General features: G+C 62.2%; 105 protein-coding genes (1 of these 105 running past the window's edge). 65 read left to right on the top strand and 40 right to left on the bottom strand.

Going from position 1 to position 113,763, the window contains the following annotated elements:
• Nucleotides 1-1,232 (bottom strand): acetyl-CoA C-acetyltransferase (locus tag CAG02_RS17670; RefSeq protein ID WP_085741428.1); only part of this gene is annotated, 1,232 nt, incomplete at its 3' end.
• Between the two features lie 177 nt (nucleotides 1,233-1,409).
• Here CAG02_RS17670 and CAG02_RS17665 point away from each other — a divergent pair.
• The 4 genes from CAG02_RS17665 (at nucleotide 1,410) to CAG02_RS17650 (ending at nucleotide 7,316) form a co-directional block, all read left to right on the top strand.
• Nucleotides 1,410-2,762, top strand: a complete 1,353-nt coding sequence (locus CAG02_RS17665; protein ID WP_085711263.1) for a 3-oxoacyl-ACP reductase — start codon at nucleotides 1,410-1,412, stop codon at nucleotides 2,760-2,762.
• Between the two features lie 2 nt (nucleotides 2,763-2,764).
• Nucleotides 2,765-3,619, top strand: a complete 855-nt coding sequence (locus CAG02_RS17660; protein WP_085711262.1) for a MaoC/PaaZ C-terminal domain-containing protein — start codon at nucleotides 2,765-2,767, stop codon at nucleotides 3,617-3,619.
• Nucleotides 3,620-3,969: 350 nt separating this feature from the next.
• On the top strand, nucleotides 3,970-5,511 hold the full coding sequence (locus tag CAG02_RS17655) for a collagen-like triple helix repeat-containing protein (RefSeq protein WP_085711261.1): 1,542 nt from the start codon (nucleotides 3,970-3,972) through the stop codon (nucleotides 5,509-5,511).
• Between the two features lie 134 nt (nucleotides 5,512-5,645).
• On the top strand, nucleotides 5,646-7,316 hold the full coding sequence (locus CAG02_RS17650; RefSeq protein ID WP_085711260.1) for a ShlB/FhaC/HecB family hemolysin secretion/activation protein: 1,671 nt from the start codon (nucleotides 5,646-5,648) through the stop codon (nucleotides 7,314-7,316).
• An 81-nt stretch (nucleotides 7,317-7,397) separates the two neighbouring features.
• On the opposite strand, the gene CAG02_RS17645 is transcribed toward CAG02_RS17650, so the two are convergent.
• The 3 genes from CAG02_RS17645 to CAG02_RS17635 form a co-directional block, all read right to left on the bottom strand.
• Entirely contained in the window at nucleotides 7,398-7,805 is a 408-nt protein-coding gene (locus CAG02_RS17645) for a response regulator (protein WP_085711259.1), read from the bottom strand.
• Nucleotides 7,806-7,868: 63 nt separating this feature from the next.
• A complete protein-coding gene (locus CAG02_RS17640; protein WP_085711258.1) occupies nucleotides 7,869-8,081 on the bottom strand; it encodes a Flp family type IVb pilin in 213 nt (70 codons plus the stop codon).
• Between the two features lie 117 nt (nucleotides 8,082-8,198).
• The gene (locus CAG02_RS17635; RefSeq protein ID WP_085711257.1) at nucleotides 8,199-8,408 is read right to left on the bottom strand and encodes a Flp family type IVb pilin; all 210 of its coding nucleotides are present in this window, start codon (nucleotides 8,406-8,408) and stop codon (nucleotides 8,199-8,201) included.
• A gap of 332 nt (nucleotides 8,409-8,740) precedes the next feature.
• Between CAG02_RS17635 and cpaB the strand changes: the two genes are divergently transcribed.
• The 8 genes from cpaB to CAG02_RS17595 are packed head-to-tail and all read left to right on the top strand — an operon-like array spanning nucleotide 8,741 to nucleotide 16,194.
• Nucleotides 8,741-9,682 (top strand): Flp pilus assembly protein CpaB, encoded by a 942-nt coding sequence (gene cpaB, locus CAG02_RS17630; RefSeq protein ID WP_085711256.1) that lies wholly within the window; start codon nucleotides 8,741-8,743, stop codon nucleotides 9,680-9,682.
• A gap of 20 nt (nucleotides 9,683-9,702) precedes the next feature.
• Complete coding sequence (locus CAG02_RS17625) at nucleotides 9,703-10,926, top strand: type II and III secretion system protein family protein (protein WP_085711255.1); 1,224 nt, start codon at nucleotides 9,703-9,705, stop codon at nucleotides 10,924-10,926.
• Nucleotides 10,923-12,113 (top strand): pilus assembly protein, encoded by a 1,191-nt coding sequence (locus tag CAG02_RS17620; RefSeq protein ID WP_085711254.1) that lies wholly within the window; start codon nucleotides 10,923-10,925, stop codon nucleotides 12,111-12,113. Before CAG02_RS17625 ends, CAG02_RS17620 begins: the two co-directional genes overlap by 4 nt.
• Complete coding sequence (locus CAG02_RS17615) at nucleotides 12,110-13,378, top strand: CpaF family protein (RefSeq protein WP_085711253.1); 1,269 nt, start codon at nucleotides 12,110-12,112, stop codon at nucleotides 13,376-13,378. Before CAG02_RS17620 ends, CAG02_RS17615 begins: the two co-directional genes overlap by 4 nt.
• An 18-nt stretch (nucleotides 13,379-13,396) precedes the next feature.
• Nucleotides 13,397-14,281, top strand: coding sequence for a type II secretion system F family protein (locus tag CAG02_RS17610; RefSeq protein ID WP_085711252.1), 885 nt, complete (start codon nucleotides 13,397-13,399; stop codon nucleotides 14,279-14,281).
• 1 nt (nucleotide 14,282) lies between these two features.
• Nucleotides 14,283-15,167, top strand: a complete 885-nt coding sequence (locus CAG02_RS17605; RefSeq protein WP_085711251.1) for a type II secretion system F family protein — start codon at nucleotides 14,283-14,285, stop codon at nucleotides 15,165-15,167.
• Between the two features lie 15 nt (nucleotides 15,168-15,182).
• Nucleotides 15,183-15,905 carry a tetratricopeptide repeat protein gene (locus tag CAG02_RS17600; RefSeq protein WP_085711250.1) on the top strand — a complete coding sequence of 241 codons (723 nt, stop codon included), beginning with the start codon at nucleotides 15,183-15,185 and terminating at the stop codon, nucleotides 15,903-15,905.
• Nucleotides 15,906-15,921: 16 nt separating this feature from the next.
• Nucleotides 15,922-16,194 (top strand): DUF3613 domain-containing protein, encoded by a 273-nt coding sequence (locus CAG02_RS17595; protein WP_085711249.1) that lies wholly within the window; start codon nucleotides 15,922-15,924, stop codon nucleotides 16,192-16,194.
• A 37-nt stretch (nucleotides 16,195-16,231) separates the two neighbouring features.
• Here the strand turns inward: CAG02_RS17595 and CAG02_RS17590 are convergent, their stop codons facing one another.
• Together CAG02_RS17590 and CAG02_RS17585 are read right to left on the bottom strand one after the other, a co-directional pair.
• Nucleotides 16,232-17,041, bottom strand: coding sequence for a response regulator transcription factor (locus CAG02_RS17590; protein WP_170931613.1), 810 nt, complete (start codon nucleotides 17,039-17,041; stop codon nucleotides 16,232-16,234).
• Nucleotides 17,042-17,133: 92 nt separating this feature from the next.
• Nucleotides 17,134-17,604 carry a prepilin peptidase gene (locus CAG02_RS17585; RefSeq protein ID WP_085711248.1) on the bottom strand — a complete coding sequence of 157 codons (471 nt, stop codon included), beginning with the start codon at nucleotides 17,602-17,604 and terminating at the stop codon, nucleotides 17,134-17,136.
• A 75-nt stretch (nucleotides 17,605-17,679) separates the two neighbouring features.
• Between CAG02_RS17585 and CAG02_RS17580 the strand changes: the two genes are divergently transcribed.
• Entirely contained in the window at nucleotides 17,680-18,126 is a 447-nt protein-coding gene (locus tag CAG02_RS17580; protein ID WP_085711247.1) for a TadE/TadG family type IV pilus assembly protein, read from the top strand.
• Nucleotides 18,123-20,873, top strand: a complete 2,751-nt coding sequence (locus CAG02_RS17575) for an ATP-binding protein (protein ID WP_085711246.1) — start codon at nucleotides 18,123-18,125, stop codon at nucleotides 20,871-20,873. Before CAG02_RS17580 ends, CAG02_RS17575 begins: the two co-directional genes overlap by 4 nt.
• Here CAG02_RS17575 and CAG02_RS17570 read toward each other — a convergent pair.
• From CAG02_RS17570 to CAG02_RS17550, 5 genes are all read right to left on the bottom strand, one after another.
• Nucleotides 20,870-22,867, bottom strand: coding sequence for a pilus assembly protein TadG-related protein (locus CAG02_RS17570; RefSeq protein WP_085711245.1), 1,998 nt, complete (start codon nucleotides 22,865-22,867; stop codon nucleotides 20,870-20,872). The genes CAG02_RS17575 and CAG02_RS17570 overlap by 4 nt on opposite strands.
• A gap of 147 nt (nucleotides 22,868-23,014) precedes the next feature.
• The gene (locus CAG02_RS17565) at nucleotides 23,015-23,572 is read right to left on the bottom strand and encodes a DUF4136 domain-containing protein (protein ID WP_085711244.1); all 558 of its coding nucleotides are present in this window, start codon (nucleotides 23,570-23,572) and stop codon (nucleotides 23,015-23,017) included.
• Nucleotides 23,573-23,626: 54 nt separating this feature from the next.
• Nucleotides 23,627-24,238, bottom strand: coding sequence for a DUF4136 domain-containing protein (locus CAG02_RS17560; protein ID WP_085711243.1), 612 nt, complete (start codon nucleotides 24,236-24,238; stop codon nucleotides 23,627-23,629).
• Between the two features lie 12 nt (nucleotides 24,239-24,250).
• The gene (locus tag CAG02_RS17555; protein ID WP_085711242.1) at nucleotides 24,251-25,000 is read right to left on the bottom strand and encodes a methyltransferase; all 750 of its coding nucleotides are present in this window, start codon (nucleotides 24,998-25,000) and stop codon (nucleotides 24,251-24,253) included.
• Nucleotides 25,000-25,302 (bottom strand): MazG-like family protein, encoded by a 303-nt coding sequence (locus CAG02_RS17550; RefSeq protein ID WP_011332275.1) that lies wholly within the window; start codon nucleotides 25,300-25,302, stop codon nucleotides 25,000-25,002. Before CAG02_RS17550 ends, CAG02_RS17555 begins: the two co-directional genes overlap by 1 nt.
• 145 nt (nucleotides 25,303-25,447) lie before the next feature.
• On the opposite strand from CAG02_RS17550, the gene CAG02_RS17545 reads away from it, so the two are divergent.
• Nucleotides 25,448-25,741 (top strand): hypothetical protein, encoded by a 294-nt coding sequence (locus CAG02_RS17545; RefSeq protein ID WP_085711241.1) that lies wholly within the window; start codon nucleotides 25,448-25,450, stop codon nucleotides 25,739-25,741.
• 37 nt (nucleotides 25,742-25,778) lie between these two features.
• A complete protein-coding gene (locus CAG02_RS17540; RefSeq protein ID WP_085711240.1) occupies nucleotides 25,779-27,128 on the top strand; it encodes an MATE family efflux transporter in 1,350 nt (449 codons plus the stop codon).
• Here the strand turns inward: CAG02_RS17540 and CAG02_RS17535 are convergent.
• From CAG02_RS17535 to CAG02_RS17505, 7 genes are all read right to left on the bottom strand, one after another.
• Complete coding sequence (locus CAG02_RS17535; RefSeq protein WP_085711239.1) at nucleotides 27,122-27,997, bottom strand: alpha/beta hydrolase; 876 nt, start codon at nucleotides 27,995-27,997, stop codon at nucleotides 27,122-27,124. The genes CAG02_RS17540 and CAG02_RS17535 overlap by 7 nt on opposite strands.
• Before the next feature lie 17 nt (nucleotides 27,998-28,014).
• Nucleotides 28,015-28,809 carry a DUF4123 domain-containing protein gene (locus CAG02_RS17530; protein WP_085711238.1) on the bottom strand — a complete coding sequence of 265 codons (795 nt, stop codon included), beginning with the start codon at nucleotides 28,807-28,809 and terminating at the stop codon, nucleotides 28,015-28,017.
• The gene (locus tag CAG02_RS17525) at nucleotides 28,806-30,149 is read right to left on the bottom strand and encodes a type VI secretion system Vgr family protein (protein WP_085711237.1); all 1,344 of its coding nucleotides are present in this window, start codon (nucleotides 30,147-30,149) and stop codon (nucleotides 28,806-28,808) included. Before CAG02_RS17525 ends, CAG02_RS17530 begins: the two co-directional genes overlap by 4 nt.
• A 232-nt stretch (nucleotides 30,150-30,381) precedes the next feature.
• A complete protein-coding gene (gene speA, locus CAG02_RS17520; protein ID WP_085711236.1) occupies nucleotides 30,382-32,295 on the bottom strand; it encodes an arginine decarboxylase in 1,914 nt (637 codons plus the stop codon).
• A 219-nt stretch (nucleotides 32,296-32,514) separates the two neighbouring features.
• Complete coding sequence (locus tag CAG02_RS17515) at nucleotides 32,515-32,886, bottom strand: translation initiation factor Sui1 (RefSeq protein ID WP_065260252.1); 372 nt, start codon at nucleotides 32,884-32,886, stop codon at nucleotides 32,515-32,517.
• 187 nt (nucleotides 32,887-33,073) lie between these two features.
• A complete protein-coding gene (locus CAG02_RS17510) occupies nucleotides 33,074-33,631 on the bottom strand; it encodes an NUDIX hydrolase (RefSeq protein WP_085711235.1) in 558 nt (185 codons plus the stop codon).
• A 3-nt stretch (nucleotides 33,632-33,634) separates the two neighbouring features.
• On the bottom strand, nucleotides 33,635-34,702 hold the full coding sequence (locus CAG02_RS17505; RefSeq protein WP_085711234.1) for a DUF2333 family protein: 1,068 nt from the start codon (nucleotides 34,700-34,702) through the stop codon (nucleotides 33,635-33,637).
• A 416-nt stretch (nucleotides 34,703-35,118) separates the two neighbouring features.
• On the opposite strand from CAG02_RS17505, the gene gcbA reads away from it, so the two are divergent.
• From gcbA to CAG02_RS17445, 12 genes are all read left to right on the top strand, one after another.
• A complete protein-coding gene (gcbA, locus tag CAG02_RS17500; RefSeq protein WP_085711233.1) occupies nucleotides 35,119-36,789 on the top strand; it encodes a diguanylate cyclase GcbA in 1,671 nt (556 codons plus the stop codon).
• Nucleotides 36,790-38,238: 1,449 nt separating this feature from the next.
• Nucleotides 38,239-38,787 carry a methyl-accepting chemotaxis protein gene (locus CAG02_RS30270; protein WP_371320910.1) on the top strand — a complete coding sequence of 183 codons (549 nt, stop codon included), beginning with the start codon at nucleotides 38,239-38,241 and terminating at the stop codon, nucleotides 38,785-38,787.
• 174 nt (nucleotides 38,788-38,961) lie between these two features.
• Nucleotides 38,962-39,417, top strand: a complete 456-nt coding sequence (gene aroQ, locus CAG02_RS17490; RefSeq protein ID WP_065260261.1) for a type II 3-dehydroquinate dehydratase — start codon at nucleotides 38,962-38,964, stop codon at nucleotides 39,415-39,417.
• Nucleotides 39,418-39,441: 24 nt separating this feature from the next.
• On the top strand, nucleotides 39,442-39,909 hold the full coding sequence (gene accB, locus CAG02_RS17485; protein ID WP_007951023.1) for an acetyl-CoA carboxylase biotin carboxyl carrier protein: 468 nt from the start codon (nucleotides 39,442-39,444) through the stop codon (nucleotides 39,907-39,909).
• A 17-nt stretch (nucleotides 39,910-39,926) separates the two neighbouring features.
• The gene (accC, locus tag CAG02_RS17480; RefSeq protein ID WP_085711231.1) at nucleotides 39,927-41,285 is read left to right on the top strand and encodes an acetyl-CoA carboxylase biotin carboxylase subunit; all 1,359 of its coding nucleotides are present in this window, start codon (nucleotides 39,927-39,929) and stop codon (nucleotides 41,283-41,285) included.
• A gap of 236 nt (nucleotides 41,286-41,521) precedes the next feature.
• On the top strand, nucleotides 41,522-42,400 hold the full coding sequence (gene prmA, locus CAG02_RS17475) for a 50S ribosomal protein L11 methyltransferase (protein ID WP_085711230.1): 879 nt from the start codon (nucleotides 41,522-41,524) through the stop codon (nucleotides 42,398-42,400).
• A 30-nt stretch (nucleotides 42,401-42,430) separates the two neighbouring features.
• Complete coding sequence (locus CAG02_RS17470) at nucleotides 42,431-43,702, top strand: DUF3426 domain-containing protein (RefSeq protein WP_085711229.1); 1,272 nt, start codon at nucleotides 42,431-42,433, stop codon at nucleotides 43,700-43,702.
• Nucleotides 43,703-43,887: 185 nt separating this feature from the next.
• Entirely contained in the window at nucleotides 43,888-44,898 is a 1,011-nt protein-coding gene (dusB, locus tag CAG02_RS17465) for a tRNA dihydrouridine synthase DusB (RefSeq protein WP_085711228.1), read from the top strand.
• Nucleotides 44,895-45,215: a DNA-binding transcriptional regulator Fis gene (gene fis / locus CAG02_RS17460; protein ID WP_003186237.1), complete on the top strand. Its 321-nt coding sequence runs from the start codon at nucleotides 44,895-44,897 to the stop codon at nucleotides 45,213-45,215. The genes dusB and fis overlap by 4 nt, the downstream gene beginning before the upstream one ends.
• An 82-nt stretch (nucleotides 45,216-45,297) precedes the next feature.
• Nucleotides 45,298-46,905 (top strand): bifunctional phosphoribosylaminoimidazolecarboxamide formyltransferase/IMP cyclohydrolase, encoded by a 1,608-nt coding sequence (gene purH, locus CAG02_RS17455; protein WP_085711227.1) that lies wholly within the window; start codon nucleotides 45,298-45,300, stop codon nucleotides 46,903-46,905.
• 156 nt (nucleotides 46,906-47,061) lie between these two features.
• Nucleotides 47,062-48,354 (top strand): phosphoribosylamine--glycine ligase, encoded by a 1,293-nt coding sequence (gene purD, locus CAG02_RS17450; protein ID WP_085711226.1) that lies wholly within the window; start codon nucleotides 47,062-47,064, stop codon nucleotides 48,352-48,354.
• A gap of 102 nt (nucleotides 48,355-48,456) precedes the next feature.
• A complete protein-coding gene (locus tag CAG02_RS17445) occupies nucleotides 48,457-51,231 on the top strand; it encodes a hybrid sensor histidine kinase/response regulator (protein ID WP_085711225.1) in 2,775 nt (924 codons plus the stop codon).
• A gap of 22 nt (nucleotides 51,232-51,253) precedes the next feature.
• Here the strand turns inward: CAG02_RS17445 and CAG02_RS17440 are convergent, their stop codons facing one another.
• Genes CAG02_RS17440 through CAG02_RS17430 form a run of 3 tightly spaced genes read right to left on the bottom strand, consistent with a single transcriptional unit; the run spans nucleotide 51,254 to nucleotide 53,471 of the window.
• Nucleotides 51,254-51,895, bottom strand: a complete 642-nt coding sequence (locus CAG02_RS17440; protein WP_085711224.1) for a hypothetical protein — start codon at nucleotides 51,893-51,895, stop codon at nucleotides 51,254-51,256.
• Nucleotides 51,892-52,683: a hypothetical protein gene (locus CAG02_RS17435; RefSeq protein ID WP_139831890.1), complete on the bottom strand. Its 792-nt coding sequence runs from the start codon at nucleotides 52,681-52,683 to the stop codon at nucleotides 51,892-51,894. Before CAG02_RS17435 ends, CAG02_RS17440 begins: the two co-directional genes overlap by 4 nt.
• The gene (locus CAG02_RS17430; protein ID WP_085711222.1) at nucleotides 52,683-53,471 is read right to left on the bottom strand and encodes a hypothetical protein; all 789 of its coding nucleotides are present in this window, start codon (nucleotides 53,469-53,471) and stop codon (nucleotides 52,683-52,685) included. Before CAG02_RS17430 ends, CAG02_RS17435 begins: the two co-directional genes overlap by 1 nt.
• A 258-nt stretch (nucleotides 53,472-53,729) precedes the next feature.
• Between CAG02_RS17430 and CAG02_RS17425 the strand changes: the two genes are divergently transcribed.
• The gene (locus CAG02_RS17425) at nucleotides 53,730-54,323 is read left to right on the top strand and encodes a MarC family protein (protein ID WP_085711221.1); all 594 of its coding nucleotides are present in this window, start codon (nucleotides 53,730-53,732) and stop codon (nucleotides 54,321-54,323) included.
• A 52-nt stretch (nucleotides 54,324-54,375) separates the two neighbouring features.
• On the opposite strand, the gene cobJ is transcribed toward CAG02_RS17425, so the two are convergent.
• The 4 genes from cobJ to cobG are packed head-to-tail and all read right to left on the bottom strand — an operon-like array spanning nucleotide 54,376 to nucleotide 58,727.
• The gene (cobJ, locus tag CAG02_RS17420) at nucleotides 54,376-56,079 is read right to left on the bottom strand and encodes a precorrin-3B C(17)-methyltransferase (protein ID WP_085711220.1); all 1,704 of its coding nucleotides are present in this window, start codon (nucleotides 56,077-56,079) and stop codon (nucleotides 54,376-54,378) included.
• The gene (locus tag CAG02_RS17415) at nucleotides 56,079-56,813 is read right to left on the bottom strand and encodes a precorrin-2 C(20)-methyltransferase (RefSeq protein WP_371856500.1); all 735 of its coding nucleotides are present in this window, start codon (nucleotides 56,811-56,813) and stop codon (nucleotides 56,079-56,081) included. Before CAG02_RS17415 ends, cobJ begins: the two co-directional genes overlap by 1 nt.
• A complete protein-coding gene (locus CAG02_RS17410) occupies nucleotides 56,810-57,436 on the bottom strand; it encodes a precorrin-8X methylmutase (RefSeq protein ID WP_085609238.1) in 627 nt (208 codons plus the stop codon). The genes CAG02_RS17415 and CAG02_RS17410 overlap by 4 nt, the downstream gene beginning before the upstream one ends.
• A complete protein-coding gene (gene cobG / locus CAG02_RS17405) occupies nucleotides 57,429-58,727 on the bottom strand; it encodes a precorrin-3B synthase (RefSeq protein WP_085711219.1) in 1,299 nt (432 codons plus the stop codon). The genes CAG02_RS17410 and cobG overlap by 8 nt, the downstream gene beginning before the upstream one ends.
• 144 nt (nucleotides 58,728-58,871) lie before the next feature.
• Between cobG and cbiE the strand changes: the two genes are divergently transcribed.
• The 24 genes from cbiE (at nucleotide 58,872) to ureC (ending at nucleotide 83,038) form a co-directional block, all read left to right on the top strand.
• A complete protein-coding gene (gene cbiE / locus CAG02_RS17400; RefSeq protein WP_085711218.1) occupies nucleotides 58,872-60,083 on the top strand; it encodes a precorrin-6y C5,15-methyltransferase (decarboxylating) subunit CbiE in 1,212 nt (403 codons plus the stop codon).
• Entirely contained in the window at nucleotides 60,076-61,173 is a 1,098-nt protein-coding gene (locus CAG02_RS17395; RefSeq protein ID WP_085711217.1) for a cobalt-precorrin-5B (C(1))-methyltransferase, read from the top strand. The genes cbiE and CAG02_RS17395 overlap by 8 nt, the downstream gene beginning before the upstream one ends.
• Nucleotides 61,170-61,898, top strand: coding sequence for a cobalt-precorrin-6A reductase (locus tag CAG02_RS17390; protein WP_085711216.1), 729 nt, complete (start codon nucleotides 61,170-61,172; stop codon nucleotides 61,896-61,898). The genes CAG02_RS17395 and CAG02_RS17390 overlap by 4 nt, the downstream gene beginning before the upstream one ends.
• Nucleotides 61,899-62,026: 128 nt before the next feature.
• Complete coding sequence (locus CAG02_RS17385) at nucleotides 62,027-62,338, top strand: hypothetical protein (protein WP_085711215.1); 312 nt, start codon at nucleotides 62,027-62,029, stop codon at nucleotides 62,336-62,338.
• A gap of 47 nt (nucleotides 62,339-62,385) precedes the next feature.
• Nucleotides 62,386-62,787 carry a DUF2946 domain-containing protein gene (locus CAG02_RS17380; RefSeq protein WP_085711214.1) on the top strand — a complete coding sequence of 134 codons (402 nt, stop codon included), beginning with the start codon at nucleotides 62,386-62,388 and terminating at the stop codon, nucleotides 62,785-62,787.
• A 48-nt stretch (nucleotides 62,788-62,835) separates the two neighbouring features.
• Nucleotides 62,836-63,315 carry a copper chaperone PCu(A)C gene (locus CAG02_RS17375; protein ID WP_085711213.1) on the top strand — a complete coding sequence of 160 codons (480 nt, stop codon included), beginning with the start codon at nucleotides 62,836-62,838 and terminating at the stop codon, nucleotides 63,313-63,315.
• A 21-nt stretch (nucleotides 63,316-63,336) separates the two neighbouring features.
• Nucleotides 63,337-63,783 (top strand): DUF2946 domain-containing protein, encoded by a 447-nt coding sequence (locus tag CAG02_RS17370; protein WP_085711212.1) that lies wholly within the window; start codon nucleotides 63,337-63,339, stop codon nucleotides 63,781-63,783.
• A gap of 84 nt (nucleotides 63,784-63,867) precedes the next feature.
• Nucleotides 63,868-65,988, top strand: a complete 2,121-nt coding sequence (locus CAG02_RS17365) for a TonB-dependent copper receptor (protein ID WP_085711211.1) — start codon at nucleotides 63,868-63,870, stop codon at nucleotides 65,986-65,988.
• A gap of 80 nt (nucleotides 65,989-66,068) precedes the next feature.
• Entirely contained in the window at nucleotides 66,069-67,448 is a 1,380-nt protein-coding gene (locus tag CAG02_RS17360) for a PepSY domain-containing protein (protein ID WP_085711210.1), read from the top strand.
• A gap of 160 nt (nucleotides 67,449-67,608) precedes the next feature.
• On the top strand, nucleotides 67,609-69,735 hold the full coding sequence (locus CAG02_RS17355) for a TonB-dependent siderophore receptor (protein ID WP_085711209.1): 2,127 nt from the start codon (nucleotides 67,609-67,611) through the stop codon (nucleotides 69,733-69,735).
• A 114-nt stretch (nucleotides 69,736-69,849) separates the two neighbouring features.
• Nucleotides 69,850-70,638 (top strand): ABC transporter ATP-binding protein, encoded by a 789-nt coding sequence (locus CAG02_RS17350; protein ID WP_085711208.1) that lies wholly within the window; start codon nucleotides 69,850-69,852, stop codon nucleotides 70,636-70,638.
• Nucleotides 70,635-71,582 carry an ABC transporter substrate-binding protein gene (locus CAG02_RS17345; RefSeq protein ID WP_085711207.1) on the top strand — a complete coding sequence of 316 codons (948 nt, stop codon included), beginning with the start codon at nucleotides 70,635-70,637 and terminating at the stop codon, nucleotides 71,580-71,582. Before CAG02_RS17350 ends, CAG02_RS17345 begins: the two co-directional genes overlap by 4 nt.
• Nucleotides 71,579-72,589, top strand: a complete 1,011-nt coding sequence (locus tag CAG02_RS17340) for an iron ABC transporter permease (RefSeq protein ID WP_085711206.1) — start codon at nucleotides 71,579-71,581, stop codon at nucleotides 72,587-72,589. The genes CAG02_RS17345 and CAG02_RS17340 overlap by 4 nt, the downstream gene beginning before the upstream one ends.
• A 205-nt stretch (nucleotides 72,590-72,794) precedes the next feature.
• On the top strand, nucleotides 72,795-74,060 hold the full coding sequence (urtA, locus tag CAG02_RS17335) for an urea ABC transporter substrate-binding protein (RefSeq protein WP_085711205.1): 1,266 nt from the start codon (nucleotides 72,795-72,797) through the stop codon (nucleotides 74,058-74,060).
• A 158-nt stretch (nucleotides 74,061-74,218) separates the two neighbouring features.
• The gene (urtB, locus tag CAG02_RS17330; RefSeq protein WP_085711204.1) at nucleotides 74,219-75,721 is read left to right on the top strand and encodes an urea ABC transporter permease subunit UrtB; all 1,503 of its coding nucleotides are present in this window, start codon (nucleotides 74,219-74,221) and stop codon (nucleotides 75,719-75,721) included.
• The gene (urtC, locus tag CAG02_RS17325) at nucleotides 75,721-76,800 is read left to right on the top strand and encodes an urea ABC transporter permease subunit UrtC (protein ID WP_085711203.1); all 1,080 of its coding nucleotides are present in this window, start codon (nucleotides 75,721-75,723) and stop codon (nucleotides 76,798-76,800) included. The genes urtB and urtC overlap by 1 nt, the downstream gene beginning before the upstream one ends.
• Nucleotides 76,797-77,666: an urea ABC transporter ATP-binding protein UrtD gene (gene urtD / locus CAG02_RS17320; protein WP_085711202.1), complete on the top strand. Its 870-nt coding sequence runs from the start codon at nucleotides 76,797-76,799 to the stop codon at nucleotides 77,664-77,666. Before urtC ends, urtD begins: the two co-directional genes overlap by 4 nt.
• A gap of 14 nt (nucleotides 77,667-77,680) precedes the next feature.
• Nucleotides 77,681-78,379 carry an urea ABC transporter ATP-binding subunit UrtE gene (urtE, locus tag CAG02_RS17315; protein ID WP_085711201.1) on the top strand — a complete coding sequence of 233 codons (699 nt, stop codon included), beginning with the start codon at nucleotides 77,681-77,683 and terminating at the stop codon, nucleotides 78,377-78,379.
• Between the two features lie 30 nt (nucleotides 78,380-78,409).
• Nucleotides 78,410-79,249 (top strand): urease accessory protein UreD, encoded by an 840-nt coding sequence (locus CAG02_RS17310; RefSeq protein WP_085711200.1) that lies wholly within the window; start codon nucleotides 78,410-78,412, stop codon nucleotides 79,247-79,249.
• 225 nt (nucleotides 79,250-79,474) lie between these two features.
• Nucleotides 79,475-79,777, top strand: coding sequence for an urease subunit gamma (gene ureA, locus CAG02_RS17305; protein ID WP_039766748.1), 303 nt, complete (start codon nucleotides 79,475-79,477; stop codon nucleotides 79,775-79,777).
• Between the two features lie 9 nt (nucleotides 79,778-79,786).
• A complete protein-coding gene (locus CAG02_RS17300; RefSeq protein WP_085711199.1) occupies nucleotides 79,787-80,320 on the top strand; it encodes a GNAT family N-acetyltransferase in 534 nt (177 codons plus the stop codon).
• A 5-nt stretch (nucleotides 80,321-80,325) separates the two neighbouring features.
• Nucleotides 80,326-80,859, top strand: a complete 534-nt coding sequence (locus CAG02_RS17295) for a GNAT family N-acetyltransferase (protein WP_085711198.1) — start codon at nucleotides 80,326-80,328, stop codon at nucleotides 80,857-80,859.
• Nucleotides 80,859-81,164, top strand: coding sequence for an urease subunit beta (locus CAG02_RS17290; RefSeq protein ID WP_085711197.1), 306 nt, complete (start codon nucleotides 80,859-80,861; stop codon nucleotides 81,162-81,164). Before CAG02_RS17295 ends, CAG02_RS17290 begins: the two co-directional genes overlap by 1 nt.
• Before the next feature lie 173 nt (nucleotides 81,165-81,337).
• Nucleotides 81,338-83,038: an urease subunit alpha gene (ureC, locus tag CAG02_RS17285; RefSeq protein ID WP_085711297.1), complete on the top strand. Its 1,701-nt coding sequence runs from the start codon at nucleotides 81,338-81,340 to the stop codon at nucleotides 83,036-83,038.
• 47 nt (nucleotides 83,039-83,085) lie between these two features.
• Here ureC and CAG02_RS17280 read toward each other — a convergent pair whose 3' ends face one another.
• Nucleotides 83,086-90,120 (bottom strand): NEL-type E3 ubiquitin ligase domain-containing protein, encoded by a 7,035-nt coding sequence (locus CAG02_RS17280; protein ID WP_170931612.1) that lies wholly within the window; start codon nucleotides 90,118-90,120, stop codon nucleotides 83,086-83,088.
• A 178-nt stretch (nucleotides 90,121-90,298) separates the two neighbouring features.
• On the opposite strand from CAG02_RS17280, the gene CAG02_RS17275 reads away from it, so the two are divergent.
• Nucleotides 90,299-91,426 carry a sensor histidine kinase KdpD gene (locus CAG02_RS17275; protein WP_085711195.1) on the top strand — a complete coding sequence of 376 codons (1,128 nt, stop codon included), beginning with the start codon at nucleotides 90,299-90,301 and terminating at the stop codon, nucleotides 91,424-91,426.
• A 5-nt stretch (nucleotides 91,427-91,431) separates the two neighbouring features.
• Here the strand turns inward: CAG02_RS17275 and CAG02_RS17270 are convergent, their stop codons facing one another.
• Both CAG02_RS17270 and CAG02_RS17265 read right to left on the bottom strand, forming a co-directional pair.
• The gene (locus CAG02_RS17270; protein WP_085711194.1) at nucleotides 91,432-91,737 is read right to left on the bottom strand and encodes a chaperone modulator CbpM; all 306 of its coding nucleotides are present in this window, start codon (nucleotides 91,735-91,737) and stop codon (nucleotides 91,432-91,434) included.
• A gap of 23 nt (nucleotides 91,738-91,760) precedes the next feature.
• Nucleotides 91,761-92,711: a DnaJ C-terminal domain-containing protein gene (locus CAG02_RS17265; protein WP_085711296.1), complete on the bottom strand. Its 951-nt coding sequence runs from the start codon at nucleotides 92,709-92,711 to the stop codon at nucleotides 91,761-91,763.
• 292 nt (nucleotides 92,712-93,003) lie between these two features.
• On the opposite strand from CAG02_RS17265, the gene CAG02_RS17260 reads away from it, so the two are divergent.
• A complete protein-coding gene (locus CAG02_RS17260) occupies nucleotides 93,004-94,278 on the top strand; it encodes an Hsp70 family protein (protein WP_085711193.1) in 1,275 nt (424 codons plus the stop codon).
• 115 nt (nucleotides 94,279-94,393) lie between these two features.
• Here the strand turns inward: CAG02_RS17260 and CAG02_RS17255 are convergent, their stop codons facing one another.
• The 3 genes from CAG02_RS17255 to CAG02_RS17245 all read right to left on the bottom strand — a co-directional run bounded on the left by CAG02_RS17255 (nucleotide 94,394) and on the right by CAG02_RS17245 (nucleotide 96,908).
• Entirely contained in the window at nucleotides 94,394-95,407 is a 1,014-nt protein-coding gene (locus tag CAG02_RS17255) for an AI-2E family transporter (RefSeq protein ID WP_085711192.1), read from the bottom strand.
• Between the two features lie 337 nt (nucleotides 95,408-95,744).
• Nucleotides 95,745-96,050 carry a PsiF family protein gene (locus CAG02_RS17250; RefSeq protein ID WP_085711191.1) on the bottom strand — a complete coding sequence of 102 codons (306 nt, stop codon included), beginning with the start codon at nucleotides 96,048-96,050 and terminating at the stop codon, nucleotides 95,745-95,747.
• A gap of 63 nt (nucleotides 96,051-96,113) precedes the next feature.
• A complete protein-coding gene (locus CAG02_RS17245; protein ID WP_085711295.1) occupies nucleotides 96,114-96,908 on the bottom strand; it encodes a helix-turn-helix transcriptional regulator in 795 nt (264 codons plus the stop codon).
• A gap of 98 nt (nucleotides 96,909-97,006) precedes the next feature.
• On the opposite strand from CAG02_RS17245, the gene CAG02_RS17240 reads away from it, so the two are divergent.
• Nucleotides 97,007-97,900: a DMT family transporter gene (locus tag CAG02_RS17240; protein WP_085711190.1), complete on the top strand. Its 894-nt coding sequence runs from the start codon at nucleotides 97,007-97,009 to the stop codon at nucleotides 97,898-97,900.
• Here CAG02_RS17240 and CAG02_RS17235 read toward each other — a convergent pair.
• From CAG02_RS17235 to CAG02_RS17225, 3 genes are all read right to left on the bottom strand, one after another.
• Complete coding sequence (locus tag CAG02_RS17235; protein ID WP_085711189.1) at nucleotides 97,897-98,787, bottom strand: triacylglycerol lipase; 891 nt, start codon at nucleotides 98,785-98,787, stop codon at nucleotides 97,897-97,899. The genes CAG02_RS17240 and CAG02_RS17235 overlap by 4 nt on opposite strands.
• A 91-nt stretch (nucleotides 98,788-98,878) precedes the next feature.
• Nucleotides 98,879-99,184 (bottom strand): multidrug efflux SMR transporter, encoded by a 306-nt coding sequence (locus CAG02_RS17230; RefSeq protein WP_085711188.1) that lies wholly within the window; start codon nucleotides 99,182-99,184, stop codon nucleotides 98,879-98,881.
• Nucleotides 99,185-99,823 carry an FMN-dependent NADH-azoreductase gene (locus CAG02_RS17225; RefSeq protein WP_085711187.1) on the bottom strand — a complete coding sequence of 213 codons (639 nt, stop codon included), beginning with the start codon at nucleotides 99,821-99,823 and terminating at the stop codon, nucleotides 99,185-99,187.
• Between the two features lie 108 nt (nucleotides 99,824-99,931).
• On the opposite strand from CAG02_RS17225, the gene CAG02_RS17220 reads away from it, so the two are divergent.
• Together CAG02_RS17220 and CAG02_RS17215 are read left to right on the top strand one after the other, a co-directional pair.
• On the top strand, nucleotides 99,932-100,861 hold the full coding sequence (locus CAG02_RS17220; RefSeq protein WP_170931611.1) for a LysR substrate-binding domain-containing protein: 930 nt from the start codon (nucleotides 99,932-99,934) through the stop codon (nucleotides 100,859-100,861).
• A gap of 90 nt (nucleotides 100,862-100,951) precedes the next feature.
• Complete coding sequence (locus tag CAG02_RS17215) at nucleotides 100,952-101,482, top strand: bacterioferritin (RefSeq protein ID WP_085711185.1); 531 nt, start codon at nucleotides 100,952-100,954, stop codon at nucleotides 101,480-101,482.
• Between the two features lie 101 nt (nucleotides 101,483-101,583).
• Here the strand turns inward: CAG02_RS17215 and CAG02_RS17210 are convergent, their stop codons facing one another.
• Nucleotides 101,584-103,659: an AsmA family protein gene (locus tag CAG02_RS17210; protein ID WP_085711184.1), complete on the bottom strand. Its 2,076-nt coding sequence runs from the start codon at nucleotides 103,657-103,659 to the stop codon at nucleotides 101,584-101,586.
• Nucleotides 103,660-104,034: 375 nt separating this feature from the next.
• On the opposite strand from CAG02_RS17210, the gene CAG02_RS17205 reads away from it, so the two are divergent.
• From CAG02_RS17205 to CAG02_RS17175, 7 genes are all read left to right on the top strand, one after another.
• The gene (locus CAG02_RS17205; RefSeq protein ID WP_085711183.1) at nucleotides 104,035-104,541 is read left to right on the top strand and encodes a hypothetical protein; all 507 of its coding nucleotides are present in this window, start codon (nucleotides 104,035-104,037) and stop codon (nucleotides 104,539-104,541) included.
• Nucleotides 104,542-104,715: 174 nt separating this feature from the next.
• Entirely contained in the window at nucleotides 104,716-105,348 is a 633-nt protein-coding gene (locus CAG02_RS17200) for a TetR family transcriptional regulator (protein WP_007950628.1), read from the top strand.
• Between the two features lie 202 nt (nucleotides 105,349-105,550).
• A complete protein-coding gene (gene ureE / locus CAG02_RS17195; protein WP_085711182.1) occupies nucleotides 105,551-106,051 on the top strand; it encodes an urease accessory protein UreE in 501 nt (166 codons plus the stop codon).
• Nucleotides 106,048-106,722, top strand: coding sequence for an urease accessory protein UreF (locus CAG02_RS17190; RefSeq protein ID WP_085711181.1), 675 nt, complete (start codon nucleotides 106,048-106,050; stop codon nucleotides 106,720-106,722). Before ureE ends, CAG02_RS17190 begins: the two co-directional genes overlap by 4 nt.
• A gap of 23 nt (nucleotides 106,723-106,745) precedes the next feature.
• Complete coding sequence (ureG, locus tag CAG02_RS17185) at nucleotides 106,746-107,360, top strand: urease accessory protein UreG (RefSeq protein ID WP_007950645.1); 615 nt, start codon at nucleotides 106,746-106,748, stop codon at nucleotides 107,358-107,360.
• Between the two features lie 27 nt (nucleotides 107,361-107,387).
• Complete coding sequence (locus CAG02_RS17180) at nucleotides 107,388-107,960, top strand: HupE/UreJ family protein (protein WP_064379124.1); 573 nt, start codon at nucleotides 107,388-107,390, stop codon at nucleotides 107,958-107,960.
• A gap of 213 nt (nucleotides 107,961-108,173) precedes the next feature.
• Nucleotides 108,174-109,307: an AGE family epimerase/isomerase gene (locus tag CAG02_RS17175; protein ID WP_085711180.1), complete on the top strand. Its 1,134-nt coding sequence runs from the start codon at nucleotides 108,174-108,176 to the stop codon at nucleotides 109,305-109,307.
• Nucleotides 109,308-109,346: 39 nt separating this feature from the next.
• Here CAG02_RS17175 and CAG02_RS17170 read toward each other — a convergent pair whose 3' ends face one another.
• The 5 genes from CAG02_RS17170 to livM form a co-directional block, all read right to left on the bottom strand.
• On the bottom strand, nucleotides 109,347-110,252 hold the full coding sequence (locus CAG02_RS17170; RefSeq protein ID WP_085711179.1) for a cation diffusion facilitator family transporter: 906 nt from the start codon (nucleotides 110,250-110,252) through the stop codon (nucleotides 109,347-109,349).
• A gap of 189 nt (nucleotides 110,253-110,441) precedes the next feature.
• A complete protein-coding gene (locus tag CAG02_RS17165) occupies nucleotides 110,442-111,206 on the bottom strand; it encodes an SDR family oxidoreductase (RefSeq protein WP_007950653.1) in 765 nt (254 codons plus the stop codon).
• 757 nt (nucleotides 111,207-111,963) lie between these two features.
• Nucleotides 111,964-112,680, bottom strand: coding sequence for an ABC transporter ATP-binding protein (locus CAG02_RS17155; RefSeq protein ID WP_007950655.1), 717 nt, complete (start codon nucleotides 112,678-112,680; stop codon nucleotides 111,964-111,966).
• Nucleotides 112,677-113,549, bottom strand: a complete 873-nt coding sequence (locus CAG02_RS17150) for an ATP-binding cassette domain-containing protein (protein WP_085711178.1) — start codon at nucleotides 113,547-113,549, stop codon at nucleotides 112,677-112,679. The genes CAG02_RS17155 and CAG02_RS17150 overlap by 4 nt, the downstream gene beginning before the upstream one ends.
• Nucleotides 113,546-113,763 carry the end of a high-affinity branched-chain amino acid ABC transporter permease LivM gene (livM, locus tag CAG02_RS17145; RefSeq protein WP_085711177.1) on the bottom strand. Its footprint extends 1,084 nt past the window's final position, so 218 of the gene's 1,302 nt are visible here — the last part of the coding sequence; its start codon lies off the right edge, out of view — the gene reads right to left on this strand; its stop codon occupies nucleotides 113,546-113,548. The genes CAG02_RS17150 and livM overlap by 4 nt, the downstream gene beginning before the upstream one ends.

Below are 113,763 nucleotides of genomic sequence, written 5' to 3'. Positions count from 1 at the left end.
ATCGAAATCAACCCCCGCCCCCGACCCGCCGCATCCAGCAACTTCGCCAGATTCGCCACAATCCGCCCGCCCGTCGCGGCAAACGGGTGCCCCGCCGCCAGTGAGCTGCCCTTGACGTTCAGGCGGCTGCGATCAATCGAGCCCAGCGGCGCGTCCAATCCAAGCCGGGTCTTGCAGTACTCCGGATCCTCCCAGGCCTTGAGCGTGCACAACACCTGCGCGGCAAATGCCTCGTGAATTTCGTAGTAATCGAAGTCCTGCAAGGTCAGCCCATTGCGCGCCAGCAAGCGCGGCACCGCATACACCGGGGCCATCAGCAGCCCTTCGGCGCCGTTGACGAAATCCACCGCCGCCGCTTCGCCGTCCCGCAGATACGCGAGGATCGGCAAGCCGCGTTCTTTCGCCCACTCTTCACTGCCCAGCAACACCACCGAGGCGCCATCGGTCAGTGGCGTGGAGTTGCCGGCGGTCAGCGTGCCCTTGGCGCTTTTCTCGAAGGCCGGTTTCAGGGTTGCGAGTTTTTCCAGGGTCAGGTCCGGGCGCAGGTTGTTGTCGCGGGTCAGGCCGAGAAACGGGGTCATCAGGTCGTTGTGCCAGCCTTCGCTGTAGGACGCCGCCAGTTTGTGATGGCTTTCGAGGGCCAATTGATCCTGCTCTTCGCGAGGAATGTTCCAGGTCTGCGCCATCAGTTCGCAGTGCTGGCCCATCGACAGGCCGGTACGCGGTTCGCCGTTGCGCGGGAATTCGGGGATCAGGTGTTTCGGACGCAATTGCAGGAAGGTCTTTAGCTTGTCGCCGGTGGTCTTGGCGCGGTTGGCTTGCAGGAGGATCTTGCGCAGGCCTTCGCTGACGCTGATCGGTGCGTCCGACGTGGTGTCGACGCCGCCGGCAATGCCGCAATCGATCTGCCCGAGCGCGATCTTGTTCGCCACCAGCAGCGCCGCTTCCAGACCGGTGCCGCAGGCCTGCTGGATGTCATAGGCCGGAGTGGCCGGTGACAGGCGGGAGCCGAGCACGCATTCGCGGGTCAGATTCATATCCCGTGACAATTTCAGCACCGCCCCCGCGACCACTTCACCCATGCGCTGGCCGTGCAGGTTGTAGCGTTCGATCAGGCCTTCCAGGGCGGCGGTGAGCATCACCTGATTGCTCGCGGTGGCGTACGGGCCGTTGGAACGGGCGAACGGAATGCGGTTGCCACCAATGATCGCGACGCGGCGCAGCTGACTCATGAAAAACTCCTTGTGAAATATCCAGTCTGAAAATCGGGCACTGAAAATCCCGCCGGGCCCCAAAAACACCGGGGGCAAACTACTCTGCTGTTCTAGCGTAGGCCTAAATGTGTGGATCGAACGATTGATTGCCCTTCGCAGTCCACACTTTGAACCCCATCTTCTGGAGAGCGTTCCATGTCTGACCGCTATATCGACTTCGCCAACTCGTCCATCGGCCACCGTCTGGTCGGGGCCCTGGGCCTGCCGTCGCCGGTGCGGCTGGAACGCTGGCAGGCCGGGCGCCTGCGGCCGGTGGAGGGCGCGCTGCTGATCGGCGGCGGGCCGCTGGCCGAACGGGTCAGCGCCTTCGCCAACCGGCTGACCGATGCCATTTATCGCTACGGCGATCAGCCTGCGTCTGCCACCCAATGGATTCCCGGCCATGGTCCGAAACTCAAGGCTGTGGTGTTCGACGCCAGCGATCTGCAGCACACCGACCAGCTCAAGCAGCTGCGCGAGTTCTTCCAGCCGTTGATGAAGAACCTCGACAACAGCGCACATCTGGTGATCCTCGGCCGCGCCCCGGAAACCGTGCGCGAACCGTTTGCCGCCAGCGCACAGCGCGCACTTGAGGGTTTTTCCCGCTCGCTGGCCAAGGAATTGCGCAGCGGCGGCACGCTGCAATTGATCTACGTGGGCGAAGGCGCCGAGGATCAGCTCGAAGGGCCGCTGCGGTTTTTCCTCTCGCCGAAAAGCGCATTCGTCTCCGGGCAGGTGATTCGCCTGAACCCTTGCGCCACACCAGTGACCGACTGGACGCGCCCTCTGGCTGGGCGCAAGGCGCTGGTCACCGGCGCGGCGCGCGGCATCGGCGCGTCCATCGCCGAAACCCTGGCCCGTGACGGCGCCGAAGTGATCCTGCTTGACGTACCGCCAGCAAAAACCGATCTCGAAGCCCTGGCCGCGCGCCTCGGCGGGCGTGCCATCACCCTCGACATCTGCGCCGAAGACGCCGCCGCGCAACTGATCGAACAGTTGCCGGACGGCCTCGACATTCTGGTGCACAACGCCGGCATCACCCGCGACAAGACCCTGGCCAACATGACGTCCGAGTTCTGGGACGCGGTGCTAGCGGTCAATCTCAACGCCCCGCAAGTACTGACCAAGGCCCTGCTCGACAGCGGCACCTTGCGCGACAACGCACGAGTGATTCTGCTGGCGTCGATCAGCGGCATCGCCGGCAATCGCGGACAGACCAATTACGCGGCGAGCAAGGCCGGGCTGATCGGGCTGGCCCAGGCCTGGGCTCCAACATTGCTGGAACGTGGCATCAGCATCAACGCCGTGGCGCCAGGTTTCATCGAAACCCAGATGACCGCGCACATTCCGTTCGGCCTGCGTGAGGCCGGGCGCCGCATGAGTTCGCTGGGCCAGGGCGGCCTGCCGCAAGACGTCGCCGAAGCGGTAGCGTGGCTGGCGCAACCGGGCACCGGCGCGTTCACCGGGCAGGCGCTGCGGGTCTGTGGACAAAGTGTTCTGGGGGCTTAGGCATGAGCATTGAATGGCACACGCTGCACCGAGAGCCGAGCCTGCCCGGGTTGTATGTCCGGGCGGCGACCCGGCGCAAAATCACCGGCACCACGTTGCCCGACAGCGGTTTGCGCTGCTGGGTCGACGTCGATGGCAAACTCCTCGCGGCCTATCGCAAGGTCTGCGGTTTTGCCGATGACGGTCTGCTGCCGCCGACGTATCCACACGTCCTGGCGTTTGCGTTGCAGATGCAATTGCTCACGGCCAGGGACTTCCCATTTCCGTTGCTGGGATTGATCCATCTGAGCAACCGCATCCGCGTGCTGCGGCCGATGGGCGGGATCAGTCGGGCGCAGGTCAGCGTCCGGGTGCACAACCTGCAACCCCATCCGAAAGGTGCGACGTTCGACCTGCTGACCACCCTCGACGATCAGCTCGGCCCGCTGTGGGAGGCCGAAAGCCGGATGCTCTGTCGAGGCGTGAAGCTTGAGGGCGAAGCGCTCGAACAGACGTGGGAACCCGCGCTGCCACTGATGCAGGTCGCGCAATGGAAAGCCCCGGCGGACATCGGCCGGCAGTACGCCAAAGTCTCCGGCGACTACAACCCGATCCACCTGAGCGCGGCCAGTGCAAAGCTGTTCGGTTTCCCCACGGCCATTGCCCACGGCCTGTGGAACAAGGCCCGTACATTGGCGGCACTGGCGGATCACCTGCCCCGGGCCAATCTGGAAGTCACCGTGCATTTTCGCAAGCCGGTGCGCCTGCCGAGTGAAGTATCGCTGTTCGCCAGTGCGGCGGGTTCCAGTGGTGAACTGCGCCTGATCGGTGCCGGAGAACTCGAGCACATGGTCGGCAACTGGCAACCGATTGCCTGAATCGATACGCCGCTTCGGCCGCTCTCCCGTCCCTGGCGGGAGGCGGATCACAGCGGCGGAACATGATTAATTGTGTGTATATAACTTAAGTTTTTACGGGCGCCACCTGCCCACAAGTCAAACCCCAAGCCTTGATTTTCAAGGCTTTTTTTTGCGCGTTTATATCCTCGGCATTAGTCGTTAAGCAGCAGGTTCACCGATCTATATAAAGGCGTTAATACCAAGTCGAGAATGGTGTGGATCCAGCCTTGCGATTGATATGGGCACAACGGGCGAAGGCATTGCCGGCGGCAGAATCGGCAGACCATCGAAGACAACGAACGTTGTGACAGGTGCAAGGAATTACCATCATGAAAACTCAAGTGTGGTGCAAATCGGCAACAGCGCTGGCATTGATCCTCTCCCTCGGCCTGGCCGGCTGCAGCAGCGGCGGTGGCGGTCATCACAGCAGCTCCAGCAGCTCGACTCCGGACAGTTCCACCGCCGGCACTGGCGGAACAAGTGGCAGCGGTGGTTCGACCGGGACTGGCGGCACTGCCGGAACGGGCGGAACAGGTGGCACCGGCACCACGGACCCGACCAATCCGACCAACCCGACGGATCCGACCAACCCCACCAACCCGAGCACACCCGCTCCATTGGTGACTTCGACGCTGGTGCAGGATGTCGGCAGCACCGTTGCCGGCGTCGGCAGTGGTGTCGGTCAGGTCGGTGATTCCCTCAGTGGTGTGCCCGTGGTCGGCGGTGTCGTGCAAAGCGCTGCCAGGACTGCCGGTAATGTGGTCACCACACTGGGCGACGGCGTGGCCAACGGCCTTGGCAAGCTCGGCACGACCGATAACGGCCTGGGCGTCACCGCTTCGGCGGTCGGCGGCGTGGTGCAGGATGTCGGCAACGGCGTGTCTGACCTGAGCGGCAAACTGGCCAGCGCCACCGGCAGCGTTCCCGTGGTCGGCGGTGTGGTCACCAAAGTTGCGCCATTGCTCAACGGGGTGGGTGAAAAAGTCACCATGCTCGGCGATACCCTGAGCACGGCCACAACCACCGGCCCACTCGGTTCGGTGACCAAAGACGTCGGCAACGGACTCGTTCCGGTGATCGCCATGGTCGAAAGCACCACCGACAAACTGGGCAGTGCCACTGGCCTCGGTGCGCCATTGAACGGCGTCCTGCAGAAAGTCGGCAGCACCGTCGACGGCGTGGGCGACAACGTCACCGCAGCCGGCAACGGCAACGCACTGACCAACACCGTCGGCGGCGCCCTGAGCAATGTCGGCACTGCCGTCGGCAAGGCCGGCGGGCTGGTGGACAACGGCACCGGGTCGGGCACCGGCGTGGGTGGCGGACTCGGCGGTGTCGGCAACAATGGCCTGCTGCAAACCGTTGGCGGCGCAGTGGTCAACGTCGGCGCCGGGCTGGGTGCAGGCAACAGCACCCTCGGCGCACCGGGCAACGTGCTGGTCTCGGCCGGCAATACCGTGGCTTCGCTCAACACCGTGCTCGGCGGCTCGGGCTCACCGATCACCAGCCCTACTACGCCTCTGGCCAGCCTGGGCAGCGGCGTCGGCGGCGGGCTCGCACCTGTCACCAGCGCCGTCACCAGCCTGACCCAGAACGTCGGCGGCGCCACCGGACTTGGTGCTCCGGTGGCCGGCATCACCAGTCAGGTCGGCGGTGCGGTGGGTAATCTCGGTGGCGCCATCGCCGCCACCAACAACCCGGTCACTACCGCCGTCGGTGGCCTGGTCAGCAACGTGGGCGGTACCGTGGCGGCGGTCGGCGGGCTGGTCAACGGTGGCGCATCCACCGGGGGTACCGGCACTGGCGTCGGTGGCGGTCTGGGCGGTGTGCTCGGTGGCCTGACCGGCGCACTGGGCGGCAACAAACGCTGAATTGCACCTGGCCGATTCGACGGCCGCACCTACAGCGCCTACGCTTGGTTGAAGGCGGAAGATTCCCGTGAGTCTTCCGCTTTTTTTCTTAGGAAAACCCTGCCCGGTGCTGCGGTTTGAACATGGAGTGTCCTATGCGCGTAATGGCATCCCTGCTGTTGCTCAGTCTCAGTTCCACCGCCCTCGCCGACACCCTGCCCAGCTTTCTCAACAGTAACGAAACCATCCGCAACCTTCCGGTGCCGAACCTGCCTGCCGACGCCTACCGGCCGAGCGCAGCCCCGCTGCAAGTCCCGGAGCCCGGTGCCGCAGCGGCCGAGCCGTTGATGATGGGCACCAAGATCAACCTGAAAACCGTGCAGATCGAAGGCGGCACGATCTACCCGCTGAACGAACTGGCAGAGATCTACAAACCGCTGATCGGCCATGAGTCCAGCCTGGCCGACCTGATCGAAGCCACCCGCAATATCACCCGACGCTACCAGAATGACGGCTATCTGCTGTCCTACGCCTTCCTGCCGAAACAGAATTTCGATAACGGTGTGGCGCGCGTAGTGCTGGTGGAAGGCTATGTGCGGGATGTGCAGGTGCAGGGCGATGTGGGCCGGGTCAAGGGGCTGCTCGACAGGCTGGCGGCGAAAATCCAGGCAGAACGTCCGCTGACCCGCAAGACCTTCGAACGCTACACCACACTGATGACCCGTATTCCCGGCGTCACGATCCAGGCCCAGGTGCCGCCGCCGGGGACCACCGATGGCGCGACCACGCTGGTCGCCCAGGCCAGCCGCAAACCCTTCACCAGTTCCCTGAGCACCACCGAAGACAACCGCAAGGGCACTCAGGCCCTGCTCGGTGTGAGCAGCAACTCGCAGACGTCGATGGGCGAACAGCTGACGCTCAGCGGGCTGTTTCCACCGGGAAAGGATCACGAGCATTACTACCGTCTGGACTACAGCCAGTTCCTCGACGCCGAAGGCACGCAACTGAACCTGTCCGCCTCGCGCTACCGTGCCGACCCCGGCACCAACGTCGCGCTGGACAATGGCCTGGAACTCAAGCCCCACCGCGAGAACGACCGGTACTCGGTCGGCTTCAGCCTGCCGCTGATTGCCGCCTCGAACGAACTACTGACCGCCGGAGCGCGCCTGTACGCGGTCAACGACAAGACCCGCTATAACGTCATCGGTTACCCGCTGAGTATCGAAGAACGCACCGACATCCGCGCCCTCGCCTTCGAAAGCGACTGGCGCAAGGCCGACGCCCGCCAGTTGCGGATTCTCAGCGGCGGCGTCTATCAAGGACTGGACAGCATGGGGGCGCACACCAACAACAGCGCCATCGATCTCAATTTCCTGCGTCTGCGCCTTTCCGGGGTGCAGAGCGACAAGTTCTTCGATAACTGGCAAGGCGTGCTGTCCGGCGCGCTGTACTGGACCGACGACACCCTGCCCGACAGCGAGCGCGCGGTGTTCGGCGGGCAGAATTTCGGCCGTGGCTACCCGGACGATCAGGCGTCCGGCGACAAGGGCTGGGGCGTGGCATACGAGATCAACTACAGCTTCAACCGCGACGGCAACTGGGTGCGCATCCTGCAACCCTATGTCGTGCTCGACCGTTCCCGCAGCTGGTTCAACCAGTTGCCGGTGCAGGCCAACAGCCTGTCATCGGCAGCCGTGGGCCTCAGATTTGGCGATGCCAAGTACTACAACATCGCCCTGGAAGCGGCCAAACCCATGTCGGATGAGGCGCTGGATACTTACAACCGCCGGCCGCGCTACAGCATCAGCTTCAGCTATCAGCTGTAGCCATCGGGCGTCGGATTGAGGTTCTTTCGCAGTGACCGTCAGCCTTGAGACCACTGACGGTCACTGCAGCGGTCTCAGGATTCAGGAAACATTGGCCCTGGGCTTGGGAAACAGGTTGTCGAGGGTTTCCAGCAGCCGCACGTGATAGATCGGCTTGCGGAACAGATCCAGCACCTGCAGGCGCAGCATGTCACTGACGTCTTCCATGTCCGCATGCCCCGAGGTCACGATCACCGGCAGGTGCTGGCGCGAGGTGTGTTCGCGCAGGCGCTTGATCAGCGACATGCCGCTTTCCTCCGGCATGCGCAGATCGGTGATCACCAGGGCGATGTCGGGATGGCGGGTCAGATGATGAAGGGCGAGCTTCACCGAGGTCGCGGTATGACAGACGAAGCCCTCGCCCTCCAGCAACTCCGCCAACTCCAGCAATGCGTCCTCTTCATCGTCAACCAGAAGCAACTGTTGGCGGGGCAGTGAAGAAGCAGTCATTGGTCAATCCCTGAGAAACTGAAGGTGGAACCGAGTGTAGTGCGAGATTCGCCACCCATCGAGTCAGGGTAACTGCGTCGGCGCAGTCTGTGCCGTACCACCCAGGGCCACGAGGATGTTGTTGAAGATCGCCAGCACCTTGGCGCCTACCGGCGTCACGAACACCACAACCACAATGGCGACCATCGCCACCACAATTGCGTACTCGATGGCCGACGCGGCTTCGGTGCTTGCCAGGAACGACCGGGCACGCATCATCAGGTATTCGAAGAGCATGGACATTCTCCTTCATGCCCGGGAATTTCCGGGCACCGGAAAGCCTATGATCGGGACAATGCCTGAACGCTCCTGCTCGGCAGCAGACAGGCATCGACAGAGGGAGAGAGCGTTCGGTCAAGGAATGCCGGGCTTGGTCGGGGCAGTGCCACCGAGCGAGGTCAGGATCGCGCTGAAAATATTGAAGACCTTGGTGCCCATCGGTGTCACGAACACCACGACCACCACCGCCACCATCGCTACCACGATCGCGTACTCGATAGCCGAAGCCCCTTCCTCACTCTTGAAAAACAAACGGGCCCTGGCCAGCAGATAATCGAGAATCATACGTCCACTCCTTTGCGCCCATGGCGCCGATGTCGCGACAGCGGCAAAGCTTCCACCGTGCTATCTGAGCATTGTCAACAAAGCCCCCGTCAACAACTGTAAGAACGGGTTAATCACAAAGCATTAACCGCTTCGTCAACCTCCGTGATTTCGACTGCTAATTGGCCAACACCCATACTTTCGTAGGTTATTTGCCGGCCAGTAATGGCGTTTTGGCTTGTTTCAGCTAGCGTGGAAATAGCGAAATAGTTGGATGTTCATAGCTGCCTGATTGCGATGTTCCCTTGGTTGGAAGTGCGGGCTGGTAGTGCAGCAGGAAAGGGAGAGCCGTCATGAACAGTCGTGTCACCATGGGTCTTGCCGCCGTGCTTCTGCTGGGGGCTATCGTCGTCGGCTACTGGGGCCTGGTGCTCAGCCGGCAACCGGCACCGGTTACCGAGGCACCGGCGCCTGCGGTGGTCACCGTGGAAAAGACCGTCGCCGCCGCCGAAGACCAGACCCGCCAGCCAGTGGTGGTGCTGGTGCATGACGTACCGCCGTTCACCCCCCTCACCGCCGCCGACCTGGCCATCGAGAAACTGCGCAGCGCCCCCGCAGGCAGCCTGAGTGCAATCGATCAGGCCGTGGGCCGCACACCGTGGCGTCACCTGAGTGCCGGCACCTGGCTCAATGCTGAAAGCTTCGAGGCCGGCGGCGCGCTGGCGCGCATGATCCACAGCGACGAGCGCGCGCTGGCGGTGTCGGTCGATGAAGTGATCGGTGCCGCCGGGCAACTGATTCCCGGCGATTACGTCGATGTATTGCTCTACCTGCGTCAGGACGCCAGCAACCCACAGCAGTCGGCGCAGATTGTGGTGCCGGCGATGCGCGTACTCGGCGTCGGCGAACAGTACGGCCTGACCAACGACGGTCAGCCGGCCACACCTGCGCTGAGCGCCGACGACAAGCTCAAACAGGATCAGCGCCGACTCACCGCGCGCACCGTGGTGCTGGCGGTGCCGGAACAACTGCTGAGCCGGATGATGCTCGCCACCCAGGTCGGGACGTTGCGCCTGGCGGTGCGCAGCAGTGAGGAACAGCGCCTGGCCAAATACTGGGCCGGCGAAAACCAGGCACCGGACAAACTGGTGGCCGCCAACAGCCAACTCTTCCAGTTCACCCAGCTTGCGCTGGGCGCTGCGCCGAAAATCCCGTCCAGCGGCGAGCACAGCGGTGCAACGCGGCCGGCGGTGGAAGTGATTCGCGGCAATCAGATCACCCAACAGAACCCATGACAGAGCAAGGATCCAAGTGCATGCAGAGTCGTTTCTGGCCGACCTTCAATCCCCTGCTCCGGGCCTTGCTGTTGACGGGACTGTCGATCAATGCCGCCCAGGCGGCCACCGGCAATTGCTCGGCCCTGAGCCGTTTGCCGCCGGTAATCGAAGTCAATGAAGGCTGGCAAAAGGATCTGCAATCGCCGGTGGCAATCACCCGCCTGGCCATTGGCGATCCGAAAATCGCCGACGTGCACGCCACCGGCAACTCGTCGTTTCTGATCACGGGCGTAGCCCCCGGCGCCACCAGCCTGATGGTCTGGACCGGCTGCTCCAGCGAGCCGCGCCAGAGCATGGTATTTGTCCAGGGCGCTGCCACGAACGCCCTCACCGGCGCCGGCCCGTTGCCTTCAGATGACGCGCAGCTGCCTTCGCAGGTTCAGACCGACATTCGCTTCGTAGAAGTCAGCCGCACCAAACTCAAACAGGCCTCGGCCAAACTGATCGGCACCCGTGGCAATTTCCTGTTCGGTTCCCCCGGGACACTGCCGCCCATCGATGGTGTGCCGCAGCCGCGACTGCCGGTGGACAACTCGCTGTTCAACTTCTCGTGGATCGGCGGCAATACCATGGCGATCATCAACGCCCTTGAAGGCAGCGGCTTCGCCTACACCCTGGCGCGGCCAAGCCTGGTGGCGCTGAACGGACAAAGCGCGAGTTTCCTCGCGGGGGGACAGATCCCGATCCCGGTCCCCAGCTCCGGCAGCGACAGCGTGTCCATCGAATACAAGGAGTTCGGCATCCGCCTGACCCTGACGCCGACCATCATCAGCCACGACCGCATTGCCCTTAAAGTCGCGCCGGAAGTCAGCGAACTGGACTTCAGCAATGCGGTGCAGATCGCCGGCACCACGGTGCCGGCCCTGACCATCCGCCGCACCGACACCAGCATTTCCCTGGCCGATGGCGAGAGTTTTGTCATCAGCGGCTTGATCAGTACCACCAACAGTTCCCAGGTCGACAAGTTTCCGGGGCTGGGCGATATCCCGGTGCTCGGGGCGTTTTTCAAAAGCTCGCAGATCAAACGCGAAGAGCGCGAGCTGCTGATGATCGTCACCCCGCATCTGGTGCGTCCACTGTCGGCGGAAGCGCAACTGCCGTCGCTGCCGGGAGAAAAACTGCGTAACTACGACCCGAACTTCTATCGCATGTTCTTCATGGAAAACGGCAACTTCGACAAGCGCAGCGGGTTGTCCCAATGAGCCAGAGCCTGAGCCAGACCTTTCTCGCCATCACCCGCAACAGCACCGATCTGGAATGGCTGCAAAGTGCGCTCGCGCCGCTGGGGCAAGTGGTCAGCGCCGGTACGGGCAGCCTCGATGAATTGCTTGCGCTGGTGGATGTCACCTTCGCCAGCCTGGTGTTTGTCGGCCTCGACCGTGAACACGTGGTAGCCCAGAGCGCGTTGATCGAAGGCGCGCTGGAGGCCAAGCCGATGCTGGCGATCGTCGCCCTCGGCGACGGCATGGACAATCAGTTGGTGCTCAACGCCATGCGCGCCGGGGCGAGGGATTTCGTCGCCTACGGTTCGCGCTCCAGCGAAGTCGCGGGGCTGGTGCGCCGCCTGAGCAAACGCATGCCGCCGGTGACCCACAACACGCAACTGGGTGGCCTGACGGTGCTGTACGGCGTGCAAAGCAGTTCCGACGGCGCGCTGTTGTCCAACCATATGGCGCTGGTGGTGCAAAAGAGCGGGCAACAGACGCTGCTGCTGGACCTCGGCCTGCCCCGTGGCGACAGCCTGGCGCTGCTGGGGCTGGAGAGTTCGTTCCACTTTGGCGATGCCTTGCGCCATTTGCGCAGGCTCGATGCGACGTTGATCGACAGCGCCTTCACCAGCGCCGAAGCCGGGCTGCGGATTCTCGCGTACGCCGACAATGACGAGCCGCTGGAAAGCACCAGCGCCGCAGAGCTGTACATGTTGCTCAGCGCCTTGCGCCAGCACTTCCAGCACATCGTCGTAAACCTCACCGGCCAGCCTGACAGCGAAGCCTTGCGCACCTTTGTCAGCCATTGCGACAAGCTGATCTGGTACACCGACCAGAACGTGCTCAATTGCCGGCGCAACCTGGCAATGTTCAACCTGTGGCGGGAAAAAGGCATGAAGCTCGATCACGGACGGCTGTTGGTCGACCGTTATCTGAGCAACGTCGCGCCGGATGCGGACACCCTCGGCAAGACCTTCAATCTGGAAGTGATCGCCGTGCTGGCCCTGAGTCCGGAGTTGCGTCTGAATGCCAAGAATCAGGGCGTGAGCCTGTTTGAACTGGCCCCCCGGGAAAAACTCACCCAGAGCCTGCGGGCGCTTGGCGAACGGCTGGCCAAACGTTCCGAAGGCCTGGCCAAACCCAAGGTCACCTGGTTCGACCGGTTGCGGGGCAGCTCATGAGTCCGGAAAAACTCTTCGGTGCCCCGGCTCGCGGTCAGTCGGGCAACACCGACCACGAAGGCCTGAAACTGGTCCTGCATCGCTACATCATCGATGCCATCGAGGAATCCGGGAAAAACCTGCTCGAAGGTTCGCGGCAACTGCTGGCCCAGTTCGTCACCGACAAGGTCGCCGAATACATCGCCCGTTTGCACCTGGCGATTTCCCGTTACGAGATGGAGCGGCTGGCGGAAGAAATCGTCGATGAGCTGACCGGTTTCGGCCCGCTGGAAGTGTTGCTGCGCGACTCCGCCGTGACCGAGATCCTGGTCAACGGCCCGCATCGGGTATTCATCGAACGCGACGGCGTGCTGCACCAGAGCGACCTGCGTTTCATCGATGCGCACCACGTCGAACGGGTCATGCAGCGCATTCTCGCGCCGCTCGGGCGACGGCTCGACGAGTCGTCGCCGATGGTCGATGCGCGCCTGCCCGATGGCAGCCGGGTCAACGCGATCATCCCGCCGATCGCCCTCGACGGGCCGTGTCTGTCGATCCGGAAATTCCGCAAGGACATGCTCAAGAGCAGCGACCTGATCGCCATGCAGACCATCGACCTGGCGATCTTCGATTGCTTCCAGGAGGCCGTGGGCAAACGCTGCAACATCCTGATCAGCGGCGGCACCGGCACCGGCAAGACCACGCTGCTGAACATTCTCAGTCAGTTGATCAACCCCCACGAACGGCTGGTGACCATCGAAGACGTCGCCGAACTGCAGCTCGGCCACCCGCACGTGGTGCGTCTGGAAACCCGGCCGCCGAACGCCGAAGGTCATGGCGAGGTCAAGGCCAGCGACCTGATCCGCAACGCCCTGCGGATGCGCCCGGACCGGATCATCCTCGGCGAGATCCGTGGCGTCGAAGTGCTCGATGTGCTCACGGCGATGAACACCGGTCACGACGGTTCAATGAGCACGGTTCACGCCAACAATGCCCAGGATGCGTTGCTGCGTCTGGAAACCTTGGTCGGCCTGACCGGTCGCACGGTGGCCGAACGCACGTTGCGGCAAATGATCTGTGCCGCGCTCGACATGATCATCCAGTTGACCCGCATGCCCGACGGCCGCCGCTGCGTGAGCGAGGTGGTGGAAGTGGTCGGCGTGCGCGAAGACATCTACGTCACCAACACGTTGTTCCGCCTCGATCGACGCACCGGGTTCGGCTTCCTGCGCGAAGCGGTCAATCCGGCCGGCGACAAGTTGCGGCACGAGTCGAGCCTGGGCTGAGCGCATGGAGCTTTCGTCATGATGGGGCCGGTGATTCTCATCGTCATTTGCCTGATGCTGCTGGGGCTGTCGATTCGTCTGTTCCTGCATGGCGTGCGCAAGACCGCCAACGAGCGGGTGCTCACGCGACTGGCCGCCGGGCAACCGCAGACAGCGCCCGGCAAAACTACTTGGACGGGACTCGAACGCATGTTCCTGCGGGCCGGCCTGGGCCGCCCCGGCGAGCGTCTGGGGTTGTGGCTGGCGTTATGGGCCATCGCGATGATGCTGGGTTACCTGACCGCCGAGTGGATCGGCCTGCTGATCATGATGCTGGCGCCGCCCCTGGTGTTGCGCCTGTACATCGCCTGGCGGTATCGCCGCCGGCTCAACCGCATGATCGAGCAACTGCCGCAGTTGCTGGACCACACGGTGCGCAGCCTCAAATCCGGGCGCACCCTGAACGACGCGGTGCTGGGCGGCATCGACTCCAGCGAAGATCCGTTGAAGACCGCAATGGGCCGGGTGCAGCGCAACGTGCAACTGGGAGTGAACCTGCCGGATGCGGTGAGCGACTTCGCCGAGCTCTACGAACAGGACGAACTGCGCATGTTTGCCCTGGGGCTGAAAGTCAATCACCGCTACGGCGGCAATGCCAGCGAGTTGCTGGAAAACCTGATCAAGCTGATCCGCGAACGCGACCAGGGCGCCCGCCAGCTGCGCGCCCTGACCGGCGAAACCCGCCTGACCGCGTGGGTGCTGGGATCGCTGCCGGTGATCATCGTCAGCTACTTCATGCTGACCAATCCCGGTTACATGCTCGGCATGTGGAAAGACCCCGGCGGCCAGACCATGCTGATCATCGCGGTGGTGTTGCAGGTCATCGGCAGCCTGGCGCTGTGGCGCATGTTGAGGAGTGTCTGAGATGGTGATCCTGGCCAGTCTCATGCTGCTGCTCGGAGCGTTCTTGCTGGTCGGCAACCATTTGCTGACCGAACGTCGCCGGGTGCGCCAGGTCAACCAGCGCCTGCAGGGCCATCTGGTGCGCGAGAGCCGTTTGCGCACCTTGTTGCGAGCGCTGGGCAACAGCCGGTTCGGCCAGCGTTCGGTGAGCATGGACAGCGAAACCCAGACCCTGCTCAACCGTCTCGGCTGGCGCCGGGCCAGCGAACGCTCGCTGTTTGCCGCGTGCCAGATCGGTACGCCGTTACTGGCACTGGGCATCGGTTTGTTTCTGCAGGAAGTGTTCTTTCCCCAGGCGCCCAAGGGCTGGCTGGTGCCGATGTTCGCCACCGGTCTGGGCTACCTGTTGCCCAAGCGCCTGCTGGCCTATGCCGCCGCCCGGAGGCAAAAAATCATTTCGGTGGAGGTTTCGACGTTCATTCCTCTGCTGCGCATCCTGTTCGAGTCCGGCATGGCGGTCGAACAGGCATTGCGCGTGCTGAGCATCGAGGGGCAGAAGCTGCTGCCGGAGCTGACCAGCGAATTGCGCCTGATCCTCGCCCGTGTCGACTCGGGGCTGGAGCTGGGCCAGGAGCTGAACAAGGCGGCGGTGATGCTGGCGGTGGATGAGTTCACCGACACCTGCGTGATCCTGCAACAACTGATTCAACAGGGCGGTGGCGCGATGAAATCGCTGCTGGCGCTCAAGCAATTGCTGGATGACCGACGCCTGACGCGCTTGCAGGAATACATCTCGAAGATGTCGGCGAAGATGTCGGTGGTCATGATGCTGTTCCTGTTTCCGGCCTTGCTGATCGTACTGGCAGGCCCCGGATTTACCGCAATCACCCGGGCGTTTGCGTCCTGACATGGAGAGCGTTTGATGAAAGCACTGATGGTGGTGGCAAGCCTGTTGCTGTTGGGCGGTTGCGCAACCGATGGTCAGGCGCCGTGGACCGCCATGCTGGCGCCGACCAATTGCAGCAAGCTGAGCGCCGAGCAGGAGCTGTCGTTGAATCTGGTGGACGATCTGGCCAACGACGGCAAGCTGCACGCCAGCCTGGCCAACCTGCAAGGCCTGCCCGACAACCTCGTGGAGGTGCGTCTGCGCAAGGCCAAGGTCTACCGCCTGCTGGGGCGCAGCGAAGCCGAACCGCTGTATCGCGGCCTGCTCGGCACTTGCCTGAGCGCCGACGCCGAACACGGTCTGGGTCAGCTGTATGCCGCACGCGGCGATAACGGTCAGGCGCAGGCTCACCTGCAACGGGCCGTTCGACTGGCGCCGACCAATGAAAACATCCACAACGATCTGGGCGTGGTGTACCTCAATCAGTTGCGGCTCGAAGACGCGCGCTTCGAGTTCCTCACGGCCATCGAGCTCAAGCAGAACAACCAGTTGGCGACGCTGAACCTGATCACTCTGCTGATCTACCAGAACAACTGGCAGCAGGCCGCTGAAATCGTCAGCCGCGCGCACCTGACCCCGGAACAGTTCACCGACGCTCAGGAGCGGGCGGAAAAACTCAAGTCCCCGATCAAGGCAAAACCTGCCACCGGCAATCAAGTCGCGGTGGTCGCCGACCCGCAACCGGCGACGATCAAGTGAACCTCAGGGAGGCCACATGAACATCTGCAAAACACTGTGCTGCATGAGTCTGTTGAGCCTGCCGCTCGGCGCACTGGCCATCGACGCCGGCCCCGCCTCGGCCCAGCAGCAGGAAACCGAAGGCTGGCTGTTGCTGCAAAGCCGCAACAAGGCCGCCTCCCCCGATCCGCAGGCGGCCACGGCGACCGAACGAGAGCTGGCCATGCAGCGCTGGCTGAAGAAATACAAATATGACATCCCCGATTTCTATGACCCCGACGCCGGGGGCAAGATCGAGAGGAAGAACTGACGTCCCTGGCCGCGCGATGGCGGCCAGGCACAATGGACTAGTGCGCGGTTACCCGCTGCCGCAACGCCGCCGCACTCGGCGACAAGGCCAGCGCCAGTTGGGTGCGGTTGTGCATGTGGGTCAGGCGCAGCACCTGCGAGACGTAAAGCTTGACGGTGTTTTCGGTGATGCCCAGCTCGCAGGCGATCTGGTAATTGGTCTGCCCCTTGCCCACCAGACGCGCCACGTCCAGTTGCCGTGGCGACAACTGATTGAAAATGGCCGGGATCTCCAGCGCGTCGGTGTCACCGGATGCCTGCTCACTGACGGGAGCCGGCCCGCGGCGCACCTTGTCCAGATCCTGATACAGATCATCGATGGACGACGACAGGTCCTGCAGCTTCTGATTCAGGTGCCCCAATTGCAGGGTTTTCTGCCGCTCCTGCAGCACCGCCTCCTGACGCTGCAGGCCTTCGAGCAGTTCGTCGAGGTTGACCGGTTTCTGGTAGTAGTCGGCAATCCCGGCGCGCAACGCCTTGATCACATCCTGTTTGTCGGCGCGGCCGGTGAGCATGATCGCTTCGAACACCCGCGACTTGCCGGCCTGTCGCTGCAGTTCCTGCACCAACTGAATGCCGTCGAGGTCCGGCATGTGCAGATCGCACAGCACCAGACCGATCGCCGGATCCTCGGCAAAACGCTCGACGGCCTCTTTGCCGGACCCGCAGGGGACACAGCGATAGCCGTTGCTCTCGAGAAACTCACAGAGTTCCTCGACAATCAGCGCCTGATCATCGACAACGAGGACTTTTACCGCAGATGTAAGCTTGTTCACGTGCCACTCCATGCCCGGGCCAAAACTGACCATTCCTGTACTGTCAGCCGTTGGCCGTATAACCAGTACCTTTGAAAGTAGACGCACTTTCCGACTATGTACATAAGACTAGTGGCGTTTGGCGACTAATGGATCCAAGGTAGTACAAGCAGGAAACCGATCAGCACGAACGGCGCAAATGGCAGCTTTTTTGACATGGATGGCGCCATATATCGAAGACGATGCCTAAGCCCTTGACTCATATGCAGCCAGACTCTTGGCGCCAGCAGGATCCAGACGACGCTTGCGACGCCGGCGCCGATAAAAATCCCGAGCAACGACAGACCGTCCGTCGCAAGGCCGAGGGCTGTCATTAATTTCACATCGCCGGCCCCCATGCGCCCCATGAAATACCCCGGCAAGGTGAACGCCAGCGCCACCAGACAGGCCCAGCCGCCCTGCTCTGCTGCGGCGCCCGTCCAGGTCGTTCCGAAATACAGCAGATAAACCAGTGCCAGGGCGCCAACGCCCAATGTCATGGCGTTGGCGATCCTCCGTTGCCGGGCATCCTGGGCCGCACACAAGGTCAACCAGATCAGAAGAACAAGGCTTTGCATCCGGTAAAAACCGTCCGTTTTGGCTGAATGATTCTATGCTGATACTACGCAGTGACTGTCAGGGTAGACGCACGGATGAAAACCGGCTCTCGGAAGGCGCAAAAAGGCGCGGTGGCGATCGAATTCGCCCTGGTGTTCGTGATCTTCTTCGCGGTGTTTTACGGCCTGGTCAGCTATGCCCTGCCGTTCGTGCTGATGCAGACGTTCAATCAGGCCACGGCCGAAGCGGTACGGCGCAGCGTGGCGGTCGACCCCACGACGCCCAACTACTCGACAGTTGTCGTCAACACCGCCAATGCCGCCCTGACCCAGCAGTTTTCAGGCCTGCCCAGCGCCCTGAACGTGGTGGTCGGCGTGGACACTTCAGCGGTCTATGACTCGACGCAGGGCACGCTCACCGTCAGCGTCAATTACCCCGTCAGCAAACTCAATCAGGTCATTCCGTTTCTGGTGTTGCCGGGCGTCGGCGCCGTCCCCAGCCTGCCCACCAACCTGACCGCCAGCTCGAGCCTGAAATTTTGACGGCCGGGGACAATCTGTTCGGCCGCCTGCTCAAGCGCGCGCCGCTGGCCGGCGACCTGCCGGACGTGCTCGGCTCCCCCGCGACGGGCCTGCACCTGTACCTCGATGGCGAAGGCGCCGTGTTGCAGATGGCCGGCCCCTTGCGCCTGTTGCTGGCACAGCAGATGCCCCATGACAAACCGCTGCCACTGCACGATTTACTGCTGCCCCACAGCACCCTGGCGATCGAAGGCCGGCCACAGGAATGGCAAGGGCTGTTGCTGGACCTGGATTTCCCCGGTCTGGGCGAACAGACCCTGCACCTGCGCGGCTGGGCCCAGCCTCTGGGCAACGGCTGGCTGCTGCAACTGATCGACATTGCCGACCTCTTGTCCGAACGCCAGCAAGCGCATCAACGCGAGGCGTGCCAAGCGATTGCCGGGCAGATCAGCAAGCAGTTGCGCAGTTGCAGTCTGGGACGACTGCCGATGGTCGTCAGCGAACAGCTGCAGATCATCGCCCAACGCTGGCAGATCCCGTGTGTGGCGCTCGCCTTGCTCAATGAGCAGGAACAGGTGTGGCAGGTTCACTGCCAGTTCCACGCCCACGACGCACCCGCGCTGTGGCACGACGGCCAGCGCCTCGGTACGCCGCTGGACAGCCTCAATGGCACAGGCCCGCAGCGCCTCGGCGCGCATTACGGCCAGTATGAACATTCACGGGTGCAGGGGCTGTTCGGCAATGCCGAGGGGTTCGCCGTGCCTTACAGCGATGATCGAGGCGTCATGGCGTGGTTGCTCTGCGGCTTTTACGCAGTCGACAAGACCGCGCCGTATCTGATCGACCGTGACTGGCTGATGCTGGCCGGCGCACTGGCGGGGCCGTTGCTCGGGCGTTTGCGTGAGCAGCAGCATCAACTGCAACTGGAGCGCCTCGAGTCGTTGCAGACATTGCTGGGCACCGGCTGGTGGGAAATCGGCAGCAGTGGCGAACACATCCAGCTGGCCCCGACGCTGGCCGCCATCCTGCAACAGGACAGCTCGACGCTGCCCCTGGAACACTGGCTGAACCTGATCCACCCCGCTGACCGCGAAGAAGTGCGCAGCCGCCTGCAGGCCCTGCAGATGCATGGGGAAATCCTCGATCTGTGCGTGCGTCTGCATCCTCACGACGCCAGTCAGGCGCCGGCGTGGTATCGCCTTCAGGGGCAGGTCAGCGGCACCGGCGATCACCGTCGGCTGGCGGGCTTCATGCTGGACATCAGCGACATCAAGAACCAGCAGCAACTGGCCGCTGCGGCCCATGCGCGGCTGGACAATCTGATCGCCAGTTCACCGGCGGTCATCTACGTCCAGCACTACGTCGAAGGGGCCTTGCTGCCAGCGTTTTTCAGCGCCAGCCTGCAACCCTTGCTGGGCTGGAGTCTGGAAGACTTCGATGCCGGTGCGCTGGTGGAGCGGATCCACCCGGATGACCGGGCGCTGTATTTCGAACGCACCCGGCAGCTGTTGCGCGAAGGTTCGGTACGCGCGCGCTATCGCCTGCGCGACAGTCGCGGCGATTACCACTGGCTGCTCGACGAGGCCCGCCTGCTGCGCAACGACCTCGGGCTGCCGGTGGAGGCCGTCGGCTTGTGGCTGGACGTCACCGAAGCCACGCTGGCTGCCGAACAAGTCAGACAGAGTGAAGAACGCTACCGGATTCTGGTGGAAGACTCGCCGGCGATGATCTGCCGTTATCGCCCGGACCTGATCCTGACCTTCGGCAACCAGCCGCTGGCGAAGTATCTGGAATGCGCGCCCGAAGAATTACCCGGGGTCAATCTGGGCAGCTGGATGTCGGACGTACAACGCGCAGACTTCGTCGAGCGTCTGGCATTGTTGACCCCGCAATCCCCCGTCAGCACCGCCGAAATCAACCTGCAATTGCCGGGGCGCGAGCATGCGTGGTGGGTGTGGTCGGATCGCGGCGTGTTCGATGAGCACGGGAAACTGATCGAAGTGCAAGCCGTTGGCCGCGACAACACCGAAGTGCGCCGCTCCCAGCAGCAACTCACCCAGAGCGCGAAAATGGCCACCCTCGGCGAAATGGCCACCGGCCTCGCCCACGAAATCAACCAGCCGCTGAACGTCATGCGCATGGCCATCGTCAACGTGCAGAAGCGCCTGAGCAACGGCGATGTGCAGATCGACTACCTGACCGACAAACTCAATCGCATCGACGCCCAGGTCCAGCGTGCCGCGAAAGTGGTGGACCACATGCGGGTGTTCGGCCGCCGTTCGGAGATCGAACAACAGCTGTTCAACCCGGCCAGCGCCATCGAAGGCACGCTGTCGCTGCTGGCCGAAGGCATGCGCGGCAAAGGCGTGGATTTGCGCATTAGTGAAACCCCGTTCGAGGTTCAGGTGCGCGGTTACGTCGATCAGTTGGAGCAGGTGTTGATCAACCTGATGGTCAACGCCCGGGATGCGTTGCTGGGCAAGCGCGAGTCGGAGTCAGGGTTCAAACCGTGGATTTCGATCTACGCCGAACGGGATGAAGAAAAGGTGCGGCTGTGGGTCGAGGACAACGGCGGCGGTATCGATCCGCGTCTGCTGGAACGGATCTTCGAGCCGTTCTTCACCACCAAACCGGTGGGTGTCGGCACCGGCCTGGGGTTGTCGGTGAGTTACGGAATCATCGAGAACATGGGCGGCCATCTCAGCGTGCGCAACTCGGCAGAAGGTGCGCGGTTCTGCATCGAACTGCCGATCGCCCCCGATGACTAGATAACGAGATACGCCTTGCCGGTCTGGCCACAGGTCATGTTGGCGCCGACGTCCACGTCCATCAAATTGATGCCCAGCCCGTTGAGCAAGTTGTTCAGCAGCGGGTCGAGCAATGGGCTGACCAGATTGGTGATCAGCGGTTGCAGGATTGTCGTCACACCGCTGATCAGGCTGGCAACGCCGGTGATGATCGCCCCCAGCGGGTTGCTGCCCTGGGGTTTGTAAACGATCAGGTTGATCCCCGCCAGCGTGCTCGCCAGGCTGTTGACGATATTGCTGGTGGGTGCGGCAGATATCACGCTCGGCGGCAGTTTCAGGTTGGGTGGCGTGGGGAACGGCGTGCCGCTGGAAAACACCAGATCCTGAGTGTTCTGCGCCACGCTGGTGTTGACCATGATCGCGATGCCGCCGGCGCCGTATTGCACGTGGGTGCTTTCGTCACAACTGCCGATCCCCAGAATCTTGTGACAGGTCACGGTGCCCAGATCCACCAGCGGCAACGGCGTGACCGTCGGTTCGGCAGATGAAGAAAAGGCGTTAGTCGGATCAATCTTGCCCACCTTGAGATCGGCAACGGAGGTGATGGTGTGGGCCGTCAGGCTCTTGGTCCCGGTGCTGCCGGTGGGGCAGCTGTAATCGGTGACGTAACTGATGGCGCCGCCGGCATCGAGGCTGATGTCGATTTCCGGCGATGGCAGCAGCAATGGGTCCAGTTGCTCGCAACCGGCGCCGAGCAGGCAACCCACCGAATTCAGGGTGGCGACCAGATTCAGACTGAGCAGCGCATTGAGCGTCGGGGTCAAGGTTCCGACCAGCCCCAGCACGGCGTTGGTCAGCCCGGTCACCCCGGACAATACCGGCAGATTTACCGAGAGCATCGTGCGGATCTGCGCAGTGCGCACATAAATACGGTTCGGCCCCAGAGGGTTGGCCTTGGCCAGCGCCGGATCGCCGATGGCGGAAAACTGCGGCGGCTCGATGACCTTGACCCGTACCGTGACATTCGCCAGCCCCAGCACGCTGATCGGCAGGGTGGCGGCCACCGCGCTGTTGCTGTTGGCCAGCTGGATCACGCCCTGGATCAGTTGCAGCAGTTGCAGATTGGCGTCGAGTCCGGCCGCCGTGGTGCCGGTCTGCAACTGCAGGATATCGCCCAGCTTGAGTGGCGCGGCATTGATCGCCGCAACTTGCAGTTGGCCCAACGCGGTAATCACATCGGCGGTTGCGCCGTTGAGCTGGACCACCGTAATCGCGGCCTGGATCAATTGCGTCACGGTGGTCTGGGTATTGAGCAACTGGGTGTAGTTGCCGGCGGCGACGTTGAGGTTGATCGCCAGTTGATTCAGATAACTGAGCAGGTTGATGTCGGTGTTGAGCAGGCCGTTCCAGCCCACCGCCGTCAGATTCACACTGCCGCCCAGCAGGCCGGAGACCAGTGGGTTGAGGATGCTCGACTGAGCGGTGCTGATGTTGGCCAGGTTGCTGCGGATGTTCAGCTGGGCCACGGTGGGCTGCGGTTGAGCGGCCACCGCCGAGGCATAGAGCACGGTGTTGAGGCTCAACGGTGTGCCGCTGAAGAGTGACTGCACGCCGCCGGCGAAACTGGTGGTCACGGTGTGGTTGGCCGCGACCTTGACCGCCACCGCCTGGGTGGCGTCCACACTGAATGTGCGCAAACCACTGGAAGCCGTCACCAAGGTGCCGCAGTCGACCACCAGCACGTTATTCGCGTCCGTGACAAAACCGTTGCGTGTCGCACTTTGCCCCGCATAACTGGCTGCTGTAAGGCCCGGCAGACAATTGCCGCCACGACTGACCGCCTCCAGCGCCGCGTTATCCACCAGCCGCTGCAACTTGCGTTGTTCCATGTACAGACGGCCGGTGTCCACCACCAGCAACATCAGAATCAGCGCGAGACTGAGGGTCGCGGCCGCCATCAAGCCGATGGCCCCGCGCTGTCGGGCGGGGCCGCGACACTGCGAAAGACGCGACATGGCGCACTCCTTTGCCGGCGCACGGGCCGGGCGCAAGCTCCATTGGTGGATGTCAGTGTAGACCCGGCGCAACGACACTGCTGGCAACGCGCCAGCCGCTTCCCCATAAAAAACGGGAGCCATTGGCTCCCGTTTTTGTGCGCAGACTCAGCGCGGAGGGTAGTTCGACAGAATCCGCGTCACCGTTTCATGGATGGCGCTGCTGCGATCCGCCGGATTCGGCGTGCGACTGAGCATCTGTTCATCGCTGCCGCGCCACACCAGTTTGCCGTCCTTGCCATCGAGCAGGTCGATCTGGATCGTCGCGACCTTGTAGGTGATGTTGCGGGTTTCGTTGTACATCGGTGCGCCCCAGTAACCGTTCCATGGGCCACCCCAACCGCCGCCATAGTTGGTGGTGACCTGCTGCTGGCGATCCTCGACGATCAGGTAGGTTTGCACATTCAAGTCACCCTTGGTGCCCGCAGCGGCCGGGCGCAGGCCGCGCTGATCCAGTTGATCGGCGACGGACTGGCGAATCCGTTGTTCGGTCAGGTCGCTCTTGATCCGTGGATCGTCGGGGCGGTATTGCAGGGCGGGTTCTTTCCAGCTCCAGCTGCGGTAGGCGGCAAAGTCGCGGCTGGCGTCAAAGTCATGATTGACCTGGTTGGCGGCGCAGGCACTGAGCAGCGCGGCCATGGCCAGTAAAGCAAAACGGCGGAACATGGTTTTTCTCCGGTGGAAAACATGAACCTGAGGGAGCTTCCGGTTCACGGGAAGCTAACTGGGAGGATACGCCGACATGGCCTTTTCGACAGCCTCGCGGATCGCATCGGACCGATCACTCTGGTTGCCCTGAGTGCCGGTTTCGGCGCTGGCACTCCAGACCGGCTGACCGGTGCCGGCGTCGAACAGATCGACCCGTACCACCACGACCTGCTCCTGATAGGTGCGCACGATCGGCACCGTGTTGTACATCCCGTAGCCGCGGCCGTAACGGTCATAGCCACCGTATCCGCCGTAGTAACCGTAATCGTCCTGGACCTGGCGCAAGCGGGTTTCCAGGCTCAGGTTGGCGCTGACAAAAAGGTCGGCCGGGCGATTGTCGTGCAACGGGCGCAAGCCGCGCTGGTCCAGCGCACTGCTGACCGCCTCGGCCACTTGCGCCGAGTCCGCCCAGGCACTCCCCGGCGGCAGGCGTCCGTTGAGCCACGCCCAACTGCGGTAGCGCCCGTAATCCCGTGGCGGCGCGGGATAAGCGCTGCGGTCGAAGGTGGTCGCGGCTTGTGGTGGCGCCGGCGGCAAGGGCCGCGACTGCGCCACGTAAGGGTTGCTGCCTTGGCACGCGGCCAACCCCAGACAGATCAGCAATAACCCGGAATGACCTTTCATTTCATGCTCCGATCAGATCGGCCGGCAGATCCAGTGCAAGTAGCGCCCAAGCCCGGCGAAGCTTGGGTGACGACGGTGGGCGAGCTCCATCTCGAGCAAATCAATCAACTCGGCGCGAGCCTGGAATTCCACCGGCATGTAATCGTGGAAAACCCGGATCCCGCTCTGGGTTTCGACCTGCCACAACCCGTCGAGTTGCGTGGCCAGTTCCCGTGGATCGAGCGGCTGCTGCGGGGTCAGGCTCTGCTTTTCGCCGGCCATGTCGTTCCTGCGCATCTTCTTGAAATGGCCTTTGAGCAGGTTGCGGTAGACCAGCGCATCACGGTTGTAGAACGCCAGCGACAGCCAGCCGCCGGGTTTGGTCAATTGATGCAGCACCGGCAGGATCGCATGGGGTTCGGCGAGCCATTCGAGCACCGCGTGGCAGATCACCACGTCATAGGGTTCGGTGAGTTGCCCGAGCAGTTCCTGCCACGGCGCCTGAATGAACGTTGCGGTCTGCCCGGCCTCGGCGAACCGCTGGCGCGCGCCTTCGAGCATCGGCTCGGCCGGCTCGGTAAAGGTCACGTCGTGCCCGCGCTCGGCCAGCCACAGCGACATGTGGCCCAGACCACCACCGATGTCCAGCACCCGCAACGGACGATCCGGCAAGGCTTCGGCAAGATCGGCCTGCAACACCGCGAGGCGGATCGCGCCTTTGGCGCCTCCGTAGATCTTTTCGGCGAAACGGGTCGCCAACTGATCGAAATGACGGTCGCTCATCAGCTGAACCGCCGTTCGCTGTCGGCGAGCTTGCTGCGCACCACTTCATTCATGTCCAGCCCCAGCTCGCTGCACAGCAGCAACAGATAAAGGACAATGTCACCGACTTCCTGGCCGGCATGGGCCAGTTTATCCGCCGGCAATTCGCGGGACTGGTCTTCGGTCAGCCACTGGAAAATTTCCACCAGCTCGGACATTTCCACGCTGGCGGCCATGGCCAGGTTTTTCGGGCTGTGAAATTGCCGCCAGTCATTGCGATCGCGAATGGCGTGCAGGCGCTCGGTCAGTTCAACAAGGTTCATCGGGTTCTCCTGAAGGCGTATAGCTTCGGGGGGATGCCGCGCGAAGGCAAGGGGCAGCCACCACCCGGCAAACCCTCTATGCTTGCAGGGAACTCGGCCGCCCCCGGCGCGGCCCAAGGCTCAGCTCTTTCATCAGGATGCAAACATGCAGGTAGAAAGCTTTTTCGAATGGCTGGGCCAGGCGCTCGGCTCGATCATCCGCTTCATCGTCGACGGCCTGAGCGGCCTGTTCAACGTGCTGAGCCATGCTGGCGGCAACTTCGTCGACGGGCTGGCGAAGGCCCTGGGCATGGACACTTCGATCATCAGCATCATCGCGCTGATCGTCGGCCTGATGCTGCTGTGGTCGGCGATTCGCGCCTTCATGAATGCGTCGATCATTGCCGGGATCATCTGGCTGCTGCTGGGTCTGTGGCTGCTGAGCTGGATCATTCACTGACACCTCCCGCTACAATGCCGCTCCCCAAGGAGCCCGCATGTCCAACCTGATCGCCGACTGGCGCGACCGCCCGACCCATCGCCGGGTCTGGGCCCTCGCCGCCCCCATGATCCTTTCCAACATTTCCGTGCCGCTGGTGGCGCTGGTCGACAGCACCGTCATCGGTCACCTGCCTCACGCCCATCAGTTGGGCGCGGTAGCGGTCGGGGCAAGCCTGTACACCGTGCTGGCCTGGGCCATGGGTTTCCTGCGCATGGGCACCACCGGGTTCGCCGCGCAGGCGGCCGGGCGCAGCGATGGTGCGGCGCTGCGGCAGATCCTGCTGCAAGGTCTGTTGCTGGCGATGGGGCTGGCGTTGCTGCTGGGAGCCGTGGGGGTGCCGCTGAGTGGCGTCGCCCTGCACTTCATGCAGCCATCGCCGGAGCTCAATCAGCTGACCCGCGATTTCTTCCACACCCGCCTGTTCGGCCTGCCGGCGGCGCTGGCAAGTTATGCACTGGTCGGCTGGTTCCTCGGCACCCAGAACGCCCGGGCGCCGCTGGCGATTCTGCTGACCACCAACCTGATCAACATCGTGCTGAACCTGTGGTTCGTCATCGGTCTTGACTGGGGCGTGGTCGGTTCGGCCCGGGCCTCGGTGGTCGCCGAATGGTGCGGCGCCCTGCTCGGCCTGGCGCTCACCCGCAAGGCCTTGCGCGCTTATCCCGGGCATATCGTCTGGGCGGCATTGAGGGTTTGGCAGAGCTGGCGGCCGCTGCTGGGGGTCAACCGCGACATCTTCATCCGCAGCCTGGCGCTGCAATCGGTGTTTTTCCTGATCACCGTACAAGGCGCACGGTTGGGTGACGCTACGGTCGCGGCCAATGCGCTGCTGCTCAATGGCCTGTTGTTGACCGCCCATGCGCTGGACGGTCTGGCCCACGCGGTCGAGGCCTTGTGCGGGCATGCCATCGGCGCTCGCGATCGTCTTGCGCTGCGTCGTTCGCTGGTGGTGGCCGGCGGCTGGTCGTTGCTGGCAAGCGTGGGTTTTGCTGCGCTGTTTCTTTTCGCCGGGCACTTGTTCATCGAAATGCAGACCGACATTCAGAGCGTGCGCGAAACCGCGTTCATCTATCTGCCTTATCTCGCCATGCTGCCGCTGATTGCGGTGTGGAGTTACTTGCTCGACGGCCTGTTCATCGGCGCCACCCGCGCCCGGGAAATGCGCAATGGCATGCTGTTGACGGTCGCTCTGCTGCTGCCCTTCGCCTGGGTGCTGAGCGGGCTGGGCAATCACGGCCTGTGGATATCTTTCCTGCTGTTCATGGTGCTGCGCAGCCTGACCCTCGGCACATTGGCCTGGCGATTGCGGCGCAACGACGGCTGGTTTGCCGGCGCAACTCACTGAGACGGCGTGTGCCGGATAAAACCGACAACCTGATCCAGTACCGGTGCCAGCCAACGTAATGGCCGAGACATTGTCGCCACCAGCGTCGCGTGGTTGGGCCGGGCATAGTACAAATCCTGTACCGGCACCCCGGCCTCGCGCAGGGTTTGCGCCAGGCCGCCGGTATTTCGGGTCGGATCGACCAGGCTGTCGCGGCTCGCGGCAATCAACAGTGCCGGTGGCGCGCCGTGGCTGACATGCCGAATCGGCTGCGATTGCGGCGGCGAATCCGGCCAGAAAAACACCGGGCGCACTTCGGGATTTTTGATCGGCAGAAAATCGTAAGGACCGGCCAGACCGATCCAGCCACTCAGGTCGGCGGGGGACATCCCGACCGCGCCCAGCAGTCGCGAGTCCAGCGCCAGCATCGATGCGTTGTAGGCCCCGGAGCTGTGTCCCATCAGGTACAGCCGCCGGGGATCGCCGGAATATTCATGGATATGGGCCTTGGTCCACGCAACGGCGCGGGCTCCGTCCTCGAGAAACAACGGATAACGCACCTGCGGGTACAACCGATAGTCCGCCACCACCGTCACGAAGCCCCGGGAGGCCAGCGCCTCGCCGACAAACCGGTAATCACCACGCTCGCCACTGTTCCAGCTGCCGCCATAGAAAAACACCACCACCGGGGCATCTTCGAGCAAATGGCGCGGCACGTAGACATCGAGCTTCTGACGCGGATCGTCTCCATAGGCAATGCTCGCGGCTTTGACGTAGCTACCGTCCGGTGTCAGGCCGTTCAGCATTTTCAGCGGCGAACAAGCACTGAGCAGCAACAGCAAGAAACCGGCAGGGACCGCGCAAAACCAATGCCGTAAAGAGTGGGCCATGCGCGCGAAACCTCGTCTCAGGGTGAATTGTTCTGCCAGCGGCGACGCAGATGATCGAGCCGCTCTTGCTGGGTCAACCCTTGTGGCGGCTGCTCCAGTTCTGCGCGCGGATGCAGCAAGCGTAGCCACAACCAGTCGTCCAGCACGGCCCGCTCGCTGAAACCCAATGTCAGGCCTTGTTCAACGTGGGAGCACAGCGTGCGGTAATCGGTTCCCGTCGATTGGCTCCAGCGCCAGATGTGTTGTTCCAGCAGGCAGCGATGCAGGCGCTCGCGTTGATGACGGGTCAGCCCCTGTTCAATCATCAGTGGCTCTACGTCCAGGCCCGGATTACGCAGCTGTTGCCAGCCCAGACTGCCGCTCGCCCGGTCAGCCCAGGTACCGCCGAACCAGCGCAGCCAGTTGATCGGTCCGAGCCAGCAGCTCAACTGACGAGCATCACAGGCGTCGAAAAAGTAGCTGGCGGTCTGCCGGTCGTAGTAATTGAGCAGCGCACGATGATTCAGGCCCACAGAGACTGTCAGCATCCGCTGCAAATGCGCACGCAGCGATTCGATCGTGGCATCGCTGCCCAGCAACAGCCCGCACCAGGTGTGCGGATCGGTGTGACACAACGCCGACAGCACCGGGCAATCGCGCAGATCGATCAACAACGGCCCCTGCTCGCTCACGGGCTGAAACTCCGTACCGTCAAACAGCTCAAGGCTCGGTACGCCGGAGAATGCCTGGCGCAAAACGCTCAACGCCTGCGGTGCATGCACGACATCCAGCAACAGCCATTGCGCACGCTGCCCCGGTGCCTTGCCGCTCATCGTCCGTCGCCAGGGCTGAGTCCGGCGACCAGCCGACAGCTGCAGACCGATTCCCGACAGTGCCGGTAGCTACCGCCCCCTGGCATCAGACATAACAGCAGCAAAGGCTCGCGCGCACTCAGCCATGGCGCCAGGCCTTCACTTGCCAGGGTGTCGGGCAGCGGCAGCGGCTCCTCATCCCCATGGACCTCGGCGGTTGCCGCCGGCTGTAGAACACCACTGATCACCGGCTGCTCGGGGTCGCCTTCGATAAAGCTCACGACCACCTCGACGCCTTCATGCAATGACCCCAATGCCGCATCCGCCAATGCGGGCGCCAAAGGCAGCCAACAGTGGCTGGGCGTCGCGCCTTCGCCCTGATAGAGCCAGTCGAACTGCACTGCGACCGGGCGCGAGCGATCAGGCTGAGGTTCATCGACCGCCACCACCCAGGCCCGCTGCAGGCTGCCCATACACAATACCGAACGTTCGACGACCGGTTCACACGCCTTCAAGTGCTTGGCGGCACAGAGGCGGTTGCTGTAGGAGGGTTCAAGCATCTGATCGGCGCGGTGCTCGATACGTGTCAATAGCCAGTGGGTGTCGCACTCTGCAAACGGCTGCGGGGACAAGCTCAGCCACCGACCGCAACGCAAGGTTGGCACGTCCGAATGCCCCTGCGCCGTCCGGGAACGCACTGAGGCTTCAGAGGCTCCGCTGGCTTGCTCTTGAATCAGCCAGCGGCGCACCGCCGGTGCCGACGCCTGAACATCGAATGGCACTTCCCCCGCTCGCGGCAACCGCGCCGGGTTGTCGCCGAACACCAGACAATGGCTCTCGCGCCCATGCTCGAAGTGATAGTGGATCCGCGACTGCGCGCACAGACGCTGCACCAGTTGCAGGTCTGATTCACCGTATTGAGTACAGAACCTGCGGGGCGGATGATCGGCCTGCAATTCGAACCGGCGCTGATGACCGGTAATGCCGTGCTCCCTGAGCACCTGATCGAGCATCTGTGGCACCGACCGGCCGCTGAAAATGCGCTGGCTATGGCGCAGCCCCAGACACCCCAGCTTCGGACCCAGCCGCGCCCGGCACAACCGGACGCCGTCGCCATGTTCATGCTGGACGAGACCCTGCAACTGTCCGTGCACCCCATTGCCAGGAGGCCCGAAGCACAGGCGTGCAGAGCGATACAACAGACCGGCAAGATCGAGATGAGGATCGTCGATCAACAGATCGACTTCGAACGAAAAAGGCTCGCTGATCGCCTCGCAACCGGTAAAAGCCAGGACTTCGAGGGGGGCGGACAGACCCGCGACATCGAGACGAAACGACGGCTCGTGGGCTGGATCGAACATGGGCGATTCTCTACAGGAGGGGCGGCCGGGGATTCTCGCCGAGAGCCAAGGCCGAGTAGAGAGCCGAAGTACAAATTAGGAAATGGCCTACGCGAAAAGCAGACGACGTCACTTTTCTCGCGTGGATGAAGGGCATTTCGCTAGAAAAAAAAGAGAAGTCGCATCAGGTCATCTGAAACTTCCGCTGCGTGCGGAACAATTTCAGACAACCTGATGGATTCGGAACCTGCCGTCAGGAAGACAGGTAGGAGGAGCGGGTCAGACCCAGGCGCAATGCATCGAGGAACTGGGTGCGCTCGCTGGCGCTGATGCGGGCACTGGCGCACTTGTCGCGGTAGTGGGTCATCAGCTCTTCCGGCGACAGGTGCACGTAGCGCAGCATGTCTTCGATGGTGTCGTGGGTTTCAATGCCGGCGTGGTACACGCTGCCGTCGGCGTTCTGGTAGATGTTCACCGAGTCGGTGTCACCGAACAGGTTGTGCATGTCGCCGAGGATTTCCTGATAGGCACCGACCAGGAACACGCCCAGCAGGTAGTCCTCACCGTCGTTCAGTCCGTGCACCGGCAGGCTGGTCTCGATGCTCTGCTCGTCGACGTACTGGTTGATCTTGCCGTCGGAGTCGCAGGTCAGATCCTGCAGTACCGCGCGACGCAGCGGCTCTTCGTCGAGACGGTGCAGCGGGATGATCGGCAGGACCTGATCGATCGCCCAGGTGTCCGGCAGGCTCTGGAATACCGAGAAGTTGCAGATGTACTTGTCGGCCAGCTTGTCGTTGAGTTCGTCCAGCACCTGGCGGTGCGAACGCTGACGGGCCTTCAGCGAGTTGTGCAGGCGACGGCACACGGCGAAGTAGCACTGCTCGGCCAGGGCTTTCTCGGCCAGGGTCAGCTTGCCGTCGGCGTACTGGGCCGCCACGTCGCTCATGTAGTGGGTGGCGCGCCAGTAGGTTTCGGTGACCATTTCGATATCGGTCGGGCCGAGCAGGTCAACCAGCCACTGCACGGTTTCCGGCAGCGCTTCCTTGTTCTCGATCTGCGGCACGTCGTCGTTGTGTTTCTCGACGTCGGTCACCTGCACCACCAGCATCGCGTGGTGCGCGGTCAGCGAACGGCCGCTCTCGGAGAAGATGTGCGGATGCGGCAGGCTCTGCGCATCGCAGAACTCCTTGAGCATGCCGACCACGACACCGGCGTAGTCATCCATGTCGTAGTTGATCGAGCTGGCGTTGCGCGAGTGGGTACCGTCGTAGTCCACACCCAGACCGCCACCGACGTCGATGTGATCGACCGGCAGACCGAGGTTGCGCAGCTCGCCGTAGTAACGGATCGCTTCCTTGAAGCCATGCTGGTAGTCGGCCAGGTTGGCGATCTGCGAACCCATGTGGAAGTGCAGCAGACGGATGCCCTGATCCAGACCCGCCGCGCGGAAACGCTCGACCACCGACAGCAGTTGCGCTGCCGACAGACCGAACTTGGATTTCTCGCCGCCGGTGTCCGCCCACTTCGACGAGGCCAGCGACGACAGGCGCACCCGCAGACCGACCTGTGGCTTGACCCGCAGCGAGGCGGCTTCTTCGATCACCAGACCGACTTCGGATTCTTTCTCGATCACGATGAACACGTTGTGACCGAGCTTCTGGCCCATCAGCGCCAGACGAATGAACTCGCGGTCCTTGTAACCGTTGCAGACGATGGTGCCGCCCTTCGGCGCCAGCGCCAGCACGGCCAGCAGTTCAGGCTTGGAGCCGGCTTCCAGACCGATGGAGACATTCTGGGTGGCAATGATGTTTTCGATCACCGCTTCCTGCTGGTTGACCTTGATCGGGTACAGCGCGGTGTATTTGCTCTGGTATTCCAGACGCTCGATGTTCGAGTCGAAAGCACCGGTCAGCTGACGCACGCGGTCTTGCAGGATGTCGGGGAAACGCACCAGCAACGGCAACGACAGGCCACTCTTGCGCAACTGGTCGACTTGTTCGAACAGATCGATAGGCGAGCTGCTCGGGCCGTTCGGACGAACTTCGACGCGACCGGCGTCATTGATCGCGAAATACCCGGCCCCCCAATGGCGAATCCCGTAAACACTGCGGCTGTCCGCAACTGTCCATTGGCTGCCATCGTCTTTGCGTGTGCGTCGTACGGACATCGAAGTCCCCTATAAAGAAGTCATAGTGCGTCGCCTGATTGCAGGCCGGCGCAGTCTAAAGAATGAAAATGACGGTTCGTCAGCGGGGCGGTAGACCGCGCTGACAGCGTTGAGTTTAGAAACCGGTCATGAACAGGCTCTGTGAAAACCATGGAGACGACGCCGGAACTGATGAGCATCAGAGCCGGATCAAGCCGCTGGTGGTTTTCACAGAGGCTGCTAGCCGCCGGACTTCTTCGCCTTGAAACCGTGCTTGACCAACTCGGCCAAGAGTAGCTCGACATGATCGCCCTGGATCTCGATGACCCCGTCTTTCAACGCACCGCCGGTGCCGCAACGTTTCTTCAACGTTGTCGCCAGCTCTTTGAGTGCGTCTTCAGCCAGGGGCACGCCGGTGATGGTGGTCACCGTCTTGCCGCCACGACCCTTGCTCTCGCGGCGTACGCGGGCAATGCCGTCGCCGGCCGGGATCACGGTTTGTCTGCAGATACAGGCGTCCACCGGTTTACTGCATTCCGGGCAATGACGACCTGCGTCGGTGGAAAATACCAGGCCGCCCAGGGCGGCGAAGGATGCGGCTTTTTTGGCCACCGGCAATCCTCTCGGGAGGACAAAGACTGATCGCAGCCTTGGGCAAGGCTATCGACCGCGAAGCCCCACTCAGGCAGGGGCAGCGCTACTGCACCGGTTGCTCCTGTAAAGCAGGCCGGCACAGCTTGAAAAGGTCGCGCAGTGTAACGGCAAAAACGCCGATTGCTAAGTGCCAATCGGCGCCAATTTATGAGTTCTTTGCGACGTCGCTTCGTTGAGCCTTCAGATAGCGCTTCAAGGCTGCCAGAGAGTCCGGGCAATAAGGCTTGTGCTCGATTTCCAGCATCACCTGATCGACCGGAATGAAGCGTGCTTCGAGCACTTCTTCCGGCTGCAGGATCAGTGGCCCGTCCCACACCGCCGAGAACGCCGAACACCACAGTCGATTGCCGGGGTCCTCGAAGTAGAAATGGTCGTGGGCGGTCAGTTCGACACCGCTCACCCCCAACTCTTCTTCCAGCTCACGGGCCGCCGACTCGGCGTAGGTCTCGTTCGCCTGCACCATGCCGCCGGCCGCCACATCCCAGTAGCCGGGATAAATGGCTTTGCTCAGGGTCCGCCGATGGACACAGAGTTCACCGGCGGAGTTGAACAGCATGATATAGGTGCCGCGCCCGATCAGCCCGCGCTCGCGCAAGTCGGAACGGACAAGGGATCCGAGCAGGTTGTCCTGCTCGTCGACCCAGGCGATCTGTTCGGCGTCCGAGGCGGCGCGGTGGGCCGCCTCTCTGGCGTTGTCGCTCATGACTCAGCCCTGGTTGAGCAGTTGACGAAGATCGATCACGGCGGCGTTGGCCCGGGAAATATAGTTGGCCATCACCAGCGAGTGGTTGGCCAGAATGCCGAAACCGCTGCCATTGAGAATCATCGGGCTCCAGACGGTTTCCTGGGAAGCCTCCAGCTCACGGATGATCTGACGCACGCTGACCGTGGCGTTCTTCTTCGCCAGCACGTCGGCGAAGTCGACTTCGATGGCCCGCAGCAGGTGCGACAGCGCCCAGGCCTGGCCACGGGCTTCATAGAACACGTTGTCGATCTGCATCCACGGGGTCTCGACGACTTCCTCGTCAACCTGCGGCACTTCACCCACCGCCGGGACTTCGGTTTTCAGCGCTGTGTTCAGTTTGACGCGACCGACACTGGCCGACAGCCGTTGCGACAGCGAACCGAGACGAGTACCGACGTCGCCCAGCCAGTTGTTCAGGTTGTCGGCACGGGCGTAGAACAAGGCGTTTTTCTGGGTCGGGTCAGACAGGCGTGCCTGATAACGGCTCAGGGAGTTGATGCCTTCCTGGTATTCCGACTCGCTGGACGGCAGGATCCAGCTCTTGTTGTCGAAGTTGAAGCGCGGCTCGGCCTTGGCCAGATCAGCGTCTTCAGCCGATTGCGACTGCGAGCGGGCGAAGTCCTTGCGCAAGGCACGGGTCAGGTCACGCACCTGGACCAGCACGCCATATTCCCAGCTCGGCATGTTGTCCATCCACAGGCCCGGCGGGAAGCGGTCGTTGGAAATGTAGCCGCCCGGTTTGTTAAGCAAGGTGCCGGCGACAGTCTTGAGGGTTTCGACGGTGGTGTAGCCGACCACCATCTGCTTGCCTTCCTTCTCGGCGGCCAACTGGGCGTTCTGCGCCACGGGGAACAGGGCCGGCTCTTCGCTCCAGTACCAGCCAAGGGCGATGGTCACCAACAGGTAAATACCAACCAGCGTGGCCAGCGCGCGGCTGAACAACAGGCCGCCCACATAGCTGCGGGCGGCGGATTTCGGCTCGGCGGCACGTTCGGGCGCGCTGCCCGCGCGATTCTTCCAGTCCAGCATGGCGATATCCTTTCAATCTTGGGTTCAACGGTTCGACAGCAACCATACAACAACGTGCCTCTGCCCCGCACCCGTGAATAATGACAGGCGGTGACGCTTCAGAACCGATTCCGGCAGCTAAGGGATTCCCTGATACGCCTCGCCCCGAAAAACTCTTGTCGACGGGAACGGAAAAAATCGTGAATCACCGGATATCAGCTTCTCGCCAGCAACAAAACCGGATCTGCGGATTGCCACGCGACGCCCTGTTCACGGGGGTATTCCCGACGAGCGGGTTCGAATTGAAACCCCATGGTCACAAACTGAATGGTGACGCACCGCAGATTATTGACGTACGACACTCATGTAACCGGAAAGAGGTGCTAGCATAGAGCCACCAGTCGATCTCAGCATGCACCCTAACTAGTAGTCAGGATATGACCGAGCCAGAAGACCCCAGCCGTGAGCGCCTCAAGCACCACTTTGCCCAGCGGGTAATTCATCAGGCACGTCAGATTCTTGAGATATGGCAGCGCCTGCAACGCAGTGAGTGGTCCACTGCCGACCTCGCCGAACTGAGCGAGGCCAATTTGCGCCTGCTGCGTTTTGCCGAGCGCTTCGAACAGCCCGAGCACACCCAACTGGCTCACCACATCAGCCAGTCGCTGGAAGCGGTGGATGCCAATCGCGGGCGCCTGAGCAGCGGCCTGATCACCGACCTCAACCGTTTGATGCAGCGTTTGTCGCGCACTGGCCTGCGCCATGGCGATCAGCTCGACCAGACCTTTCTGCCGCCCCTGCGCAAGCCGATCTACGTGATGCTTCAGGATCACGACCGCGCCGAGCGGCTGGCCAAGCAACTTGAGTTTTTCGGTCTCAGCGCCCAGGCGCTGGACAGTGTGTCGGCGTTTCGCTCCTCGATGGTCGAGCGTCTGCCGGCCGCCATCGTCATGGACGTGGACTTCAGCGGCGCCGGTGTTGGCCTGAAACTCGCGGCCGAAGCCCAGCAAGGCCTGGAAGAACCGTTGCCACTGCTGTTCTTCAGCCTGCACGAAACCGACACCCCGACCCGCCTCGCCGCCGTGCGCGCCGGCGGTCAGGAATTCCTCACCGGCACCCTCGAAGCCTCGAGCCTGCTGGAGAAAATCGAAGTCCTGACCTGCGTCGCCCAGTACGAACCTTATAAAGTGCTGATCATCGACGACTCCCGCGCCCAGGCAATGCACACCGAACGTCTGCTCAACAGCGCCGGGATCGTCACCCGCACGCTGATCGAGCCGATTCAGGCCATGGCCGAACTGGCGGATTTCCAGCCGGACCTGATCATCCTCGACATGTACATGCCGGCCTGCACCGGCACCGAGCTGGCCAAGGTCATCCGTCACAACGACCGCTATGTCAGCGTGCCGATCATTTATCTGTCGGCCGAAGACGACCTGGACAAGCAGCTCGACGCCATGAGCGAGGGCGGCGACGACTTCCTGACCAAGCCGATCAAACCGCGCCACCTGATCACCACCGTACGCAACCGCGCGGCGCGGGCACGCAACCTCAAGGCACGGATGGTGCGCGACAGCCTCACCGGCCTGTACAACCACACACACATCCTGCAACTGCTTGAAGACTGCTCGTTCCGCGCCCGCCGCGAAAACAAGCCGCTGAGTTTTGCGATGCTCGACATTGACCACTTCAAACGGGTCAACGACAGCCATGGCCACCCCATGGGCGACCGGGTGATCAAGAGCTTGGCGCTGTTCCTCAAGCAGCGTCTGCGCAAGACCGACTTCATCGGCCGTTACGGCGGCGAAGAATTCGCCATCGTCATGCCCGACACCGATATAGAAGCGGCGCACAAAGTGCTCGACGAAATCCGCCAGCGCTTCGCCGAAATCCATTACCCGGCCCAGCCGCAGGATCTGTGGTGCACGTTCAGTGCCGGGGTGGTGGAGATGCACGACGACTCCGACAGCCTGATGATGGCCAGCCAGGCCGACGAGGCGCTGTACCGCGCCAAGGGTGAAGGCCGCAATCGGGTGCAGACCGCGCGGGACTCAAAGCAAAGTGCCACTTTTTCACCGGAATCCACCGATTCGGTCATAACCCTGTAACAGAACCGCAATAAATTCAGGCGCTTACCATTACTGCCGTTGGTAGCCGTCATGCGCCTGAAGTTGCTCACCAATCTCAATACGCTGTTGCTGGTCGCCGTCTGCGTGGCCCTCGGCGCCACGCTCTGGTGGTCGCAAAAAGCCCTCGAACGCCCGTATCTGTTGATGGAGCGCTACCTCGGGTTGTCGCAGCAATTTCAGAATGAAGTCGCGCGCAACGTCGAAGACTACCTCGGCAGCGGCGATGCCCTGCGCCTGAGCAGTGCCAGCCAGGCCATCGACAGCCTGCAGAAAGAACTCGGCGAGCTGCCACCGGCGCTGGCCGAAACGCTGCGTCCGAGCTTGTCGGGCCTCGAAGAATTCAGTAAGACCGACCTCCTCGCTGCCGGCAAACTGGCCGGCGATCCGCAAGCCTTGCTGTTGCAAGCCGAACGGGAACTGAGTGCCAGCCTCGATCAGCTCAGCACTTATGCCGGTGGCAACGTGGCGTACCTGACACCGTTGCTCGCCGCGTCTCAGCATTTGGGCAAGCTGTCGCTGGCCAGGGACAAACTGGTCAGCAGTGGGCGCAGCGAGCTGGCCGCCGATGTCGAACGCGAGGTCAGCAACATCCGCACCCAGGCTCAGGCAATCGATACCCTGCCCTTGCTCGGCGTGGTCGCCAGCAGCGAATCCGGCAGCGACGATTTCGCCTCTATGATGGGCATTGAAAGCACTGAAAAGGCCGTCGCCGAAGACGCTGGCGTAGGCCTCAAACGCGACCTCAACAGTTTGCTCAATCGCTACCCGGCCGAACTGGCACGTACCCGCGACCAGATCCAGAAACGCACCGACCTCAGCACTGCGACCCACCAGAAAATCGCCGCCGTGCAACAAGCCATCGCCGGGCTCGAACCCGTGGTGCGCGCCCAGCATGGCCAGATCCAGAGCGAAGTGCGCCTGATGCAAGGCGTGATGATCGGCCTGATCCTGTTGATCGCCCTGCTGATCGACACCCTGCAGCGACGCCTGGCCCGTACCCTGACCAACCTCGCCCCAGCCCTTTCGACCTGGGCCGAAGGCGACTTCAGCCGCGACATCCATCTGGGCAAGACCAACCGCGAATTGCACGACATCGAAGCCTCGCTCAATCGCCTGCGTGCCTATCTGGTGGATCTGGTCGGGACCATTCGTGGCAATGCCGAACAAGTGGCGGGCAGCAGCCGAACCCTGGCCGAACTGAGCAACGACCTGCACAGCGGCGCCGAACATCAGGCCGGCGATACAGCGCTGATCCGCGACTCCCTGAGCGAACTGGAAGCGACCATCCAGCAAGTGGCCGGCGATGCGCGTCAGGCTGCGGACGCCAGTCATCACGCGGGCCAGGCTGTCGAACATGGGCAAAAAGTCATCGGCCTGAGCCTCACCGGCCTGCATGCACTGGTAGAAGAGGTGCAAGGCAACGCGCAGATGATCGAGCATCTGGCCGAAGAGTCGGCCACAATCGGTGGCGTACTGACGGTGATCCGCTCGATTGCCGATCAGACCAACCTGCTGGCACTGAACGCGGCGATCGAGGCCGCCCGCGCCGGGGAAATGGGTCGTGGTTTTGCCGTGGTGGCCGAGGAAGTCCGCTCACTGGCACAACGCACCGCCGGCGCCACAGCGGAAATCCAGACCTTGATCGCCGGCCTGCAAACCGCCGCCCGACAATCGGTCGAAGGCATGCGCGCCCAGGTTGAACACGCCGAAGCCACGGCCAATCAGGCGCAATCGGCGGACGGTGCGCTGGACAAGATCGTCGGCGCAATCCAGACCATTTCCGACACGGCGGTGCGCATTGCCGATGTCACCGCGCAGCAAAGCGGCGCGGTCAGCGAAATCCGCGATCACAGCGAACGGATTCACCAATTGGGTGGGGATAACCTGCTGCGCATCGGTGAAGGACGCGAACAGGGGGAGAATCTGCTGGTATTGGGTGGGCAACTGCATACAGCGGTGCAGGCATTCCGCGTCTGATCGCGATTGTGCCGGGTTTGGCGGTGTGAATGACCGGATCTGATCACTCAGTCACATATTTCGCGCAAACATCGGAGATCGTGCTGGCTATTGCAGAGAACTGGACAGTCACAAAGTCTTTGCGGCATAGTCGCCGGGTTCTGACGAGGCTCACCCATAACAAGGAACACGCAGATGGCAACGCTACTGGTGCTGCACGGCCCCAACCTGAACCTGCTCGGCACCCGGGAACCCGGGACCTACGGGTCGACCACCCTGGCGCAGATCAATCAGGATCTGGAACGCCGCGCCCGTGAAGCCGGCCATCATCTGCTGCACCTGCAGAGCAACGCCGAGTACGAATTGATTGACCGTATCCATGCCGCGCGCAGCGAAGGCGTGGACTTCATACTTATCAATCCGGCAGCTTTTACGCACACAAGTGTCGCATTACGTGACGCGCTGCTGGGAGTGAGCATCCCATTCATCGAAGTGCATTTGTCCAACGTGCACAAACGCGAACCTTTCCGCCATCACTCTTACTTCTCCGACGTAGCGGTGGGAGTGATCTGCGGCCTTGGCGCCAGCGGTTACCGACTGGCCCTGGAGGCTGCACTAGAGCAGCTTGAACAACAAGCTATACGCCCCTGACCGACCCTTGGGAGTTGATGATTCATGGATATCCGTAAAGTTAAGAAACTGATCGAATTGCTGGAAGAGTCCGGCATCGACGAGCTCGAGATCAAGGAAGGCGAAGAGTCCGTACGCATCAGCCGTCACAGCAAGACCCCGGCGCAGCAGTACTACGCACCGGCTCCGATGCAGGCTCCGGCCGCTGCACCTGCCGCCGCTGCCGCTCCGGTTGCTGCTGCAGCCGCTCCAGCGGCCGCTGCTGCTCCAGCGCTGAACGGCACCGTTGCCCGTTCGCCGATGGTCGGCACCTTCTATCGCAAATCTTCGCCAACCTCGCCGTCCTTCGTTGAAGTCGGCCAGACCGTGAAGAAAGGCGACACCCTGTGCATCGTCGAAGCCATGAAGATGATGAACCACATCGAAGCTGAAACCAGCGGTGTGATCGAGTCCATCCTCGTCGAAGACGGCCAGCCGGTTGAGTACGACCAACCGCTGTTCACCATCGTTTGAACTGCGGAGAGCCTTTGATGACTGCGAAGTTGGAAAAAGTTCTGATCGCTAACCGCGGTGAGATCGCCCTGCGGATTCTGCGTGCCTGCAAAGAGATGGGCATCAAGACCGTCGCCGTTTACTCCAAGGCCGACAAAGAGCTGATGCACCTGGGTCTGGCAGACGAATCCGTCTGCATCGGCCCGGCTTCTGCCGCGCACTCGTACCTGCACATCCCGGCAATCATCGCGGCCGCTGAAGTGACTGGCGCTACCGCCATTCACCCAGGCTACGGTTTCCTTGCGGAAAACGCCGACTTTGCCGAGCAGGTCGAGAATTCCGGCTTCGCTTTCATCGGCCCGAAAGCCGAGACCATTCGCCTGATGGGCGACAAGGTATCGGCCAAGCACGCGATGATCGAAGCGGGCGTTCCAACCGTTCCAGGCTCTGACGGCCCGTTGCCGGAAGACGAAGAAACGGCGCTGCGCATCGGTCGCGAAGTCGGCTATCCGGTGATCATCAAGGCCGCCGGCGGCGGTGGTGGTCGCGGCATGCGCGTGGTGCACAAGGAAGAAGACCTGATCGCCTCGGCCAAACTGACCCGCTCCGAAGCTGGCGCGGCGTTCGGCAACCCGATGGTCTATCTGGAAAAATTCCTGACCAACCCGCGTCACGTCGAAGTGCAGGTGCTGTCCGACGGCCAGGGCAACGCCATCCATCTGGGCGACCGTGACTGCTCGCTGCAGCGCCGCCACCAGAAGGTTCTCGAAGAAGCGCCGGCACCGGGCATCGACGAGAACGCGCGCAAGGAAGTCCTCGCTCGCTGCGTCAAGGCGTGCATCGACATCGGCTACCGTGGCGCCGGCACCTTCGAGTTCCTGTACGAGAACGGTCGTTTCTACTTCATCGAAATGAACACTCGTGTTCAGGTGGAGCACCCGGTTTCGGAAATGGTCACCGGTATCGACATCGTCAAGGAGATGCTCAGCATCGCCGCTGGCAACAAGCTGTCGTTCACTCAGGATGACGTGGTTATCCGCGGTCACTCGCTGGAATGCCGGATCAACGCTGAAGACCCGAAAACCTTCATGCCGAGCCCGGGTACCGTCAAGCATTTCCACGCGCCAGGCGGTAACGGCGTTCGCGTCGACTCGCACCTGTACAGCGGTTATGCGGTTCCGCCGAACTACGACTCGCTGATCGGCAAGCTGATCACTTACGGCGCCACCCGCGACGAAGCCATGGCACGCATGCGCAACGCCCTGGACGAAATCGTGGTTGACGGGATCAAGACCAATATCCCGCTGCACCGTGATCTGACCCGCGACGAAGGCTTCTGCAAAGGGGGCGTGAACATTCACTACCTCGAGCACAAGCTGGCTGGCGACAAGCACTAAGCTCAAGCCCGCACATGACAAGGCCGCCTTCGGGCGGCCTTGTTGTTTCTGGAGATTGCAAAAAAACCAGTGGGAGCGAGCTTGCTCGCGAAGGCGGCGCGTCGGTCAGCATCAAAGTGACTGGCAATCCGCTTTCGCGAGCAAGCTCGCTCCCACAAAAGCCTTGAGCTCGCGTAAACTTGCGCGCTTCTCGCAGGCCGCTAGGCTGCAATCAATCTTTTTCACAGGTGCCCGCCATGCCTTGGCTGCAAGTCCGTCTCGCCATCAGCCCAGAACAAGCCGAAACCTACGAAGACGCTTTCCTTGAAGTGGGCGCCGTTTCGGTGACCTTCATGGACGCCGAAGATCAGCCGATCTTCGAACCGGAACTCAATACCACCCCGCTGTGGGCGCACACCCACCTGCTGGCCCTGTTCGAGGGTGGCACCGAAGCCGCCCCGGTACTGGCCCATCTGGAACTGCTGACCGGCAGCCCGCTGCCCGAGCATCACAGCGAAGTCATCGAAGACCAGGACTGGGAACGCAGCTGGATGGATGGTTTCCAGCCGATGCAATTCGGCCAGCGCCTGTGGATCGTGCCGAGCTGGCACGCCGCGCCGCAGCCTGACGCGGTCAACCTGCTGCTGGATCCGGGCCTGGCGTTCGGCACCGGCACCCACCCGACCACCGCCCTGTGCCTGGAATGGCTGGACGGCCAGGATCTGAAAGACTGCAACGTGCTGGACTTCGGTTGCGGCTCGGGGATTCTGGCCATTGCCGCCCTGCTGCTCGGCGCGAAAGAAGCCGTCGGTACCGACATCGACGTGCAGGCGCTGGAAGCTTCCCGCGACAACGCCGGTCGCAACGGCATTGCCGACGATCTGTTCCCGCTGTATCTGCCGGAAGATCTGCCACAGGTCAAAGCCGATGTGCTGGTGGCCAACATTCTGGCCGGCCCGCTGGTTTCCCTGGCGCCGCAACTGTCTGGTCTGGTCAAGTCCGGTGGCCGTCTGGCGCTGTCCGGGATCCTCGCCGAACAGGGCGAAGAAGTCGCCGCCGCCTACGCGCAGGACTTCGATCTTGACCCGATCGCCAATCGTGATGGCTGGGTGCGCATCACTGGCCGTCGGCGCTAGAATGACCGCCTGCTCAATCCGGATCGCCGCATGACCGACAGCTTCGTCACCCAGTGCCCGCATTGCCAAACCAGTTTCCGCGTCAGCCACACTCAGTTGAGCGTGGCCCGCGGGGTGGTTCGTTGCGGCTCCTGCCTGCAAGTGTTCAACGCCGCCAAACAGCTGCTTGAGCAACGCGCAGGCAAGGAAGCAGTCACGCCGGTAGCGCCAGCCATTGTCGAACCGGCACCGGTTATCGAAGCGCCGGTCGTCGCCAGACAACCGGAGCCAATCGAAGCACCCGAACCTCGCGCCATCAGCCAGAAGCAGTGGAGCGCGGCCGAGCTCGATCTCGACAGCCTCGATCTGGACGAAGAACTGGCCCGCCTCGAGCAGCGGGAAATTCAGCCGACCACCGAATTCGGCCGTGCACGCGAGGAATCCCTCAGTGCTCGCCGCGACAGCCATGAGCCGGAAGACGAGCCGTGGTCAGGCAGCCTGTTCAGCGAACCGGCGGACGAGCGGACAATCGGGCCTGAACACACGGCCGAAACGGTCGATTTCGAACCGGTGAAACCGGAACGCACCGAGCCTTCGCTGTCGCTGGAACCGGTAGACCTCGACGACGAGCCTCCCATTCCGCAACTGCGCCTGCACGATCCGATCGATCCTTCCGCCCGCCATGAGCGCCTGTCGGCCAGCGATGACGTCGACGACGATCTGCCTGCAATCGAACCTCCACGCAAAAAGCGCGAACGTGACGAACCCGGCGTGCGCGCCGAGGTTCTGCAGGACCTGACCGACGATCCGTTGCAGCTGGACTGGCAAAAACGCCGCTCGCCCTGGGGCCGACGCCTGCTGTGGCTGGTGCTGGTGCTGCTCGCCGCCGCCGGTCTCGCCGGCCAGTACATCGCCTATCACTTCGACGAACTGGCCCGCCAGGACCAGTACCGCCCATGGTTCCAGCAACTGTGCCCGCAGATCGGCTGCACGGTGCCGTCCAAGGTCGATATCGCCAAGATCAAGAGCAGCAACCTGGTGGTGCGCAGCCACCCGGAATTCAGCGGCGCACTGGTGGTGGACGCGATCATTTACAACCGCGCCCCGTTCTCGCAACCGTTTCCGCTGCTGGAGTTGCGCTTTGCCGACCTCAACGGCCACCTGATCGCCAGTCGCCGATTCAAACCCGGTGAATACCTCAACGGCGATCTCGAGGGCATGGCGGAAATGCCGCCGCAGACTCCCATCCACATCGCTCTGGACATCCTCGATCCGGGACCGAAAGCGGTGAACTACAGTCTGAGTTTCCACTCCCCCGAGTGAAACACTTCACCGCTCCAGGATTGACGGCAGTTTTCTGACTTTGCCCTGCGCGACCAAACCGCAGGCAATAACGAAATGACTGTTCAGATTTTGTTCAATTCAGCCTTTATCCAGTCATCGAGAGCGGGTATCATGCCAACCCTTTTTCGAACTCTCATGATCCGGCCCCACTTCAGGGAAGTCCTATGTCGGCGGTACGCATCGGCCCATATACATTGCAGAACGGCTTGATCCTCGCCCCCATGGCGGGTGTCACCGACCAGCCCTTTCGTCAGTTGTGCAAGCGATTGGGCGCAGGGCTTGTAGTCTCGGAAATGGTCACCAGCGACATGAGCCTGTGGAACACCCGCAAGTCGCGCATGCGCATGATCCACGAAGGCGATCCCGAGCCACGCTCGGTACAGATTGCCGGTGGCGACGCGCAGATGCTGGCGGATGCGGCCCGGGCCAACGTCGAGCTGGGCGCACAGATTATCGACATCAACATGGGTTGCCCGGCGAAGAAGGTCTGCAACAAGGCTGCCGGCTCCGCGTTGTTGAAGGATGAAGCACTGGTTACCGAGATCCTGCATGCCGTGGTGGCTGCGGTTGATGTGCCGGTAACCCTGAAGATCCGCACCGGATGGGATCGCGACAACAAGAACGGCCTGACGGTGGCGAAGATCGCCGAGCAGGCCGGGATCACGGCGCTGGCGGTGCATGGCCGCACCCGCGCCGACCTGTACACCGGCGAAGCCGAGTACGACACCATTGCCGCGATCAAGCAGGCGGTGTCGATTCCGGTCTTTGCCAACGGCGACATCGTATCGCCGGAAAAGGCCCGCTACGTGCTCGACGCGACCGGTGCCGATGGCCTGTTGATCGGCCGGGCCGCCCAGGGGCGGCCGTGGATTTTTCGTGAGATCGAACACTTCCTGCGTACCGGCGAAAAACTGCCGGCGCCGGAGCTGTCCGAGGTGGAACGCATTCTGCTTGAGCATCTGGCTGCCCTCCACGCCTTTTATGGGGACGTGATGGGCGTACGCATTGCCCGAAAGCATGTGGGCTGGTATCTCGCAACCTTGCCGGGCGCCAAGGAGTTTCGCGCCCGTTTCAATCGTTTGGATGGTACGGAAACACAATGCGCCAACGTTCGGGAGTTCTTCGCCGAACGTTACAAGAGCCTGACAGGGGACGGAGAAGGGGTGGCCGCATGACGATGATGACCGAGACTTTAGTGAGTGGAACAACACCCGTGAGCGACAACGTGAATTTGAAACAGCACCTCAATACCCCGAGCGAAGAAGGCCAGACCCTTCGCGGGAGTGTCGAGAAGGCGCTGCACAATTATTTCGCCCACCTTGAGGGCGCAGCCGTCACGGACGTGTACAACCTGGTGCTCTCCGAAGTCGAGGCTCCCCTGCTCGAAAGCGTGATGAACTACGTCAAGGGCAACCAGACCAAGGCCAGCGAGCTGCTCGGACTCAACCGCGGCACGCTGCGCAAGAAACTCAAGCAGTACGATCTGCTGTAAGCATTCAATCCAACCAGAAAGGCGCCCGCGTAAAACCGGTCGCCTTTTTTGCTGACTTCCCTTGCTTTTGATGGAAATTGAGATGACCGACCAGACTACCCGCCTGCCGATCCGCCGCGCCTTGATCAGTGTTTCCGACAAGACCGGGATCCTCGAATTCGCCAGGGAGCTGGAAGCCCTGGGCGTGGAAATCCTTTCCACCGGCGGGACCTTCAAACTGCTGCAGGACAACGGCGTGGCCGCAGTGGAAGTCGCGGATTACACCGGTTTCGCAGAAATGATGGACGGTCGGGTGAAAACCCTGCACCCGAAAATCCACGGCGGGATCCTCGGTCGTCGCGGTATCGATGACGCCATCATGAACGAGCACGGTATCAAGCCGATCGATCTGGTAGCGGTCAACCTGTATCCGTTCGAAGCCACCATCAGCAAGCCAGGCTGCGACCTGCCGACCGCCATCGAGAACATCGACATCGGCGGCCCGACCATGGTCCGTTCGGCGGCGAAAAACCATAAAGACGTGGCCATCGTGGTGAATGCCAGCGATTACGCCAACGTCCTGGAGAACCTCAAGGCCGGCGGCCTGACCTACGCTCAGCGTTTCGACCTGATGCTCAAGGCGTTCGAACACACCGCCGCCTACGACGGCATGATCGCCAACTACATGGGCACCGTGAACCAGGCTGCCGAAACCCTCAGCACCGAAGGCCGCAGCGAATTCCCGCGCACCTTCAACAGCCAGTTCATCAAGGCCCAGGAAATGCGCTACGGCGAGAACCCGCATCAGAGCGCGGCGTTCTACGTTGAAGCCAAGCCTGCCGAAGTCGGCATCGCCACCGCCACCCAGCTGCAAGGCAAGGAGCTGTCGTACAACAACGTGGCCGACACCGACGCCGCGCTGGAATGCGTGAAGAGCTTCGTCAAACCGGCCTGCGTGATCGTCAAGCACGCCAACCCGTGCGGCGTGGCCGTGAGCCCGGACGCCGAAGGCGGCATCCGTCAGGCCTACGAACTGGCCTACGCCACCGACACCGAGTCGGCATTCGGCGGCATCATCGCCTTCAACCGTGAACTGGATGCCGAGACCGCCAAGGCGATCGTCGAGCGTCAGTTCGTCGAAGTGATCATCGCCCCGAGCGTCAGCGCAGAAGCCCGCGCCATCGTTGCTGCCAAGGCCAATGTGCGCCTGCTGGCCTGCGGCGAGTGGTCGGCGGATCGCGTTCCGGCCTGGGACTACAAGCGCGTCAACGGTGGCCTGCTGGTACAGAGCCGCGACATCGGCATGATCGGCGCCGACGACCTGAAAGTGGTGACCAAGCGCGCCCCGACCGAACAGGAAGTCCACGATCTGATCTTCGCCTGGAAAGTGGCCAAGTTCGTCAAATCCAACGCCATCGTCTACGCCAAGAACCGTCAGACCATCGGTGTCGGCGCCGGCCAGATGAGCCGCGTGAACTCGGCGCGTATCGCTGCAATCAAGGCTGAACACGCCGGTCTGCAGGTCGCAGGCTCCGTGATGGCATCCGATGCGTTCTTCCCGTTCCGCGACGGTCTGGACAATGCGGCCAAGGTCGGCATCACTGCGGTGATCCAGCCGGGTGGTTCGATGCGTGATGCTGAGGTGATTGCTGCTGCCGACGAGGCTGGCATCGCGATGGTGTTCACCGGCATGCGTCATTTCCGTCACTAAGTACACGATCCACTGTGAGAGCGGGCTTGCCCGCGAAGGCGGCGGCACATTCACTTCAGATGTGACTGACACAACCGCTTTCGCGAGCAAGCTCGCTCCCACAGAAAAGCGCCCCAGCGGCGCTCAACAGAATTAGCGTCATCCGAGGTTTTTGAAATGAATGTTTTGATCATTGGCAGCGGTGGCCGCGAACACGCCCTGGCCTGGAAAGTGGCTCAGGATCCGCGTGTGCAGAAGGTTTTCGTCGCCCCGGGCAACGCCGGTACCGCGATTGAAGCCAAGTGCGAAAACGTCGCCATCGACGTGCTGGCCCTCGAGCAACTGGCCGACTTCGCCGAGAAGAACGTCTCCCTGACCATCGTCGGCCCGGAAGTACCGCTGGTTGCCGGCGTCGTCGATCTGTTCCGCTCCCGTGGCCTGGACTGCTTCGGTCCGACCGCCGGTGCCGCGCAGCTGGAAGGCTCGAAAGCCTTCACCAAGGACTTCCTGGCTCGCCACAAGATCCCGACCGCCGACTACCAGAACTTCACCGAGATCGAGCCTGCCCTGGCTTATCTGCGTGAAAAAGGCGCGCCGATCGTGATCAAGGCCGACGGCCTGGCCGCCGGCAAAGGCGTGATCGTCGCCATGACCCTGGCCGAAGCCGAAGACGCCGTGCGCGACATGCTCGCCGGCAATGCTTTCGGCGACGCCGGTTCCCGCGTCGTGATCGAAGAATTCCTCGACGGTGAAGAAGCCAGCTTCATCGTCATGGTCGACGGCAAGAACGTTCTGCCGATGGCCACCAGCCAGGACCACAAACGCGTCGGCGACGGCGACAGCGGCCCGAACACCGGCGGCATGGGTGCCTACTCCCCGGCTCCGGTGGTTACCGCCGACGTTCACCAGCGCGTGATGGACCAGGTGATCTGGCCGACCGTGCGCGGCATGGCCGAAGAAGGGAATGTCTACACCGGTTTCCTGTACGCCGGTCTGATGATCGACAAGGCCGGCAATCCGAAGGTCATCGAGTTCAACTGCCGTTTCGGCGATCCGGAAACCCAACCGGTGATGCTGCGCCTGCAGTCGAGCCTCGTGCTGCTGGTCGAAGCGGCCCTGGCCCAGGCCCTGGATAAAGTCGAAGCGCAGTGGGATCCACGTCCGAGCGTCGGCATCGTGCTGGCGGCCGGCGGTTACCCGGGCGACTACGCCAAGGGCGCGCCGATCAACGGTCTGGACGCAGCAGCGAGCCTGGAAGGCAAGGTCTTCCACGCCGGCACCGCGCTCAAGGACGGCAACGTCGTGACAGCCGGTGGTCGGGTGCTCTGCGCTACCGCCATGGGCGCCAGCGTGAGTGCTGCCCAGGAGCAGGCCTACAAGCTGGCCAAGGCCATCGACTGGGAAGGCTGCTTCTACCGCACCGACATCGGCTACCGTGCCATTGCCCGTGAACGCGGCGAAAACCGGTAATAAGCTACGCTGTGTTTCCGGCAAGGGCCCTTGGTCCTTGCCGGACTGTTCCGACGCTGCGCATCGTTATATTCTGGCATCAACCTACGAAGGGATTTCGCCGTGCGCTGGCTCAGGATTGCCATAGGTTTCACCGTCACACTGTTGACCTTGCTCTGCATGCTTCCGGCCCAGGCCGCGCAAGGCAGTGGCTGGTCGGTATTGCTCGACGATCAGGGCAACCTCCAGCTGAGCGACATCCGCTCCGCCCGCTACACCAATCAATTCAGCCCCATCGAGCTTGACCGCCTCACCGCGGCCGAGCCCGACGGCGCGTTGTGGCTGCGCTTCAGACTGGCGCCCGGCAAGCACGAACAAGTGCTGCGGATCTTCGCTCCCGACCTGTCACACCTCAACCTGTACGTGCTCGATGGCGACCGGCTGATCGAACAGCGGGAAACCGGCACCACGCAGGCTCAGGTCGAACGGCCGCTGCCCAGCAGCGACTTCCTGTTGCCGTTGCCGCAAAGTGACAAGTCCCTCGACGTCTACCTGCGACTGGTCTCCGACCACCAGTTGCGTCCGTACATCACCCTGCAATCGGCGGTGATGGGCGCGGCCAACCATAACCAGACGCTGATCTACGGTTTGCTGTTCGGCTGTCTCGCCATGCTGATCCTGCACAACCTGATCCGCTACGCCTACACCCGCTCGCGCAGCAGCCTGTGGCTGGCGGTGTGTGAAGGCCTGCTGAGCCTGAGCCTGTTGCTGTTGCTCAACCTCGCCGGCCCCTGGCTGCCGAACTGGCATGCAATCCAGACCCCTGGCGCCTACCTGGCCCTGCTGCTGACCGCGCCCGCCGGCCTGATGTTCGCCTACCGCTTCTTTGCCCCGCTCGGCCCTCATCCGCTGAACAAGCTGCTGCTGGGCGACATCCTGTTCATCGTGATCTGCAGCCTGCTGCTGTTGTTCGTCAACACCCTGCCGCTGAACATCATCACCTACGCGCTGGTGGCTCTGGCCGGGCTGAGCATGTTGCTGGTGGCGTTCTATCACTGGCAGAAAGGTTACCGCCCTGCCCGCTTGTTCGTTGCCGCGATGGTGGTGTTCAACATCGGCACGCTGATCATCCTCCCGGCCTTGCTGGGGCTGACCCTGGTGGCGCCGCAAGGCCTGATCATGACCCTGATGGGTTTCATCTGCATCAGTGGCCTGCTGATGAGCATCGCCCTCGGCGAGCGCCAGCGCAGCATCACCGAAAGCCGTTTCAGCATCAGCCGCGACCTTGCCGCGAGCAATGCAGAGATCAATGCCAAGGCCGAGTTCCTGGCCAAGATCAGCCACGAGATCCGCACCCCGATGAACGGCGTGCTGGGCATGACCGAACTGCTGCTCGGCACACCGCTGTCGGTCAAGCAGCGCGACTACGTGCAGACCATTCACAGCGCCGGCAACGAACTGCTGACCCTGATCAACGAGATCCTCGACATCTCCCGGCTCGAGTCCGGGCAGATCGAACTGGACGACGTGCAGTTCGACCTCAATGCGTTGATCGACGACTGCCTGAGCATCTACCGCGCCAAGGCCGAGCAGCAGAACGTCGAGCTGATCAGTTTCATCCAGCCGCAAGTGCCACGGGTCATCAGCGGTGACCCGACCCGTCTGCGCCAGACGCTGCTGAGCCTGCTGGAAAACGCCCTGAAGAAAACCGAAGAAGGCGAAGTGCTGGTGGTGGTCGCCCTCGATGAGCGCAGCACCAAACCGCGCCTGCGCATTGCCGTGCAGGACAGCGGCCAGCCGATGGACCAGGAAGAACGCGACGCGCTGATGCACGCCGAGCTGCACAGCAAGCACTTCCTGTCGGCCAACCGGTTGGGCGGCAACCTCGGGCTGGTAATCGCACGGCAACTGATTCGTCTGATGCAGGGCGAGTTCGGTATCAAGAGCGGCGCCACCCAGGGCAGCACGCTGTGGCTGACCCTGCCGCTGGACCCTGACCGCCTGGAGCATCCGACCTCCGATCTCGACAGTCCGCTACAGGGCGCGCGGGTATTGGTGGTCGACGACAACGACACCTGCCGCAAAGTGCTGGTGCAACAGTGCAGCGCCTGGGGCCTGAACGTCAGTGCGGTGCCGTCAGGCAAGGAAGCGCTGGCCCTGCTGCGCACCAAGGCGCACTTGCGTGATTACTTCGACGTAGTCCTGCTGGACCAGAACATGCCCGGCATGACCGGCATGCAACTGGCGGCCAAGATCAAGGAAGACCCGAGCCTGAACCACGACATCCTGCTGATCATGCTCACCGGCATCAGCAATGCGCCGAGCAAGATCATCGCGCGCAATTCGGGGATCAAACGCATCCTGGCCAAACCGGTGGCCGGCTACACCCTCAAGACCACGCTGGCCGACGAGTTGAACCAGCGCAACCGCGGTCAGGCAGTGTTCCAGCCACAACCGACTGGCCCGGCCACAGCCGTCAAGGTCCCGAGCGATTTCCGCATTCTGGTCGCCGAAGACAACACGATTTCCACCAAAGTGATTCGCGGCATGCTCGGCAAGCTCAACCTGCAGCCGGACACCGCCAGCAATGGCGAAGAAGCCTTGCAGGCCATGAAGGCCCAGCGCTACGACCTCGTGCTGATGGATTGCGAAATGCCGATCCTCGACGGTTTTTCCGCCACCCAGCAACTGCGGGCCTGGGAAGTCGGCAATCAGCGCATCCGTACGCCGATCGTCGCACTGACCGCGCACATCCTCGCCGAACACAAGGAGCGTGCGCGCCAGGCCGGCATGGACGGGCACATGGCCAAACCGGTGGAACTGTCGCAACTGCGCGAGCTGATCGAGCACTGGGTGGCCCAGCGTGATCAACAGAACCGGACGGCCTCCACAATGTGAATGCCTCCGGTCCGGCGCTCGGTCAGATGTCCAGGGCACTCAAATAATTCAGGGACTGTTTGATCACCGAGCGTTTCACCGTCTCCCTGTATTCACCGTAATGAAGCGTGTTGAACGTGATCGTCGTGATCTGTTCGGTACTTTTCTGTTCAAGCGATTCATTTTTAGTGAACAGGTAACGAGTGACATTTTTCAGCATCGAAAACCTGCGGTAATAGATCGCCATATCCACTTTGTGCTGACCATTCCTTACACAAGGAATCATCTGAAAGTGAGCTGTCTCCCCGCTCAGACTTATGGACTCGAATACTTTGAGGGCCTGCGCATTCCGCTCCAATGATGTCAGGGCATTGCTGACGGACGTGGAGAACCTTTCACCGATGGTGTCCCGGATACGCTGTAGCGCCTTGTTCCCCATTGGCGCGGCAGGTGAAGGCGATATCGCTTGAGGCGTGGGAACATCCCACCCCAGAAAACGCAGCTGATTACAGTAGTAATTGAACCAGTCTCCCGATAATCCGTCGCTGATAGCAGCCCGGGTGGCTCTTTGCGCAAAAGCCGTGCTCATGTATATGTCTTCCCGATGAGATGCAGGCAAGTCGCTGGCGAACGATACGAGACTTCCCCCAACGACCGCTGCCGGTGGTGCGATTAGCTCCGTCATGAGCTGACCTCCAGGTGTTTTCCGGCATCACCACCCTGATTGTTCAGGCTCAGCAAGGCGACATTGTCCTTGATGCGGTCCTTGACCTTCAGCGCGATTTTGTCCCGCAGCGGGGCATAGACCACTTCCGAGAGGTACGCCCGGGCATATCGCCGACTGACGGGACCCTGTACATCCTCGCCCCAATAAAGGTGTGCCAGAGGATTGGCACTCAGCGACTGGCGGGTTTTGATCTCGATGCACACGCTGCTGAACGAAGTCGGCGCTGACGCCACGATCACCAGCATACGAACATCCATCTCAGTTACCACCGGTAGCTCGGCAGACTGCTTTTTTCCCACGCTTTGCATATGGTTGCGTAACAGATCGAGCGCCGGATCGATGCCCGATTCGTTGACAATCGATGACAACGCATCAGCCGTCATCCGCCCCTCATCAGCCCCTACTCTGGACATTGATTCAACGGCCCACTCGACCGCCGTATCGACACTCTCGGCAGGGACAACCAGATCTTCACGCGCCTTGCCGCGCCACATCCAGATCCCGTCCAGAACTTTCATGTAAAAGTCATACCAGTTCACATCCGATTCTGATTCCGTTTGTTTATCAGCGGCCAACTGTGCATACAACACCGTATTAACCAAATCATCATAACGGGTCAGGCCCCTGGATTCCGGAATGATCAGAACCGCCCCTCTAACGATCAACACCGAGTAATCAAATCCCATATCGACGCCTCCACGCGTAGAAGAACAGCCGCGATAACGACTGTTCTTCCAGGCATTCATCAAATATCGTAATCGAGTTTGTCAGCCGAGTATTTAATAAGTGCATCCGCTATCTTTTTACGAGTAGCCTCAGCCAGCAGGTCATTCCTTTCGAACGCTGTTTCGCCGCGATACATATTTACATTACGAACATCCGTATCGACAAACATGACTTTGGTCGATGAGTTCCGTCGTGTAAACCTTACTGCGCCAATGCCAAATACAGCCACACCGTTAATTTCGGTACACGAACCGACAGTGACGCCACCCACACCTTGTTTGAGCAAGTTACGCTCATAGAGCGTCAAGGCGGTATCGCGCTTCTGCAAGGCGGCAATCGCATCACCCGCGGTTTTCAGCATCAATGCCGTAGCCGGGCCTGGCACAGCAAGACCTGTGACTACCGAAGCAAGGATTTCCAGCACCAGTTTGTCCATGCGGACGGAAGTTCCCGATACTTCCAGATCGTTGTAATACCGGCTGATGGGTGTCCAGCCCGTGTTGGTCATCACTTCGCGGAACAGTTCGTACCATTCCCTGCCCTGGTGTTCGTTAGGAAACTGTTTGTTTGCCACCAAAGTCGCATAGTGAAAAGCATTCTGTGCATCACTGCGGTTAACACCGCTAAGGTTTCCGCTGAAACTTATAATACCTTCCCCGACAATCGAGCCTTTCGACGGAACTTCAACTTCATCGCCTGCCGCAAAAACACTGCGCGACCGGAAAGCCATAACAGGCTCGCCAATATCGTACTTATCCAGAGCTTCCAGGCAGGAGGCAATATAACTCTCATTGAAAATATGTTTCACGTTATCTTCCTTATAAAATTATGAACAGGCCCATCATGAACCTGGCGAGACAAACAATAATCAAATAACGCCGCACCCCACAAATCAAAACATGTAACATCATCCACAGCATTACTTGCACACATTTACCAGCCAGACAAAAACTGCGCACGCACTAGTTACACATAACAACTTCATGCTCTTTTTAAATTCGACACCCACAGACAATGGGTCGACTGATAGACTTCGACTCACCCTCTCTGGATGCGAGCCAAAACCATGCTCCATGCTTTGTTCAGCGTTTACCTGAAGATGCTGGTGCTCTACAGCCCGTTCTTCGTGTTGTCGTGTTTTATCAGTCTGACTCGTGGCTATTCGCGCAAGGAGCAACGGCGCCTGGCGTGGAAAGTGGCAATCGCCACGCTGGTTTCCAGTGTGTTGCTGTATTTGTTCGGGCGAATCATTTTCGATGTGTTCGGCATCACGGTGGATGCGTTCCGCATCGGGGCCGGCAGCGTATTGTTCATATCGGCGCTGGGCATGGCGCAGGGCAAGCCGGCTGTGCAGGCCGACAATGTGCAGCAGGACGTGACCATCGTCCCGCTGACCATTCCGCTGACCGTCGGGCCGGGCACGATCGGTGCCTTACTGGTGATGGGTGTCAGTCAGCCGCATTGGGACGACAAGCTGGTCGCGATCATGAGCATCATCCTGGCCAGCTTCACTGTCGGAGTGGTGCTGTATCTGTCCAACCGGATCGAGCGGATTCTTGGCGATCAGGGGTTGCAGATCGTCAGCCGGCTCATGGGATTGTTTGTCTGTGCACTGGCTGCGCAGATCATCTTTACCGGGGTGAAGGGTTATCTTGGCTGACCCGACACCCATGAAATGAAAAAGCGGCTCCGAAGAGCCGCTTTTTCATGTCTCAGGTATTGGGTTTATCGCCATACCAGCGTGGCGTGTAAACCCAGTCACCACCGGTAGCCCGTGGGAAAGTGCAGGTCGTGGAGGATCCCACCAGCACCATGGTGCGCATGTCCACCTGATCCGGCGTCAATAAGCCAAGTGTCGTCACCCGCAGCGTCTGCCCCGGACGACCGATATCACGCCCCAGCACCACCGGTGTTTGCGGCGCACGATGCTGCGCGACGATTTCCAGCGCGCGCCCCAGTTGCCACGGGCGGGCGCGGGAAATCGGGTTGTAGAACGCCAATGCCAGATCGGCCTCGGCAGCGAGATCCAGACGTTTTTCGATGATCGACCACGGCTTGAGGTTGTCCGACAGAGACATGACGCAGAAGTCATGGCCCAGCGGCGCACCGGCCTGAGCGGCGGTGGCCAGCGAGGCGGACACACCCGGCAGGATTTCCAGGTCCACGCTGTGCCACGCCGGATCCGTCGACTCGTGCAACGCTTCGAGTACCGCCGCCGCCATGGCGAAAACACCCGGATCGCCCGACGAAACCACGATCACCGAACGGCCCTGAGCAGCCAGCCTGAAGGCATGACGGGCGCGCTGCATTTCTTCGCGGTTATCGGTGCAGTGCTGCACCTGATCGTCGCGGAACGGGCCGGCCATGCGCACATAGGTTTCGTAGCCGAGAACGTCGGTGGCCCGAGCGAGTTCGGCTTTCACCGCCGGCACCATCAGCTCCGCCGCACCAGGGCCGAGGCCGATGACAGCCAGGCGACCGCGCGCACGACCAACCTGTGAAACATCCAACGGTTGTTCGGCCACAGCGATGGCAATGTCGTAGGAGGTTGTGATGATTCGAGCGTGAGAGACTGCATCGCGAGCCAGCTCACCGATGTCATTCGCCGGCGCGACAAAGCGCAACGGCACTGCCAGTTCAAGCGCCGCTTCACGCAGTGCCGGACTGGCCATCTGAACATCGGCCGCCACCAGACAGGCCAGCGATTGAATCGCCACACCGGCCTGCTGCAACGCATCGCGAATCGTACCTGGCAGATCGGGCACGTCTAAACCGACCGCCACCGCCACGCTGCGCGGATAAATCAACAACTCACTGGCGCTCGCCACGCGGGCATCGCTGCCGACATGAATCGAGCGCTGTGCCTGTGGATCTTCCGGCAGCTGCGCCTGCTCAAGCCACGGCGCCTCGCCATCAATGCGCACGCTGTGGCCGGCGAGCAAGTCGGAGACAAAGCGTTTGCCCTGCTCCAGATCGCCGAGGGCATAACCGCCGGGTGGATTGAGCAGGCAGGTGCCGAAACGCAGTTCGCCGCTGGTGGTGATCGCCGCCGCCACTTCAAGCGCAGCGGCGAGCTCGCGGGCCATGACGTTCACCCCGCCGAGGCCGCCGAGCAGCGGCACCACGGCGCTGCCGTCTTCAGCCACGGCGAGCACCGGCGGCTCGACGCCTTTCTCCAGCAGCAGTGGCGCCAGTGTGCGGATGACGATGCCGGCCGCGCACAAGGCAATGATCGGTGTGTCCTGCCGATACAGCTCGCGCAGGGTTGCGCCGAATTCGCTGTAAGTCAGGTCGGCGTCTTCGACGCGCCCGGCGAGGCCATGAATCTGCGCGCCCGGATAAACCTGCTGAAGACGACGGGCCGTGCCCAGCGCGCCCTGGCCGAGAATGACGATGGCCGGTGTGGAATGGGTCATCAGCCTTGCCACCGTTCGCCAGGAACAATGATCAGCGAGAAGTACGGCGACGACATCGGCTCGACCTCATCCAGCGGCACGATCTTCTGGTTGGCCATGGTCGCGCGCTCGACGTACAGCGCGCGCTCGGCCAGGCCCAACTCACCCAACACCTCACGCACTTTCGGAAAGTTGCGCCCCAGCTTCATGATCACCGCCGCGTCGGCATCTGCCAGACGGCGCTTGAGTTCATCGTGAGGCAGCACGCCGGACAGCACCGACAGGCTCTGATTGCGATACACCAGCGGCGCGCCCAGTACCGAAGCACCACCGAGCATCGAGCAGACGCCCGGCACCACTTCGGCTTCGTAACGGCTGGCGAGGCGATCATGCAGGTACATGTAGGAGCCGTAGAAGAACGGGTCACCTTCGCAGATCACCGCCACGTCGCGACCGGCATCCAGATGCGCAGCCACTTCCTCGGCAGCGTCATCGTAGAAATCGCTGATCACTTGCTCGTAGGACAGCGGCGCCGGCAGCACTTCGGTGGTCACCGGGTACACCAGCGGCAGCAGGTTCTGCGCGTCCTGCAGGTGCGCTTCGATGATGCCGAATGCGTTGCCCTTCTTGCCCTTGGCTACGAAATACGCCACCACCGGCGATTCGCGCAGCAGGCGCAGGGCCTTGACGGTAATCAGTTCCGGATCACCGGGGCCGACGCCCAGGCCAATCAAACGTCCTTTAGCCTGCATCATTCGATCTCCGTGGCGAGGGCATTGACCGCAGCGGCGGCCATGGCGCTGCCGCCGAGGCGACCCTGCATGATCACGAACGGCACGCCACGGCTGTTGGCGGCCAGTTCGGCCTTGGATTCGGCAGCACCGACGAAGCCCACCGGGAAGCCGAGGATCAGCGCCGGTTTCGGGGCGCCGGCGTCGAGCATTTCCAGCAGATAGAACAGCGCGGTCGGTGCATTGCCGATCACCACCACGCTGCCTTCCAGATGTGGGCGCCACAGTTCCAGCGCTGCTGCCGAGCGAGTATTGCCCAGCTCGCGCGCAAGCTCCGGCACGCTGTCGTCGCGCAGGGTGCAGATCACCTCGTTGTTGGCCGGCAGGCGCGCACGGGTCACGCCTTCGGAAACCATCCGCGCATCGCACAGAATCGGCGCACCGGCAGCCAGCGCATCGCGCCCGGCCTTGCCCGCGCCTTCGGAAAATTGCAGCCCGTCGATGGCCTCGACCATGCCGCAGGCGTGAATCACCCGCACAGCGAGTTTTTCCAGGTCGGCCGGGATGCGCGCGAGGTTGGCCTCGCTGCGAATGATCGCGAAGGAGTTGCGATAGATCTCCTGACCGTCGCGGATGTAATCAAGCATCAAGGGGGCTCCGTGAGCGGGCGGCGAGCAGGGTCGCGGCCGCTTCGATAGTAAGGTTGTGAGTGTGCAGCGCGCCGAAACCGGGCTGTGCTGCATCGCGAAAATAGAGATCGTAGTGACCGGGGCCGACTGCCAGCAGAGTGACTGCTGAACGGTGCGCGGCGGCGCAGGAACGCGGGCAGCCCGACAGGTGCACATCCACGGCGTGTGGCAACAGCGTAGCCAGAACGCGGGCATCGTGTTTGGTATCGGCCAGGCCTTTGCCGCAACCGTTGGAGCCGGTGCAGGCGATCAGGTGGGACAGAGGATCTTCGGTTCGGGTCAGCAGGTTCAGATTGCTCAACTCGTCGAGCACTTGAACCGCATCGGCTTCCCGCACATAGGGCAGTAACATACTTTGCCATGGGGTGAAACGCAGGCTGCCGTCGCCAAAGGTTCTGGCCAGTTGTGCGACGCCACACAGCATGGCCGGATCGAGACGACCGAGCACTGGTGCGGCACCGATATACACCTGACCAATCGATTGCTGAGGATGAACGCCGAGGTGCAAGCCTTCCTCCGCGGCTTCACGCTGCCAGTCGCCGACGCTTTGCAGATTGATCCGCTGACCGAGCTTTTCCAGGAACACCGCCGCCGGGCATTCATCCAGCAGATGACGCATTCGCGTCTGCTCCGGTCGGGCCAGTTCGAGGAACAATTCCAGCACCGCGACCACCAGCGCATGTCCGTCCGCAAGCGCCACAGCGGCCAGCGGTCGATCCGTCGGACAACCCGCCAGACCGAACGCCAACAACGTGTTTTCACCGTTTCTGAATGCCGACAACCACAGGTCATGGGGATGTTCGAGCATCGCCAGCGCTTCACCGCCATCCAGTTGCACGGCGAACTTGGCGCTCAGTTCATGGAAGCGCGGATGGCTTTGCAGGGTCTCGAGGATCTGCCCGGCCAATGGACGGGTATCGAAGCGCATCTGTCGGTCGATGCCGGCAGCCGGGCTGAGCATCAGGTTGCGCACGTCGTCGCCCGCTGCGGTTCGCGGCCCGAGACCGGCGGCCAGCAGGCTGTCGATCAGCGCAGCGGACTGGTCGCCGATGCCGCGGATCTGCAGATTGCCCCGGTTGGTCGCCTCGATCACTCCACCCGCAAACCGCTCGGCGGCATTGGCCACCGCATCGGCCTGATCGGCCGTGATCGAACCGCCATCGAGCTTGATCCGGCAGATCCCGCCATCCAGCGCCTGGACGATACGCAGCAACCCCGGACAGGCCGAGGGGCGTATGGCGTTGGACATCAAGCGTTCGTTCAAGGGCTGGCAGCTCTGTGGGAAAGGCGCTTCGCGGGCGAAGGCGCGGTATTATGCCTGCTTTGTCCGACGGCATGAAAAGTCTGCCCGTCGGAACGACGCGTTTGCGGACACTTTTTTGAGGGGCTACAGATGTCACCCTGGCTGACAGTAGTAGGAATCGGTGAAGACGGCTTCAAGGGCCTGGGCAAGAATGCCCGGCGCGCCCTGATGGGCGCTTCGCGGATCATCGGCGGTCAGCGTCAGCTTGATCTGTTACCGGTGTGCATCCGTGGCGAGCGCCAGTTGTGGCCGAGCCCGTTTTCCCTGGCCCCGGTTCTCGAGCGCCGTGGCGAAGCGGTGTGTGTGCTGGCCAGCGGTGATCCGATGTTCTACGGCGTTGGCGCAAGCCTGGCGCGGCAGGTTCCGGACAGCGAAATGCTGGTGCTGCCGGCGCCGTCCTCATGTTCGCTGGCGGCCGCCCGGCTGGGATGGCCGTTGCAGGAGGTCAGCATCCTTTCGCTGGTTGCTCGCCCGCTTGCGGCCCTCAATGGTCAGCTGTCCAGCGGCGTGCGCCTGTTGCTGCTGAGCAATGACGGTCAAAGCCCGGCGGCTGTTGCCGCGTTACTGCGTGAGCGCGGATTCGGCGCCAGTCGCCTGAGCGTTCTGGAGCATCTGGGTGGCAGCGCCGAATGCCGGATCGATGGCACCGCCAACGACTGGAACGATCCGGTCATTGCCGATCTCAACGTGATCGCCATCGAGTGCCTCGCCGATCCGCAGACCCCACGCCTGTCGCGCCTGGCCGGCCTGCCGGACTCGGCCTTCAAACATGACGGGCAATTGACCAAACGCGACGTGCGCGCCATCACCCTTGCCCGCCTCGCGCCGACGCCGGGCGAACTGCTGTGGGACGTCGGCGCCGGCAGCGGTTCGATCGGCATCGAGTGGATGCGCGCGCACCCTAGCTGCCGCGCGCTAGCCATCGAGGCCGACGATGGTCGCCAGCAACTGATCGAACACAACCGCGATGCACTGGGTGTTCCCGGCCTGCAACTGATTCGCGGCAGCGCACCCCAGGCCCTCGCAGGGCTGGAGCGTCCGGACGCGATTTTCATCGGTGGCGGCGTGACCCGTGAAGGCGTGCTGGAAACCTGCTGGGAACAACTCAAACCCGGCGGCCGACTGGTGGCCAACGCCGTAACCCTGCAAAGCGAAATGACCTTGATGAGCTGGCGCGAACGCCACGGCGGCGAACTGACCCGCATCCACATCGCCCAGGCGCAGCCGCTGGGCGAGTTCGACACCTGGCGCCAGGCCTTGCCGATCACCCTGCTCGATCTGGTCAAACCCCTTGATGCGTGACGAAACCGCCGAACAACCCGCGCCCCTGCGCAGCGGCCTGACCACCGGCAGCTGCGCCACGGCCACCAGCCTCGCCGCCGCGCGCCTGCTGCTCGGCGGAGTGGTGGCGGATGCCGTGCAGATCGTGCTGCCCAAGGGCAAGCAGGTGCAGATGCGCCTGGAGTTCTGTCGGCTGACCGAGAACGGCGCCGAAGCCGGAACGATCAAGGACGCCGGTGACGACCCGGACGTGACACACGGCGCCCTGCTCTACTCCCGCGTGCAACTGATGGCCGAGCCGGGCATCCGCTTCATCGCCGGCAAAGGCGTCGGCACCGTGACCCGACCGGGGCTGGTGCTGGGCGTCGGCGAGCCGGCGATCAACCCGGTGCCGCGCAAGATGATCAGCGATCACCTGACGCTGCTCGCCGAAGAAACCGGCTATCGCGGCGGCTTCGAGGTGACGGTGAACGTCGAGGGCGGCGAAGCCCTGGCATTGAAAACCATGAACCCGCGCCTGGGCATTCTCGGCGGCCTGTCGATCCTCGGCACCAGTGGCATCGTCCGGCCGTTTTCCTGCGCGGCGTACATCGCCTCGATCCATCAAGGCATCGACGTGGCGAAAACCAACGGCTACCTGCACATCGCCGCCTGCACCGGCAATGCCAGCGAAGACACCATGCGCCAGGTCTACGACCTGCCGGAAATCGCCCTGATCGAAATGGGCGACTTTGTCGGCGCCGTGCTCAAGCACCTGCGCAAAGTGCCTGTGGATAAACTCAGCCTGTGCGGCGGCTTCGGCAAGATCAGCAAACTGGCGGCCGGGCACATGGATTTGCACTCGCGCCATTCGAGCATCGACCTGCCGCAACTGGCCGAATGGGCGGCGGCGATTGGCGCCGATGACACCTTGCAGCAAGCCATCCGCGAGGCGAACACCAGTCAGCAGGCGTTGGCGATGGCCAGTGCGGCGGGTGTTGCCCTGGGTGATGAAGTTTGCCGTCATGCCCTGGAATTCGCCCGCAGCGTGGTGCCCGCGCAGGTCCAGGTCGAGGTGTTTGCGATTGATCGTCAGGGCGGCATCGTCGGCCATGCGGGGGCTTTTGCATGAAACGGATTCTGTTGCTGGGTGGCGTGACTGAAGCGTTGGCCATCGCGCGCATGTTGGGGCCGGAACACATTTACAGCCTGGCCGGAGTGGGCCGGGTGCCGACCGATTTGACGTGCCAGGTGCGCGTCGGCGGCTACGGCGGTGCCGAAGGGCTGGCGCAGTTCATTCGCGATAAAGGCATCGATCTGCTGCTCGACGCGACCCATCCGTATGCCGCACAAATCAGCCACAACGCCGCCACCGCTGCACAACTCACCGGCATCCCCTGCTGGGCCCTGCGCCGCCCGGCGTGGCAACCACAACCGGGCGATGACTGGCGCGAAGTCGCCGACTGGGCGGAACTGATCACCGCTCTCACCCCTTTCCATCGCCCACTGTTCACCCTCGGCCGCGAACCACTGCAACACCTCGATGAAATCCCCGCGCACCAGTTCTGGACCCTGCGCGCCCTCGACGCCTACCCCGGCAACGAACGCTGCGAAGTCATCGGTGCCCGTGGGCCGTTTCTGCTGGAGGATGAACGAGTGTTGTTCAAACGGCGGCAGATCGACGTGCTGATCAGCAAGAACAGCGGCAGCACTGCGACCGAGCCGAAGCTGGAAGTGGCGCGGGAGCTTGGGGTGCCGGTGATGGTGTTGAGGCGGCCGGTGTTGGCGGGGGTTGATCGGGAGTTTTGGACGATTGATGAAGCCATCGCTGCCCTAACGGCCGAAGTCCGACCGTGAAAAACAAAAAGCTCAAGTCCTACTGAGTGCTAGGACACTGCCCACAAGAATTTAAAGATTCGCTGACTATCTGCGTGAGCTGCCCAGGCTTACGTTTAGCGTTTCATCGAATTTGTGAGCACGTTCCAATGAACGGAAAATTCACCCGCTTCGACATCAAGGACTTTCTCCACACGCCTGCTGAACTGGTGCACTACGTCAAGGCATGTTCGGAACTGGACTCAGGCGATGGGCGATTCAACCGCGTGGCGCTCCGAGACTATAAGCAGACCATCCGATTGAGAATTCAATCTGATCCGGATTTCGCACAGGCATTGCGAATCGAAGCCGCTACACTCTTTCATAACGGCGAGACGGAACTGGCAAGCGTGCTACTCGCACAATTGCAGGTAGCGCTGCGACACCAAACCGCACGACGCTTTTTTACTTATCGGCCCTGATCAGGCTAAATAGCCGCGCCTGATCGCCCACCCTACGGATCTGTCCCATGAACCGACACCGGCTCGCATTTGCCTGGATCGCCTGCTTCGCAGTGCTGTTCAACATGCTCGCCATGCCGTTGACGGGAGCGATGGCGCAGGCGGCGCAGACGCCGGCCGAGCAGTTGCTGTGGAGCAGTTTCTGCACCGGCAGCGGCACGAAGATGGTGGCGATCGACATCAGCAGCCTCGATCAGAAAGCGCCGCAGAGCGGTGACAATCATTCGACCATGCAGCATTGCTGGTGCTGTTCCGGATCGGCGCCGGTGGTGGCGTTGCCGGGGCATTCGCCGCAGCTGTATTTCGCCCGATACGAAAGCAATCGCAGCGTGGCACCTTCCTTGCTGCAAACCCCGACACCGCGCCAGCAATGGCCGAGCCTCAATCCCCGCGCCTCCCCTCTGGTTTGATTTGTTCCCGCATTTGACCTGCGTTTCAAATCGTTCTGGAGAACTGCCATGTTGAACAAATTCATCGTCATCGCTGCGCTGTTGCTGCCGGCGTGCTTCGCCCATGCCCACGAATACAAGGCCGGCGAGCTGGAAATCGCCCACCCGTGGTCGCAGGAACTGCCGCCGAATGCGCCGACGGTTGCCGCGTATTTCATCATTCACAACGGTGGCAAAACCGCTGACCGCCTGCTGAGTGTGGACTCGCCCATCGCTTCAAAAGCCGAGCTGCACGAACACGTGATGCAGGGTGATCTGATGAAGATGCAACAGGTGCCGAACGTAGCCATCCCGGCCGGCGAGAACGTGACCTTCGCGCCGATGGCCTATCACGTGATGCTGATGAATCCGACCGACCGCAGCCTGCTGACCGACGGCAAGCGCTTCCCGCTGACGATGCACTTCGAGAAGGCCGGTGACGTGACCGTCGAAGTCGCCGTGCAGAAGAAACCACCGCAGGACATGCCGGAACACGCGCACGCCCAATAACCGTTCCGGCAGACTCCGCCCGTGCGCCCGCGCAGCGCCGGGGCATCCGTGCAACGCCGTCAGACCGGACACCTGACACGCGGCAGCTGGATCGCCCTGTTCGCCATGTTGATGATCTTCATCGGCCCGCTGATTTCTCAGTCGATGCCGATGGATCAGCACGCCTCGACATCCATGCCAATGAACATGGACATGTCGATGGCCATGGCGGGCATGGATCATTCCGCGCATGAAGCAAAACCCTCGGCCGAACACTGCCCACCGCAATCGTCGCACCATGTGCTGTGGGAAAAGTGCGGCTATTGCAGCCTGCTGTTCAACTGCCCGGCACTGACCGGTGGCGGCACGTTTGCCACGTTCAGCATCCCCCACGTCAATACGTTCACCACGCCCTCCCCGCGCCTGGGCCACGCCCGGCAGACCTTCTTCCCTGGCGCCCGCAGCCGCGCCCCGCCCGTCGCAGCGTAAACACCCACCACCGATTGCACACGGTTGAGAAGACAGCTTCAGGCTGCCGGCCGTGTCGTTTACGACTGTTTGATGGAAATTGTCATGTCCAGGTTTTCTGCTGTCCCACGCTCGGGTTCTGCCCCGGCGTCCTTCGCCCTGAACGAATCCCGCGTTCGTTTCAGGCACGCTACCGCCGTCCTTTGCGGCGTCCTGCTGTCCCCGCTGGTCCACGCCGATGAACATGCCGGCCATACAGAGGAACTGAGCCCGACGGTGATCACCGCCATCGCTCCGAGCTCGCCGCTGACCATCGTCACCAACCCGAAAGACCCGCGCCAACCGGTGCCGGCCAGCGACGGTGGCGACTACCTGAAGACGATTCCCGGCTTCGCCATGGTGCGCAACGGCGGCACCAACGGTGATCCGGTACTGCGCGGCATGTTCGGTTCGCGCCTGAACATCCTCACCAACGGCAGCATGATGCTCGGCGCCTGTCCCGGCCGGATGGATGCGCCGACCTCGTACATCTCGCCCGAGACCTACGACAAACTCACCGTGATCAAAGGACCGCAAACCGTGCTCTACGGACCGGGTGCATCCGCCGGCACGATCCTCTTCGACCGTGAGCCGGAGAACTTCGGTGAACTCGGCACACGGGTGAACGCCAGCGTGCTGGCAGGCTCCAACGGACGCTTCGACAAAGTCGTCGATGCAGCGGCCGGCGGCCCGCTGGGTTACGTGCGGGTGATCGGCAACACCGCACACTCCGACGACTACCGCGACGGCAATAACGACACCGTCGCCTCGCGCTATGACAAGTGGAACGGCGACGTGGCGCTGGGCTGGACCCCGGATGCCGACACCCTGATCGAACTCACCGCCGGCAAGGGTGACGGCGAAGCACGCTACGCCGGGCGTGGCATGGACGGCTCGCAGTTCCTGCGGGAAAGCCTCGGCCTGCGTTTCGAGAAATCCAACATCACCGACGTGCTGGAGAAGCTCGAAGCCCAGGTCTACTACAACTACGCCGACCACGTGATGGACAACTACACCCTGCGCACGCCGTCCGGCACCGGGATGATGGCAGGCCCCATGGCGTCCAACGTCGACCGTCGCACCCTTGGCGCGCGGATCAAGGCCACCTGGCGCTGGGCCGATGTCCAGCTGATCACCGGTCTCGATGCGCAGACCAACGAACACCGTCAGCGCAGCGGCATGGGCATCGATACCTACAAGGATCAGCCGTACACCAAGGACGCCGACTTCCATAACTACGGCGTGTTCAGCGAGATGACCTGGTACGCCGCCGACCGCGACCGGCTGATCACCGGTGCCCGGGTCGACCGCGCCTCGGCCAGGGATTTCCGGCAGACCACCGGATCGGGAATGATGTCCCGGCCGAACCCGACTGCCGGCGATACCCGCGCCGACACCCTGCCGAGCGGTTTCGTGCGTTACGAGCATGACCTGGCCGACAGCCCGACCACGCTCTACGCCGGCCTCGGACACACGCAGCGGTTCCCGGATTACTGGGAGCTGTTCTCGCCCAAGTCCGGCCCGGCAGGTTCGGTCAATGCCTTCGATTCGATCAAACCGGAAAAAACCACCCAACTCGATTTCGGCGTGAACTACAAGGACGCCGACCTCGAAGCCTGGGCCTCGGGCTACATCGGTGTGGTGCGCGACTACATCCTGTTCGACTACACCCCGACGATGATGGGTATGAGCACCTCCCGCGCCGAGAACATCGACGCGCGGATCATGGGCGGTGAACTCGGTGCAGCCTACAAGCTCACCGACAACTGGAAAGCCGATGCGACCCTGGCCTACGCCTGGGGCAAGAACAGCAGCGACGGCAAGGCCCTGCCGCAGATGCCGCCGCTCGATGCACGTTTCGGCCTCACCTACAGCGAAGACAACTGGAGCGCCGGCGCACTGTGGAGGGTGGTTGCCGCGCAAAACCGGATCGACCAGAACAAGGGCAACGTGGTCGGCAAGGATTACGACAAGAGTTCGGGCTTCGGTGTGTTCTCGCTCAACGGTGCCTACCGGATCAACAAGAACTGGAAGGTCAGTACCGGCGTCGACAACCTGTTCGGCAAGGCTTACGCCGAACACCTCAACCTGGCGGGCAACGCCGGGTTCGGCTATCCGGCCAACGACCCGCAAGCCATCAACGAGCCGGGGCGCACGCTCTGGACCAAGGTGGACATGAGTTTCTAACCCTCAAGGGAACTCGCTCCCCTTGAGGGAGCGAGTGCCAACAGACAACTAGAAGATCCAAGCCAAGCGGAGCACTCGTGATGAAACAGCCCAAACCGAATTTCTACAACCTGGCCTGGCGTTGGCATTTTTATGCCGGATTGTTCGTCGCGCCATTCATGGTGATGCTGGCCCTGACCGGCATCATTTACCTGTTCAAACCGCAGCTCGATTCGCTGATGTACAGCAGCCTGCTGAACGTCCCGGCCGGGCATCACACCGTACCGGCCGATGACCTGCTGCAAAAGGTCAAAAGCGCTTATCCACAAGGCCAGGTCACCCAGTACCTGCCGCCCGCGAACGCCGAACGCAGCGCGCAATTCGTGGTGAAAAATGCCGGCCATGAGCTGAACGTGTTCGTCGATCCATACCACGGCGACATCCTCGGCGAGCAGGACGCCAAGCAGAACCTGCAGGCGCTCGCCCGGGCGATCCACGGCGAATTGATGATCGGCACCGTCGGTGACCGACTGATCGAACTGGCCGCCGGCTGGGGCGTGGTGCTGGTGGTGTCCGGGGTTTTCCTGTGGTGGCCGCGCGGTCAGGCCGCGGGGATTCTGTGGCCACGGCTGAACAGTCGCGGTCGCGTGCTGTGGCGTGATCTGCATGCCGTTACAGGATTCTGGGGCGCGGCGTTGCTGCTGGTGATGTTGCTCAGCGGCATGACCTGGACCGGCTTCTGGGGCAAGCAGTACGCCCAGGTGTGGAACGTGTTCCCGGCGGCGATGTGGAATAACGTGCCGACCTCCGACGTCGAGGCCGGCAGCCTCAACAACGCCGCCCGCCAGACCGTACCGTGGGCCATGGAAAACACGCCGATGCCGATGTCCGGCGACCACGCCGAGCACATGGCCCACGGCGGCATGCAACACGGCCCTGCCGCGCCGGCCATCAGCCTGCAGGATGTGCAGAACATCGCCATCGAACGCAAGGTCGAGCCCGGCTACAGCATCACCCTGCCGACCACCGCCACCGGCGTGTTCACCATCGCCGTATTCGCCGACGACCCGCGCAACGACGCCACGCTGCACGTCGATCAGTACACCGGCAAGGTGTTGGCCGACGTGCGATTCGAGCACTACGGTGCCGTGGCCCGGGCCACCGAGATCGGCGTGATGCTCCACGAAGGCAAGATGTTCGGCACCTTCAACCAGATCATCGTGCTGCTGATCTGCCTGATGATTCTGCTCAGCGCCGTCAGCGGCGTGGTGATCTGGTGGAAGCGTCGCCCGCAAGGCAAGTTCGGCGTACCGCCGCTGCGTCACGATCTGCCGAAGTGGAAAACCGGGGTGGCGATCATGCTCGTGCTGGCGGTGGTGTTTCCGCTGGTGGGCGCTTCGCTGGTGGTGGTGTGGTTGCTGGATCGGCTGCTGTTGTCGCGTCTGGGCCGGCAAACTGAATCTGCCTCAACTTCATCATGAAACAGGCGAGATGCGCGACCTAGACAGATCTTTAAACTGCCGGGGCTTAAACTCCGGCAATTTTTAGTGTTACTGTATAACACTAATTGCTGCTCTGCCCGCAGCCATGCATGGTCATGAGCCTGCGGGCTTTTCATTTGAAGAAGTGATTCACCGCCCGATGAACAAGTACCTCTTGTCCAGCCTCTGTCTGTTCGCCCTGAACAACAGCGCCCATGCCGACAACGCGCCGCTGACGTTGCCCACCGGCACCATCACCGCCCCGGCCAATGACGACCAGACCGTCAGCCTGACCACGCCGACCAGCGCCGGCTCGCGTCTGAACCTCAGCGCCATGGAAACCCCGGCCAGCGTCGAAAGCCTGAGCGGTGAGCAGGTCCGCGCCCGTGGTGATCGCAGCGTGCAGGACGCGGTGTCGCGCAGCACCGGCATCAGCCGCACCGGCACGCCGGGCGATGGCGGCACTTCGTTGCAGGCCCGGGGATTTACCGGGCAGAGTTCGGTGATGCAGTTGTATGACGGCAACCGCATGTACACCGGCATGGGCACCGTGACGTTCCCGGTCGACACCTGGTCGGTGGAGCGCGTCGACGTGCTGCGCGGTCCGGCCTCGGTGCTGTATGGCGAAGGCGCGACCGGCGCGGTGGTCAACGTGATCCCGAAGAAACCGTTCGAAGGCGAAATCGAAAACCATGTGCGCGTCGGTTACGGCTCGTTCGACCGCCAGCAGCAGGCGTTCGACAGCGGTGGCTCGCTGACCGACACCCTGAGCTATCGCCTCAACCTCAATCGCCTGCGCAGCAATGGCTGGGTCGATCGCGGCGACTCGTCCAGCGACGTCATCAGCGCCGCCCTGCGCTGGCAGGCCACCGACGATCTGGCCTTCACCCTCGCCCACGATTACGGCGACCAGCGCCCGCAGAACTACTTCGGCACGCCGTTGATCAACGGCCAGTTGAAGGACAGTCTGCGCAACAAGAACTACAACGTGCGCGACGACAAGCAGCACTACAACGATCAATGGACGCGCCTGACCACTGACTGGCAGATCAACGATGCGGTCAGCGCCAGCAACGAGCTGTACTACCTCAAGGCCCAGCGTCGTTGGCAGAACGCCGAGAACTACAATTTCGACGCCGACAGCCAGCAGCTCAGCCGCAGCGGCTACTTCGGCATCGGCCACAAACAGGAACAGGTCGGCGACCGCCAGACCTTCACCTTCAAGCACTCGCTGTTCGGCCTCGACAGCCAGACGGTGACCGGCGTTGATTACAACCGCATCCGCTTCCAGCTCGACAGCAACTCGCCGTTCAATGACGTATTGCCGAACGGCCAGCCGCTGGATCTGTATCACCCGCAACCTGGCTATTTCGAGAGCGCCAACCCGTATCGCGATCAGTTCGACAGCACCACAAAGCAGATGTCGGTGTTCGCCGAAAACCGCACGCAACTGAGCGAGCGCTGGTCGCTGGTGACCGGTGTGCGCCGCGACTACGTGCATGTGGATCGCACTAATCTGGTTGACGACAGCCAGAGCGACAAGACCCTGACCGGCAACAACTGGAAGGCCGGTCTGGTGTTCGCACTGACCCAGGACACTTCGTTCTACGGCCAGGTCGCCACCAGCACCGATGGCATCGGTGGGCTGATTTCCCTGAGCCCGAGCCAGCAACAATATGACCTGTCCACCGCGCGGCAAACCGAGATCGGCCTGAAGCAGCTGTTCTGGGATCAGCGTGGCGAGTTCACCCTGGCGGCGTATCGCATCGTGAAGAAGAAGCTGCTGACCGACGATCCGGGCAACCCGACGCTCAAGCAGCAGGTCGGCCAGCAATCGTCGAACGGCCTGGAAGCCAGCCTCGATCTGCAACTGCCGAACGCCTGGCAACTGCAGGCCAACGCCGCGATCGTCAAAGCCAAGTACGACGATTTTGAAGAAGTGGTCGGCGGCGTGCCGGTGTCGCGCAATGGCAATCGTCCGGTGGACGTGCCTCGGCGCACGGCAAATCTGTGGTTGAGCAAGGCGCTGACCGATGACCTGAAGGCCGGCGCAGGCGTGCGTTATGTCGATGCACGTTACGCCGACATGGCCAACCGCAACGAGCTGCCGAGCTACACCGTGGTCGATGCGACGCTGTCGTGGAAAGCCCTGCGCAACACCACGCTGGGTCTGCAGGTGAACAATCTGTTTGACCGGACCTACGCGCAAAGCCAATACAATGAGGGCCAGCAGTGGATTCTGGGTGAGCCTCGTTCGTTCTTTGTCACCGCTGACTACACCTTTTGATTCAAGGCCCCATTCGCGAGCAAGCTCGCTCCCACAGGGATTGTGCAGATCCTGTGGGAGCGAGCTTGCTCGCGAAAGCGGTATCCGCCGCACCATAGTTTTCAAGAGAGATGCATGACTTCACTGACCCTCACCGACCTGAAATGGTCCCCACTGGGCCACGGCCACTGCCATCACCAGTTCCAGCTGCGTGACGCTTCGTTGCAAGTGGCCGCCGGTGAGTTCGTCGGGCTGATCGGGCCCAATGGCAGCGGCAAGACCAGCCTGTTGCGCTGCGCCTATCGCTTCAGTCAGCCGGAGCACGGTGAGGTCAGACTCGAGCACCACAACGTCTGGAAGCAATCCTCGCGCTGGTGCGCGCAACGCATCGCCGTGGTCCTGCAGGAGTTCCCCGACGCCTTCGGTCTGACCGTCGAAGAAGTGGTCGCCATGGGCCGCACACCACACAAAGGCCTGTTCGACGGCGACACGCTGGAAGACCGCCAACTCGCCACTCAGGCCCTCAAATCCGTGGGGCTGGACGGCTTCGAAGATCATGCGTTCGCCACGCTGTCCGGCGGTGAAAAACAGCGGGTGATCCTCGCCCGCGCCCTGACCCAGCAACCGCAACTGCTGATCCTCGACGAGCCGACCAACCACCTCGACCCGCGTTATCAACTGGAACTGCTGCAACTGGTCAAGCGTTTGCAGATCGGCACGTTGGCGAGCATCCACGACCTGAACCTGGCCGCCGCATTCTGCGATCGCTTGTACGTGATCAATCACGGACAAATCGTCGCCAGCGGCACCCCGCAAGAAGTGCTCACTGTTGAATTGCTGCGCGACGTGTTCGGCGTCGAAGCATTGATCGATCCACACCCCCTCCACGGCTACCCGCGAATCACCTGGATAACCCGACCATGACTGTGCGCTCCCTGCTTTGCCTCGCTCTGCTGCTGGGCACCACCCAAGCCTTCGCCGAGGCCACGAAGTACCCGCTGACGATCCAGAGCTGCAACCGCGAAGTGACCTTCAAGGAAGCGCCGAAACACGCGGTCAGCCACGACATCAACATGACCCAGATGATGCTTGCCCTAGGTCTCAAGTCGAAGATGGCCGGCTACAGCGGCGTCAGTGGCTGGAAGTCGGTGACGCCGGAAATGCAGTCGCTGCTCGATGGCCTGCCGGAGCTGGCAGCCAAATACCCGTCGGTGGAAACGTTGCTCAACGCCAATGTCGATTTCTTCTTCGCCGGCTGGGATTACGGCATGCGCGTCGGTGGCGATCTCACGCCGCAAACCCTGCAACCGCTGGGCATCAACGTCTATGAACTGACCGAGTCCTGTGCCTTTGTGATGAAGCGCCCGGCCGCCACGCTGGACGACACCTACAACGACCTGCGCAACCTCGGAAAGATCTTTGACGTGCAGGACCGCGCCAATGCACTGATCGCCGACATGCAAAATCAGGTCGCGGAAATCCGCAAAGACCTGCCCGCCGAAAAACCGCGAGTGTTCCTGTACGACAGCGGCGAGGACCGCGCCATGACCTCCGGCCGTCTCGGCATGCCGCAAGCGCTGATCGACGCCGCCGGCGGGCGCAACGTTCTCGATGACGTCGAAGCGAGCTGGACCCGGGTCAACTGGGAAACCGTGGTCGAGCGCAATCCGCAGGTGATCGTGATCGTTGACTACAGCGAAATCACCGCCGAGCAGAAGATTGAATTCCTGCTGAAGAACAAGGCCCTGCAATCGGTGGACGCGATCAAGAACCAGCGTTTCATCGTCATCCCCTACGTGCAGGCCACGCCGGGGATCGACAACGTGCTCGCGGTTGAAACTCTGGCCAAAGGGTTCCACGGCGAATGATCAATCGTCGTTACGCCTGGCTGCTGATCGCCCTCGGCGCGGTGCTGCTGGTGTCCTGCGTGGTGTCGCTGGGCTTCGGCCCGGCGCGGGTGCCGGTGGACGTGGTGTGGCGGATTCTGCTGCACAAGTTGTTCGGCCTCGGCGTACCGGACTGGAGCGCCGGCCAGGAGCACATCGTCTGGCTGATCCGCGTGCCGCGCATGTTGCTCGGTGCGCTGGTCGGGGCCGGGCTGGCGTTGATCGGCGCAGTGCTGCAAGCGGTCACGCGCAATCCGCTGGCTGATCCGCACCTGCTCGGTGTCACCTCCGGCGCCACCCTCGGTGCAGTGATCGTGGTGCTGCACGTCGGTGAAATCGTCGGTCTGCTGACCTTGCCGATTGCCGCGTTCATCGGCGCGTTGCTGAGCATGTTTCTGGTGCTGGGCATCGCCAACCGTCAGGGTCGGCTGGACAGTGATCGCCTGCTGCTGTGTGGAGTGGCGGTGTCGTTCGTGATGATGGCGGTCGCCAACCTGCTGCTGTTCATGGGCGATCACCGGGCGAGCTCGGCGGTGATGTTCTGGATGCTCGGCGGCCTCGGTCTGGCGCGTTGGGAGTTGTTGGCGGTGCCGGCGCTCAGCGTCTTGCTCGGCTTGATTCTGCTGATCGGCATGGCCCGACCGCTGAACGCCTTGATGGCCGGCGAACAGACTGCCGTCACCCTCGGCCTGAATGCGCGGTCGGTGCGTCTGCGGGTGTTCGTGATCGCTTCGCTGATGACCGGGGTGCTGGTGTCGATCAGTGGCTCCATCGGTTTTGTTGGGCTGATGGTGCCGCACATCGCCCGGCGTCTGATCGGTGCAGAACATCGGCGCCTGCTGCCAGTGTGCGTGTTGCTCGGCAGTGTGTTTCTGGTGTGGGTCGATGTCGCCGCCCGCACGCTGATCGCTCCCGAAGACCTGCCCATCGGCGTCGCCACCGCGGCCCTCGGTGGGCTGTTCTTCATCGGCCTGATGCGCCGCCGCTGACTCTCCGGGGCGCGCCCCAATCTGGCGCACCCCGCTGCACCCTTGCCTGCAACACGTCCCTTCATGGTGCGCCGCCTCTGCGCGCAACCGCTCTAAACCGACATTTCCCTGCCCGATCCCGACCGGGCACAGCCCTTGCAAAACAGCCTTCAGTCGTTCGCATCTGCCAACCATAAAAAACTTTAACGTTCGTGGAGATCGCACAATGAAGCGTCGCAGTTTGATCAAGGCTTTCACACTCACGGCATCCATTGCCGCGATGGGCATGACCTGGACGGTACAGGCCGCCGAGACCATCAAGGTCGGGATTCTGCATTCGTTGTCCGGCACCATGGCGATCTCCGAAACCTCGCTCAAGGACATGGCGTTGATGACCATCGACGAGATCAACGCCAAGGGCGGGGTGAACGGCAAGATGCTCGAACCGGTGGTGGTCGACCCGGCGTCGAACTGGCCGTTGTTCGCGGAAAAAGGCCGGCAGCTACTGACCCAGGACAAGGTCGCGGTGGTGTTCGGCTGCTGGACTTCGGTGTCGCGCAAATCGGTGCTGCCGGTGTTCGAAGAACTCAACGGTCTGCTGTTCTACCCGGTGCAGTACGAAGGCGAAGAGATGTCGCCGAACGTGTTCTACACCGGCGCCGCGCCGAACCAGCAGGCAATCCCGGCGGTTGAGTACCTGATGAGCGAAGAAGGCGGCGGCGCCAAGCGCTACTTCCTGCTCGGCACCGATTACGTTTACCCGCGCACCACCAACAAGATCCTGCGTTCGTTCCTGCATTCCAAAGGCGTAGCGGACAAAGACATCGAAGAGGTCTACACCCCGTTCGGCCACAGCGACTATCAAACCATCGTCGCCAACATCAAAAAATTCTCGGCCGGCGGGAAGACTGCGGTGATCTCGACCGTGAATGGCGACTCCAACGTGCCTTTCTACAAAGAGCTGGCCAACCAGGGCCTGAAGGCCACCGACGTACCGGTGGTGGCGTTCTCGGTGGGCGAAGAAGAGCTGCGCGGCATCGACACCAAACCGCTGGTGGGCAACCTCGCGGCGTGGAACTACTTCGAGTCGGTGGAGAACCCGGTGAACAAGAAGTTCGTCGATGACTGGAAAGCCTACGCGAAGAAACACAACCTGCCGGGAGCCGACAAAGCGGTGACCAACGACCCGATGGAAGCCACTTACGTCGGTATCCACATGTGGGCGCAAGCGGCGGAAAAAGCCAAGTCCACCGACGTCGACAAGGTCCGCGAAGCGCTCGGCGGCCAGACTTTCGCTGCGCCGTCCGGCTACACCCTGACCATGGACAAGACCAACCACCACCTGCACAAACCGGTGATGATCGGCGAGATCCAGGCCGACGGTCAGTTCAACGTGGTGTGGCAGACCGAAGGGCCGATTCGTGCGCAGCCGTGGAGCCCGTTCATTCCGGGGAATGACAAGAAGCCGGAGTATGCGGTGAAGAGCAACTGAGCCATTGGATGCCCGCCTCGATACTTGAGGCGGGTACAAATCCCTGTGGGAGCGAGCTTGCTCGCGAAGGGGCCCTGACAGTCGACATCGATAGTGAATGTCAGACCGTTTTCGCGAGCAGGCTCGCTCCCACAATAGTCCGAGCAAGGCGCCTCTCTATGCCCACTGCCCTTTATCGCTTGATCCTGGCCATCGCACTGCTGCTGCCGATGGCCGCCTATGCCGGGGATGCCGAAGACTTCGTCGCCGCCAACCCGACGCAGCAAGCCAAGCTGCTGGAAGCCTGGGCCGCGCAGCCCGACCCGGCCCGCATCGAACTGATCAACGCCCTGCAACAAGGCGAACTGACCCTCGATGGCCAAACCAAGACCCTGCGCCTGAACAATCGCCTGCGGGGTCTGATCGACACCGCACTGGCCAGCCACCAATTGCTCGCCGCCGACGCCAAAACCCGTCTGAGCGCCGCGCAGCAATTGCAGAAAAGCGCCAAACCGGCGCAGCTGAAATTCCTCGACCGGCAACTGGCTGGCGAAAAAGATGAAAGCGTCCACGCCGCCCTGAGCCTGGCGCTGGCCAATCTGCAACTGGTCGACACTGACCCGGCGGTGCGTCTCGCCGCTGTGCGTCTGCTCGGTGAAACCGGCGACCCACTGGCCCGCACTCGCCTCGAAGGCCTGCTCGAACCCGGCGTCGAAACCGATGCCAACGTGCGCACCGCCGCCGAAACCAGCCTCGCCCAGGTCAAACGCAAACTGCTGATCGGCGAACTGCTCGGTCAGGCGTTCAGCGGCATGTCCCTCGGGTCGATTCTGCTGCTCGCGGCCCTGGGTCTGGCGATCACTTTCGGCCTGCTGGGTGTGATCAACATGGCCCACGGCGAGATGCTGATGCTCGGCGCCTACTCCACTTATGTCGTGCAGTTGATGTTCCAGCGCTACGCACCGCAGGCCATCGAGTTCTATCCGTTGATTGCGCTGCCGGTAGCGTTCTTCGTCACGGCCGCCATCGGCATGGCCCTGGAGCGCACGGTAATTCGTCACCTCTACGGCCGCCCGCTGGAAACCCTGCTCGCGACTTGGGGCATCAGCCTGATGCTGATTCAACTGGTGCGTCTGGTGTTCGGCGCGCAGAACGTTGAAGTGGCGAACCCCGCTTGGTTGTCCGGCGGGATTCAGGTGTTGCCGAATCTGGTGTTGCCGTACAACCGCATCGTGATCATCGCCTTCGCGTTGTTCGTAGTGGTGCTGACCTGGTTGCTGCTGAACAAGACCCGCCTCGGTCTGAACGTGCGCGCCGTCACCCAGAACCGCAACATGGCCGCCTGCTGCGGCGTACCCACCGGGCGTGTCGACATGCTCGCCTTCGGCCTCGGCTCGGGCATCGCCGGGCTTGGTGGCGTGGCGCTGAGCCAGATCGGCAACGTCGGCCCGGACCTCGGCCAGAGCTACATCATCGACTCGTTCCTGGTGGTGGTGCTCGGCGGCGTCGGGCAACTGGCCGGCAGTGTGTTCGCCGCGTTCGGCCTGGGCATCGCCAACAAGATTCTCGAACCGCAGATCGGTGCGGTGCTCGGCAAGATCCTGATCCTCGCGCTGATCATTCTGTTCATCCAGAAACGTCCGCAAGGCCTCTTCGCACTGAAAGGACGGGTGATCGACTGATGAATCAGCCATTGATGCTTACGGCCACACAGAAGGCCGGCCCCAAAGTCACCCTCGCGGTTGGTGCCGTCGTTCTCGCGCTACTGATCGCCCTGCCGCTGCTGTCGCTGTTGCCTTCGGACAGCGCGCTGCACGTTTCGGCCTACACCCTGACGCTGGTCGGCAAGATTCTCTGCTACGCCATCGTCGCCCTGGCACTGGATCTGGTCTGGGGTTACGCAGGTCTTTTGTCGCTGGGCCACGGTCTGTTCTTCGCCCTCGGTGGTTATGCGATGGGCATGTACCTGATGCGTCAGGCCGCCGGCGATGGCTTGCCGGCGTTCATGACCTTCCTGTCGTGGACCGAGTTGCCGTGGTACTGGAGCGGCACCGGCAACTTCCTCTGGGCCATGTGCCTGGTGGTGCTGGCGCCGGGGTTGCTGGCGCTGGTGTTTGGCTTTTTCGCCTTCCGTTCGCGGATCAAGGGCGTGTATTTCTCGATCATGACCCAGGCCCTGACCTTCGCCGGGATGCTGCTGTTTTTCCGCAACGAGACCGGGTTCGGCGGCAACAACGGCTTCACCAATTTCCGCACGATCCTCGGTTTCGGCATCACCGAACCGGGCACCCGCGCGGTGCTGTTTCTGGCGACGGTGCTGTTGTTGGTGGCGAGTCTGTTCATTGGCTGGCGTCTGGCGCGCAGCAAGTTTGGCCGGGTGCTGACCGCGTTGCGCGATGCGGAAAACCGTCTGATGTTCTGTGGCTACGACCCGCGCGGCTTCAAGCTATTCGTCTGGGTGTTGAGCGCGGTGTTGTGTGGTCTGGCCGGTGCGCTGTACGTGCCGCAAGTGGGGATCATCAACCCAAGCGAAATGTCACCGACCAACTCGATCGAGGCCGCCGTCTGGGTAGCCCTTGGCGGGCGCGGCACGCTGATCGGTCCGCTGCTCGGCGCCGGTGTGGTCAACGGCATGAAGAGCTGGTTCACCGTGGCCTTCCCGGAATACTGGCTGTTCTTCCTCGGCGCGCTGTTCATCGTCGTGACGTTGTACCTGCCCAAAGGCGTGGTCGGTCTGCTGAAGAAACGAGGTGAATCATGAGAGTCACGGCGAGCGCTGAATTCATGCTGGAACCGGCCTTTTTCCCGGTGGAGCCCAACAAGGACGAAGGCACCAGTCGCGACTCAATCGGCCTCGGGCAACGCGTCGGTCCGGGCCTCGACACCCGTCACGGCACGATCCTGACCCTGGAAGACATCAGCGTCAGCTTCGACGGTTTCCGGGCGCTGAACGCTCTGAACCTGTACATCGGCGTCGGTGAACTGCGCTGCATCATCGGCCCCAACGGCGCGGGCAAGACCACGCTGATGGACGTGATCACCGGCAAGACCCGCCCCAGTCACGGCAAGGCGTGGTTCGGCGAAACCCTCGATCTGACGCAGATGAGCGAAGTGCAGATCGCCCAGGCCGGCATCGGCCGCAAGTTCCAGAAACCCACGGTGTTCGAAGCCCTGAGCGTGTTCGAGAACCTGGAGCTGGCGCAGAAAACCGACAAGTCGGTGTGGGCCAGTCTGCGGGCGAAGTTGAGCGGCGAGCAGAAAGACCGGATCAGCGAAGTGCTCGACACCATTCGCCTGACCACCTCGGTCAATCGTCCGGCGGGGCTGCTGTCCCACGGGCAGAAACAGTTTCTGGAAATCGGCATGCTGCTGATGCAGGACCCGCAATTGCTGTTGCTCGATGAGCCGGTGGCGGGCATGACCGATGCGGAAACCGAATTCACCGCCGAGCTGTTCAAGTCACTCGCGGGCAAGCATTCGCTGATGGTGGTGGAACACGACATGGGCTTCGTCGGCTCGATTGCCGACCACGTCACGGTATTGCATCAGGGCAGCGTGCTGGCCGAAGGCTCGCTGGAACAGGTGCAGGACAACGAACGCGTGATCGAAGTCTATCTCGGGCGCTGAAGAGGAATACCAACATGCTGCAAGTCGACAAACTGCACCAGTACTACGGCGGAAGCCACATCCTCCGGGGCCTGAGCTTTGACGTGAAGGTCGGCGAAGTGACCTGCCTGCTCGGCCGCAACGGCGTGGGCAAGACCACGCTGCTCAAATGCCTGATGGGCCTGCTACCGGCCAAGGAAGGCGCGGTGAACTGGGAAGGCAAACCGATCACCACGTACAAACCGCATCAACGGGTACACGCCGGGATCGCCTACGTGCCCCAGGGCCGGGAGATTTTCGGCCGGCTGACCGTGGAAGAAAACCTGCTGATGGGCCTGTCGCGATTCCCCGGAAGCGAAGCCAAAGAGGTTCCGGCGTTCATCTACGAACTGTTCCCGGTGCTGCTGCAAATGAAACAGCGCCGCGGCGGCGACCTGTCCGGCGGTCAGCAACAACAGCTCGCCATCGGCCGCGCACTGGCCAGCCGCCCGCGCCTGCTGATCCTCGACGAGCCCACCGAGGGCATCCAGCCGTCGGTGATCAAGGAAATCGGCGCAGTGATCAAGAAGCTCGCCGCCCGGGGCGACATGGCGATTCTGCTGGTGGAACAGTTCTACGATTTCGCCGCCGAGCTGGCCGATCAGTACCTGGTGATGTCCCGGGGCGAGATCGTGCAGCAGGGCCGTGGAGAAAATATGGAAAGCGAGGGTGTGCGCGGGCTGGTTACGATCTAACCTGTAGCGTCCTAACGATAATCAGAAAATATGAATCTACCTTTAGCGACTGCCCTGTTTACCCCGAGCTGGCATGCCGAGCTTGAGCTGGCCTATGCCCGCTTCGGCGATTGCACGCGCCCTGTCCGTCGCCGACACCTCGGACCGTTGCGGGTGCAAAAGCATCTGTATGCCGAAGGGCCCGAGGTCTGCCAGCACATCATCGTCCACCCGCCGGGCGGCATTGCCGGCGGTGACCGGTTGAACATCAGCGCCCGCGTCGAACCGGGCGCCTGGGCACAAATCACCAGCCCCGGTGCCGCCAAGTGGTATCGCGCGGCGGGCCCCGCTTATCAGTCGCTGAACCTGCATGTCGCCGCCGGCGCGACACTGGAGTGGCTGCCCCAGGAAACCATCGTCTACAGCGCCGCCCAGGCGGAACTCTCGACCTCGATCGACCTTGAAGGCGATGCGCGGCTGTTCTACTGGGACGTGGTGGCCCTCGGGCGTCCGGCCAGTGGCGAGCGTTTCGACCTCGGGCATTTCCAGGCGCATCTGGATATTCGCCGAGATGGCAGGTTGCTGTGGCATGAACGCCAGCGCATCGTCGGCAACGATGGTTTGCTTGATTCGCCGATCGGGCTGGACGGCCATCCGGTGTTTGCGACGATGCTGGTGACCGGTGAAATCGATGCCGAACTGCTGGAGCGCTGCCGCTCGCTGGGGCATGAAGTGCGCGGGGATCTGACGCAATTGCCGGGGTTACTGGTTGCGCGCTGTCTGGCCAGTGAAGCGTTGCTGGCGCGAGCGTGGCTTATTGAATTGTGGCGCTTGTTGCGGCCGAAATTGATGGGACGCGAGGCAGTACCGCCAAGAATATGGAACACCTGAAAACCAGCCCTCACCCCCCGCCCTCTCCCGGAGGGAGAGGGAGCCTGACCGAGGTGCCTGATAAGAATTTGTTAACTCAAAAATGTTGCTGACTGAACTGGCCATAACAAACAACCTGGATCAGTCCCCTCTCCCTTCGGGAGAGGACTAGGGTGAGGGGCGGTTCCAACTGACACCCCACTCACTACAAGAACCACACAAATCTGCCCAAATGGATTTCAAACGATGGACCTGACCCCACGCGAAAAAGACAAGCTGCTGATCTTCACCGCCGGCCTCGTTGCCGAGCGGCGACTGGCCCGTGGCGTGAAGCTCAACTACCCGGAAGCCATGGCCTATATCTCGGCAGCGCTGCTCGAAGGCGCCCGGGACGGCCAGACCGTGGCCGAGCTGATGCATTACGGCACCACCCTGCTGACCCGCGATCAAGTGATGGAAGGCATCCCGGAAATGATCCCGGAGATCCAGGTCGAAGCGACGTTCCCCGACGGTACCAAACTGGTCACCGTCCACCAACCGATCGTCTGAGGCCGCGCCATGACCTACACCATCCGCGATGCCCTGCACGCCGACCTGCCGGCGATCCGCGACATCTACAACGACGCCGTACTCAACACCACGGCGATCTGGAATGAATCCGCCGTCGATCTGGGCAACCGTCAGGCGTGGTTCAGCGCCCGCCAGGCCCAGGGTTATCCGATCCTGGTGGTCGTCGACGCCGACAACACCACCCTCGGCTACGCTTCGTTCGGTGACTGGCGGCCGTTCGACGGTTTCCGTCACACCGTCGAGCATTCGGTCTACGTGCGCAGCGACCAGCGCGGTAACGGCCTCGGCCCGCAATTGATGACCGCGCTGATCGAACGCGCGAAAACCTGTGGCAAGCACGTCATGGTCGCCGCCATCGAAAGCGGCAACGCGGCGTCGATCCGTCTGCACGAGCGCGCCGGTTTCATCACCACCGGGCAGATGCCGCAGGTCGGCACCAAGTTCGGTCGCTGGCTCGACCTGACGTTCATGCAACTGACCCTCAATCCTGGCGCGGAGCCGCCGCCCGCCAACAAGGAGTGACACCGATGAACCCCGCCCAACTGCGACGCGTCAATGCGGAAAGTTTTGCGCACTATCGTCAGGGCCTGATCGAGCTGCTGCTGGACGCTGTGGGTTATGGCGCCAGCGTCGGCTTCATGGCTGATCTGGATGCCACCCAGGCCCGCGCCTATTTCGATGAAGTGCAGGACAACCTGAACAAGGGCAACGTCTTGCTGTGGGTGGTGGTCAAGGACGAACAGGTGCAGGCCAGCGTGCAACTGGGCCTGTGCCAGAAGGCCAACGGCCTGAACCGCGCCGAAGTGCAGAAACTGCTGGTGCGCGAACAGGCCCGCCGGCGCGGCCTCGGCCAGCAGTTGATGGAAGCGCTGGAACTGACGGCCCGCCAGTACAAGCGCGGCATGCTTTACCTCGACACCGAGGCCGGCTCCCCCGCCGAAGATTTCTACAAGGCCCTGGGTTACACCCGCGCCGGGGAAATCCCCGATTACGCCTGCGACCCGAACGGCACCTATCGCCCGACGGCCCTCTATTACAAAGTCCTGCAAGGAGCGAACTGATGATTCCCGGCGAATACCGGATCCAGCCCGGCGAGATCGAACTCAACGTCGGTCGCCGCACGATCAGCCTGAAAGTGGCGAACAGCGGCGACCGGCCGATCCAGGTCGGCTCGCACTACCACTTTTTCGAAACCAACGACGCCTTGACCTTCGACCGCGCCGCCAGCCGTGGCATGCGCCTGAACATCCCGGCAGGCACCGCCGTGCGCTTCGAGCCGGGCCAGAGCCGCGAGGTGGAACTGGTGGATTACGCCGGGCATCGCCGGGTGTTCGGATTTGCCGGGCGGGTCATGGGTGACCTCTGAATTTATACCGTTTGCGTGGGCCCCTTCGTCGGATCGCCGCCCGAACCAAACCCGCTCCCACATTAGCCTGCATTCCACCTGAAGAAACCCTCTCAAATGTGGGAGCGGGCTTGCTCGCGAATCTGTGAGCGAAGCGAACAGTCTCAAAAACAATTGAATCTCAAGGCATGCGCATGAAAATCTCCAGACAAGCCTACGCCGACATGTTCGGCCCCACCGTCGGCGACAAGGTGCGCCTGGCCGACACCGAGCTGTGGATCGAAGTCGAACAGGACTTCACCACCTACGGCGAAGAAGTGAAATTCGGCGGCGGCAAAGTGATCCGCGACGGCCAGGGCCAGAGCCAGTTGCTGGCCGCCGAAGTGGTCGACACGCTGATCACCAACGCGCTGATCATCGATCACTGGGGCATCGTCAAGGCCGACGTCGGCCTCAAGGACGGGCGCATCGCCGCCATCGGCAAGGCCGGCAACCCGGACGTGCAGCCCGGCGTGACCATCGCCATCGGCGCCAGCACCGAAGTGATTGCCGGCGAAGGCATGATCCTCACCGCCGGCGGCATCGACACCCACATCCACTTCATCTGCCCGCAGCAGATCGAAGAAGCGCTGATGAGCGGCGTCACCACCATGATCGGCGGCGGCACCGGGCCGGCCACCGGCACCAACGCAACGACCTGCACTTCCGGGCCGTGGCACCTTGCGCGGATGCTCCAGGCCGCCGATGCATTCCCGATGAACATCGGCCTCACCGGCAAGGGCAACGCCAGCCTGCCGGAGCCGCTGATCGAGCAGGTCAAGGCCGGCGCCATCGGCCTCAAGCTCCATGAAGACTGGGGCACCACCCCGGCAAGCATCGACAACTGCCTGAGCGTCGCCGACCAGTACGACGTGCAGGTGGCGATCCACACCGACACCCTCAACGAGTCCGGTTTCGTCGAAACCACCCTCGGCGCGTTCAAGGGCCGGACCATCCACACCTACCACACCGAAGGTGCCGGTGGCGGCCATGCGCCGGACATCATCAAGGCCTGCGGTTTCGCCAACGTGCTGCCGAGTTCGACCAACCCGACCCGGCCGTTCACCCGCAACACCATCGACGAACACCTCGACATGCTGATGGTGTGCCACCACCTCGACCCGAGCATCGCCGAGGACGTGGCGTTCGCCGAGAGCCGCATCCGCCGCGAAACCATTGCCGCCGAAGACATCCTCCACGACCTCGGCGCGTTCTCGATGATCAGCTCCGACAGCCAGGCCATGGGCCGTGTCGGCGAAGTCATCACGCGCACCTGGCAGACCGCCGACAAGATGAAAAAGCAGCGTGGCCCGCTGCCACAGGACGGCGAAGACAACGACAACTTCCGCGCCAAGCGCTACATCGCCAAGTACACGATCAACCCGGCGATCACCCATGGCATCAGCCATGAAGTGGGTTCGGTGGAAGTCGGCAAATGGGCGGATCTGGTGCTGTGGCGCCCGGCCTTCTTCGGCGTGAAACCGACGCTGATCCTCAAGGGCGGCGCCATCGCCGCGAGCCTGATGGGCGACGCCAACGCCTCGATCCCGACCCCGCAACCGGTGCACTACCGCCCGATGTTCGCCAGTTACGGTGGCTCGCTGCACGCCACCAGCCTGACCTTCATCAGCCAGGCGGCGCATGAATCCGGGCTGCCCGAAGCCTTGGGCCTGAAGAAGAAAATCGCCGTGGTCAAAGGTTGCCGCGACGTGCAGAAAACCGACCTGATCCACAACGATTACCTGCCGCAGATCGACGTCGACCCGCAGACCTATCAGGTCAAGGCCGACGGCGTGCTGCTCTGGTGCGAACCGGCCGAGACGCTGCCGATGGCTCAGCGTTACTTTCTGTTCTAAAACAGAGCCCCGGTCGTCGATGCGATCGATGCCCGGGGCTTTGGTGGTCAGCCGGTCGACGTGTCCATCAGGTCCCGGGAAGTACCGCCGGTTCCGCTGGACATAGGCTCGCCGGTCTCCAGGTGCGACAGCTCGATCAGTTTCAGATTGCGCCCAACGCTCCGCTCGACCTCAAGCATCTGCACCGCCTCCCGATAGGCTGCGCTGCTCACGTCCTCGTGTTCATTTTCGAGCCGTTCGAGTTGCTCATCTGCATCGCGGCCGAGCGCAGCAAACGCCTCCGGATATTTCTCGTTCAGGTACTGCACCCAGTATTCGCGGCTGATCAGGTCCTCATAGAACCGCTCGCTTTTCTCTGCCTTCACCACCGCCGCACGCGCGGCTGCCAGCTCATCGCCCCTGATCGGCCGGGCGAACCGCATATGGCTGGGCTGCCCCGGCAGTTGCAAACCATCCTCCCAGCCTGAGGTCAGGCCGATTCGATACTGCAGGCGAACCTCCGCCGGGTCGGCATGACGGCTCATGCTGCGGGCGGCGAGTTTTTCCACCTCGCCCAGACGGAACAGTTGCCGTGACAGGTCGAGCAAGGCGCGCCCCTTGTCTGCAAGGCCGGGCTGCAAATGCTGCAAGGCGTTGTACTCGAACACCTTGACCTCGATTTCACTGAGCGCCAGGGTTCGCCCGTCGACGCAAGTGGTGTGCGTGCTGGCCATGGAAAACAGCGTTTCGCGCAATTCATGACTGCCGTCGGCCGCCTTGATGATGTCCCAGACGCGCCGCGTCAGATCGGCACGAAACACCCGGAACTCTTCGGTATCCGGCATGCGTGACAGCAGATGAAAAAACGCCGCGTTGTCGGGTTCCGCTGCCAGCCGGTTCCACATCGCTCGATGGGAGACGACGTCCTCGTGGGCAATGTTTTCAATCCACGGGGTGACCTGTTGTTCGAGGGCGCTTTCAGTCAGCGTCGAAAGCACCTCATCCATTTCCGGCTCACTCTCCGGGCCCGCACCTTCGTCATCGCTTTCGGTGGTGCTGTCCAGGTCGTCTATCATCCGGTCGATGTCGGCATAAGTCATGCCCAGTGCATCGTGACGGCCATGGGCATCGGCATACGCACGCAGCCGGACAAGACTCTGCTGCGATATTTCGTAATTCTCCGAGAGATTGCTGCCAGCGATAAGTGCCCCGTGAGTGCCGTCATACAGTTCGGAAGGAATCGACGCGATTTCGTTGTTGCTCAAGTCGAGCGTTTGCAGATTCGGGGATTGCAGCGCCCCGTCCGGCCAGGCAGTGAGCAGATTGTCTTGCAGATTCAGTCGCTCGAGCCGGCCGAGACGGGTGATGTCGAACGTGCGCAGGCTGTTATGGCTCAGATCCAGCCAACGCAGTTGCTCCAGTCCCTCAAGGAGCGGATACAGAGTCGTGGATTGCACAAGGCCGGTGAACGACAGCTCAAGCCGTTCCAGTTGACGCATCTGCGCGACGGGGTCCGGTATTGCCGACAACTGGTTACCACTGAGACTGAGTCGACGCAATTGCGTAAAAGCCTTGAGAAAACCGCTGGAACCATTCGTGGTGAGCTTGACCCCGGACAGATTCAGACTGCTGACCGCAGGCATTACGTCGTCCAGCTCAGGCAGGTTGCCCACTTGCAGGCCGTCCAGGCTCAACTCGCGGTCAGTCACGCCGCTCCAGTCAATCGCACCTTCGCGCCAGCATTGGATGATGCGCTGCGCGGCGAGCTGGCGGCTGCGCGACGATACGACCCAATCCATGCCACGGGTTTCATGGGTGAACAGCCAGTCGTTCAGGCGCCGGGTCAGCGACTCGAACGATTGCTCCCAATTCACGATCCGGGCGCTGATCTGCGTCTCGGCCAATCCGGCGTCCTGCATCCGTTCGATGGCCGTCTGCGCGCGGGCGGCGTCGTAATCCGGGCGCAACCGCTGCACGCGCGCACCCCACGTCAACGGCCCCTCGTCCACCGGCACCGGCGGGAGCGGCAGCAGGCGTCGGGCAATCACCGAGCCGCTTTCCGTGGGCGGCGTACGATGACGCGGTTCCTCCAGAGCAAAGCGTTGCAACGAACCGGCGATCAGTCCCCTGCTGTCCTCGATCCGCCGCCGGGCGACGGCCAGCCCGGCCTGTGCCTGCGGGCTCAACGGAGTACCGGTCAGGCTGGTGTCGAGCAACAACCGGTCACCGGCCAGCAGTGCATCGGGCAGCGTCGTCAAGCGGCTGTCGCTGAGATCGAGCCAGGTCAGCTCGGGCAATGCCTCGGCACCGACCGGCCATTGATCGATGGCGGTCTTGCTCAGGTCCAGCGCTTTCAGTCGGTTCATCCCGCGCAAATCAATACGGTTGAGCGGGTTGTCATGCAGGTTCAGGGTTTCGAGCGCCGGCAGATTGCCCGGCTCCAGCGGCAATGCCGAGAGATTGCAATGGCTCAGGTCCAGGGTGTCGATGCCACGGAAAGTACGGATGAAACCACGCATGTGTTCCAGCGGAGCCTCCAGCCCTGCCAGGTGCAAACTTCGGACGTGGCTGAATCCTTCGGCGGACAAGGTCGGCAGGCTGTCCATGGGCGAACCGAGAATTTCCAGCACCGAGGCATCGTTGGGCAAACTGACGTAGAGATTGAAAAAAACGCTTTCGGTAGGTGCACCAAAACGCTGAAACAACCCGCCACGCCAGTTGTTCTTCAGTGCCTCGACCACCGCCGAACGTGCGGCACCGCCATTGAACACGGTCGGTCCGGGGCCGACCCACTCCTGCAACCGGTTCAGCTCGCCGAACTGCTCCCCCAGGGTTTCGATGGCCGCAAGCCGGCTGGTCGAGTCGGTGAATTGCGCTTTGAACCCATTGCTCAAGACATCGAACAGACTGGGTTCCATGCCGACAAAACGCTTGAGTTCGCCGCGACAGTAATCAGCGACCATTTCCTCCAGATCGACCAGATGACGCGGCTGACTGCGGATGAACTCGTAGATCGGCTTGAATACCCGACGCGGAAACTTCGACCAGTCCAGAGAAAGGCCGGACAACAGTCGCTGATGGCCTTCATAGATTTCCACCGGCAGGCTGTTGATCGCCGTCGAGCGCAGGTTCAGACGCTCGAGCCGGGGCAGGTCCAGCACGCCGAGCGGCCATTGGTACATTGCCGGGCTGGCGACTTCGAGCCTGCGCAACCGCCGCATGCCACTCACATCGAGCGTCGTCGGCACCACTGGATGCATCCCGCCACCGGTACAGTGCAACTCAAGCTCTTCAAGCCGGATCAACTCCCGAAGCCGCGCCGCCACTTTCGCGGTAACCGGTGTCGACAGTTTCAGGCGAGTCATGTGCCGCAGCGACCTGAGTGTCGTGAGTACCTTGTCGAACTCAGCAATGCTCGCGCTCAGCGCCAGCCTCTCGACATTGGGAAATGCGGCGAGCGTATCGGCGACCGCCGGGGCACGCAGCGTCAGTTCGCGCACATGGGAGAAATCCGCCGATAGCGACGGCAACCGGGTGCCGCTGACGATCGTGAGGCTCGCCGCCTGAGGATCGTGTTCGGCCAAGGGCGCGTTGCGCCAACTGTCTTTGATACCTTGCACACATCGCCTGAACTCATCTTCGGCGATGTGAAAGCGCGTGTCCTGCCCGGCAAGCCATCGGTCGAGCGTCGCTTCAAGCTCCCGCCACTCGCTCATGCGGTTGTTGAGCAGATGAAAGATCTGTTGGTCGGTCTTGCCCAGGCGCCATTGTTCAAGAATGAAACCCCGGGCCTGCGCGTCGCTCAATCGGGGATAGACATTCTGGACGTGGCCGGTCAACACCGGGTCCGGCCCCGGTCCATCGCCACTGGCCGGATAACCCAGCAACCCGGAAGCAATACGACGAGGCGGTCTGAACCGCAGGCCGGCGGAAGAGGCGGATTGAAACACCCGCGTGCAATCACTGCGGTGAGCACCTGCGTAATCAATGATCGCGCGTTGCAACTCCCCGCTCTGCCCCACCTGTGGCAATCCGATCGAGCGCCGCGCCTCATCGGGCAGGGCATGCATCAGCGAAGTGTAAAAGTTGCCCCCTCTGGCGGGCATACTGTTGAGTGTTTCGGCGCGGTCATTGAAGGCCTGCCAGGATGTGCCGTTCCTGACCACGAATTTGCGGTGCGACGCCGTCTCGTTGCCGATGCCATCGATCAGCGGCCCGCCGACACTGCCTTCGCGCAGCTCCAGACGTACGTCGTCGGGCCAGCCCGGAAGCCTGCTCAATGTGTGCAGCGCCAGTCGGGCGCTGTCGGTCGACGCCATGGTGTCGCTGCGCAGCCCGGCTATGGCCCGGGTCAGGCGCCCTTCGCCGGCATACCAGCGGCCGATTTCCTGCAAATGCAGCGGAACCCGCGACGAACTGTCCAGCCGTGCCAGCTCTTCGGCATCCGCCTGTCGCAACACGGCTTGCGCAGCCCGCTCTGTCAGGCCCGGCTGGATTCGCTGCAGCTTTGCGACACGGGGAGCAACAGGATCGCCGGTGCGTAAAAGGCCCTGGAACAGCGCCGGTTTGCGGGTCTCGGTAAAGTCGCCGATCTGCCTGGCCAACTCCTGCGGTCTTATGGCCGCTACGCGTGCGGGTTCACCACCCAGCAATCGCACCACTTCGGTTTCATCCAGCGAAGCCAGAATACGCGCCGGCAACTCACCGTTGAGCACCTCGGCCCGGCTGACCCGGATCGGCGCCTTGCCACCGCGTCGTGTCCCGTAACGGAGCGCGGTCCCAGAAAAGTCGGAGGAATCGTAAATCTTCAATTGCCTCCCCCACGGCCATCGCGGCATCTCGGGCAGCAAGGGCAACACCTGAAGATAACGGCCGTCGATGGGTTGCCGCCCTGCAATCTGCTCGACGATCAGTCCGGCATCCCGCTCGGCGTTGAACAGGCGCATGGCCTCCGCCAGCTCCGGGGGCGGCAAGGCATTGTCCAGGTGCATCTTGCGCAGGGCGCCATCGCTGACACCGGCCGTATCGGCAAGGGCCAGCAACTGCTCGTTAGCGAAAACATCATTGCTGTGGCCGATACGCCGCAGGAGTGTCAGCCGGTCCCAGGCCTGCGGGCGCTCGAGCGTATGTCGCCAGGCGCCGGCGCCGTTGTGGGCCAGCGGCGGTTGATAAGCCTGCGGATCGTTCGGGTGATCGATTCGCCATGCCTTGAGCGACTCGTCGTAAGTCTGCCGGTACGTCTTGCCTTCAAGCCGAATGTAGTGGTCTTGCCCGACCCGGTACTGCCCCAGTGCGTTGGGCGCCGCACGCGAGTCCAGCGTGACCGGACTCTCGTAACCGTTCAGATCAGGCTTCCACAATCGGGTCCTGCCGTCTGGCATCTGTACCTGATGCAGGTTCTCGATGACCGGTGTCGATCTGGCAGCAGTCAGCCGGGCAAGCCCCTTGCCGGCCCCCGCCATCAAGGCAATCAACGCGAGGTTTTGCGCGACATCGATCAGGTGTGCCTTTGCAGCCTTGCGATCCCCCTCACTCCACTCGATGGAGCCTTCAAAGGTTTCTTCGAGCAATTGCCCGGTCATCACCACCATCATCACTTCGCCCAATACCGGCACGAACATCGAAATGCCGGTCAGCACCAGCATGCCGATGTTCAGCAGCACGGCGAGCTTTTCCGAGCGCACTCTGGCATCGACATCCGCCGTGGGTACCGCATGGCTGCGAGCATCGGCAATCAATCGGTCGCGATGCTGGTCGAACAGGTAGTTCCACAGATCGACATTATCCGCCCAGATCCCGTGGCCCTTGCGGGACAGGTCCACGGGATTCAGATACGGATCCGCATTCGGCACCTGCGCGACTGGTGACACCGGCGGCAATTCACGGATGCCGGTCAACGCCCCGTTGATCGGGTTCAGGGCCTTGTAAATCTCATTGAACTGCGGTGCGTAGGGCTCCAGTTTCTGTGCGAATGTCCGGTCGGGCGTGTCGTTGGTGAACTGACTGAAAAAGTATGGCCGGTCACCATAGGCGACAAACTGGCTGAAAAAACGCTGGTAGGCATTCGGCTTTGCGGGGTGTGCCCGACTGGCGTCTCGCGTGGTGAAGCGCTGCTTGAACATCGCTTCTATTTCCCGGCCCTTGTAGCGCTTGAGCGGGTGGAAAGGATCGCCCGGGATATACAGGATCGAGTCGTCGCTGTAGCGATATTTTTCGCAGATTGTGAACAGCACGCAGCCGGTCATGCGCCGACCCATCAGGCCCAGATCACGAAACCAGATCTGCCGATGACCCTGACGAGGCGCCAGCTCACCATTGAGGACCGAGCGGATCGATGCGTAGTCTTCGCGCCCGATGTCGCCCTTGACCAGGGCCAGTTCGGCAGCCGCACGCAGGGCGGTCTTGTACGCGTCGATGAATTTGTCGCGCAGCACATGTACGGCCACCGCATCTTTGGGGTGCAGGAAATCCTTGAGATACGCCTGATACTTCGCCCCGATGTCGAGTGATCGGCACAGCCCTGTGAACTGCTCGACCGTCAGACGGGTATTCAACGGTTCCAGGGTTCCTGCAGTCGAGGTTTCGAGGCGAAATCCCGATGTTCGATGAAAGGCCCCGCTTTCACATTCCCGGGCTTCGAAGTTATGCAGCGCCGCTTGCAGCAGAGGCTGCTTCAGGACTTCGAAATAATCGATTTCGATGGAAAAAATCCCCATTTCCACCGGTTTGTTCAGCACCAGCCAGGTCTTGTTGACGTCAAGCGTCACGTTGAACCGGTCCTTGAGGGCCTTGGTCAGCAACGGCGCAGCAAACTGATCGATGTCCTGAAAACCCGACATGGCCTTGTCCAGGTTTGCCTGAGCGACGAAGCTGGCGGTCAGGGCATCGCCCACGGTTTTGCGTTGATCGCGGGACGCATGTCTGTACCAGTCCGGTGTGGCGGAATCGGCATGTTTCAAAGCCTCACGCTGGCGCGGCGAAGCGTTGATCAGCCACCCGGGACTGGACTGCTGCAGCAGGTCGGCGTGCAGACTTTGCGTCACCACCGGGCCCGGTGGCGCAACGGCGTCCAGAGAAGGTGAGGCGGCAGGGATGTCGGACATGGGTTCACTCCTTGAAATGGAGCGAAAGCAGACCATGGAGAACCGCCGTGGCCGAGGTACATATGTCTTGCCGCATGACGTCTTGTCAGCGCAAATTTCAGGCCCCGGCGGCGCTTTCATTCCCGCACAAAGGGGCTAATATTCGAACGCCCCGCCTTGAATTTCCAGGAACCCGGACATGCGTTTATCCGAATTCATCAGGCAACACGCGGATCACATCGTCGAGGAATGGGAACAGTTCGCCAGGACCATCACCCCGGCGGCCGACACCCTGGACCAGGCGGCGCTGCGCGACCATGCCCGGGCCATTCTGCTGGCCGCCGCCCGGGATATGGACACCGCACAGACCGCCAGCGAGCAAATCGCCAAGGCCAAGGGCGAAGGCCCGGAAAAGACCCCGAGCCTGGACAAGGCCGGCGCCAGTCACGGTGAGTTGCGCCATACCGTGGGCTTCGACCTGGTGCAGATGACTTCGGAATTCCGTCACCTGCGTGCCTGCGTGATCCGCTTGTGGGTCGGCACGTTGCAGTCGCCGGACATGGCGTACTTCCAGGACATGATCCGTTTCAACGAAGCCATCGATGAAGCCCTCGCCGAATCAACGGCGGCCTACGCCGAACAGGTCAATCGCTCGCGGGACATCTTCCTCGCCATTCTCGGCCACGACCTGCGCGCACCGCTGCAAGCGGTCAGCATGTCGACCGAGCTGCTGATGCGTAAAACCACTCTGGAAGGCGATGCGCTGACCTGCGCTTTGAATATCAAACACGGCGCGCGGCACATGGCGGCGATGGTCAGCGATCTGCTGGAGCTGGTACGCAGCCGCCTGGGCAAGAGCCTGCCGATCGAACCGGCACCGATGGATTTGGCCGACACGGTGCGGGCGGCCATCGCCGAAGCCTGCGCCGGCAATCCCGAGTGCGATCCGACCCTAAAGATCGATGGTGATACCCGAGGTGTCTGGGATGCCGGGCGGCTGGATCAGTTGCTGCAGAATCTGATCGGCAACGCCCTGCAACATGGTTCGAATCCGCAAGAAGTGATCGTGACCCTGCGCGGCGAGAACGACGCGGTGCATCTGTCGGTGCACAACTATGGCGAGCCGATCCCGGATGAAGCCATCGGCACGATTTTCGATCCACTGGTACGCAGCGCCGATGAAGAACTTGGCCAGCCGTCCACCAGCCTTGGCCTGGGGCTGTTCATCGTCAAGGAAGTGGTGACCGCCCATGGCGGGACGATCGAAGTCAGCTCAAGCGAAACCGAAGGGACGCTGTTCAGCGTGATGCTGCCAAGGAAGAGCTGAAGCGGTCACTCGACCACCAGCCGCCCCAACCGCTGACGCAGCATGCGGTTCTCGGCCCGCAGTTCCTTCACTTCTTCCAGCAGGTCCAGCGCCAGGGCGACGCCTTCCCACTCCAGCTCCAGGTCGCGCCGCAGCTTGGCGGCGCGTTTGGCCAGGGCCAGTTCGTAGTCGGTGAAGCGCCATTCCCGGGGCTGCGCGCCCTGAGGTTCGAGGATGCCGTGTTCGACGATTTCGATCACGTAGACGTCCGACAGATCGGCCGCCTCACAGAATTCTGCCATGTCCAGTTGAACGATCAGGGGGCTGCTCATGATGGGCTACTCCGTCGTCAGTATCAGAAGTTCTCTCGCGGATTGAAGGCGGCCTTCTTCGCCAGTTCCTGCCATAGCGCCTTGACGTCATCGCCGGCGGCCTTCGGCATCACGGCCTTGAGCTGGACGAACAGGTAACCGCGTTCGCCGGCCTTGTTCTGCAGACCGTGGCCCTTGGCGCGCATGCGCTGACCGTTCTGGCTGCCGGCCGGCACCTTGAGGTTGATCTTGCCGGTCAGGGTCGGCACCGCCACTTCGGTGCCCAGCGCCAGTTCCCACGGTGCCAGGGGCAAAGTGATGATCAGGTTTTCGCCTTCGACATCGAATTTCGGGTGCGGCGCGAAACGAATGGTCAGGTACAGATCGCCATTGGCGCCGCCACCGATGCCCGGTGCGCCCTGGCCTTTGAGGCGGATGCGCTCGCCGTCGGTCACGCCCGCCGGGATCTTCACGTTCAGGCTCTTGCTGGTGTTGCTGACGTGCTGGCCGCTGGCGTTGTATTGCGGTACCTGGAAGCTGATCTTTTTCGATTCGTTCGACAGGGTTTCTTCCAGGAAAATCGGCAGTTCCAGTTCCACGTCTTGCCCTCGGCGCCCGGAGCTGCGGGATTGCCGGCCAGCGCCGCCACCGAAACCGGGGCCGCGATTGCCAAAGATCGAACTGAAGAAGTCCGAGAAATCACCCGTTTCGCCACCACCGCCACCGAAGCCCCCACGGCTCTGCCAGCCCGGCGGGCCCTGAAACGGCTGACCGTGCTGGCCGTAGCGACGCAGGTCGTCGTATTCGGCACGCTTGTCGGCGCTTTTCAGCGCTTCATAGGCTTCCGAGGCGTCCTTGAACTTGGCCTCGGCGTCTTTTTCCTTGCTGACATCGGGGTGGTATTTGCGCGCGAGCTTGCGATAGGCAGCCTTGATTGCCTTGTCGTCAGCCGTCGGCTCCACGCCGAGTATCTTGTAATAGTCTTTGAAGTCCATCGAAGGAATCACCATCCGTTATCGATTTCGCGCCGTTGCCAGCATGCGCCGATTCGCGCAAGGCCGGTTGACCGATCTCAAGGTTGTGACCGGGTGGCGCAGCAGAAGTTTATCGGCAGTGGACGGCGGTTCTTGCGACCGCCGGTGTGTCTGCCGGCCCATGCCAGCAAGTTTGGGGCAAAGCGCCGACTTTCAAGCAAGCTTAGACGCGAAATAGCGGATGACCGGCCTTCGAATCTGTCGCGCACTGACATACACTGCGCGGCCGTTTTTTTGACCGGAACCGAAAGACATGAAAGACGCCTCTCCAGCCCGTGCCTGCGGCATCGACTTTGGCACGTCCAACTCCACCGTCGGCTGGCTGCGCCCCGGCATGGAAACGATGATCGCGCTGGAAGACGACAAGATCACCCTGCCGTCGGTGGTCTTCTTCAACATCGAAGAACGCCGCCCGGTCTACGGTCGCCTGGCGCTGCACGAGTACCTGGAAGGCTACGAAGGCCGACTGATGCGCTCGCTCAAGAGCCTGCTCGGTTCCAAGCTGATCAAGCACGACACCAGCGTCCTCGGCACCGCGATGCCGTTCAAGGACCTGCTCGGGCTGTTCATTGGCCAGCTCAAGAGCCGTGCCGAAGCCGCCGCCGGTCGTGAGTTCGAGCAGGTGGTGCTGGGCCGCCCGGTGTTCTTCGTCGATGACGACCCGCTGGCCGACCAGGAAGCCGAAGACACCCTGGTGGAAGTGGCGCGCAAACTCGGCTTCAAGGACGTGTCGTTCCAGTACGAGCCGATTGCCGCGGCCTTCGACTACGAGTCGACCATCGAAAAGGAAGAGCTGGTACTGATCGTCGACATCGGCGGTGGTACGTCGGACTTCTCGCTGGTGCGCCTGTCGCCCGAGCGTCGGGGCATGGATAACCGTCACGACGACATCCTCGCCACCGGCGGCGTGCACATCGGCGGGACCGACTTCGACAAGCAACTGAGCCTGCAAGGCCTGATGCCGCTGTTCGGCTACGGCAGCCGCATGAAGAGCGGCGCGTTCATGCCGACCAGCCACCACATGAACCTGGCGACCTGGCACACCATCAACTCGGTGTATTCGCAGAAATCGACCCTGGCCCTGGGCAGCATGCGCTACGACATCGAGGACACCGGCGGCATCGACCGTCTGTTCAAGCTGATCGAACAGCGCGCCGGGCACTGGCTGGCGATGGAAGTGGAAGAAACCAAGATTCATCTGACCCACAACGACAGCCGTCACGTGCCGCTGGACCGGATCGAATCCGGGCTGAACGTCGAGTTGACCCGCGCTCTGTTCGAATCGGCCATCGAGGCGCAGCTTGAGCGCGTGCGTGGCAGCGTCACGCAATTGCTGGCGGACGCCAATGTGGCGGTGGGTCAGGTCGATACGGTGTTCTTCACCGGCGGTTCCAGCGGCATCCCGGCGCTGCGCAACAGCGTTTCGGCCATGCTGCCGAATGCGCGGCATGTGGAAGGGAATATCTTTGGCAGCATCGGTAGCGGTCTGGCGATTGAGGCCATGAAGCGTTATGGCTCAGTAAACTGATCCAGTTTCTGCGGCGCTGCCAATCGCGAGCAAGCTCGCTCCCACAGGATCACACTGAACCTGTGGGAGCGAGCTTGCTCGCGAAAGGGCCCTTTCTGACGCTACAAAACCTGGATCAAACCATCCCGCCCAGCTTCAACTCACTCTTCAGATACGCGTAATAAATCGGCCCCGCCACCACCCCCGGCAGGCCGAACGCGGCCTCGAACACCAGCATCGCCAGCAGCAACTCCCAGGACTTGGCACTGATCTGCCCGCCGACGATGCGCGCGTTGAGGAAGTATTCGAGCTTGTGGATAAAGATCAGGTAACCCAGCGCGGCAACCGCCACCCAGATCGACAGCGACAGGCCGACGATGGTGATCAGCGTGTTCGACATCAGATTGCCAATCACCGGCAGCAGACCGAGCAGGAACGTCAGCACGATCAGGGTCTTGGTCAGCGGCAGCTTGATCCCGAACAGCGGCAGGATCACCGCCAGGAAGATCCCGGTGAAGAAGGTGTTGAGCAGGGAAATCTTGATCTGCGCGAAGACAATGTTGCGAAACGCTTGAACCAGCAGGTGCAGACGGTCGAACAGTGCGGCCGCCAACGGCTTGCGCTTGGTGACATCCGGCACGCGCTGCAGGGCGATGATTGCGCCGAGCACCATGCCGATCAGCAGGGTCACGAACATGTGCGCCGCGTCCTTGCCCACCAGTTGCAGCTCGGACAGGTGCTTGCTCGCCCATTCACCGATGGCCACACGGAATTCGGCGGCGCTGGCGGGCAGATAGCTGTCGAGGAACGGCGGCAGTTGCCCGCGCGCACGGTCAACCACACCCATGAATTTGTCGAGGGAAGCTCCGGGATTTTCCGCCTCGTGCAGCAGGAAACTGATCGCCCCGGCAAAGATCAGCGCCAGCACACTCACCACCAGCGTGCCCAGCAATGCCACCGCCAGCCAGCGCGCGCGGCGGCCTTCGATCAGCCGTTGCAGTTGCGGAGTGAGCATGTTGACCAGCTCGAACACCAACAAACCGGCCAACAGACTGGGCAACAGACGCAGCGGCAGCACCAGCAGCAACCCGCCGAAAATGATGATGCAACTGACCCAGAACACAACATGACGCTCAGAAAACGTTGGCATACAGCCTCAAAACGAACGGCGTAAAAGGATTGGCAGTCTGCCAGCGATCCTTGGGGAGCACTAGGGATATGCGGTGTTTGTGGGTTTGGTGTCTGACTTGCGGCCCAGCCCTCACCCTAGCCCTCTCCCGGAGGGAGAGGGAACTGATCGCATAGATTCCCAGAGTTTCCACAGCCTGAAAGACTGGGTCGACTCCGGATTCAGCACTGCACATTCAGGTCGGTGCAAATACCAGTCATCCCCGAATCGGTCCCCTCTCCCTCTGGGCGGTCCGACGTTTCGGGAGGGTTAGGGTGAGGGCCGGTTCGCGAGTCGAACCCATCCCGTCGAATCCACCTCATTTCTTCTTCAGGCAATCACTCATGAACGCCTTGCGCGCATCACCGGTCAGCGCCTTGGTCTTGGCGTCGGCATTGCAGGTCTTCATCTTTTCCTGCTGCGGGGTCAGGGTCTTGGCGTCATTGGCCGCCGGCGCTGCCTTCAGGCAAGTACTCATGAAGGTCTTGCGCTCGTCGCCCTTGAGGCTCTTGGCCGTGGCGTCGGCGTTGCAGGTGGTCATCTTGTTCTGTTGCGCCGTGGCGGCGAAACCCTGGGAGCACAGCAGCAGACCGATCATCAACAAAGGGACACGCAGCATCTTCATGGAGTTTTCTCCTTGTCGCCGCATCGATGGATACGGCCTCCGGCTGAGTGTAGTCAAAGCTTGTTACACCTTCCTGCTCTCCAGGTGACTGCGCCGGTACTGTTCCGGCGTACACCCGGCCTGACGGGCGAACATGGCGATGAACGCCGAGCCGCTGCTGTAACCGAGATCGAAGGCGATTTCCTGCACGCTGCGCGAACTCTCCAAGGCCTCGATGGCGGCGAGATAGCGCAAGCGCTGACGCCACTCGCCGAAACTCATCCCCAGCTCCCGCACGAATTGCCGGGCCAGAGTGCGCTCGCTGACATGCACCTGCGCCGCCCAGTGCGCCAGCGGCTCGTTGTTGCCGGGCTCGGCCTGCAGGGTTTCGAGGATGGTCAGCAAACCGGGGCTGCTGGCATAGGGCAGATAACACTGATGAACCGGCGCCTGGCGCAATTGATCCACCAGCACCTGGGCCAGGCGCTGGTCGGCGTCGAACGCGGGGATCTTCACATCCCGGGCGGCGAAGTCCTTGAGGATCGCCTTGAGAATATCGCTGATCGCCAGCGTGCAAGCCTGCGCCGGCAAATCCGCGCAGACCTCGGGCGCCAGACACACCGCCCGATAATTCACCGGCTGATGACTGTAGAAACTGTGCTCAACCTGCGGCGGCACCCACACCGCGTATTGCGGCGGCGACATGAAGCGGCTGCCGTCGACATCCATGTGCAGCACGCCGTGGGCTGCGTATTCCAGCGTGCCCCACGGGTGGCGGTGCGGTGCGGCGTATTCGTGGGCGTTGAAGTCGGCATAGCGGAAATACACCGCCGACGGCAGTTCGCTGAAATCCAGCAGATCGATGTGTTTACTGTTCATGCTGTCCGGAATCAGAGGCAGGTTGTCCGGTTCGCAGTATAGGCCTGCATCCAGACAGGGGATAATCACCGTTCATCAACGTACTGGTTTCTCCTCCCATGCAATACGCGTTTCCCCTGCTGGCGATTTTCATCTGGGCCGGCAACACCGTGATCAACAAGCTGGCCGTCGGTGCGATCTTTCCCGCCGAAATCGGCTTCTACCGCTGGCTGCTCGCCGGGCTGCTGTTCACCCCGTTCATGCTCAAAAAGGTGATTGCACACTGGCCGCAGATCCGCCCGAACCTGGGCAAGATCTTCATCCTCGGCGTGCTGGGCATGGCGGTCTATCAGAGCCTGGCCTACTTCGCGGCGACCATGACCAGCGCCACCAACATGGGCATCATCCTGTCGCTGATGCCGTTGATGTCGCTGGCCATGGCAATCATCAGCCTCGGCCAGCGCCTGACCGCCGGCGCGCTGGTCGGTGCGGTGCTGTCATTCGCCGGGGTGCTGGTGGTGGTGTCGTCCGGCAGCCTCGGCGCGCTGCTGCAACACGGGGTGAATCTGGGTGACGCGATGATGCTGATCGCCACCCTCGCCTATGCGATCTACAGCACCCTGCTGAAAAAATGGCAGCTGCGCCTGCCGCCGCTGGTGTTGCTGTACTTGCAGGTGCTGGTGGCGGTGGTGGTGCTGTTCCCGCTGTACGCCATGTCGCCGAAAACCGGCCTGACCCTGCAGAACATCCCGCTGGTGCTGTACGCGTGCCTGCTGGCCTCGATGCTTGCGCCACTGGCGTGGATGCAGGCCGTGCAGCGCCTGGGCCCGAGCCGGACCACGCTGTTCTTCAACCTGTTGCCGTTGATCACCGCGCTGATAGCAGCGGTGGTGCTGAAGGAACAACTGGCGATGTATCACCTGGTCGGTGGCTTGCTGACGCTGGGCGGGGTGATTCTTTCCGAGCGCTGGACCACCGTCCTCGGTCGCTCCCGCACTCCAAGCGCCGCCTAGACCCCGGCGGCTTTCAACCGCGCCGCATGCTCGACAAACAGCCGCACCGGGTCCGCCCCTTTGCCGACCAGTCCCAGTGACTGGTTGACGATGTCGAAGTGATCCATCGGGTAGTCATCGCCGATGACCGTGCCCAGGTGCGAGCTGAAGCGCCCGACCATGCCGTCGCACTGCCCCGGCTCGCGCACGAAGGTTTTGGCGAACAACCGACAGCTGCGGTTGGTGCCGTCGAACAGGTTGCCGCCACGGTCGGTCTTGCCCGGCTGCAAGGTGCCGGACCACGAGTAATAGCGCACGCCGTTGACCTCTTCCGGCCCGTGCCCGCCCCACGTTTCCGGCAAGCCCTGTGGATAACGCTGGTTGAACAGCGCCACGCCTTCGGTGGTCAGGGAGTTGTGCGACGCGTGGATATCCACCGGCAGTTTTGGCCCGTGGTAACCGGTTTCCAGCAGCGCCATCAGCCAGCCGACAAAACGCAACAGCGCCTCGAGGATGCGGCCCCGGGCGCTGTCCGCCGGATAGTGCTTCGCCAGATAGTCGGCCAGCTCCGAACCGTGATTGGGCCCGGCCACCGAGGTCACCGAGGCCACCAGATCCGGGCGTTTGGCTGCCGCATAACGCGCCGTCAACGAGCCCTGGCTATGGCCGAACAGATTGACCTTCGCTGCACCAGTCTCGCGCAGGATTTCATCGATCCGCGCCAGCAGCTGCTCGCCGCGCACCTCGGTGGAATTGAGCGGCGACACCTGCACCGCAATCACCGTCGCCCCACCCCGGCGCAACGCTTTGATGATCCCGTACCAGTACGGATACAGCACCAGACGGATGAAACCGAGCATTCCCGGCACCAGCACCAGTGGATAACGTGTGGCCGATTCCTGCGACATGGGCAGACATCCCTGTGGTCGGTGGGAGGATGCATGACGTGCAAAACGCCCGCCAAGCATCCTCCTCGATGATGACAACTCCACGACCAGCCTACTTCAGCCCCACCACCCCCGCCACAATCAGCCCTACCGACAACAATTTCACCAGCGTCAGGCTCTCGCCCAGCAGCGCGAAACCGAGAAACACCGTGCCGAGCGAACCGATGGCGGTCCAGACCGGGTAGGCGATGCTCACCGGCAGCTCGCGCATGGCCAGGGTCAGGAAATAAATCCCGCCCACCGCCGCGACCACGGTAATCAGCGACGGCCACAGCCGGGTGAAACCCTCGGCGTACTTCATGCCCATGGCGAAGGTGACTTCGAATCCGGCCGCGATCAGCAGAAACAGCCAGGCCACCTAGAACTCCCGGGCCAGGTCGAGCAAGCGCTGCTCGGCCTCGGCCACCGACACCGCAAAGGTGCGTTCGGCGGATTCTTCGCCCTCGGCCGCGACCACCGTGACGTCGTTGATGCCGATGAACCCCAGCGCCGTGCGCAGCCACGGGTCGGCGTGGTTCAACGCCTCCAGCTCGCCGCCCGGGCCAAAACCGAAACCGCCACGACTGGTGACGATCAGCGCTTTCTTGCCGCGCAACAGCGGCGTGTACTGGGCCACGCCATTGTCCAGGGTGTGGTCGAACGTCAGGCCCAACCGCACGATCTGATCGACCCAGGCCTTGAGGCCGCTGGGCACGTTGAAGTTGTACATCGGCGTGGAAATCAGCAGCAGGTCGTGATCGAACAGCTCTCCCACCAGTTGATCGCTAAGGGCCAGATCGGCCTGCATCGACAGCGGCCGTGCTTCGGGTTCCGGGTAAAACGCCGCCGCGACAAACGCTTCATTCACCGCCGGAATCAACGCCCGCCCGACTTCGCGACGGGTGACCTGAGCCTGCGGATGACGGACTTGCCAGGCACTGAGAAAACTTTCCGCCAGACGCCGCGAATGGGAACGCTCACCGCGTGGGCTGGCATGGATCGCAAGAATCTTGCTCATCTGAAACTCCTTGGGGCTAGACTTGAGTGGCTGTGTGGCGCCAGATTGCAGGCATCACTTCTTCACCTCAAATGAGCAAAAATCAGTCTGGATGAATTTATTTCATCCGTGGAGTTTTCCATGTTCGCCTCACTGCCATTGACCGCCCTGCGCGCCTTTGAATCCGCTTCGCGCCTGTTGAGCTTCAAGGCGGCCGCCGAAGAACTGGCGGTGACGCCGACGGCGATTTCCCATCAGATCCGCTCGCTGGAGGACTGGCTCGGCGTGGCGCTGTTCGAACGCCTGCCGCGTCAGGTGCGCCTGACCGAGGGCGGTGAGCGGCTGTTCCGCAGCCTGCACGGCGCGCTATTGGAAGTGGCACAAAGCGTCGACACCCTGCGCCCGCAACGCAGCGGCAGCAGCCTGACGCTATCGACCACCGCCGCGTTCGCCGCCCTGTGGCTGGTGCCGCGACTGGGGCGGTTTTATACGAAACACCCGAACATCAATGTGCGTCTGGACACCCACTGCGAAGTGATCGATCTGCATCAGGACGCCAGCGTCGATCTGGTGTTGCGCTACAGCCTCGACGATTACCCGAACCTCTACGGGTTGTGCCTGTTCGATGAATCGTTCGGCGTGTACGGCTCGCCGGAGCAGGTGGCGCTGGCCGCCCGTCGCACACCGGCGCTGATCAGCGTGCACTGGCATAACTCGAAGCTGTATGCCCATGGCTGGGAAGCGTGGTGCGGCAAGTCGGGTGAAAACTGGATAAACCAGCATCCGGTGATCCGGGAATACGACGAAGAACACTACGCCCTGCAAGCGGCCATCGCCGGGCAAGGGCTGGTGCTGGCAAGCAATATTCTGGTGTCGGAGAGCGTCGCCAGCGGTTTGCTGGTGCCGTACAAGGGAGAGGTCCAGGTCGATGGCGCGGGCTACAGCGCACTGTGCGTCCCGGGTCGCGAACGTCATCCGCCGGTGCGGGCGTTCTTTGCCTGGTTGCAGGAAGAAGCGCAGTTGTCCGGACTGTCGCCGAGATTGCCGAAAAATACATAAAACTTTTTGCAGCGCGCATCACTCACAACCTGGGTAGCGATCACGTCGGCAGAACGTGGCGCCAATCGGATTAGCCTCCAGGAGACTGAAATGAGTGACCTGCATTTGTCTGATGTTCAAACCCTGCGCGAGCGCGCACGACAACACGTGGAAAACGGCGCGGTGACCGAAAGCTACAGCGCCAATCGAGAAGAAGTGCTGCGCCTGCTCAATGAATCGCTGGCCACCGAACTGGTCTGCGTATTGCGCTACAAGCGCCACTACTTCATGGCCAACGGCTTGAAGGCCAATGTCGCCGCCGATGAATTTCTCGAGCACGCCACTCAGGAAGCGGCTCACGCCGACCGCCTCGCCGAGCGCATCGTGCAACTGGGCGGCGAGCCCGAGTTCAACCCGGATCTGCTGTCGAAGATGTCCCACGCGCAATACGTGGCGGGCAAAACCCTGAAGGAAATGGTCTACGAAGACCTGGTGGCCGAACGGATCGCCATCGACAGCTATCGCGAGATCATTCAGTACATCGGTGAAAAGGATCCGACTACCCGGCGGATCTTCGAAGACATCCTGGCTCAGGAAGAAGAGCATGCCGATGACATGGCGGACATCCTGAAAGACCTCTGATATCTCCAGATCCAATCGCGGGCAAGCCCGCTCCCACAGGTTTTCACTGAACCTGTGGGAGCGGGCTTGCCCGCGATAGCTTTCTGATAAACGCTAGAGAATCATTTAGTGGGTTTGACGGTCACGGGTGCCTTGCCCGCCTTCATCTGCTCCAGCAACGGCGCACACTGGTTCGGCTCGCCACCGCTCGGCGCCACCAGCGCCAGCAGCCCCGCCGCCGGTGCTGCGATCACGCCCAGCGCCACCATGCCGGCACCGCGCAGCATCAACGGCACCGCTTTGACCCCGGCGTCCGGCTTGATGAACTTGCCGCGCACGTACAGCGGCGAGCGCAGGGAGATCAGACGCCAGCCCTTGGATTCCGGCGTCACGGTCAGGTCCAGTTGCTCGGTGGCCATGTTCGCCGTGCCGTCGATGTAGATGATCGCGTTCTCGGTATCGAACACGAACAGCCGCGTGGTCGCCAGGCCGGTCTTGATGTCGAAGTCCGCCGCCGCGCAATTGATCTTCACTTCCTTGTCGCCAAAGACCTTGCCGACCACGTAGTTGCCGACGTTGAGTCCCGCCAGTTCCATCAACTCACGGCTGATTGCGCCGTCGTTGATCAACATCTTCAGGTTGCCGTTGGCGCCGCCCAGCAGCTTGGCCACCGAGTTGCCGCGACCGCTGATGTCGGCATCGCCGTTGAGCTCGCCGAAACTGGTCTTCATCGGTTCGAAGGTCGGAAACAGCTGCTTGAGTTTGAACTTGCGCGCGGTCAGTTTCGCCCGGCCTTCCAGCGGTTCGGTGCGGCCATTGAGGCGGATCTGCGCATCAAGGTTGCCACCGGCCACGCCGAAGCGCAGCGGCTCCAGGCTCAGTTCGCCGTCGTTGAGCTTGAGGTGGGTATAGAGGTCGGTGAACGGCAGCTTCTCACTGTGGACGATGCGTTTGCCGGTGAATTCGACGTCGGCGTCCATCGCCCGCCAACGGTCTGTCTTGAACTCCTCTACCGGCAGCACCTTGTCCGCCGGTTGCTTGCTCTCACCGCCACGGGCCTTTTGCTTGTCGTTGGAATCCGCGCCAATCAGCGGCGCGAGGTCGGCAAACAGCAGTTGATTGGACAGCAACGCCCCGCTGAGTTTGGGCCGTGGCTGGCTGGCAACGTAGGCCAGGTCGCCGTGAATGTCGCTGCCGCCGATCTTGCCGTTGAACTGCTCGTAGCGGAACTGCGCGCCGTCCGGCTCATGCAGCTTGGCGATCAGATGACCGTCGGTGGAATACGGCGGCGTATCCGGCAGGGTCACGCCGGTCAGCGGATAGAGATTGCCAAGGCTGGCGCCCGCCAGTTTCAGGCGCAGGTCGAGGGCGCCGAGGTTGAGCGGATCGGTCAGGGTGCCGGCGAGTTCGATGCTGGTGTCGCCGATTTTCGCCTGGGCCTGCAACGGGAACGGTTTGGCTGCATCCTGCAGGGCCAGCAGGCCGCCGACCTTGCCTTGTCCGGTGAGTTTCTGACCGTGGTACTGGCCGGTGACTTTTAGTGCAAAAGCGTAATCCTGCGGTGCGCCGCCCTTTTCCAGCGCGGTTTTCGCCGCTTTGTCGCCGACGATCTCGCTGAAGGGAATCGGTTTGCCCAGGGGATCGATCAGCAGATCGAGGTTGGTCTTGAGGGTCTGGTCATCCAGGGTGACATGGCCCTTGTCGAAACCGATGGCGCCGATATCCACCACCCAGTTCGACGGTTCGGCGTTCGGGTCCTTGGGATCGAATTTGAACGTCCAGTTGGCGCGACCATCGGCCAGGCGCTGCAATTGCGCGTTGGGTTCGGTCAGGTCGATGCGCGGGATCGTCACCCGTTGCGCCAGCAAGGCCAGCGGCGAAATGCGCAACTCGACCTTTTTGAGGGTGACCATCTGCGGCTGCTTCGACCAGTCCGGGTTACCCAGGGTCAGGTCTTCGGCCACCACATGCGGCCACGGCACCCAGGCGCGCCAGCCGCCCTCGTCCGGCTCGCGCTGCCAGACCACGGCGAGGTTGCCGTTGATGGCGAACGCTCGGTGCAGTTCTTCCGAGACTTTGGCGTTGAGCGGCGGTTTGATCCGGTTCCAGTCGAAGAACACGATGATCAGGACCAGCACCGCCAGCAACAGCACGAGGGTGGCGAAGGTCCAGGCGAAGATTTTACGGGTGCGCGTCATGCACAAAGCTCCTGAAAACGACTGCGGATCGACGCCGCTGATACAACGGGCCTTGCAAGGCCCTCATGAAGTCTACGACTGACAAACCGCCCGCAGGTTTAATCGAAAGCCCCATCGGGGCCAAAAAACGGTGGCCATTCTGACCGATCGGTCGAATCGGCGTTACCGGCCCCGCACTTTTGCGGGGCGCAAGTGGGTGGAAAATACCCACCGCAGTGCAAAACCGCCCGCCTGAAACGCCCGAGTTAGAGCCTCCCAAGCGAACAATCAATTCTGTTGATTATTACCATTGTGTTTATGAACTTTTATATCGACTTATCGAGAGTAGCATTGGCTTCGTACCCACTTTATCGCCCTCCCAAGGAGCAACCCATCATGAAACGCCAACTTCTGTTCAGTCTTACCCTCTCGATGCTGGCCAGCACCGCTTTCGCTCTGCCAGCTGCCGACCAGGCTACCCCGCAAGTGAAATCGAGCCACTCGGTGTTCAGCCAGACTGTTGCCGCTGACGGTTCGGACCGCACTCCACAAGGCCAGACCCTGGCTGAAAACGGTCGTAACCGCCTGGAAGAAAAAGGTCTGGTTCAAGATGGCTATGACAAAACCCCTCAAGGTCAAACCTTAGCCGAAGGTGGCCGTGATCGTCTGGAAGAGAAAGGTCTGGTCCAGGACGGTTACGACAAGACTCCACAAGGTCAGACCCTGGCTTCCGATGGCTACGACAAGACCCCACAAGGTCAGACCCTGGCCTCCGATGGCTACGACAAGACCCCACAAGGTCAGACCCTGGCCTCCGATGGCTACGATAAAACCCCACAAGGTCAAACCCTGGCCGAAGGTGGTGGTGACCGCGTGATCGAACGCAACAGCGCTTTGAGCTAAGCCCGTGGCGGCCTGGAAAAAAAGCCCAATCCCCGGATTGGGCTTTTGACTTTTCAGAGCCCGGCATAAAGAAGTCGAGATTTCCCTGCTCCCTCTCCCCCGCTGCCGTTCGACGCCGACAAAGCCGATTTGCTAGAGTGCGGCGCTTGTCTTGCCTAAGAACACACCCTTGCGATGCTGCCCCGCGCCGAACAGAAACAACAGACCCGCAACGCCCTGATGGACGCTGCCCGCCACTTGATGGAAAGCGGCCGAGGATTCGGCAGCCTGAGCCTGCGTGAAGTGACGAAAACCGCCGGCATCGTGCCCACCGGTTTCTACCGGCATTTCGCCGACATGGACGAACTCGGTCTGGTACTGGTCAGCGAAGTCGGCCAGACCTTCCGCGAAACCATCCGCCTGGTGCGCCACAACGAATTCGTCATGGGCGGGATCATCGATGCCTCGGTGCGGATCTTCCTCGACGTGGTCAGTGCCAACCGTTCGCAGTTTCTGTTCCTGGCCCGCGAGCAGTACGGTGGATCGCTGCCGGTGCGTCAGGCGATTGGCCGTTTGCGGGAGGACATCAGTTCCGACCTGGCAGCGGACCTGGCCTTGATGCCCAAACTCCAGCACCTCAATCGCGAGGGACTGAGCGTGATGGCCGACCTGATCGTCAAATCGGTGTTCGCCACCCTGCCGGACATCATCGACCCGCCAGCCGAAGCCCTGCCCGAACATCTGACGCCCCAGGCGAAGATCACCCAGCAGTTGCGCTTCATCTTCATCGGGTTGAAGCACTGGCAAGGGCTCGGCAGTACCGAGTGAGTCAGCAAAAAATCGCAGCCAAAGCTGCGATTTTTTTGCGCCGCAAATTGGTGCATGTAAAAAACTTCATGCACCAAAACACCTCACAATCCTGCAACATCTTGAAACATCCGCTAGTCTCCGACAGGGTTTTCCTACGTCTCGTCCGATTGGCAAGCCCCTTGCTCTAGCCTGAGCATTGTTCTTAGCAGGAAGCTTTCCGATGCTGGTGATTCATCGCAGAATCGACCCCCAACCCGTCTGGGCCGCCGAGTTGCACCTGACTTTCGAAGCCAGGAGCAAAAGCCGTCTGCGCTGTTTCAGTGCCGACGGCGAAGACGTCGGACTGTTTCTGGAGCGCGGCCAGCCGCCGCTGCATGACGGCGAATGCCTGCAGGCTGAAGATGGCCGGATCGTCCGGGTCTGCGCCCGCCCCGAACAACTGCTGCACGTCACCTGCGCCAATGCCTTCGAACTGACCCGCGCGGCCTATCACCTGGGCAATCGCCATGTGGCGCTGCAAGTCGGTGACGGCTGGTTGCGCCTGCTCGACGATTACGTACTCAAAGCCATGCTTGAGCAACTCGGTGCGCAGGTCGAATCCATCGAAGCCCCGTTCCAGCCGGAACACGGCGCCTACGGTGGCGGCCATCACCATTCGCGGCACGGTGAAGAAGATTTCAACTACGCGCCGAAACTGCATCAGTTCGGCGTCCGTTTGTGAACCCGGCCTGGGCGCTGCTGCGCCTGGCCAGTCCGCAACTGCCGATTGGCGGCTACAGCTATTCCCAGGGTCTGGAGATGGCTGTGGATAACGGTCGAGTGAATAACCCGGACAGCGCCCGGCGCTGGATCAGCGATCAATTGCTGCTCAATCTCGCACGATTCGAAGCGCCGCTGCTGCTCGCCCATTGCCAGGCGGCGGCGGACGAACACTGGGATGATTTGCGCAAGCTCTGCGAAAGCCACCGCGCCAGCCGCGAAACCCGCGAGCTGCATCTGGAGAGCCGGCAGATGGGCTACTCGTTGCAGCAATTGCTCAACGGCTTGCCCGAACTCGATCAGGCCGCGCGGGACTTTCTCGACCACTGCACCGAACCGCACCTGGCCCTGTGCTGGGCACTGGCGGCCCGCGCCTGGCAAATCAGCCCGCAGGACGCCCTCGCCGCCTGGCTGTGGAGCTGGCTGGAAAACCAGCTCGCGGTCTTGATGAAAACCCTGCCGCTGGGCCAGCAAGCCGCCCAGCGCCTGACCAGCGAACTGCTGCCGCTGTTGCAACAGGCCCAGCAGGACGCCACCCGAATCAATCCCGAACACCTCGGCAGCGCCGCGTTCGGTCTGTCCCTGGCGTGCATGGCCCATGAGCGCCAGTACAGCCGCCTGTTCCGTTCCTAGGGCCTTTCAGTCTGGAGAATCACATGAACACACAACCCCTGCGCGTCGGCATCGGCGGCCCGGTCGGTTCCGGCAAAACCGCGTTGACCCTGGCCCTGTGCCTGGCGCTGCGCGAGCGCTACAACCTGGCCGTGGTCACCAACGACATCTACACCCGCGAAGACGCCGACTTCCTGGTGCGCAACGAAGCCCTGGCACCGGAACGCATCATCGGCGTGGAAACCGGCGGCTGCCCGCACACGGCAATCCGCGAAGACGCGTCGATCAACCTCGAAGCGGTGGATCAACTGAACCGGCGCTTTCCGGGGCTGGACCTGATTCTGGTGGAGTCCGGTGGCGACAACCTTTCCGCGACCTTCAGCCCGGAACTGTCCGACCTGACTATCTATGTGATCGACGTTTCGGCCGGCGACAAGTTGCCGCGCAAGGGCGGGCCCGGTATCTGCAAATCCGACCTGCTGGTGATCAACAAGATCGACCTCGCACCGCTGGTCGGCGCCTCGCTGGAGATGATGAACAGCGACACCCAACGCATGCGCAACGGCAAGCCGTTCGTATTCAGCAACCAGAAAACCGGTCAGGGCCTGGAAGACATCATCGCCTTCATCGAACGCCAGGGCCTGCTGACTGCAGCCTGATTCACAGATCAACAAGGAAGCTTCTCCATGACACTCAAACGCATTCTCGGCGCCGTCGCACTCCTGCTGACACCGGCACTGGCCTTCGCCCACCCCGGCCACGGCGACTCTGGTCTGGTGGCTGGTATCAGTCACCCGATCGGCGGCCTCGACCATTTGCTGGCGATGGTGGCCGTCGGTTTGTGGGCGGCGCAGCAGCAAGGCGCGGCACGTTGGGCGCTGCCGTGCACGTTTGTCGGCACCATGCTGATCGGCGGCCTGCTCGGTTTTGAAGGGCTGGAGCTGCCGGCGCTGGAAAGCGGGATTGCCGCTTCGGTACTGGCGCTGGGCCTGGCGGTGGCGCTGGCGGTGCGTCCACCACTGGTGATGGCGGTGGCGGCGACGGCGCTGTTTGCACTGTTCCATGGCGTGGCCCATGGCCTGGAGCTGCCGGACATGTCGAGCCCGTGGGCGTATGCCGCCGGTTTCGTGGTCGCGACAGCTGCGTTGCACGCGGCGGGTTATGCGGTCGTGCGTTTTCTGCCTCAGGCTGCCGCGCCGCTGGTGCGACTGGCCGGAGCGGCTTCGGCGGTAACTGGGGCATGGTTGCTGGCCGGCTGATTTCTATCGCTTGAACTGGCCTCTTCGCGAGCAAGCCCGCTCCCACAGTTGTTCTGTGTTGTTCACAAGTATTGTGTTCGGCGTGACCATTGTGGGAGCGGGCTTGGTCCGGGCGGCGATCCGACGAAAGCGGACTGACAGACACCGCGTCTCTAAGGCCGGTCTCTCTGCTACCATGTCGCGCAATCGCCCCTGCCGTGACGACGTCCGCCCATGCCCCACGCTTCCCGCTCCGCCTCCCTGCCTGAATTGACCACCCTGTTCGGTGAAGTGCAACAGCACTTTCTGGACGTGATCGTGCCCCTCTGGCAAGGACCGGGCTGGAACGCCGACATGGCGTTGCCTTACGAGGCGCTCGACGCCGCGCATCAGCCGCTGCCACCGCAGCGCTATCGGGCCATGGCCTGCGCACGGCAGCTGTATCTGTTTTCCAGCCTGATCGGGGTTGTGGATAACGCTGAAGTCCGCGCGGCTGCGCTGTTTCGCTCCCTGCAACGGCACTTCCACGATGCCGAGCATGGCGGCTGGTTCTACAGCATCGATCCCCAGGGCAAACCGCTGGATCAGCGCAAGGATCTCTACACCCACGCCTTCATCCTGTTCGCCTGCGCCCACTATTGGGACAAGTCCCGCGAACCGTTGGTGGAATCGACTCTGAACGCTGCGCTGGAAGTCATCGGCCGGCGCTTCGCCACCGGTGACGGCCTCTACGAAGCCTGCCTCGACCGCGACTGGATCACCCTGGAAACCGGCCCGCTGCAAAATCCGCTGATGCACTTGGCCGAAGCCTTTCTGGCCACGTTGGCCGTGCGTGAAGATGCGCCGGTCAAGCAAGCGCTGAGCGAGTTATGCACAGCCATGCACAAGCACTTCGTCGATCCTCAGGCCGGTGTGCTGATGGAGAAACCGCTGGGGGCTGTGGATAACTGGTATGAGCCGGGCCATCAGTTCGAGTGGTATTTCCTGCTGGAGTCTTCGCCCCTGCTGCGCAGTTCGAAACTGCATGCCGCGCTGGACCGGGCCTTTGCCTTCACCGAGCAGTACGGCGTGGTGCAATCGTCCGGTGCCGTGCGGGCCATGCTCGATCTGAAGATGGACGGTCGCCCGAAAGATTCGACCCAGCGCATCTGGGCCCAGGCCGAGTACCTGCGCGCCCTGACCTTGCGTCCGGGCAGCGAAGCCGCCGTGCTGCGCCAGTTGCAGGCGTTGCAGCAGCGCTTCCTGCATGCCGGTGGCTGGCATGAATGCCGCGACGAACAGGGCGAGGTCAGCCGCAAGGACATGCCGTCGACCACGCCGTATCACTTGGCGACCTGCTATCGCGGCCTCGCCGACTATCTGAGCTGACCGCAGTGGTGAGGGAGCAAACTCCCTCGCCACACAACATCAGGCAATCCACTTCCTGTCGCCGGTGAAGCTGATGGTCAGCCAGCGCGCTGCGTCCGGTTTGCCCAGCTTCGCGGAAATCTCCTCACGCAGCCCATCCAGCTGGCCGACGCTCTGCAAACGGTAATCCGCCGGCAACACCACATGAATCTCGATGAACCGCGCCCGCCCGTGCTTCTGCACGTAGGACACGTAATCGTCGAAACCATGCTCGACCTTCGCCGCCTCCATCACCTCGCGCACCTGCTCATCCAGCGTGTCCGGCGCAATGCCGAGCACGTCCCGCAGCGCCGGGCCGAGGATCTTGAACGCCGGCGGCAGCATGGTCAGGGCCAGCACGATGAGGATCAGCGGGTCGACAAACTTCGCCCATTCGCCATAGCCCTGGGACTTGAGCAGCAATGCCGCGAGGAAACTGATCAACAGGCCCACGGAGAGCATCGCGTCCACCAGCCAGCTGATGTTGTCGAACTGGATCAGGCTCGACTTGAGCTTGCGATTGCGGTGGCGCACGTAGAAGAAGTAGGCGAACTCGACAACGGTAAACACCGCCGCGTAGATGATCACCAGGCCCAGCTCGATTTCACGACCGCCATTGATGATGCCGAACACGCCGTTGAGAAACGCGTAGATCGCAATCAGCAGCAGGAAGCTGCCCTCAATCAGCAGCACCATCGGCTCCAGGTGCCAAAAGCCGAACTGGAAGCGCTGGTTGCTTTGCTTGGCGATCAGCTTCGCGGTGATCAGCATCAGCACTTTGATGAAGGTTGCAATCAGCGAAAAAAAGCCATCGAACAGGATGGACTGGGAACCCGAAACAAAACCGGTGGCGATCCCGGCGATCGACACGGCGAACATCAGAAGGGTCGATTGTTTGAGCAGCGACTGCTCACCTCGGTTACTCACTTTGACTCCTCGAAAAACCTTGAAAACCGCAGGGTGCGGTTGGGTTGTTAAGTGAGGAGTCTACTCCATGCGGGGATTTTGCCTGTTCCGGCCCAATCGTCGGATCGCCGCCCGGAGCAAGCTCGCTCCCACAGTTGATCGCGGTCTAATGTGGGAGCGAGCTTGCTCGCGAATAACCGTTACGCGGTGTTAAGCCTTGTTGCGCTCGATGGCAAAACCCGCCCAGGTCTGGCTGACAGGCATCAGTTCCAGGCTGTTGATGTTGATGTGCGCCGGCGCATTCAGCACCCAGAAGATCGTCTCGGCGATGTCCTGCGGCTGGATCGGCTCGGCACCGGCGTAGGTCGCGTCGTAGCGCGCCTGATCACCGGCGAAACGCACCAGCGAGAACTCGCTCTCGCACAGGCCAGGCTCGATGTTGCTGACCCGCACGCCAGTGCCCTGCAAGTCGCAACGCAAGTTCAGCGAGAACTGTTTGACGAACGCCTTGGTCGCGCCGTAAACGTGGCTGCCCGGGTACGGGTAGTTACCGGCGATGGAACCGAGGTTGACGATCCCGGCACCGCGACCGTGGGCGATCAGACGTGGCAGCAACAGGCGAGTGCTGTACATCAGGCCTTTGACGTTGGTGTCGACCATGGTGTCCCAATCGTCGAGGTCGCACTTCGGTGCAGGATCTACGCCCAGCGCGAGACCTGCGTTGTTGATAAGTCCACGCAGTTTGGCGAAGGATGGCGGCAGATTGGCAATCGCCTCCTCCATTGCCTTGCGATCACGCACGTCCAGCACCAGGCCATGCACTTCGGTCTGCTTCGACAGTTCGGCGCACAGCGCGTTGAGGCGTTCTTCACGACGACCGGTCAGCACCAGTTTCCAGCCAGCCTCGGCAAAACGACGGGCGCAGGCTTCACCAAAACCGGACGTCGCGCCGGTGATAAACAGGGTGTTGGACATCGTGTTCTCCTTGCTTCGGCCACCCGGGGCAGCCATTGGAATAGAAAATCAGCAGGCAGCATGCCCGGCCCGGCATTCACGAGCAACCACCGGCTGGCGTGCATTTCTGCTCATTATTTGATCAATGCTCGCAACGCCTTGAGTGGCGTGGCCTGTAGCCACATGCACGCACGTTATCCACAAGCCCTTCCACAGTTTCCGGGGGCAAGTGGAAAAGCGCAAAGCCGCGCCACACAAGGCTTTGCGCGGCAAAAGCAAAGTTTTTCGCTTGACCCTGATCCGCCGATTGTGCCGGGCAAGGCATTCTGCACGACCGGCCGGTCACTACCGTGATTGCGCAGGGCCAGTAATCACGGCCCTCAGCGCAGTCTTTCCAGAGTTTAATCACAGACTTATCCACAGGCTTGCCCACATGCATTCGCCTGTTTTGCCGTGGCCATAAAAAGGTTGACAAACGGGTCTTCAGCAACCGGGAAAAGCCCTGATCAAAAAACAATCACACGCCTGCAAGCCACGGATTTAAAGGCTATCAGCCAGCTACTCCCATGTTATTCACAGCCGGCTCCACAGCAAACGGGGACAAGTCAAAACTGTGGAAAAACAGCGATTTGCAGCGTCTATATGTCGCGCTTTGGCAGGTTGGGGATTTTGTTTTCCACAATTTCGGGAATGGCGTGGATCGTGATCGATTCTGGATACAAAAAAGCCCCGGGACTGGCGTCTCGGGGCTCTTTATCGCTGTGGAAAACCCGAAAATTCAGTGCCCGCCCAGATAGGCGTTACGCACCTCCTCGTTCACCAGCAATTCCTTGCCGGTGCCCGTCAGGCGGATCTCGCCGTTGACCATCACGTAGGCCCGGTCGGACAGCTTCAACGCATGGTTGGCGTTCTGCTCGACAAGGAAAATGGTCATGCCGGTTTTCGCCAGTTCCCGCAGGGTGGCGAAGATCTGTTTCACCACGATCGGCGCCAGCCCCAGGCTCGGCTCATCGAGCAGCAACAGCTTGGGCCGGCTCATCAGGGCCCGGGCGATAGCGAGCATTTGCTGCTCGCCGCCGGACATGGTCATTGCGCGCTGGGTACGGCGCTCTTCAAGGCGCGGGAACAGCTCGAACATGCGCTGCATGTCTTCCTTGGCGTACTTGTCGCCAATCGGAATGGTGCCCATCAGCAGGTTTTCCTCGACGGTCATGTCGGGGAACACCCGCCGCCCTTCCGGCGACTGCGCAATGCCGTTGGAGGCGATGTAGTGCGATGACTTGTGGGTAATGTCCACGCCTTGATAGAGGATCTGCCCGCCCGCCGCCCGTGGCTGGCCGAAGATCGACATCAGCAGTGTCGACTTGCCGGCACCGTTGGAGCCGATCAGGCTGACGGTTTCCCCTTCGTTGATCTGCAGCGAGACGCCTTTGAGGGCCTGGATCGGGCCGTAGAACACGTCCAGATCCTTGAGTTCGAGGATGGGTTGCGTCATACGACTTCCTCTTCGTCGGCGCCCAGGTAAGCCGCAATCACCTTCGGATCGTGGCGGATATCGTCCGGACCGCCCTCGGCGATGACGATGCCGTGGTCCAGCACCACGATGTGATCGGAAATGCTCATTACCATGCCCATGTCGTGTTCGATCAGCACCACGGTCAGATCATGCTCGTCGCGCAGCAGCCGGATCATCGCGCTCAGCGCTTCGGTTTCCTGAGGGTTGAGGCCGGCGGCCGGTTCGTCGAGGCAGATGATCTGCGGCCGCGTGCACATGGCGCGGGCGATTTCCAGACGGCGTTGCTGACCGTAGGACAGTTCACCGGCCAGACGGTTGGCGCAGTCCACCAGATCCACCACTTCCAGCCAGTAGAACGCGCAGTCCAGTGCATCGCTTTCGGCCTTGCGATAGCCCTTGGTGTTGAGGATGCCGGCCAGCATGTTGCGGTTGACCCACATGTGCTGGGCCACCAGCAGGTTTTCCAGCACCGACATTTCCTTGAACAGACGAATGTTCTGGAACGTCCGGGCCAGGCCTGCGCGGTTCACCAGGTGGGTGCCGCCGAACATCTTGTAATACAGGCGACTGGCGAAGTTTTTCGGCGAGACGAAGTCGGTCGGTTTGAACGACTCGCCCAGCAGCTGGATGACGTTGGTCTGCTGGCCGCGCACGTTGAGTTCGATCTTGCCGCCGGAGGCCTTGTAGAACCCGGTCAGGCAGTTGAACACCGTGGTCTTGCCGGCGCCGTTGGGGCCGATCAGGGCGAAGATCGAGTTGCGTTTGACCTTCAGGCTGACGTCGCTCAAGGCCTTGATGCCGCCGAAGTGCATCATCAGCTTTTCAACAGAGAGTACGACTTCACTCATGGCGCAGTCCTCTCATAGTGAATGGCACCTTTGCGTGGAGTGACCCCGGTACGGCTGATGCGGATCAGTCCGCGAGGTCGCCAGATCATCATCAACACCATCAGGATCCCGAACAGCAGCACGCGGTATTCGGCGAAGCCGCGCAGCAGTTCCGGGGCGACGGTCAGCACGAACGCTGCGATCACCACACCGATGGTCGAGCCCATGCCGCCGA

The organism is Pseudomonas sp. R43(2017), assembly GCF_002112345.1.
In the GTDB taxonomy this organism is placed as follows: domain Bacteria; phylum Pseudomonadota; class Gammaproteobacteria; order Pseudomonadales; family Pseudomonadaceae; genus Aquipseudomonas; species Aquipseudomonas kribbensis.
Note: the sequence above shows the minus strand (reverse complement) of the source record. Positions and strands in the feature narration are given on the sequence as shown.

Excerpts from the sequence above, each read along its gene's own strand:
- CAG02_RS17665 (WP_085711263.1), top strand. The coding sequence starts at position 1,410 with ATGTCTGACCGCTATATCGACTTCGCCAACTCGTCCATCGGCCACCGT.
- CAG02_RS17660 (WP_085711262.1), top strand. The coding sequence starts at position 2,765 with ATGAGCATTGAATGGCACACGCTGCACCGAGAGCCGAGCCTGCCCGGG.
- CAG02_RS17655 (WP_085711261.1), top strand. The coding sequence starts at position 3,970 with ATGAAAACTCAAGTGTGGTGCAAATCGGCAACAGCGCTGGCATTGATC.
- CAG02_RS17650 (WP_085711260.1), top strand. The coding sequence starts at position 5,646 with ATGCGCGTAATGGCATCCCTGCTGTTGCTCAGTCTCAGTTCCACCGCC.
- CAG02_RS17645 (WP_085711259.1), bottom strand. The coding sequence starts at position 7,805 with ATGACTGCTTCTTCACTGCCCCGCCAACAGTTGCTTCTGGTTGACGAT.
- CAG02_RS17640 (WP_085711258.1), bottom strand. The coding sequence starts at position 8,081 with ATGCTCTTCGAATACCTGATGATGCGTGCCCGGTCGTTCCTGGCAAGC.
- CAG02_RS17635 (WP_085711257.1), bottom strand. The coding sequence starts at position 8,408 with ATGATTCTCGATTATCTGCTGGCCAGGGCCCGTTTGTTTTTCAAGAGT.
- cpaB (WP_085711256.1), top strand. The coding sequence starts at position 8,741 with ATGAACAGTCGTGTCACCATGGGTCTTGCCGCCGTGCTTCTGCTGGGG.
- CAG02_RS17625 (WP_085711255.1), top strand. The coding sequence starts at position 9,703 with ATGCAGAGTCGTTTCTGGCCGACCTTCAATCCCCTGCTCCGGGCCTTG.
- CAG02_RS17620 (WP_085711254.1), top strand. The coding sequence starts at position 10,923 with ATGAGCCAGAGCCTGAGCCAGACCTTTCTCGCCATCACCCGCAACAGC.
- CAG02_RS17615 (WP_085711253.1), top strand. The coding sequence starts at position 12,110 with ATGAGTCCGGAAAAACTCTTCGGTGCCCCGGCTCGCGGTCAGTCGGGC.
- CAG02_RS17610 (WP_085711252.1), top strand. The coding sequence starts at position 13,397 with ATGATGGGGCCGGTGATTCTCATCGTCATTTGCCTGATGCTGCTGGGG.
- CAG02_RS17605 (WP_085711251.1), top strand. The coding sequence starts at position 14,283 with ATGGTGATCCTGGCCAGTCTCATGCTGCTGCTCGGAGCGTTCTTGCTG.
- CAG02_RS17600 (WP_085711250.1), top strand. The coding sequence starts at position 15,183 with ATGAAAGCACTGATGGTGGTGGCAAGCCTGTTGCTGTTGGGCGGTTGC.
- CAG02_RS17595 (WP_085711249.1), top strand. The coding sequence starts at position 15,922 with ATGAACATCTGCAAAACACTGTGCTGCATGAGTCTGTTGAGCCTGCCG.
- CAG02_RS17590 (WP_170931613.1), bottom strand. The coding sequence starts at position 17,041 with ATGGTCAGTTTTGGCCCGGGCATGGAGTGGCACGTGAACAAGCTTACA.
- CAG02_RS17585 (WP_085711248.1), bottom strand. The coding sequence starts at position 17,604 with ATGCAAAGCCTTGTTCTTCTGATCTGGTTGACCTTGTGTGCGGCCCAG.
- CAG02_RS17580 (WP_085711247.1), top strand. The coding sequence starts at position 17,680 with ATGAAAACCGGCTCTCGGAAGGCGCAAAAAGGCGCGGTGGCGATCGAA.
- CAG02_RS17570 (WP_085711245.1), bottom strand. The coding sequence starts at position 22,867 with ATGTCGCGTCTTTCGCAGTGTCGCGGCCCCGCCCGACAGCGCGGGGCC.
- CAG02_RS17565 (WP_085711244.1), bottom strand. The coding sequence starts at position 23,572 with ATGTTCCGCCGTTTTGCTTTACTGGCCATGGCCGCGCTGCTCAGTGCC.
- CAG02_RS17560 (WP_085711243.1), bottom strand. The coding sequence starts at position 24,238 with ATGAAAGGTCATTCCGGGTTATTGCTGATCTGTCTGGGGTTGGCCGCG.
- CAG02_RS17555 (WP_085711242.1), bottom strand. The coding sequence starts at position 25,000 with ATGAGCGACCGTCATTTCGATCAGTTGGCGACCCGTTTCGCCGAAAAG.
- CAG02_RS17550 (WP_011332275.1), bottom strand. The coding sequence starts at position 25,302 with ATGAACCTTGTTGAACTGACCGAGCGCCTGCACGCCATTCGCGATCGC.
- CAG02_RS17545 (WP_085711241.1), top strand. The coding sequence starts at position 25,448 with ATGCAGGTAGAAAGCTTTTTCGAATGGCTGGGCCAGGCGCTCGGCTCG.
- CAG02_RS17540 (WP_085711240.1), top strand. The coding sequence starts at position 25,779 with ATGTCCAACCTGATCGCCGACTGGCGCGACCGCCCGACCCATCGCCGG.
- CAG02_RS17535 (WP_085711239.1), bottom strand. The coding sequence starts at position 27,997 with ATGGCCCACTCTTTACGGCATTGGTTTTGCGCGGTCCCTGCCGGTTTC.
- CAG02_RS17530 (WP_085711238.1), bottom strand. The coding sequence starts at position 28,809 with ATGAGCGGCAAGGCACCGGGGCAGCGTGCGCAATGGCTGTTGCTGGAT.
- CAG02_RS17525 (WP_085711237.1), bottom strand. The coding sequence starts at position 30,149 with ATGTTCGATCCAGCCCACGAGCCGTCGTTTCGTCTCGATGTCGCGGGT.
- speA (WP_085711236.1), bottom strand. The coding sequence starts at position 32,295 with ATGTCCGTACGACGCACACGCAAAGACGATGGCAGCCAATGGACAGTT.
- CAG02_RS17510 (WP_085711235.1), bottom strand. The coding sequence starts at position 33,631 with ATGAGCGACAACGCCAGAGAGGCGGCCCACCGCGCCGCCTCGGACGCC.
- CAG02_RS17505 (WP_085711234.1), bottom strand. The coding sequence starts at position 34,702 with ATGCTGGACTGGAAGAATCGCGCGGGCAGCGCGCCCGAACGTGCCGCC.
- gcbA (WP_085711233.1), top strand. The coding sequence starts at position 35,119 with ATGACCGAGCCAGAAGACCCCAGCCGTGAGCGCCTCAAGCACCACTTT.
- CAG02_RS30270 (WP_371320910.1), top strand. The coding sequence starts at position 38,239 with ATGATCGAGCATCTGGCCGAAGAGTCGGCCACAATCGGTGGCGTACTG.
- aroQ (WP_065260261.1), top strand. The coding sequence starts at position 38,962 with ATGGCAACGCTACTGGTGCTGCACGGCCCCAACCTGAACCTGCTCGGC.
- accB (WP_007951023.1), top strand. The coding sequence starts at position 39,442 with ATGGATATCCGTAAAGTTAAGAAACTGATCGAATTGCTGGAAGAGTCC.
- accC (WP_085711231.1), top strand. The coding sequence starts at position 39,927 with ATGACTGCGAAGTTGGAAAAAGTTCTGATCGCTAACCGCGGTGAGATC.
- prmA (WP_085711230.1), top strand. The coding sequence starts at position 41,522 with ATGCCTTGGCTGCAAGTCCGTCTCGCCATCAGCCCAGAACAAGCCGAA.
- CAG02_RS17470 (WP_085711229.1), top strand. The coding sequence starts at position 42,431 with ATGACCGACAGCTTCGTCACCCAGTGCCCGCATTGCCAAACCAGTTTC.
- dusB (WP_085711228.1), top strand. The coding sequence starts at position 43,888 with ATGTCGGCGGTACGCATCGGCCCATATACATTGCAGAACGGCTTGATC.
- fis (WP_003186237.1), top strand. The coding sequence starts at position 44,895 with ATGACGATGATGACCGAGACTTTAGTGAGTGGAACAACACCCGTGAGC.
- purH (WP_085711227.1), top strand. The coding sequence starts at position 45,298 with ATGACCGACCAGACTACCCGCCTGCCGATCCGCCGCGCCTTGATCAGT.
- purD (WP_085711226.1), top strand. The coding sequence starts at position 47,062 with ATGAATGTTTTGATCATTGGCAGCGGTGGCCGCGAACACGCCCTGGCC.
- CAG02_RS17440 (WP_085711224.1), bottom strand. The coding sequence starts at position 51,895 with ATGACGGAGCTAATCGCACCACCGGCAGCGGTCGTTGGGGGAAGTCTC.
- CAG02_RS17435 (WP_139831890.1), bottom strand. The coding sequence starts at position 52,683 with ATGAATGCCTGGAAGAACAGTCGTTATCGCGGCTGTTCTTCTACGCGT.
- CAG02_RS17425 (WP_085711221.1), top strand. The coding sequence starts at position 53,730 with ATGCTCCATGCTTTGTTCAGCGTTTACCTGAAGATGCTGGTGCTCTAC.
- cobJ (WP_085711220.1), bottom strand. The coding sequence starts at position 56,079 with ATGACCCATTCCACACCGGCCATCGTCATTCTCGGCCAGGGCGCGCTG.
- CAG02_RS17415 (WP_371856500.1), bottom strand. The coding sequence starts at position 56,813 with ATGATGCAGGCTAAAGGACGTTTGATTGGCCTGGGCGTCGGCCCCGGT.
- CAG02_RS17410 (WP_085609238.1), bottom strand. The coding sequence starts at position 57,436 with ATGCTTGATTACATCCGCGACGGTCAGGAGATCTATCGCAACTCCTTC.
- cobG (WP_085711219.1), bottom strand. The coding sequence starts at position 58,727 with ATGTCCAACGCCATACGCCCCTCGGCCTGTCCGGGGTTGCTGCGTATC.
- cbiE (WP_085711218.1), top strand. The coding sequence starts at position 58,872 with ATGTCACCCTGGCTGACAGTAGTAGGAATCGGTGAAGACGGCTTCAAG.
- CAG02_RS17395 (WP_085711217.1), top strand. The coding sequence starts at position 60,076 with ATGCGTGACGAAACCGCCGAACAACCCGCGCCCCTGCGCAGCGGCCTG.
- CAG02_RS17390 (WP_085711216.1), top strand. The coding sequence starts at position 61,170 with ATGAAACGGATTCTGTTGCTGGGTGGCGTGACTGAAGCGTTGGCCATC.
- CAG02_RS17385 (WP_085711215.1), top strand. The coding sequence starts at position 62,027 with ATGAACGGAAAATTCACCCGCTTCGACATCAAGGACTTTCTCCACACG.
- CAG02_RS17380 (WP_085711214.1), top strand. The coding sequence starts at position 62,386 with ATGAACCGACACCGGCTCGCATTTGCCTGGATCGCCTGCTTCGCAGTG.
- CAG02_RS17375 (WP_085711213.1), top strand. The coding sequence starts at position 62,836 with ATGTTGAACAAATTCATCGTCATCGCTGCGCTGTTGCTGCCGGCGTGC.
- CAG02_RS17365 (WP_085711211.1), top strand. The coding sequence starts at position 63,868 with ATGTCCAGGTTTTCTGCTGTCCCACGCTCGGGTTCTGCCCCGGCGTCC.
- CAG02_RS17360 (WP_085711210.1), top strand. The coding sequence starts at position 66,069 with ATGAAACAGCCCAAACCGAATTTCTACAACCTGGCCTGGCGTTGGCAT.
- CAG02_RS17355 (WP_085711209.1), top strand. The coding sequence starts at position 67,609 with ATGAACAAGTACCTCTTGTCCAGCCTCTGTCTGTTCGCCCTGAACAAC.
- CAG02_RS17350 (WP_085711208.1), top strand. The coding sequence starts at position 69,850 with ATGACTTCACTGACCCTCACCGACCTGAAATGGTCCCCACTGGGCCAC.
- CAG02_RS17345 (WP_085711207.1), top strand. The coding sequence starts at position 70,635 with ATGACTGTGCGCTCCCTGCTTTGCCTCGCTCTGCTGCTGGGCACCACC.
- CAG02_RS17340 (WP_085711206.1), top strand. The coding sequence starts at position 71,579 with ATGATCAATCGTCGTTACGCCTGGCTGCTGATCGCCCTCGGCGCGGTG.
- urtA (WP_085711205.1), top strand. The coding sequence starts at position 72,795 with ATGAAGCGTCGCAGTTTGATCAAGGCTTTCACACTCACGGCATCCATT.
- urtB (WP_085711204.1), top strand. The coding sequence starts at position 74,219 with ATGCCCACTGCCCTTTATCGCTTGATCCTGGCCATCGCACTGCTGCTG.
- urtC (WP_085711203.1), top strand. The coding sequence starts at position 75,721 with ATGAATCAGCCATTGATGCTTACGGCCACACAGAAGGCCGGCCCCAAA.
- urtD (WP_085711202.1), top strand. The coding sequence starts at position 76,797 with ATGAGAGTCACGGCGAGCGCTGAATTCATGCTGGAACCGGCCTTTTTC.
- urtE (WP_085711201.1), top strand. The coding sequence starts at position 77,681 with ATGCTGCAAGTCGACAAACTGCACCAGTACTACGGCGGAAGCCACATC.
- CAG02_RS17310 (WP_085711200.1), top strand. The coding sequence starts at position 78,410 with ATGAATCTACCTTTAGCGACTGCCCTGTTTACCCCGAGCTGGCATGCC.
- ureA (WP_039766748.1), top strand. The coding sequence starts at position 79,475 with ATGGACCTGACCCCACGCGAAAAAGACAAGCTGCTGATCTTCACCGCC.
- CAG02_RS17300 (WP_085711199.1), top strand. The coding sequence starts at position 79,787 with ATGACCTACACCATCCGCGATGCCCTGCACGCCGACCTGCCGGCGATC.
- CAG02_RS17295 (WP_085711198.1), top strand. The coding sequence starts at position 80,326 with ATGAACCCCGCCCAACTGCGACGCGTCAATGCGGAAAGTTTTGCGCAC.
- CAG02_RS17290 (WP_085711197.1), top strand. The coding sequence starts at position 80,859 with ATGATTCCCGGCGAATACCGGATCCAGCCCGGCGAGATCGAACTCAAC.
- ureC (WP_085711297.1), top strand. The coding sequence starts at position 81,338 with ATGAAAATCTCCAGACAAGCCTACGCCGACATGTTCGGCCCCACCGTC.
- CAG02_RS17280 (WP_170931612.1), bottom strand. The coding sequence starts at position 90,120 with ATGTCCGACATCCCTGCCGCCTCACCTTCTCTGGACGCCGTTGCGCCA.
- CAG02_RS17275 (WP_085711195.1), top strand. The coding sequence starts at position 90,299 with ATGCGTTTATCCGAATTCATCAGGCAACACGCGGATCACATCGTCGAG.
- CAG02_RS17270 (WP_085711194.1), bottom strand. The coding sequence starts at position 91,737 with ATGAGCAGCCCCCTGATCGTTCAACTGGACATGGCAGAATTCTGTGAG.
- CAG02_RS17265 (WP_085711296.1), bottom strand. The coding sequence starts at position 92,711 with ATGGACTTCAAAGACTATTACAAGATACTCGGCGTGGAGCCGACGGCT.
- CAG02_RS17260 (WP_085711193.1), top strand. The coding sequence starts at position 93,004 with ATGAAAGACGCCTCTCCAGCCCGTGCCTGCGGCATCGACTTTGGCACG.
- CAG02_RS17255 (WP_085711192.1), bottom strand. The coding sequence starts at position 95,407 with ATGCCAACGTTTTCTGAGCGTCATGTTGTGTTCTGGGTCAGTTGCATC.
- CAG02_RS17250 (WP_085711191.1), bottom strand. The coding sequence starts at position 96,050 with ATGAAGATGCTGCGTGTCCCTTTGTTGATGATCGGTCTGCTGCTGTGC.
- CAG02_RS17245 (WP_085711295.1), bottom strand. The coding sequence starts at position 96,908 with ATGAACAGTAAACACATCGATCTGCTGGATTTCAGCGAACTGCCGTCG.
- CAG02_RS17240 (WP_085711190.1), top strand. The coding sequence starts at position 97,007 with ATGCAATACGCGTTTCCCCTGCTGGCGATTTTCATCTGGGCCGGCAAC.
- CAG02_RS17235 (WP_085711189.1), bottom strand. The coding sequence starts at position 98,787 with ATGTCGCAGGAATCGGCCACACGTTATCCACTGGTGCTGGTGCCGGGA.
- CAG02_RS17225 (WP_085711187.1), bottom strand. The coding sequence starts at position 99,823 with ATGAGCAAGATTCTTGCGATCCATGCCAGCCCACGCGGTGAGCGTTCC.
- CAG02_RS17215 (WP_085711185.1), top strand. The coding sequence starts at position 100,952 with ATGAGTGACCTGCATTTGTCTGATGTTCAAACCCTGCGCGAGCGCGCA.
- CAG02_RS17210 (WP_085711184.1), bottom strand. The coding sequence starts at position 103,659 with ATGACGCGCACCCGTAAAATCTTCGCCTGGACCTTCGCCACCCTCGTG.
- CAG02_RS17205 (WP_085711183.1), top strand. The coding sequence starts at position 104,035 with ATGAAACGCCAACTTCTGTTCAGTCTTACCCTCTCGATGCTGGCCAGC.
- CAG02_RS17200 (WP_007950628.1), top strand. The coding sequence starts at position 104,716 with ATGCTGCCCCGCGCCGAACAGAAACAACAGACCCGCAACGCCCTGATG.
- ureE (WP_085711182.1), top strand. The coding sequence starts at position 105,551 with ATGCTGGTGATTCATCGCAGAATCGACCCCCAACCCGTCTGGGCCGCC.
- ureG (WP_007950645.1), top strand. The coding sequence starts at position 106,746 with ATGAACACACAACCCCTGCGCGTCGGCATCGGCGGCCCGGTCGGTTCC.
- CAG02_RS17180 (WP_064379124.1), top strand. The coding sequence starts at position 107,388 with ATGACACTCAAACGCATTCTCGGCGCCGTCGCACTCCTGCTGACACCG.
- CAG02_RS17175 (WP_085711180.1), top strand. The coding sequence starts at position 108,174 with ATGCCCCACGCTTCCCGCTCCGCCTCCCTGCCTGAATTGACCACCCTG.
- CAG02_RS17165 (WP_007950653.1), bottom strand. The coding sequence starts at position 111,206 with ATGTCCAACACCCTGTTTATCACCGGCGCGACGTCCGGTTTTGGTGAA.
- CAG02_RS17155 (WP_007950655.1), bottom strand. The coding sequence starts at position 112,680 with ATGACGCAACCCATCCTCGAACTCAAGGATCTGGACGTGTTCTACGGC.
- CAG02_RS17150 (WP_085711178.1), bottom strand. The coding sequence starts at position 113,549 with ATGAGTGAAGTCGTACTCTCTGTTGAAAAGCTGATGATGCACTTCGGC.